Source organism: Umezakia ovalisporum Ak1311 (assembly GCF_029891685.1).
Lineage (GTDB): Bacteria > Cyanobacteriota > Cyanobacteriia > Cyanobacteriales > Nostocaceae > Umezakia > Umezakia ovalisporum.
Map to the genome: position 1 here is coordinate 57,672 of NZ_JANQDJ010000068.1, position 87,155 is coordinate 144,826.

At 41.4% G+C, this 87,155-nt stretch carries 75 protein-coding genes, 1 tRNA gene, 2 pseudogenes and 1 CRISPR repeat array (1 of these 79 only partly in view); of the genes and pseudogenes, 38 read left to right on the forward strand and 40 right to left on the reverse strand.

What is annotated here, in order from left to right; all coding sequences use genetic code 11:
* Nucleotides 1–357: the final stretch of a hypothetical protein gene (locus NWP25_RS13010; protein WP_280699556.1), read on the forward strand. 459 nt of this gene lie to the left of the window's left edge; the window shows 357 of its 816 coding nt (coding positions 460–816); its start codon lies off the left edge, out of view; it ends in the stop codon at nt 355–357.
* 24 nt (nt 358–381) lie between these two features.
* On the opposite strand, the gene NWP25_RS13015 is transcribed toward NWP25_RS13010, so the two are convergent.
* Together NWP25_RS13015 and NWP25_RS13020 are read right to left on the reverse strand one after the other, a co-directional pair.
* A complete protein-coding gene (locus tag NWP25_RS13015) occupies nt 382–1,491 on the reverse strand; it encodes an ABC transporter ATP-binding protein (protein WP_280651045.1) in 1,110 nt (369 codons plus the stop codon).
* 100 nt (nt 1,492–1,591) lie between these two features.
* Nucleotides 1,592–2,320 (reverse strand): GUN4 domain-containing protein, encoded by a 729-nt coding sequence (locus tag NWP25_RS13020; RefSeq protein ID WP_280651046.1) that lies wholly within the window; start codon nt 2,318–2,320, stop codon nt 1,592–1,594.
* A 304-nt stretch (nt 2,321–2,624) separates the two neighbouring features.
* On the opposite strand from NWP25_RS13020, the gene NWP25_RS13025 reads away from it, so the two are divergent.
* The gene (locus NWP25_RS13025) at nt 2,625–4,046 is read left to right on the forward strand and encodes an NADP-dependent isocitrate dehydrogenase (protein ID WP_280651047.1); all 1,422 of its coding nucleotides are present in this window, start codon (nt 2,625–2,627) and stop codon (nt 4,044–4,046) included.
* Nucleotides 4,047–4,072: 26 nt separating this feature from the next.
* Here NWP25_RS13025 and NWP25_RS13030 read toward each other — a convergent pair.
* From NWP25_RS13030 to NWP25_RS13040, 3 genes and pseudogenes are all read right to left on the reverse strand, one after another.
* A pseudogene (locus tag NWP25_RS13030) lies at nt 4,073–4,587 on the reverse strand (hypothetical protein).
* Nucleotides 4,588–4,704: 117 nt separating this feature from the next.
* On the reverse strand, nt 4,705–5,442 hold the full coding sequence (gene rsmG / locus NWP25_RS13035) for a 16S rRNA (guanine(527)-N(7))-methyltransferase RsmG (protein ID WP_280651048.1): 738 nt from the start codon (nt 5,440–5,442) through the stop codon (nt 4,705–4,707).
* A gap of 47 nt (nt 5,443–5,489) precedes the next feature.
* Nucleotides 5,490–6,164 carry an ABC transporter ATP-binding protein gene (locus NWP25_RS13040; RefSeq protein WP_280651049.1) on the reverse strand — a complete coding sequence of 225 codons (675 nt, stop codon included), beginning with the start codon at nt 6,162–6,164 and terminating at the stop codon, nt 5,490–5,492.
* 303 nt (nt 6,165–6,467) lie between these two features.
* On the opposite strand from NWP25_RS13040, the gene NWP25_RS13045 reads away from it, so the two are divergent.
* From NWP25_RS13045 to NWP25_RS13055, 3 genes are all read left to right on the forward strand, one after another.
* Nucleotides 6,468–7,406 (forward strand): Sll0314/Alr1548 family TPR repeat-containing protein, encoded by a 939-nt coding sequence (locus NWP25_RS13045; RefSeq protein ID WP_280651050.1) that lies wholly within the window; start codon nt 6,468–6,470, stop codon nt 7,404–7,406.
* A gap of 96 nt (nt 7,407–7,502) precedes the next feature.
* Nucleotides 7,503–7,955: a DUF3531 family protein gene (locus NWP25_RS13050; protein WP_280651052.1), complete on the forward strand. Its 453-nt coding sequence runs from the start codon at nt 7,503–7,505 to the stop codon at nt 7,953–7,955.
* Nucleotides 7,956–8,050: 95 nt separating this feature from the next.
* Entirely contained in the window at nt 8,051–8,482 is a 432-nt protein-coding gene (locus tag NWP25_RS13055) for an NUDIX hydrolase (protein WP_280651053.1), read from the forward strand.
* A gap of 320 nt (nt 8,483–8,802) precedes the next feature.
* On the opposite strand, the gene NWP25_RS13060 is transcribed toward NWP25_RS13055, so the two are convergent.
* From NWP25_RS13060 to bioU, 6 genes are all read right to left on the reverse strand, one after another.
* The gene (locus tag NWP25_RS13060; protein ID WP_280651054.1) at nt 8,803–10,392 is read right to left on the reverse strand and encodes a glycoside hydrolase family 57 protein; all 1,590 of its coding nucleotides are present in this window, start codon (nt 10,390–10,392) and stop codon (nt 8,803–8,805) included.
* A gap of 248 nt (nt 10,393–10,640) precedes the next feature.
* The gene (rsgA, locus tag NWP25_RS13065; RefSeq protein WP_280656409.1) at nt 10,641–11,768 is read right to left on the reverse strand and encodes a small ribosomal subunit biogenesis GTPase RsgA; all 1,128 of its coding nucleotides are present in this window, start codon (nt 11,766–11,768) and stop codon (nt 10,641–10,643) included.
* Nucleotides 11,768–12,022 carry a sulfurtransferase TusA family protein gene (locus NWP25_RS13070; protein WP_280651056.1) on the reverse strand — a complete coding sequence of 85 codons (255 nt, stop codon included), beginning with the start codon at nt 12,020–12,022 and terminating at the stop codon, nt 11,768–11,770. The genes rsgA and NWP25_RS13070 overlap by 1 nt, the downstream gene beginning before the upstream one ends.
* On the reverse strand, nt 12,022–13,155 hold the full coding sequence (gene dnaJ / locus NWP25_RS13075) for a molecular chaperone DnaJ (protein WP_280651057.1): 1,134 nt from the start codon (nt 13,153–13,155) through the stop codon (nt 12,022–12,024). Before dnaJ ends, NWP25_RS13070 begins: the two co-directional genes overlap by 1 nt.
* Before the next feature lie 642 nt (nt 13,156–13,797).
* Entirely contained in the window at nt 13,798–14,532 is a 735-nt protein-coding gene (gene grpE, locus NWP25_RS13080; protein ID WP_280651058.1) for a nucleotide exchange factor GrpE, read from the reverse strand.
* 479 nt (nt 14,533–15,011) lie between these two features.
* Nucleotides 15,012–16,016: a (S)-8-amino-7-oxononanoate synthase BioU gene (gene bioU, locus NWP25_RS13085; protein WP_280651059.1), complete on the reverse strand. Its 1,005-nt coding sequence runs from the start codon at nt 16,014–16,016 to the stop codon at nt 15,012–15,014.
* A gap of 439 nt (nt 16,017–16,455) precedes the next feature.
* On the opposite strand from bioU, the gene NWP25_RS13090 reads away from it, so the two are divergent.
* The 4 genes from NWP25_RS13090 to NWP25_RS13105 all read left to right on the forward strand — a co-directional run bounded on the left by NWP25_RS13090 (nt 16,456) and on the right by NWP25_RS13105 (nt 18,282).
* Nucleotides 16,456–16,605, forward strand: coding sequence for a PsaJ protein (locus NWP25_RS13090; RefSeq protein WP_280651060.1), 150 nt, complete (start codon nt 16,456–16,458; stop codon nt 16,603–16,605).
* 582 nt (nt 16,606–17,187) lie between these two features.
* A complete protein-coding gene (locus NWP25_RS13095; protein ID WP_280651061.1) occupies nt 17,188–17,397 on the forward strand; it encodes a DUF2997 domain-containing protein in 210 nt (69 codons plus the stop codon).
* A 40-nt stretch (nt 17,398–17,437) separates the two neighbouring features.
* Nucleotides 17,438–17,824, forward strand: coding sequence for a DUF1257 domain-containing protein (locus NWP25_RS13100; protein WP_280656406.1), 387 nt, complete (start codon nt 17,438–17,440; stop codon nt 17,822–17,824).
* Nucleotides 17,824–18,282, forward strand: a complete 459-nt coding sequence (locus NWP25_RS13105; protein ID WP_280651063.1) for a ferredoxin — start codon at nt 17,824–17,826, stop codon at nt 18,280–18,282. Before NWP25_RS13100 ends, NWP25_RS13105 begins: the two co-directional genes overlap by 1 nt.
* 105 nt (nt 18,283–18,387) lie before the next feature.
* On the opposite strand, the gene NWP25_RS13110 is transcribed toward NWP25_RS13105, so the two are convergent.
* The 3 genes from NWP25_RS13110 to NWP25_RS13120 all read right to left on the reverse strand — a co-directional run bounded on the left by NWP25_RS13110 (nt 18,388) and on the right by NWP25_RS13120 (nt 23,184).
* Nucleotides 18,388–19,980 carry a DUF4335 domain-containing protein gene (locus NWP25_RS13110; RefSeq protein ID WP_280656405.1) on the reverse strand — a complete coding sequence of 531 codons (1,593 nt, stop codon included), beginning with the start codon at nt 19,978–19,980 and terminating at the stop codon, nt 18,388–18,390.
* A gap of 27 nt (nt 19,981–20,007) precedes the next feature.
* Complete coding sequence (locus NWP25_RS13115; RefSeq protein ID WP_280651065.1) at nt 20,008–20,613, reverse strand: DUF3038 domain-containing protein; 606 nt, start codon at nt 20,611–20,613, stop codon at nt 20,008–20,010.
* Nucleotides 20,614–20,787: 174 nt separating this feature from the next.
* Nucleotides 20,788–23,184, reverse strand: a complete 2,397-nt coding sequence (locus NWP25_RS13120; RefSeq protein ID WP_280651066.1) for an endonuclease MutS2 — start codon at nt 23,182–23,184, stop codon at nt 20,788–20,790.
* A 456-nt stretch (nt 23,185–23,640) separates the two neighbouring features.
* On the opposite strand from NWP25_RS13120, the gene NWP25_RS13125 reads away from it, so the two are divergent.
* The 4 genes and pseudogenes from NWP25_RS13125 (at nt 23,641) to NWP25_RS13140 (ending at nt 28,731) form a co-directional block, all read left to right on the forward strand.
* Nucleotides 23,641–24,804, forward strand: a complete 1,164-nt coding sequence (locus NWP25_RS13125; protein WP_280651067.1) for a GuaB3 family IMP dehydrogenase-related protein — start codon at nt 23,641–23,643, stop codon at nt 24,802–24,804.
* Between the two features lie 326 nt (nt 24,805–25,130).
* Nucleotides 25,131–25,487, forward strand: a pseudogene (gene trxA, locus NWP25_RS13130) (thioredoxin); the annotation flags it as partial.
* 449 nt (nt 25,488–25,936) lie between these two features.
* On the forward strand, nt 25,937–27,007 hold the full coding sequence (locus NWP25_RS13135; RefSeq protein ID WP_280699574.1) for an LOG family protein: 1,071 nt from the start codon (nt 25,937–25,939) through the stop codon (nt 27,005–27,007).
* A 386-nt stretch (nt 27,008–27,393) separates the two neighbouring features.
* Nucleotides 27,394–28,731 carry a D-alanyl-D-alanine carboxypeptidase gene (locus NWP25_RS13140; protein ID WP_280651068.1) on the forward strand — a complete coding sequence of 446 codons (1,338 nt, stop codon included), beginning with the start codon at nt 27,394–27,396 and terminating at the stop codon, nt 28,729–28,731.
* Nucleotides 28,732–28,826: 95 nt separating this feature from the next.
* Here NWP25_RS13140 and lptC read toward each other — a convergent pair whose 3' ends face one another.
* The 3 genes from lptC to metG all read right to left on the reverse strand — a co-directional run bounded on the left by lptC (nt 28,827) and on the right by metG (nt 32,474).
* Nucleotides 28,827–30,071 (reverse strand): LPS export ABC transporter periplasmic protein LptC, encoded by a 1,245-nt coding sequence (gene lptC / locus NWP25_RS13145; protein ID WP_280651069.1) that lies wholly within the window; start codon nt 30,069–30,071, stop codon nt 28,827–28,829.
* Complete coding sequence (locus tag NWP25_RS13150; RefSeq protein ID WP_280651070.1) at nt 30,071–30,700, reverse strand: LabA-like NYN domain-containing protein; 630 nt, start codon at nt 30,698–30,700, stop codon at nt 30,071–30,073. The genes lptC and NWP25_RS13150 overlap by 1 nt, the downstream gene beginning before the upstream one ends.
* A 172-nt stretch (nt 30,701–30,872) precedes the next feature.
* Nucleotides 30,873–32,474 carry a methionine--tRNA ligase gene (gene metG / locus NWP25_RS13155; RefSeq protein ID WP_280651071.1) on the reverse strand — a complete coding sequence of 534 codons (1,602 nt, stop codon included), beginning with the start codon at nt 32,472–32,474 and terminating at the stop codon, nt 30,873–30,875.
* Nucleotides 32,475–32,844: 370 nt separating this feature from the next.
* Here metG and NWP25_RS13160 point away from each other — a divergent pair, with 370 nt between their 5' ends.
* From NWP25_RS13160 to NWP25_RS13205, 10 genes are all read left to right on the forward strand, one after another.
* The gene (locus tag NWP25_RS13160) at nt 32,845–33,570 is read left to right on the forward strand and encodes a lysophospholipid acyltransferase family protein (RefSeq protein ID WP_280651072.1); all 726 of its coding nucleotides are present in this window, start codon (nt 32,845–32,847) and stop codon (nt 33,568–33,570) included.
* 290 nt (nt 33,571–33,860) lie between these two features.
* A complete protein-coding gene (locus tag NWP25_RS13165) occupies nt 33,861–34,712 on the forward strand; it encodes an alpha/beta fold hydrolase (RefSeq protein ID WP_280651073.1) in 852 nt (283 codons plus the stop codon).
* A gap of 91 nt (nt 34,713–34,803) precedes the next feature.
* On the forward strand, nt 34,804–35,955 hold the full coding sequence (locus NWP25_RS13170; RefSeq protein WP_280699559.1) for a hypothetical protein: 1,152 nt from the start codon (nt 34,804–34,806) through the stop codon (nt 35,953–35,955).
* Between the two features lie 184 nt (nt 35,956–36,139).
* Entirely contained in the window at nt 36,140–37,615 is a 1,476-nt protein-coding gene (locus NWP25_RS13175) for a leucyl aminopeptidase (RefSeq protein ID WP_280651075.1), read from the forward strand.
* Nucleotides 37,616–37,946: 331 nt separating this feature from the next.
* Nucleotides 37,947–38,972: a phosphate acyltransferase PlsX gene (gene plsX / locus NWP25_RS13180; RefSeq protein WP_280651076.1), complete on the forward strand. Its 1,026-nt coding sequence runs from the start codon at nt 37,947–37,949 to the stop codon at nt 38,970–38,972.
* Between the two features lie 126 nt (nt 38,973–39,098).
* Nucleotides 39,099–40,091 (forward strand): beta-ketoacyl-ACP synthase III, encoded by a 993-nt coding sequence (locus tag NWP25_RS13185; protein WP_280651077.1) that lies wholly within the window; start codon nt 39,099–39,101, stop codon nt 40,089–40,091.
* A gap of 71 nt (nt 40,092–40,162) precedes the next feature.
* The gene (gene fabD / locus NWP25_RS13190; RefSeq protein WP_280656402.1) at nt 40,163–41,050 is read left to right on the forward strand and encodes an ACP S-malonyltransferase; all 888 of its coding nucleotides are present in this window, start codon (nt 40,163–40,165) and stop codon (nt 41,048–41,050) included.
* 223 nt (nt 41,051–41,273) lie between these two features.
* Nucleotides 41,274–41,912, forward strand: coding sequence for a lysophospholipid acyltransferase family protein (locus NWP25_RS13195; protein ID WP_280651079.1), 639 nt, complete (start codon nt 41,274–41,276; stop codon nt 41,910–41,912).
* A gap of 185 nt (nt 41,913–42,097) precedes the next feature.
* Nucleotides 42,098–43,135 carry an AI-2E family transporter gene (locus tag NWP25_RS13200; RefSeq protein ID WP_280651080.1) on the forward strand — a complete coding sequence of 346 codons (1,038 nt, stop codon included), beginning with the start codon at nt 42,098–42,100 and terminating at the stop codon, nt 43,133–43,135.
* Nucleotides 43,136–43,261: 126 nt separating this feature from the next.
* The gene (locus NWP25_RS13205) at nt 43,262–43,555 is read left to right on the forward strand and encodes a DUF2288 domain-containing protein (protein ID WP_280651081.1); all 294 of its coding nucleotides are present in this window, start codon (nt 43,262–43,264) and stop codon (nt 43,553–43,555) included.
* A 68-nt stretch (nt 43,556–43,623) separates the two neighbouring features.
* On the opposite strand, the gene NWP25_RS13210 is transcribed toward NWP25_RS13205, so the two are convergent.
* From NWP25_RS13210 to NWP25_RS13220, 3 genes are all read right to left on the reverse strand, one after another.
* The gene (locus tag NWP25_RS13210; RefSeq protein ID WP_280651116.1) at nt 43,624–44,151 is read right to left on the reverse strand and encodes a YdcF family protein; all 528 of its coding nucleotides are present in this window, start codon (nt 44,149–44,151) and stop codon (nt 43,624–43,626) included.
* Nucleotides 44,152–44,387: 236 nt separating this feature from the next.
* Nucleotides 44,388–44,461: transfer RNA gene (locus tag NWP25_RS13215), tRNA-Arg, on the reverse strand.
* A gap of 43 nt (nt 44,462–44,504) precedes the next feature.
* Complete coding sequence (locus NWP25_RS13220) at nt 44,505–45,602, reverse strand: tocopherol cyclase family protein (protein WP_280688629.1); 1,098 nt, start codon at nt 45,600–45,602, stop codon at nt 44,505–44,507.
* Nucleotides 45,603–45,705: 103 nt separating this feature from the next.
* Between NWP25_RS13220 and NWP25_RS13225 the strand changes: the two genes are divergently transcribed.
* Nucleotides 45,706–45,915 carry a WD40 repeat domain-containing protein gene (locus NWP25_RS13225; RefSeq protein ID WP_280656400.1) on the forward strand — a complete coding sequence of 70 codons (210 nt, stop codon included), beginning with the start codon at nt 45,706–45,708 and terminating at the stop codon, nt 45,913–45,915.
* 458 nt (nt 45,916–46,373) lie between these two features.
* On the opposite strand, the gene NWP25_RS13230 is transcribed toward NWP25_RS13225, so the two are convergent.
* The 3 genes from NWP25_RS13230 to pgeF all read right to left on the reverse strand — a co-directional run bounded on the left by NWP25_RS13230 (nt 46,374) and on the right by pgeF (nt 48,967).
* A complete protein-coding gene (locus NWP25_RS13230) occupies nt 46,374–47,207 on the reverse strand; it encodes a metallophosphoesterase (RefSeq protein WP_280651083.1) in 834 nt (277 codons plus the stop codon).
* 87 nt (nt 47,208–47,294) lie between these two features.
* Nucleotides 47,295–48,125, reverse strand: coding sequence for a metallophosphoesterase (locus NWP25_RS13235; RefSeq protein WP_280699561.1), 831 nt, complete (start codon nt 48,123–48,125; stop codon nt 47,295–47,297).
* A gap of 56 nt (nt 48,126–48,181) precedes the next feature.
* Nucleotides 48,182–48,967: a peptidoglycan editing factor PgeF gene (gene pgeF, locus NWP25_RS13240; protein WP_280699563.1), complete on the reverse strand. Its 786-nt coding sequence runs from the start codon at nt 48,965–48,967 to the stop codon at nt 48,182–48,184.
* A gap of 76 nt (nt 48,968–49,043) precedes the next feature.
* Here pgeF and NWP25_RS13245 point away from each other — a divergent pair, with 76 nt between their 5' ends.
* Both NWP25_RS13245 and NWP25_RS13250 read left to right on the forward strand, forming a co-directional pair.
* Nucleotides 49,044–49,862: a biotin--[acetyl-CoA-carboxylase] ligase gene (locus NWP25_RS13245; protein ID WP_280651086.1), complete on the forward strand. Its 819-nt coding sequence runs from the start codon at nt 49,044–49,046 to the stop codon at nt 49,860–49,862.
* 83 nt (nt 49,863–49,945) lie between these two features.
* Nucleotides 49,946–51,502 (forward strand): M23 family metallopeptidase, encoded by a 1,557-nt coding sequence (locus NWP25_RS13250; protein WP_280699565.1) that lies wholly within the window; start codon nt 49,946–49,948, stop codon nt 51,500–51,502.
* A gap of 57 nt (nt 51,503–51,559) precedes the next feature.
* Here the strand turns inward: NWP25_RS13250 and NWP25_RS13255 are convergent, their stop codons facing one another.
* On the reverse strand, nt 51,560–52,222 hold the full coding sequence (locus tag NWP25_RS13255) for a riboflavin synthase (protein WP_280651088.1): 663 nt from the start codon (nt 52,220–52,222) through the stop codon (nt 51,560–51,562).
* A gap of 339 nt (nt 52,223–52,561) precedes the next feature.
* Between NWP25_RS13255 and NWP25_RS13260 the strand changes: the two genes are divergently transcribed.
* The 3 genes from NWP25_RS13260 (at nt 52,562) to NWP25_RS13270 (ending at nt 54,662) form a co-directional block, all read left to right on the forward strand.
* Nucleotides 52,562–53,059 carry a bifunctional nuclease family protein gene (locus NWP25_RS13260; protein WP_280651089.1) on the forward strand — a complete coding sequence of 166 codons (498 nt, stop codon included), beginning with the start codon at nt 52,562–52,564 and terminating at the stop codon, nt 53,057–53,059.
* A gap of 154 nt (nt 53,060–53,213) precedes the next feature.
* Nucleotides 53,214–54,344, forward strand: a complete 1,131-nt coding sequence (locus NWP25_RS13265; RefSeq protein ID WP_280699567.1) for an aldo/keto reductase — start codon at nt 53,214–53,216, stop codon at nt 54,342–54,344.
* A 123-nt stretch (nt 54,345–54,467) separates the two neighbouring features.
* Nucleotides 54,468–54,662 carry a hypothetical protein gene (locus tag NWP25_RS13270; protein ID WP_280651091.1) on the forward strand — a complete coding sequence of 65 codons (195 nt, stop codon included), beginning with the start codon at nt 54,468–54,470 and terminating at the stop codon, nt 54,660–54,662.
* A gap of 10 nt (nt 54,663–54,672) precedes the next feature.
* On the opposite strand, the gene NWP25_RS13275 is transcribed toward NWP25_RS13270, so the two are convergent.
* On the reverse strand, nt 54,673–54,879 hold the full coding sequence (locus tag NWP25_RS13275) for a hypothetical protein (protein WP_280651092.1): 207 nt from the start codon (nt 54,877–54,879) through the stop codon (nt 54,673–54,675).
* A gap of 454 nt (nt 54,880–55,333) precedes the next feature.
* The gene (locus tag NWP25_RS13280; RefSeq protein WP_280651093.1) at nt 55,334–56,494 is read right to left on the reverse strand and encodes an extracellular solute-binding protein; all 1,161 of its coding nucleotides are present in this window, start codon (nt 56,492–56,494) and stop codon (nt 55,334–55,336) included.
* A gap of 338 nt (nt 56,495–56,832) precedes the next feature.
* Between NWP25_RS13280 and NWP25_RS13285 the strand changes: the two genes are divergently transcribed.
* Complete coding sequence (locus NWP25_RS13285; protein WP_280651094.1) at nt 56,833–57,207, forward strand: hypothetical protein; 375 nt, start codon at nt 56,833–56,835, stop codon at nt 57,205–57,207.
* A 145-nt stretch (nt 57,208–57,352) separates the two neighbouring features.
* On the opposite strand, the gene cobT is transcribed toward NWP25_RS13285, so the two are convergent.
* The 3 genes from cobT to NWP25_RS13300 are packed head-to-tail and all read right to left on the reverse strand — an operon-like array spanning nt 57,353 to nt 59,971.
* Complete coding sequence (cobT, locus tag NWP25_RS13290; RefSeq protein ID WP_280692359.1) at nt 57,353–58,483, reverse strand: nicotinate mononucleotide-dependent phosphoribosyltransferase CobT; 1,131 nt, start codon at nt 58,481–58,483, stop codon at nt 57,353–57,355.
* A 4-nt stretch (nt 58,484–58,487) separates the two neighbouring features.
* Nucleotides 58,488–59,213: a DUF2232 domain-containing protein gene (locus NWP25_RS13295; RefSeq protein ID WP_280651096.1), complete on the reverse strand. Its 726-nt coding sequence runs from the start codon at nt 59,211–59,213 to the stop codon at nt 58,488–58,490.
* Between the two features lie 53 nt (nt 59,214–59,266).
* On the reverse strand, nt 59,267–59,971 hold the full coding sequence (locus NWP25_RS13300) for a Crp/Fnr family transcriptional regulator (protein ID WP_280651097.1): 705 nt from the start codon (nt 59,969–59,971) through the stop codon (nt 59,267–59,269).
* A gap of 963 nt (nt 59,972–60,934) precedes the next feature.
* Here NWP25_RS13300 and NWP25_RS13305 point away from each other — a divergent pair.
* The gene (locus NWP25_RS13305; RefSeq protein ID WP_280651098.1) at nt 60,935–64,750 is read left to right on the forward strand and encodes a hypothetical protein; all 3,816 of its coding nucleotides are present in this window, start codon (nt 60,935–60,937) and stop codon (nt 64,748–64,750) included.
* Between the two features lie 13 nt (nt 64,751–64,763).
* Complete coding sequence (locus tag NWP25_RS13310) at nt 64,764–64,982, forward strand: DUF4926 domain-containing protein (protein ID WP_280651099.1); 219 nt, start codon at nt 64,764–64,766, stop codon at nt 64,980–64,982.
* 367 nt (nt 64,983–65,349) lie between these two features.
* On the opposite strand, the gene NWP25_RS13315 is transcribed toward NWP25_RS13310, so the two are convergent.
* The 7 genes from NWP25_RS13315 to NWP25_RS13345 all read right to left on the reverse strand — a co-directional run bounded on the left by NWP25_RS13315 (nt 65,350) and on the right by NWP25_RS13345 (nt 74,695).
* Nucleotides 65,350–65,529: a hypothetical protein gene (locus NWP25_RS13315; RefSeq protein WP_313958980.1), complete on the reverse strand. Its 180-nt coding sequence runs from the start codon at nt 65,527–65,529 to the stop codon at nt 65,350–65,352.
* An 87-nt stretch (nt 65,530–65,616) separates the two neighbouring features.
* A CRISPR array of direct repeats spans nt 65,617–68,067; the repeat unit is 36 nt; unit sequence GTTTCCATTCAATTAGTGTCCCCAGCGAGTGGGGAC.
* A 387-nt stretch (nt 68,068–68,454) separates the two neighbouring features.
* Nucleotides 68,455–69,297 (reverse strand): carbohydrate ABC transporter permease, encoded by an 843-nt coding sequence (locus tag NWP25_RS13320; RefSeq protein ID WP_280699569.1) that lies wholly within the window; start codon nt 69,295–69,297, stop codon nt 68,455–68,457.
* 85 nt (nt 69,298–69,382) lie between these two features.
* The gene (locus NWP25_RS13325) at nt 69,383–69,931 is read right to left on the reverse strand and encodes a 5-formyltetrahydrofolate cyclo-ligase (RefSeq protein ID WP_280651101.1); all 549 of its coding nucleotides are present in this window, start codon (nt 69,929–69,931) and stop codon (nt 69,383–69,385) included.
* A gap of 91 nt (nt 69,932–70,022) precedes the next feature.
* Nucleotides 70,023–70,967 (reverse strand): GDP-L-fucose synthase family protein, encoded by a 945-nt coding sequence (locus NWP25_RS13330; protein WP_280651102.1) that lies wholly within the window; start codon nt 70,965–70,967, stop codon nt 70,023–70,025.
* 30 nt (nt 70,968–70,997) lie between these two features.
* Nucleotides 70,998–72,074 carry a GDP-mannose 4,6-dehydratase gene (gene gmd / locus NWP25_RS13335; protein WP_280651103.1) on the reverse strand — a complete coding sequence of 359 codons (1,077 nt, stop codon included), beginning with the start codon at nt 72,072–72,074 and terminating at the stop codon, nt 70,998–71,000.
* A gap of 583 nt (nt 72,075–72,657) precedes the next feature.
* On the reverse strand, nt 72,658–73,440 hold the full coding sequence (locus NWP25_RS13340; protein WP_280651104.1) for a sugar transferase: 783 nt from the start codon (nt 73,438–73,440) through the stop codon (nt 72,658–72,660).
* Between the two features lie 109 nt (nt 73,441–73,549).
* Nucleotides 73,550–74,695, reverse strand: coding sequence for a glycosyltransferase (locus NWP25_RS13345; protein ID WP_280651105.1), 1,146 nt, complete (start codon nt 74,693–74,695; stop codon nt 73,550–73,552).
* 260 nt (nt 74,696–74,955) lie between these two features.
* Between NWP25_RS13345 and NWP25_RS13350 the strand changes: the two genes are divergently transcribed.
* On the forward strand, nt 74,956–75,894 hold the full coding sequence (locus tag NWP25_RS13350) for an NAD-dependent epimerase/dehydratase family protein (protein WP_280651106.1): 939 nt from the start codon (nt 74,956–74,958) through the stop codon (nt 75,892–75,894).
* Between the two features lie 86 nt (nt 75,895–75,980).
* Here NWP25_RS13350 and pgsA read toward each other — a convergent pair whose 3' ends face one another.
* Complete coding sequence (pgsA, locus tag NWP25_RS13355; RefSeq protein WP_280699576.1) at nt 75,981–76,499, reverse strand: CDP-diacylglycerol--glycerol-3-phosphate 3-phosphatidyltransferase; 519 nt, start codon at nt 76,497–76,499, stop codon at nt 75,981–75,983.
* Between the two features lie 349 nt (nt 76,500–76,848).
* On the opposite strand from pgsA, the gene NWP25_RS13360 reads away from it, so the two are divergent.
* Nucleotides 76,849–78,258 (forward strand): aspartate ammonia-lyase, encoded by a 1,410-nt coding sequence (locus NWP25_RS13360; RefSeq protein WP_280656436.1) that lies wholly within the window; start codon nt 76,849–76,851, stop codon nt 78,256–78,258.
* A gap of 237 nt (nt 78,259–78,495) precedes the next feature.
* On the opposite strand, the gene NWP25_RS13365 is transcribed toward NWP25_RS13360, so the two are convergent.
* A complete protein-coding gene (locus tag NWP25_RS13365; protein WP_280651108.1) occupies nt 78,496–80,112 on the reverse strand; it encodes a peptidoglycan-binding domain-containing protein in 1,617 nt (538 codons plus the stop codon).
* A gap of 644 nt (nt 80,113–80,756) precedes the next feature.
* Between NWP25_RS13365 and NWP25_RS13370 the strand changes: the two genes are divergently transcribed.
* The 4 genes from NWP25_RS13370 to panD all read left to right on the forward strand — a co-directional run bounded on the left by NWP25_RS13370 (nt 80,757) and on the right by panD (nt 84,487).
* On the forward strand, nt 80,757–81,731 hold the full coding sequence (locus NWP25_RS13370; protein ID WP_280699570.1) for a DUF362 domain-containing protein: 975 nt from the start codon (nt 80,757–80,759) through the stop codon (nt 81,729–81,731).
* 1,141 nt (nt 81,732–82,872) lie between these two features.
* Nucleotides 82,873–83,055 carry a hypothetical protein gene (locus NWP25_RS13375; RefSeq protein WP_280651110.1) on the forward strand — a complete coding sequence of 61 codons (183 nt, stop codon included), beginning with the start codon at nt 82,873–82,875 and terminating at the stop codon, nt 83,053–83,055.
* A gap of 364 nt (nt 83,056–83,419) precedes the next feature.
* Nucleotides 83,420–83,932 carry an inorganic diphosphatase gene (locus NWP25_RS13380; RefSeq protein ID WP_280651111.1) on the forward strand — a complete coding sequence of 171 codons (513 nt, stop codon included), beginning with the start codon at nt 83,420–83,422 and terminating at the stop codon, nt 83,930–83,932.
* A gap of 168 nt (nt 83,933–84,100) precedes the next feature.
* The gene (gene panD / locus NWP25_RS13385; RefSeq protein WP_280651112.1) at nt 84,101–84,487 is read left to right on the forward strand and encodes an aspartate 1-decarboxylase; all 387 of its coding nucleotides are present in this window, start codon (nt 84,101–84,103) and stop codon (nt 84,485–84,487) included.
* 39 nt (nt 84,488–84,526) lie between these two features.
* Here panD and NWP25_RS13390 read toward each other — a convergent pair whose 3' ends face one another.
* Both NWP25_RS13390 and NWP25_RS13395 read right to left on the reverse strand, forming a co-directional pair.
* Entirely contained in the window at nt 84,527–85,591 is a 1,065-nt protein-coding gene (locus NWP25_RS13390) for an anthranilate phosphoribosyltransferase family protein (RefSeq protein ID WP_280651113.1), read from the reverse strand.
* A gap of 45 nt (nt 85,592–85,636) precedes the next feature.
* Nucleotides 85,637–86,560: a LysR family transcriptional regulator gene (locus tag NWP25_RS13395; protein ID WP_280651114.1), complete on the reverse strand. Its 924-nt coding sequence runs from the start codon at nt 86,558–86,560 to the stop codon at nt 85,637–85,639.
* Nucleotides 86,561–87,155: the final 595 nt, after the last annotated feature.

The following is an 87,155-nucleotide window of genomic DNA, read 5'->3' on the forward strand; positions in this document are numbered from 1 at the left end:
CAAATGGAAATTATAGCGGACAAATCACTAACTAAACCTCAAGCCAGTGATTCACAAACATTTAATAATGGTAGGTGGACAATCACCATCGGTAATAGAAACTCTTGGTCAGGAGTGAACAACACCGGAAATCTCACCTATAAAGGATGTGATGCTCAAGGCAATTGTATTAACTTAACAGGTGGTAAAGTTAGCTGTCGTGATGGTAAATGTGTGACTGGTTGGGTAAATGGAGATTATAGATACATTTTGTCACAACCTATTACCGAAGATGGAAATGCTTCTCCCACCCTTATTGTCAATGAGGGGGACAAGGAAATTCTCAATGCTACAGGTTTTAAGATTGTCTCTAGATAAATTTTTCCAGCCAGGTGAGGGGGACTAAGTTGGCGATATTCTATTACCAGCAGTATCAAAGACAAACAATTGACTTAAATCTAATTGTAAAGACAAGGGATAGCCTGGACGGGGACGAATATCACTAGCTGTCTGAATATTTAGGAACGCCATGGAACCAGGTAAACTCGCACGAATCAAATTTTCCCGACCCAAAGGTTCTACTACCTTCACCTCAACTACTAACAATGCTGAGTTAACAACTTCTGCTGCTTGGCCATTTCCTGGTTCGTTAATATAAATATGTTCAGGACGAATCCCTAAATCAAAACTCTGACCTTGGCGTAGCTGCACCTTTTCCCTCACAACTGCTGGAACTGGTAATGACTGTCCACTCACATCAAAAACATCATTTTTGTAGACCCCAGGCAAAATATTCATGGGGGGATTACCCAGAAAAGTTGCTACCATTTGGTTAGCGGGAAGGGCATAAATACTTTGAGGATCACCAATTTGCTGAATCCTACCCCGATCTAGAACAACAATCTGATCAGCTAAAGTCATGGCCTCAACTTGATCGTGGGTGACGTAGATCGTTGTAATCCCCAATTGTTGATGTAACTGTTTCAACTCTGCTCTGGTATCATCCCTTAACTGAGCATCTAAATTAGATAAAGGTTCATCAAGTAAAAATACTTGTGGTTCCCGGGCGATGGCTCTTCCCAATGCTACCCTTTGTTGCTGTCCCCCGGAAAGTTGTTTGGGTTTGCGATCTAGTAGATTTTCTAGGGAAAGCGATCGCGCTACATTCACCACTCGTTCTTGAATAATCTTCGGGTCAACTTTCCGCATTTTTAAGCCAAAGGCGATGTTTTGCGCCACCGTCATGTGGGGATAAAGGGCATAGTTCTGGAATACCATCGCTATGTCACGCTGTCTGGCGGGTATATTATTGACCAAGCGATCGCCGATGAATAGATTACCCGATGTAGCAGACTCCAACCCCGCAATGGTTCGTAAAATTGTAGACTTACCACAACCTGACGGGCCCACTAAAACCCAAAATTCTCCATCAGGGATTTCAAAGGTAATGTCTTCGATAGCAGTGACATTGTTAAATTTACGCTTAATCTCTTCTAAGTAAACTCTTGCCATGGGTCAATTTTAATAAAGAACGGGGAACAAGGAGTAGGGAGTAGGGCACAGTGAACAGTGAACTAGATAATGAGTTAAAATTCCGTTGGGGTAATATTTATCATTTTTTGTTGCTATTACACCAAGCTGGATGGGACAATAAGGCAGCCATAACCCGCACGCCTCGCAATTGATTCGACAGCGGTAAGTGACCTCTAGGGGCGCTTAAATCCCAAGTAAACTGATGGGGATATCGCGTCCAGTTATTACCACTTTTCCAGCCAATTTTCGGCCATAAGTTCTCCCAGTTTTTGCCTACACTTAACCAAATTTCTCGTTGCACCGAAAAACTAAATTTACCTTCCGAGTGGACTAGCCACAGATTGTTAATAGTTTGCAGGTCAAGAATGGGGGCATTTTCTACCTCAGTAAAATACAACCATTTCCTTTGTACCGCCGCTGGTCCTGCTAGTTCACACAGCTTTTGCACGGTCACGCGATCCGCTGCTTGGAAGTCTTGAATGGCAAGTAGCTCTTGCAAGGAATTGTATTTTATCCCCGATTCTGATTTTAGAGGTACAATTCCTTCAGGATAACGGGAAAGTAGAAATTCTTTGACTTGAGGTGCATCAGAGTTGTACAGGAATTGGTAAACTTTGCCATGGATCCAAGTGGCTGGGCAATCCTGTTGTTGCTGTAAAAATTCCATTAATACATCTAAACCTTCGTTACCCAAGTTAGCTAACTGTGGGATAATCTCTTGTTGGATTTGAATAGACCCAGCGATTAACGATTGTCGAAGAAAGTCGATGTCATTAGCAGTGCCTGATAAAATCATTGGGTCTGTCATGCCATTACTCGTGTTAGCGTTCAGTGAAAAGGCGATTGGCTATTGATTGTTCTTCTAAGTGAAGGACTAATAGCGAAAAGTAGTTTACTATTTTTGACTGCGCGGAGCGCAGTACCGAAGGCAATCGTACAAAATTGCAATACTTTCGCTCTCATCCCACAGCTTAGTCCCAAATACAGTACAAGGGAAATAAGGGGAAAATCTGCGCCTCGTGATTTGGTGAACAAAAGACATAGCAAATTCTGCAAGTTTGTGAAAGCAAAATTTTTGTCCTTGCAGCATATCGTTTAGGAGTGTTTGAAGTATGTACGACAAGATTATCCCCCCCACAACCGGAACAAAAATCACCTTTAAAAGTGGTGAACCTATTGTCCCTGACAATCCAATTATCCCCTTTATTCGGGGCGATGGTACGGGTATAGATATCTGGCCTGCTACCCAAAAGGTGCTAGATGCTGCGGTGGCTAAGGCATACCAAGGTCGGCGTGAAATTAGTTGGTTTAAGGTTTACGCTGGTGATGAAGCTTGTGATTTATACGGTACATATCAGTATTTACCTCAAGACACTTTAACGGCAATTAAAGAATATGGTGTAGCAATTAAGGGACCTTTGACTACTCCCGTAGGTGGTGGGATTCGTTCTCTCAATGTAGCACTACGGCAAATTTTTGATTTATATGCCTGTGTGCGTCCTTGCTGTTATTATCCAGGGACACCCTCACCCCACAAAAATCCCGAAAAACTGGATGTAATTGTCTATCGGGAAAATACTGAAGATATTTATTTGGGTATTGAGTGGAGACAAGGTAGTGAGGTGGGCGATCGCTTGATTAAAATCCTTAATGAAGAACTGATTCCATCTACTCCAGAACACGGCAAGAAGCAAATTCCCCTGGATGCGGGTATTGGTATCAAGCCTATTAGCAAGACTGGTTCTCAGCGTCTAGTACGCAGGGCTATTAAACACGCTTTGTTGCTACCTAAACACAAGCAACAAGTAACCTTGGTGCATAAGGGCAACATTATGAAATACACTGAAGGCGCTTTCCGTGATTGGGGTTATGAACTAGCTATTACTGAATTTCGCCAACAATGCGTTACGGAAAGGGAGTCTTGGATTTTAAGTAATAAGGAAAAAAATCCTGATATTTCTCCAGAAGAAAACGCCCGTCAAGTTGACCCAGGTTATGATTCCCTGACATCAGAGAAAAAAGCGCAAATTGTCCAGGAAGTCCAAACTGTTCTCAACTCAATTTGGGAAACCCACGGTAAAGGCCAATGGAAAGACAAAACTATAGTTAATGACCGAATTGCTGACAGTATTTTTCAACAAATCCAAACCAGACCCGATGAGTATTCTATTCTGGCAACGATGAACTTGAACGGTGATTACTTGTCTGATGCTGCTGCGGCCATTGTCGGCGGTCTGGGAATGGGTCCAGGGGCAAATATTGGCGATTCCTGTGCCATTTTTGAAGCTACCCACGGTACTGCACCTAAGCACGCAGGGTTGGATCGGGTTAATCCCGGTTCGGTGATTTTATCTGGTGTGATGATGCTCGAATTTATGGGTTGGCAAGAGGCGGCAGATCTAATTAAACAAGGTTTGGGACAGGCGATCGCTAACCGTCAAGTGACATACGATTTAGCCCGGTTGTTAGAACCACCAGTGGAGGCTTTAAAATGTTCTGAATTTGCTGACGCAATTATTCAACATTTTAGTTAATTATGATTAGGGTGGGGTTTCCCCCCCTAATGCCAATTTTCTCCCCCGGGTAACTGAGTTAAGGTTTTCACCACAATTGCAGGTAATTCTTTGGCTGAATAAGCATAAGTCAGGGCTAAAGACTGCAAAGCATCTTATCTTATATTAATTTATTTCTATCTATCATTTCACCCAGTTGAAATTGATTGTACTTACCATTCATAACTTCCAAACTAGCATCAGCGATGGCATCTTCAATCACTTCTTCCTTTATCAAATTTACCCATTCATCTTGATTAATGTAATAGGATTTTTTATTATCTTTAATATTCAACTTTTTCACTTCTCGGATTGAATTACGGATAGAACTGACCCACGAAGCTGTTAATCCTTGTTCTACTTGATTTTTAATGAGATAAATCAATAAAATCTTGACATAAGATTGGATATTACGCAGAATGGCTTGTTTACTCATCCCCTCTAACTCGTCAACAATAGTCAGAGCATCTGCGTAACGTCCTTGTATAATCCTATTTCTGAGGTCTGTTGGTTCCCAGGTCATTTTCCTTAACCTCCACCCTCTTTGACTCCCTTAACAACAGTGTACCCACTTTTGTATGGCTACCCCACCGAAGCCATCAAAAAAGAATAGGGAACAGTGAACAATGTAAAAGAGCTTTTACAAAGGCTTTTGAGTAGGAATACCAACAGGACGGGGAAAATTATCCGGAGTTTTTACGATTTTTTGCAAGTATAAGCAATGACGAATACTGTTAGTTAAAGGTGTTATAAATTCGTCAATTGCAGAAATTTTACCACCGAGTTTCTTCACAGCATTTTGCAAAGATTTAGTTTCTTCCTCTGTCCAATTACCACGATAAATAACAGCTAAACCACCATGTTTAAGTAATGGTAGAGTATATTCGGCACAGACAATAGCACTACCAACGGCCCGAATTAAAGCCACATCATAGTTTTCCCGGTGCTGGGGATGATGACCTATTTCTTCGGCTCTCCCAATTACAGTTTTGGCATTGGTAACAGTTAATTTAGTCAATATTTCGTTAATAAAATTAATTTTCTTACGGGTTGAATCTACTAGGGTAATTTTACATTTACCCATAGTTATCGCTACAGGTACGCCGGGAAAACCAGCACCTGTGCCAATATCAATTACAGAAGCATTTCCTGAGAAGGATGGAATAATTTGCTTTTGTGGTGTAATTCCTCGCAGCGAATCCCACAAATGTTTTTCCCAAAACTCCTCCGGTTCGGTAATGCGAGTTAAATTTAACTGTCGATTACCCTCTAAAATTAATTCATACAACTGCTGAAATTGTTGTTGTTGTTGTTGGTTGGGTTGCCAATTCAGGGTTTGTTGCCATGTTTCTGCCATTTCCGGCAATAAGTTAGTCATTGGTCATTGGTCACTAGTCATTGATCATTGGTCAACAGCAAAGGCTCTCACACAGATGTTCCAGCTTTTTGAACTTTCTCTTTCAGTATTGCCGAGTCTACTGATTTTAGTTCACCGTGGTTCAGTGTCCAACATCGGTCTGCCATAGCCAGCATATCCCCAGCATCGTGAGTGACAATCAACAGCATCCAATGTTTTTTCAGTTTAGCCAATAAACTCACCAGTTGGCGACGCATTGACCAATCTAACCCCGCCGTCGGTTCATCTAATAACAGTACATTGGGCTGACGAATCAATTGTACCGCCAAGGCTAAACGTCGCTGCTGACCACCACTCAAAGCGTGAGGTGCTGCAAACAGGGATAAATGCTCTAACCCCACTTCGCTTAATGCTTCCCTAACACGATCTGACCCTAGTTCAGGATGCCCTAAACGCAATTCTTCTAAAATCGTACCACCGCAAAAGTGCCTTTCTGGAAACTGAAATACTAACCCAGCCAACTGTTGTAACTGTTCAGATATCAGTTCTTGTTCCCGCCAGAACAGTGAACCAGAAGTTGGTTCCGCTAGTCCAGATAAAATTTCTAGCAAAGTACTTTTGCCAGAACCACTCGGTCCAATAATCATACCCAACTGCTGGGGTGCTAATTCTAGATTAATGGATTTGAGAATCGCTGACGGGCAGGCTGTGGGATGATAAGTTAAATTTCTGAGATGAAGCATTTGTTAGGACTACTAAAAAGTTAGCGCATTACTCTAAGAGTAACTACAAAATTAGATGACTGAAATTACCAGTTTTTTGAGAACAATCTGATAATAACTGCAAAAACCTACCGCTATGCTTTTCTACGTTATACCTGATTTCACTTTTAACTAGAACGACAAAAAGGGGAACTCGCCAACATATCCCAAGTCTACCTGGGTAGAATACCTGGGCTGAAACCGACACAGATTTTAGTTAATTTGCTTGTGCTTTCTAAGTAACAGATACAACAATTTTAACTCCATTATTTTTCAAGGGTGACTATGCATAAACGGTTTTTTACTCGGCAATCCATAGGGTTTACCACACTTTCTCAGCTTGTTCACACCGGGTTTGTTGCTGCAATCGCTCTCAATTTGTGGGTTAATCCCTCTCTAGCCGCCGATCCATTCCGCACTCAAGAACCGCGTAATATTGGCGAAAATACAGAAGCAGCTTTTAAAGCAGTTTTTCAACAGGGTAATTATCCACTTGCCGAAAGTTACTTGCAAAAAGCAATATCCAGTGATCCAAACGAGCCTTTAGTTTATGCCATGAAGGCATCTTTAGCATACGCAAATAAAGACTTGTCCACCCTCGATTCTTACAGCAAAAAAACCTTAGAAGCCGGAGAAAAACTAATTGCTACAGACGAATTACGTGGTAATATGTACACAGCCGTGGGACATTTTTTTGCAGGAGCAACAATTCTTACCCGTGAAGGTGTACTCAAAGGTACGCCAGAAGCATTAAATCGCCTCAGAAAAGTTTATCAACATTTAGATAGAGCAGAAGCGATCGCACCTCAAGATCCAGAATTAAATCTCCTCAAAGGCTACATGGATTTAATGCTAGCTGTGAATCTACCCTTTGCTAGTCCTGATGAAGCCATTGCTAAATTAAAAGCCAATGCTGCACCTCAATACTTAGCCCATAGAGGTATAGCTCTTGCCTATCGTGACTTAAAACAGTATTCTCAGGCTTTGGAATATGTGAACAGTGCTTTAAAAAGCACATCTGAACACCCTGAGTTGTATTATCTCAAAGCTCAAATCCTTAGAAAACAGGGAGAAAAAGCTAAAAGTCCTTCAATCATGGAAGAAGCCCTTGTTAATTTTGATAAAGCCTTGACCAAAAGATCCCAACTTCCAGCAGATTTAGTCAGACAAATTGAACGTGAACGCAACAACACCTTTAACCACTTAAATAATTTAGTTGATTGAAGAACATTGATTGAGGAGACCCGATTCATCCCGTCTCCTCAATTCATACCCTGATATGCTAATTCTTAGAAACGGTAATTCATATATTCCAGGGCAATGCAAATTCAGTTCCGTGAAATTAACCCTTTTGACCTGTGGATTTGGCTCAAATTCAGCACAATTCCTTCTGGACGTGAAAAGCAATATGTAGAAGAAGTTTTCAATTCCTGGTTTTATCTGGGGAAATTAGGTGCATTTAATGCCGAGAATCTCCAAGTTCAAGAAACAGGACTGGAAATCAGCTACATGAATTATGACTCCCAAGGGTATGATAAAAGTTTAATGGCACTTATGCACAATATGGGCGAGTTTGAGTATGAGGGACAATGGGCTCGTTGTTGGTTTGACATGGGAACTGCTGATGCCATCGCCCTTGATATTTTAATCAACGCCCTCAAACAGCTAAATGATGAATATGTTAATATTGAACATCTATACATCGGTGGTGAAAACGAAGATTGGCCTGTAGAAGATAGTGAGAACCCAAATTACTCTATCTACGATAATTAACCCCATTGCCAACAAATTAAAAAAGAATGGGGAACAGTGAACAGTGAACTGGATAGAGCAAAACAAATATTTTCCCTATTCCCGGTAATTTTGAGATGAGCAAACAAGAACAAATTCGGGTATTAGCTTTGGGATTAATCCGGGATGGCCATCGCATTTTTGTTTCTCAAGGGTATGATCCTTTAAAGCAAGAAACTTATTATCGCGCTTTAGGTGGAGGAGTTGACTTTGGCGAAACAAGCCAAGGTGCTTTACAACGAGAATTTCAAGAAGAAATTCAAGCCGAATTAACAAATATTCACTATGTGGGTTGCATAGAAAGTATTTTTACATTTAACGGTAGACAAGGACACGAAATTATTCAAGTTTATCAATGTGATTTTACTGATACCAAATTTTATCAACTAGAAAGCCTGATATTTTCTGAGCCAGAAAATTGCCAACATCAAGCACTATGGGTCGATATTGCTCATTTTAAATCAGGGAAACTAAAATTAGTTCCCGAAGCATTCTTTGCATATTTATAACTAGAAATCTTTAGGTAGATGCTAATAGAGTAATTAACCAAAGAAAGCAGAAATGTTGACTGTTGACTGTTGACTGTCCAAGTTGTGGGTCGGTGATACAAAATTTGAGCAATTAATGACTCTATATCTGGGTAAAACGCAAAAATTGTAAATTTTTATTGCAGGATTCAACACTTCTGCAAAGAAAGCTTAGTCATAGCCCTACTCCCAACTTCCTTCTTAATAAATCCCCAACTTTTCACAGGCTTCTGTGAAAAGTTGGGGATATCAGTATAATATCTACTAATTCTCTATCTTGAGAAACGCAAAAGTTCAGCCGACTACAAAGGACGGTAAACTCGATAGTTGACGTTAGGGAAAATATTGTCCATTAATTCCACCTTCTGCAGCCAACCGCTATCGACCTTGCCAATTTTCACATCTTCGTAGAGCTTATTGAAGCGCATCAAGTGCGATCGCGTTCTTCTCACCGCATAGGGTACCATCGTTCCCGTCCGCATAATAAAAGCCCAGTCAGAAGATTGTGCTAGCAAAAGTTCCCGCGCCGCTTGGTTGAGTGCTTTTTCTTGCAATTTGTCCTCAGCTTCTATACCGGATATTTCAATCATGCGTTCGGTTGCTTTGTGTAAATGTGGGTATATCCAAGCATTTGTTTCATTTAACCAATACTCATGGAAACCCTTATAACCCCAACTCGATTGCGAAGGGCGACAAACTTGCTGGGTAGGATTTGACTGCAAATAATCCCCTAGATGAGCCATTTGATATGTTCCTTGGTCATACCAAGATTTACGGAACAGGTAATCAATGAACCAGGGTCCTTCGTACCACCAGTGACCAAACAACTCTGCATCATAAGGGGAAACAATTATTGGCGCGCGACCCATAATACTGTGTAAATGCTCAACTTGGCGTTCACGGTTATACATAAAGTTCGCAGCGTGTTCTGCTGCTTTTTCCCTAGCCCAATAAGGGTCATACAATTCTTTGTCTGACAACCCTAAACCGCGGCCTGTAATTTTGTGATATTTAATCCCTGTGTTTTTTCGTTGACCATTAGGCATGATGTAGGGTTTGATGTACTCATATTCTGCTTCCCACCCCAAATCTTTATAAAATTCCCTATATTCCGATGCCCCCGGATAGCCTACTTCAGATGACCATACCTGCTGAGAAGATTCATGATCTCTACCAAAGGCTGCAACTCCTGTTTCTGTAAAAATCGGTGCATAAGTACCAAATCGTGGTCTTGGTCGGGCATATAAAATCCCATGTCCATCTGTTAGAAAATAGCGTAAACCAGCATCCGCCAGCATTCGCTCAACACCTTCATAGTAAGCGCATTCCGGCAGCCAAATACCTCTGGGCCCTTGTCCAAAGGTTTCCTCGTAATGTTCGCAAGCTACCTGAATTTGTGCCCACACGGCTTGGGGATACATTTTCATCAGTGGTAGATAGCCGTGGGTAGCTCCACAAGTGATTATCTCTAAGTTATTAGTATCTTGGAATTGCTTAAATGCTGTTACTAAGTCACCATTGCATTTTTCCCATACCTGACGCGCTTCGTTAAACTCAGTGGCGTAGTGTTCCGCTAAATAACGAATATGCCCATTATTGATATTATGCTCGATTTCTAGCTCTGTAAGTTCTTCTAATTTTGCCAAGTGCGCGTCATAGCGTTCTTGCAGTAGAGGATCGCGCAGCATCGACACCAGAGGTGGTGTCATACTCATAGTGATTTTGAAGTCGATACTATCTCGCTTTAAGCCCTCAAATACTTTCAATAAAGGTATGTATGTTTCTGTGATGGCTTCATAAAGCCATTCTTCTTCTAATACATAGTCACTTTCTGGGTGACGAACAAATGGCAGGTGTGCATGAAGTACAAGCGCGATGTAGCCGATAGCCATGGTGTTTTAAGGGTAATACGTGTGAGTTGATGTATGAGGGTTTGGCGAAATTAACAATATTTTAAGACTTTATGGGGTTGCTGTCTGTGGTTTTCTGGTTCAGTTTAGGTTTGAAGTTTTTTACTCAGGTTCTTTTTTCTTTCCGCTGCCCTGGGAATAAAGTTTTTCTAATGGTCTTTTAGGGATATGGATGTATTTTTACTCAATGATTTTTTAAGATGGGTTTGCTCAATCCAGTCCACTGTTCCCTATTCTTCGGCTTCTTGATACAATTGTTCTATCTCTTGCAACTGGGTTTTGCGTGAGGGGCGACGATATTTTTTTCTCTCTAATTTCGGTTCGTATTGCTGCTTACCGTTGCTTTTTGTTTTGATTTTCAGAGTTGATTCCGGGTCAGCTTGGTCAACAAGCTGACCATGGGAAATTTTGAACTGACGGGCGATAGCTTCGTCTAAAAATTGTAAATAATGTTCATACCTTTCCCAGTCGCCTCCCACTACACAATCAGGTTCGTCTCGATGCAGACAGTCTCTAAATCGACAGCTGGCTAATGCTAACCGCTCTCTGGCTTCAGGAAAGTAATATACTAATTCTTCCGGTCTGCATTCCAAGTCGGGTTGATTAAATCCGGGAGTATCTGCTAGTAAACCGCCCCCTGGTAGTTCAAATAATTCTACGTGGCGGGTTGTATGACGACCTTGTGCTAGTTTGCCGGATACTTCTCCTACTCGCAAATCAAGGGTGGGATTTAGCATATTAATTAAACTGGTTTTTCCGACTCCAGAAGGACCAGCAATTACTGTTATCTTATTTTTTAAATGCTTCAGTAGTGCATCTATATTGATGCCTGTGTGCACGCTAACAAAATGGGGCTGATAACCCCAGCCGGCTAGGCGATGGGCTATTTCCTGTTGTTTTTCTGGTGAGACTAATTCACTTTTGTTCAAACATAATTGCACTTCTACCGCTGTAGATTCGGCTTTGACTAGAAACCGACTTATTTGATACGGCTGCCAAGGTGGGTCTGTGAGAGCAAAGGTGAGTAGAATTTGGTCAACATTGGCAATGGCTGGTCGGTCTATTTGGCTTTGGCGAGGTAGGACTTGAGATATTGCTCCTCTACCACTAGACCAATGGGCTGCTGATACTACCACGCGATCGCCCACCATTACCTGCTGCCCAATTTTTTTCAAGCGGGTTCTGCGCGTACAGAGGAAGATGGGGGCCGTGGATGCTGGAGAATAATCCTTGTTGTCTCTTTCTAGTTTTGTACTCTCGTTTTCTATATCCAGTTGTACTCGATAGAAGTTTGCCTGGAGGGCTAATACTGTACCGAGCAACTGTCCATGAGTAGATATTGTTTCAAGGGTTGTCATTAGGCTGTGGGGGGACGGCGTACCAATAAGGAAAAATAGCCTAAGCAATCTGTAATTTTTTCAATGTGATATCCTGCCATGACTAAGCTATCAGGAACTTGCTCTATGGGTTCTCCAGAATCTAGCCATACTTCTAATAAACTTCCCGGCTGCATTTTTTCCAAATATAATTTTGTGCGGACAAAGTTAATGGGGCAAGGTGTGCCCCGCAGGTCAAGTTGAGCTTGGGGGGTTGAGGGATGAGAGGTTTTCATTACTTAAACAGATTTCCCAAAAATCCTTCTATACCACCTTTACCTGTACGGTCTCCCTTAATTTTAGCTAGCTTCTCTAGCAATTCTCTTTCTTCTGGTGTCACTTTAGTAGGAATGTCTATTAATATGGTCAGCAGTTGGTCTCCGCGACTGACAGGATTGCCTAAGCGAGGAACTCCACGATTTTCTAGCTTCATTACTGTGTTAGGCTGAGTTCCAGCCGGGATAATCAGTTCTACTAACCCGTCTACAGTTTCTACTTCCAAGCGGCAACCTAAAATTGCTTGTAGATAGCTAACTTTAATTTCCGAAAGAATGTTAATACCATCCCGTTGGAATTGTTCATCTTCATTGACAAACAAATAGACATACAAGTCCCCAGGAGGTCCACCACGTTGACCAGCATCTCCTTCCTGGGAGATTCGCAAGCGTGTACCATTATCTACCCCTGCGGGAATAGTAATTTTTAGTTTCTTTGGTACTTGATTTGTACCTTTTCCATCACAAGCATCACATTTGTCTTCAATTACCATTCCACTACCGTTACAAGTGGGGCAGGTTGACACTTGAGTGAAACTACCAAAAGGCGTTCTAGTAACGCGACGGACTTGACCCGAACCACCACAGGTGGAACAATTGCGAGGGCGAGTACCTGCTTTGGCTCCGGAACCCCCACAGGTATCACAGATTTCCAAATGGGAAATGCGAATTTCTTTTTCCCCCCCAAATACTGCTTCGCGAAAGTCTAACTTCAGGTCTAGCCTGAGGTCGTCACCACGCACCTGTCCACTGCGCCGTTTTTGGGTTTGACCACCCATCCCGCCACCAGCAAAGCCACTGAATATACTTTCAAAGATATCGGCAAAGCCGCCCATGTCCCCCATGTCTTGGAAGCCTGCACCAGCAGCACCACCTGATACACCTGCTTCACCAAAACGATTATAACGTTCTCTAATATCAGGCTCAGAAAGCACTTCATATGCGCGGTTAATTTCTTTAAATCGATCTTCCGCTCCCGGTTCTTTGTTCACATCTGGGTGATACTTCCGGGCTAAACGGCGATAAGCTTGTTTAATTTCTTCTTTGTCGGCGTCACGAGAGACACCCAGAATTTCATAATAGTCGCGGGCCATATAACAAAGGTAAAAGTTAGGAGGAAGAAAGCAGAAAGCAATAAACGCCACAGACACTTGCTATCTTACGGTAAGTCATATTCCTCAACAGTGGCTACTCGTAACAGTAGGCCACTCAGCACAATAGAACTTACTCCTGTGCTTCGCCCAAGGGCGAACAGTCGCTCAAGTGACTTTGGAAGGGCGGCTTGCCGGAAACCGGGCAGAAAGAAAAAGTAAATTTTTATTAATATATCGATTGTACCTTTTACCTTTCACAAAAATCACCGGCAAGTTTAAAGCAACATTTGCTTTCCTCATGGGAGAGAACAAAAGCCGCCAAAGTAAAGCACATAAACTGCCTCTCTTACAATTGTGCTACCTACCAGGGTCAACCCCTGGTGATGAACCATAGGAACTACCCCCACAATTAGGTGCGGAAAACCCCCCAGGAGGATTGCAGTTAAAACACTGACATTTGTATATGGTGAGCTTATTGTCATCAACTCTTGACCCATAGGCAACCTGTGATCACAAGGTGGGCTGCAAAAGTCCGGCAAACCGTCACCAGCCCTATCCTTGCTGACATATGCAATGCCTATCCTTGGTATAACCTAACCACTCTTGGTCAATCAGACGAGGAACTACAATTTCACCGTCAGATCAACTCGACTGATCTTCCTGTACAGGTGGTGTGTCTTCCTTAGGAGCAGCCACCTTGACCATGGAATGGCGCAGCACGCGATCGCCTAAATAATATCCGCGTACTAATTCTTCCAACACTGTTCCTTCTGAATGTTCATCCGTAGGTTCGCGCATAACTGCTTCATGGAGATTAGGATCAAATTGTTCACCTTCAGGACGCATCGGTGACACCCCTATGCGTTTTAGAGATTCAACTAGTTGTTTATAAACTCCTTGATAACTTTTGTGAATTGTCATCTCGCCTTCGGTTTGTGGCTTGAGGTGCGCTCGTGCTCGCTCAAAATTATCGACTACGGGTAGCAATTCCAAAATTGTATTCCGCTTCACTTGCAATTCCAGCTCTTCCTTTTCTTTGCTCGTGCGTTTGCGGTAATTCTCAAAATCCGCCGCAATCCTCATATACTGAGTATTGCGTTCTTCTAGTTGCCCCTTGAGAGACTCAATTTGTTGAGTTAATTCTCCCAAAACAGCGGTTTCTACTTCAGTCTTTTCCGTCGCAGCTACACCATCTTCTATTGTCATCGTCGTATCATCCGATACATTGCTTGGGGTTTTCACTTGCTCAGTAACCTCGCCGCCAGATTCGTTAGAGTTCATTTGGGCTGGGGAGTCAGTCTTCATTGCTTGCTTTACCTCTGTTGGTTCACCCAATTGCTGGCTTGTGTTGTTCACTTGTTTATTTTCGTCTATCATCGTCTACTCGTCCCAGATTGTTTTTATGGCAGTAAGTCGCCACAGCCTACAACTGAAGCTAATTTTTTTTGCCGACACTTTTCTAAAAATAATCATGCCACCGCCTTCCTATTGTGACAAATGATGAACACGTTAGCGTAGACACCCAGGGGACGGTATTCCAAACAAGTAGATTAGCACCATAGATTAAGTCCTTTGGAAGATTGTTAATTTCACATCATAATTAATAGCTTTGTCTTCTCACTACCAACCAAAATTAACATCTTTACATTGTTCATTACTTTCGCGCAAATTTCTGGAGTGGAAAACTAACATTTACCCAGGTAAATGAAAGTTCCCTAGTACTCACCATGATAGCGACGGCAACACAGCGTAAAACACCAGCACAGAGGGAATCATTCCGCGGCACTCCCCTATGAGTACAGAAGCTCCAACTATAGCCTCAGGTGTAGGTATTTACATTTTCCAGTGGTACTTGATTACTTGACAAATTGGGGCATAATTTCGGCTGCGGTGAAAATGCCATAAATACCCCGCTGGTGTAACTGTTTACCAGCTTTGAGATAACCAAAGGCAGGTCCACAAACATTAGCAGCCATGCTGGTTTCATCTCCTAAAGTAAAAGTATGAGTGGAAATCCTACCTTCAAAGGTGCGTCCTGTCACCTTAACGTTGGTACTAAGGGGTTTTTTTGCATTGCGAGTATCAACCACGCCACCAACTGTAACGCGATCGCGGGAACAAATACCGGCAAACTCCAGCATAATATCATCAGCGTGTTCCATATTCTCCAAGGTCAGCACGCCATTGGTTTTATCTAATAAAGCTTCTACTTCTGCATCAGTCATTGCCCTGGCAGTCTCTACACCATAACCAGGCATATGTCCAATATCTTCCCGAACCGTAGCGCGATAAGCTTCCCAATTGGCAATACCCACACCAAAAGTAATTTCTACTTTGTGAATTTCTGCATAACTTTGGGCGGCTAAGGCTGCGGCTGCTGTTAATAGTCCTGGTGTGGCACCACATCCACACATATAACTAATTCCAGATGCTTCTAATTGTGCCTTCATCGACAACAGTTGTTCCACTGCACTGGTGCGCTTAATGGCATCCACTAGCACACCCCGCCAACCAGACTTGATAAATTCTTGGGCGACTGAAGGAATAAAGTCATTGGGTAAGTTAGGTAATGCCAGGAAATACCCATCTACAGGCTGACTCGTAGCAATTAAATCTTGAATGCTGTGATTGCTTAATGTGCCAAATGGTTCCAAATAACCAACTGAACCTTGACATTGGTAGGTTTTAATGCAGTCTCCAATATTCAAACCTTCTGTAGAGTAAGCGTAGCCTTTTTGGTCGGCGGCTGCAACTAAGAGCATTTCCTGTTTCCCAGCCAATACCCTAGCGGCTGCTTGTCCCAGTCCACCGAAACCCAGGACTCCGACGCGGATAGGTTGGTTTGTTAGGTGTGTATTCATAGTAAATTTATCGACTTGTGTTAACAGCTATAAAGGTTAATTATGCTCCATTATCCTTCCTTCGTTAGCTGACTAATGGTTTTTTTACCAGAATATTTTTGTTGACAATTTCACACTCCCCGACCTCAAGGTACGGGGTTGACACTCCCCTTGCCTTTAGGCAAGGAAATTCTACATTCACCATGGAAACTTGCTCAACCAGACATGCCCCAAAGAAAGTAGAAGCTTCAACTCCCGTAGCGTTATATGCCTAACGGCAGGCCACGCCGACAATGCCCCCCATAATTACTGCTGGTTTTACATCTCTTTGTAACTCACATGGAATATTTAAATAGGAATAAATGTAAATCCATTAACCTTACCTCAGCTAGATTAATGGTGTAGATAAATATTTATTATTAAACTAATAAATTAAATTTAAACCGAAACAATTAACTGTATGGAGAAAATAAATCAAGAAAAACAATATTTTCTGAAATATCTCTCTACCGCACCTGTACTTGCAGTTGCTTCAGTTATACTTGCTTTTACTACTTGGACTATTTTTAATTACATTTTCCCTGACCTTCTGTTTCACCCCTTGCCATAAAAACCATTGGTTATACTGCCATTACCGAAGAATCAATAATTTCGGCATTAAATTACCGGGGGAATTCTAAAATAATTTCTTTTATACCCACATAAATCTCTAAAGCCAGGAGCTTCGGTCTCGTTTTTTTGGCCAAAAAACCACTGGTTTCATACCCTGTTGTACTGCACAGGTAACATACTTTCACTGAGTGCAATTACTATCATGGAACCTAATCTATGCTAAGACTAGCATAGTTTTAATGAAAATGATAAATTTTTGCAACAAATCCTGTATTTTTGTGAAGCCAATAACTGTCCATAGCAGTGCTAGTGCTGATTTTTAGGGCTTTTTTGGCTGAATCTAGCAGAGCAACTGTCAGCTTGACTAATTTTTCAGGTTAAGAGAAACTAACTAATAACTGATGTATGTGCTTATAATAATAATAATTTTTGTAAAAATTCTGAGATATATATTTTGAAAAACGGAACATTAGTTAACAAATGCCAGGTTTGTATCTAAGTAAAAAGTTCCAAAGGCTACATTTTTAGCCTGCTGCTCAGGCAGTACAGTTCAAAGATACTATCATAGTTGGCCAAAAGCATGGAGACATTAGAGTTCATCATCTATCCAGACGGTCGAGTACAAGAAAAAGTCACTGGCATTATGGGCAATTCTTGCGCTGAAGTTACAGCAGCAATAGAGGCACAGCTGGGGCTAGTACTTAGCCATGAGCCAACCTCAGAATTTTTTGCTCCTCAGGTTCAGGAATCTCCTGTGGTAAACACGCAAGCCACATACAGTGATTGGTAAAATTTCTCAAAAATTTAGTGTCATTTATTTAACAACTGCCATGTCACACTTTAGCCAAATCAAGACTCAAATCCGTAACCTTGACTCTTTAAAAGATGCTCTCACCGAATTGGGCATAAACTGGAAACCTGGCCCACGCGAAGTACGCGGCTATCGTGGTCAAACCCATCCTGCAGAAGTAACCATTGAGCAGGAAAATGGCTATGACATCGGCTTTAGATGGAATGGCAAAGAATACGAATTAGTAGCAGACTTACAATATTGGCAACAAAGCTTGTCTGTGGATGGATTCTTACGTCAAATAACTCAACGCTACGCTTATCAATCAGTTATCAAAGAAACCACCCGTGCAGGCTTTCAAGTTGCCGAAGAACAAAAAAATCAAGATGGTTCAATTCGCCTAGTAGTTCAACGCTGGAGTGCCTAATGGCTGATTTTGTAACGTCGCCGTCAGAACAAGAAAACAACCGTTCCGGTCTGGAGCCAGAGTTAGGCGGTTTCTTACGCGACGAGCCAGAACGCTCTGGTCTAGAACCAGAACTGGGCGGTACTGAGCGTCAAAAGGGCATTTACGTTGACGAAATTACTTGCATTGGGTGCTTACACTGCGCTCACGTGGCGCGCAACACCTTCTACATTGAACCAGACTATGGGCGATCGCGAGTGATTCGCCAAGACGGTGATAGTGAGGAGATGATCCAAGAAGCAATTGATACTTGTCCGGTTGATTGCATCCATTGGGTTGATTATACTGAACTAAAAAAGTTAGAAGAAGAGCGCAAATATCAAGTAATACCTATTGCAGGCTATCCAGTAGAACAATCTGTATCTACTAGCGAACGGCGACGTAAAAAGCAAAACTTAAAAAACAAAAAATCCCATTAATTCCATTAGTAATTAATAATCAAAAAGCCTTTGTAGGCTCTCTTGTATCAGGTAGAAATGAACATCCCTACCTGATACATATTTATGAGCATTTACCAATTATTCTTAATTTTCAGGAAAAGTTTGCACCTTACCATCAGGACTGAGAACAACTCGAATTTTGAGAATTTCTCGATTTTTATTGGCAGAAACAAAAGGTTGACCGATTTCTGGTATCCCGCTACTTTCGATAAATTTTGTCGCAGCCTGATTGAGAGGATAAATCCTTTCAATACTACCATCAATATCCACTATCAAACTATATTCTAAGGTTTCTGTAAATCCAGTAGGTGGCTGCCACCGCTTTGTGAATATTTCTCTGGCTTCTGCTACTTGAGGTGTGTCAAACAAAGTCCTTTGAGTTCCAGATTCCTCGATTTTAGTCCTTACTGGTTGACTCATTGACCTAGTAAGTAACGAACTCTGATTATCTACCTCAACATCAACATTTACAGAAGAATTAATTGCTGTTTCAATTTGCTGTTGATTAACTAATGAGTCCGATGAAGAAGGAGTCTGGCTAATTTTTTTGTTCGCATTACCAGACACAGACAAGGGAAGTGATGAAATACCAGGTAATGCATCTCCCTTAGCAGACAAGCTAGGTGTTAAAGACCGCTTTTGAGTTAGCGCACTTTCATTTTGGGGATTTGATAAAGCAGTAATAGTTTGTTGAGGAGTTGTAGAGGTTATAGTTCCTAAATTGCTATTTATATCACGAGCTTTCGACTTAAATATAGATAGGGGAGCTTGTGCAGATGATACAGATGAAGAGGAATTCCTAAACAGATCAGAATTAGATGCTTGAGAAATCTGTTCAGACAAAGTGACAGAAGGAAATTGAGAATTTGAGCCTACAGGTGGTAGCTGTTTTAAATCATGGGAAGGGGTAAATTCTGTTGGCAATCTGGGAACTTGGAAAGAGGATAAGGGTTCTAGGGCTGTTTTCCCCTCTTGTGGCTTAGATATTTTTGCCGTTTGTGGTTGATTTTGTCTCTTACTGTTAGCAAATTGCCAAGTCACCGGTAACAAACCCACACCCAACACCATCACTGCGGCAATAGGAGCCCAAGCAGGTAATCGCAGATTCAAATTTTTTTGAGTTTCATTTGGTAAAGCCATGATATCAGTAGAGTAACCATCTAAAGCAGTTGCTAAGTCGAATAGTTGCAGCAGACTCAGTTTAATAATTGAACCAGTTGTCTGGTTAGCCAGGGAACCCAGAAACAAATTATGAGTTAAATAATTTGCTGGTTCTAAGTAGATTTTCCCCTGTGATGTTTGGGATGTAAAAGATTTGAAGGTTTTAATATTTCCTAGTGGAGATGGGTTAGACCCGGACAATTCCAATTCATGGGACACTTTATTAGAATCTTGGGGTTCGGTCAGACTGAGCCAAAAGTTATCCGGGGGTTGCTGTAGAAACTCTTGTACATAGCTGGTGACAACATCACACAAATTTTCTAGTTGATCCCGATCACCCCGAACCAAAATTTTACCTTCTTCCGGTAGTTGGGGAGCATCAAAATACAATTCAAAAGATAGCTGCTTGATCACTGTTTTTCCCATCAAATGAGATAAGGGTGAACTTTGCGCTAATATTTCCAGAGTACAAGTCGGGGGTGTATAGCGTCTAATGACTGAATTTAATCGTGGCATGGCAGAAACGGCGAGGGAGAAGATTATTTAAAATTTTGCATAACTGTCTATAAGTGCTAGCCAGAAACGGCGGTGTCCACCAGGCGCACTATAAAACAATAAATCTACAAGCAGTTTTAGTGCCAAGTGGGTGAGTAGATCTGTGGTTATTTGTTCGTCTTCTTCCATCCGTTCTTGGTAGGTGTTACAGAAAGCATCGATGTAATCTCCAAGTAAAGCAGCCTGATGAGGTTTCCGCTTGTTTTCCGCCATTTGTTCTAGTAGACCAACAGCACGGCGAATCAATTCTTGGTGCTGTTTGGCGAGGTAGCAAATAATGAGAACGAGCGAGCGAGCTTCCTCTACATCTAGCTTTTTCCGCCCACCTTGACCTTTGCGTAAGGGATTAGACTGACGCAATCGCCACAAAGCTACCCGGTCTGGCACTCTTGATTCTAAATTGAGATTAATGGCCGCAGACAGCATGGCCTCGGAACCAATACCAGTTAAAGTTTCTAGCGCCAACAGCACCAAGTCTAATTGAGTTTTGATATTGTCCCATTGAACTTTACTTGAGGCTGGGAGCTTAATTAAATCCCCCCACTGGGGATTTGGTGTGGCTGAATCAGCGGCCGAGTGCATAACTTTTAGCATAGGTGATCAGGCTTTAGGGGCTGTTGCTGTTACCCATTTTGAAACAAGACTCTTAAATATCAAGGTTGGTTTCCCATTGCTATTAGCCAGAAGCTGCCGCAAGCTTTGCTCATGTTGGTAAACAGCAGTAGTCTTTGTCTTACTCTACTAGAAGAAAATTTATTTTCCACCTTGTCAATTGACATGAGCAATGGTGACACCACTACCACCATCTGCTTGCTCTGCTGGTTCATGGTGGCTAACTCTGGGGTGCTGCTCCAAAAATGCATGAACTCCTTGGCGCAACTTCCCAGTTCCGTGTCCGTGAATAATCCATATTGGGCCTGTAGCCTCAGAAATTACTTTATCTAAAAGAATTTCCGAATCAGCTACCCGTTTACCACGTAAATCCACCGTATTCCAAGAAGTACGAATAGCTGGGGTGTTTTGTTCTGGTTGAGTAACAGGTGCTAGCGCTGGCTTTTGTTTCACCACCGGTTCAGGTTTTTGACCATCCAAAGATTCAATATCTTCCAGCTTCACTGTCATCTTCATCATGCCAAAACGCACACTGAATTCACCATCGGCATTGGGAGAGGTTAAAACTTCTGCTGTTTGCCCAAACTGGGAAATCCTCACACGATCACCAACTTTAGGCGTAAACCCAACCTTTGGTTTCGGCGCTACTACTGGCTGATATTTTTGAGAAATTTTATTTAACTCATCCGTTGCTTGCTGGGCATCTTGGGCTTTGGGTTTACCCTGTTGCAAACGGCGAATTACTTGGGCAATTTCAGCTTTAGCCTGGGTGATCGCTTGCTGTACAGCTAGTTCTTGCTCTGCCCGTAAAGCTTTTTCCCGTTCTTGCAAAGCTTGAGATTTTGCCGAGACTTCTTGATATAACCGTTCGGCTTGTTGCAGCAAACGTTGAGCTTCCGCAGCTTTTGTTTCTTGACGGCGGCGTTGCGCTTCCAACCCAGCAATTACCTGATTAACTTCATCTGTTGCGCCCCCCACCTCAGCTTTTGCCTCTTCTACCACCTCTGGTTTTAAGCCTAAACGCCGGGCAATTGTCAAAGCGTTAGAACGCCCAGGAATACCCCACAATAAACGATAGGTAGGTGAAAGTGTTCTTTCGTCAAATTCCACAGAAGCATTTTCAAACCGCTCATCCTCATATTTCAGCGCTTTTAATTCACCAAAGTGAGTGGTGGCAATGGTCAACTGAGCATGATGAGCGAGATATTTCAATAATGCGATGGCCAATGCACTACCTTCCACTGGATCCGTTCCCGCCCCGACTTCATCAAGTAATACCAGGGATGAAGGATTGTCAACTTCATTTTCTTCACTGCCCAAAGCATCCAAAATCCGACTAATACGGCGGATGTGTCCAGAAAATGTAGATAAACTTTGCTGTAACGATTGTTCATCCCCAATATCAGCTAGCACCTGGTCAAACCAAGGTATTTCCACTGGTTCACGGGCAGGGACAAATAATCCCACTTTAGCCATCAATGCTGCCAAGGCCAAGGTTTTTAAAGTAACTGTTTTACCCCCAGTGTTAGGCCCCGTAATCGTTACTACCCGAATATGGGGACTGATGATCAAGTCCACAGGAACCACGGGTTGACCATGTTCGTGCTGTTGTTGCCACACCAGCAAAGGATGGCGCAATTGCCTCAGTGTAACAATTTCCTTCTCTTCACGGTTGATAAATCTGGGCTGATTGGCTCCTAACCAAAAACTATACCTAGCTCTAGCTGTTGCTAAATCCAACGTTGTCACAATTGCCAATAATCGTTCTAAATCTGGCTTGACTGCTGCTACTTGCCCTGTTAACTTGCGCCGAATTGCTTCTTCTTCTGTTTGTTCTCTTCTTACTGTCTGCCGCAGTTGGTTACCCAATGGCACTATAGAATTAGGTTCTACGTAAAGTGTCGCTCCACTAGTAGAACTATCATGCACAATACCAGGGATAGCATCTTTTTGTGGTGCTTTCACAGGGATGACATAGCGATCGCCCCGTTGGGTAATTAGCTGTTCTTGGACTGCACCAGATTTTACAACTAAAATCTGGTGCAGCTTTTCTGTAATTTCACTACGTATTTTACGTAATCCTGTGCGAATTTCTCCGAGTTTTTGGCTGGCACGGTCGGTTACTTCACCTCGTTCATCAATACATCGGTGTATTTCTTGCTCTAATTCAGGATAAGTCCGCAATTCCGCGACCAACTCAGTTAATGTGGTTAAATCTTCTTGGTTATCAATAACACGACGTAAATTTCTAGCACCTGCCAAAGTCGTAGCGATGGCTAGCAGTTGGTCCCCCGCTAAAATACTGCCAACTTCTGCCCGTTCTAAAGAATCACCAATATCCTGAACTCCCTCAAACGACAATCCGGTTGTCAATCGAGTTTCCAGATGGTAAACTTCTGATGTCTGGGCTAATAACTGCTTACTGACTGTTTGAGATGCAGGTATTTTGAGGCGAAGTGACGCCATCGTCCCTAGTTTAGTTGCCGCGAAGGTAGAAAGATGCTGGCAAAGGCGATGCCATTCGAGTAGTTCTAAGGTTTCAGATTGGATCAAGGCTTCAATATCTAATCTGAAAGAATTGTAACAATTTCAGAGGGTCAAAGGTTAAAACCTCAAGGGGAAATTTTTCTTGCTTCCCATGCAGGCTATAACCCTCTCAAAGTACGAAACTACATCCTTAAAAATTTTTATGTAACCCACTCACAACATCCATGCCATGTTAACTCTTAACACATAATCTTTAAAGATTTTGGAAAATTTTCGCATTTCTTGATCATTCTCATCACCGGGCATTCTTCCTTGGCCAAAAAATTATATCAGCATACACAGAGTATGCAAGTATAAGTGTATATTCATTTATTCGAGGTATACTTAAATTTTAAACCTTAGCTAACAATTTTGCCCAGAGACTTATGCAGTAAAAATTATTGGTTGCTAGCAAAAAAAAACGCCCCAAATCCCCTCACAATTTGATACCCTAGCTTAAACAGAATTGAGAAAAGTTAAAGCGTGGACATTCAACTTGGGCGGGGAAAAAAAGCTCGTCGAGCTTATGGAATTGATGAAATTGCTCTGGTCCCCGGTAACAGAACACTCGATCCGAGTCTAGCAGATACTAGGTGGACTATCGGCAATATTGAGCGACAAATCCCAATAATTGCCAGTGCGATGGATGGCGTAGTCGATGTCAAAATGGCCGTAAAATTGTCACAGCTAGGAGCATTAGGAGTTATCAACTTAGAAGGTATTCAAACTCGCTACGATGACCCAGAGCCGATTTTACATCGGATTGCCTCTGTAGGGAAAAGTGAGTTTGTTTCCTTAATGCAAGAACTGTATGCCGAACCGATAAAACCAGAATTAATTGAAAAACGCATCCAGGAAATTAAACAGCAAGGTGGTATAGCAGCAGTAAGTGCCACCCCAGCAGCTGCAAGCAAATACGGTCAGGTAGTGGCAAAAGCTGGGGCAGATTTATTTTTCGTGCAAGCTACGGTAGTTTCTACGGCACACTTATCACCAGAGTCGATAGTTCCCCTGGATTTGGCCGAATTTTGCCGTTCTATGCCCATTCCTGTGGCGTTGGGGAATTGCGTGACTTATGAAGTCACTTTAAATTTGTTGAAAGCTGGGGGCGCCGCGGTATTAGTGGGAATTGGCCCCGGTGCAGCTTGTACCTCCCGTGGTGTCTTGGGTGTTGGTGTACCCCAAGCAAGTGCGATCGCCGATTGTGCTGCGGCCAGGGATGACTATTATCAGGAAACTGGTAATTATATTCCCATCATTGCCGATGGCGGTTTAATAACTGGTGGCGACATTTGTAAATGTATTGCCTGCGGTGCCGATGCGGTAATGATCGGTTCTCCCTTTGCCAGATCTGCCGAAGCTCCAGGTAGGGGTTATCATTGGGGAATGGCAACTCCCAGCCCAGTACTGCCCCGTGGTACACGCATTAGCGTTGGTACAACTGGCAGTCTAGAGCAAATACTCATGGGTCCTGCAAAACTAGATGATGGCACTCATAATCTTCTAGGAGCCCTAAAAACTAGCATGGGTACATTAGGAGCCAAAAATATCAAAGAAATGCAGCAAGTTGAAGTGGTAATTGCTCCTTCCCTATTAACTGAAGGAAAAGTATACCAAAAAGCCCAACAATTAGGTATGGGTAAGTAAAAAGATGCGGAATAGGCATTAGGGAATTGCTAATAAAAAATAAATTTTTTACCACGCCCTATGCCCCATACTTAAACTCCACTGCTTCAGAAAAATTTTTTCCACACTGTTAAACAATCCCTGGAAAAATCAGATATCTAGCCTACAATAGAGATAGCGGAGACGCATGTTTCCGTTCACTCCTCACACCACACTCCGCCCGGACTACTGTTCGGGCGGTTCCTTATGTTTGTGCATAATCTCTTTAGCTTTGTTGCAAATGTACATTCTTGACTTCTAGCCTGCTGTTTTTGCTATGGTAGAATTTTCACCAAACTCAGAAATATAATTGGCAAAGGTTTTTAGGCATGTCAGCAGCCACAGAAGTTACGGATTCTAATTTTCAGCAAGAAGTAATCAAAAGCAATATACCAGTTTTAGTTGACTTCTGGGCACCTTGGTGCGGTCCTTGCCGCATGGTAGCTCCTGTTGTGGAAGAAATAGCTGGTCAGTATGAAGGTCAAATAAAAGTTGTCAAGGTAAATACTGACGATAATCCTCAAGTCGCCAGTCAGTACGGTATCCGCAGTATCCCTACATTAATGATTTTTAAAGATGGGCAGAAAGTTGATATGGTCGTCGGTGCCGTGCCTAAAAGTACACTAGCTAATACCTTGAACAAACATCTAGGTATATCTTCGTGAAGAAGTTTGCGAGGCGCGAAAACTCGCGTCTCAACAAAACTTTTATGGTGCCAAACACCCTCAAATTAACAATGCTACAGTAAAACGTTGTTCTGGAAAATATGTTATTGCTTCCCAAGCAAAATGGAGTTTTTGTAACGATTTATTGCGCTACATAACTCCTATTTAATTTTTGGTGGTGTAGCCTAGGTTATGGACTACCTCCTTTTGAATGTTCCACTTTACCTGTGAATTTTTTTCTTTCCACAGCAGTAAATTTACAGAATTAAATCCATTGCCATTAATTTCTTGACAACTGCCGCGGTTAATTTTAAATCAGAATATTGTTAATAGTCTGGACTATGTTCATAGTCAGAAACCATGCACCATCACATAACGATTACTCAAAGCAGTTGTCAACTGCATTCCAAAATCAGGTAAAATGTAATGCCATTGTAGCGACAGTTCTCATGACCTCATCTGCGTCGTTTGACACATCAGAGACTCTTCAGGCGGATATCGCTGAACTATTTGATCGCTTACCGACGTTAAAAAATCGCATCCTAATTCAGCAAGCCCTGGCTACTATAGTACGTTTAGCTGATAGCGAGATTGAACGTCTTGACTGGAAAATCTTGTCCGCTGCTTTAGCAGATATGGAAAGAGGTTTCCAGCTATTTTATGACTACCGACACGTCCGCAAAGTAACTATTTTTGGTTCTGCTCGTCTATCGCCAGAAACACCAGAGTATCAGATAGCCCTTCAGTTTGCTCGTGCTGTTTGTCAGTTAGGATTCATGGTAATGACCGGTGGTGGCGGCGGCATTATGCAAGCTGGTCACGAAGGCGCTGGACGAGATAATTCCTTTGGTTTAAATATTCAGTTACCGTTTGAGCAGCAAGCTAACCCATTTATTGAGGGTGATCCTAAGCTGATTCATTTCAAGTATTTCTTCACCCGGAAACTATTTCTCCTTAAAGAAAGTGATGCTGTAGCCTTATTTCCTGGAGGTTTTGGGACTCAAGATGAAGCTTTTGAGTGTATGACCTTAAGCCAAACTGGTAAATTTGGACCTGTTCCTGTAGTTTTAATTGATCATCCAGGTGGAGATTACTGGCTCTCTTGGAGCAAATATGTTGATCAGCAACTAGTCCAAAAAGGTCTTGTCAGCCCTGAAGACCCCAGCCTTTACACAGTGACAGATAATCTAGAAGTAGCTTGTAATGCCATTACTAATTTTTATCGCGTTTATCACTCTAGCCGCTACGTAGGAGAGCAGTTGGTCATTCGTCTTTCAACAGATTTATCAGATGCTGTGGTAGAAAAGTTAAATGCTAACTTTAGCGACATTCTGGTGAAAGGAAAAATTCAAAAAAGTCAGGCTTTGCCCCAAGAAAACCAAGATGAGACCGCAGAACTACCCCGCCTCGTTTTCTACTTTAACCAACGTGACTTGGGTCGTTTATATCAGATGATTGCCGCAATTAACCAGATGGGTACTCCTCCACCGTCAGAAAAGGAACATCCAGAAAGAAAGTAGCTACCAGGGGTGGTTTCCCCACCCTCCTTAACCACAGTTGCAGAATTTTTAGATGGTGATGTGCTACGTAAATTCAGCGAAAAACCTGAAGGATGGCAATCATCAGGAAAACCAGTAAAACCATGATTTTACCGGAGAGCAAAAAATATTTTGTTCAATGCTAATGGCAAAGGTGCCGCTAATATTTTAGTTAAAGTAGTGATAAAACTAGATTTAGACCTTAGTGGAATCAATAGGGTGTCCTTGATAGCACCATTGAAAGTTCCTTTGTGGACTTTTTAAGAATCCCCTGGCTTCTAAGCATGGGAAGTATCAACAATTCTGAAATTCTGATCATCTTCAAAAAACCTGTACATTAACACAGGAAAGATATAAGGAAATCAAATATGCTGGAATTATTGGGTTCAGGTTTAATTTCTCTTTGGTTGGAAATGGCTGGTGTACAAATCAAGCCGGCGCAAGCCTTAGAGGCATTAACTTGGCAAAATAGCCCTGGCTTGGTTCTAGCACCTGATCCAAATCCAACGGGAACCACCACAGTAAAAAAATATTTGCAAGCACTGACTTCCTCGCAATTGGTGACGGAAAACTTAACCAATAGTCAAGGAATTTGGATGCAGTCAGGGCCGATTTTGATGGCTAATCATCAAGGTACAACACCTCTACCCGCCGCCTCTCTCACCAAGATTGCCACTTCACTTGTTGCTTTGAAAACCTGGGGGCCAAACCACCAGTTTGAAACTTTGGTCAGTGCCACAGGACCAATAGTTAACGGAGTGTTACAGGGAGATTTGGTGATTATCGGTGGTGGTGATCCCTTGTTTGTTTGGGAAGAAGCCATCACTCTGGGTAACACTCTAAATAAAATCGGCATCAAACAAGTTAAGGGAAATTTGCTCATCACCAGCAATTTCGCCATGAATTTTGAACAAAATCCCATACTAGCTGGTCAGATGCTCAAGCAAGCACTGAATCGTTCAAGTTGGACTCGTCCGGCAAATTATACACATTCAATCATGGCCAAGGGGACAGCCAAACCCCAAATTGTTATTGCCGGTAGCGTCAAGTTAGCACCCCAACTAAACCCCCAAGCAACCCTGCTGGTACGTCACCGTTCTTTAACCTTGCAGCAACTAATCAAGGAAATGAATGTTTTCAGTAACAACGTTATGGCAGAGATGTTGGCGGAGTCAGCGGGAGGAGCAGGTGTCGTGCAATCCAAAGCTACCACATTGGCTGGAGTACCGGAGGCAGAAATTAAGTTAATTAATGGTTCAGGATTAGGGGTAGACAATCGTATTTCTCCAAGAGCAGCTTGTGCTATGTTAATGGCGATTCAACGGGAAGCAGTCGCCCATAAAATTAATGTGGCTGATTTGTTTCCTACCTTTGGATTTGACCGTCGCGGAACATTGCAAGGGAGAAAAATGCCTGATGCCACTGTCATGAAAACTGGTACCCTACGCGAAGTGAGCGCTTTAGCTGGAGTGATACCCACAGGCCACCGCGGTTTGGTTTGGTTTGCTATTATTAACCGTGGCCCACAAATTTCTGGTTTCCGCGCTAGTCAGGATCAGTTATTACAAGCTCTTGTTAAACAGTTAGATGTAGCTCCCAATATTCCTCCTACCATTACTCCCAAATCTCCTAAATATTTTTCACCTGAATTGGGTTCTGCTACTCGTAACGAAATTTTGTTAGGTGTGAATAATAATAATTCTTAATCCCTAACTCAGCAGATCTGTACAAATAAACCTAGTTGCAAAAGCACAAAAAGCAAACAATCCTCAAACCCTTACTCATCAGCAATGACTAATGACTAATTAGGGTATTGAGGAACAATTTCTGTTACTACCCTGCTTCCAGATTTCCCCCTTGTTACTAAAATGTCCTTTGTTTGCAAATTACCAACGGCTGTTTCACCTGTAAAATTTATTGGTGGCTCAATTTGACGATAAACAACATTTCCCTGAGCTTCTAATAATTTTTTCTCTAAATACCAATTTAGTTGATTAGAACTGAGGGTTTGACTACCCTGCCCTATAACTTTAACATTACCCTTTAAATTAACAACTTTTTCCGGTATTTTCATTTGTCCTTGATTGGCTGTTACTGTCACATTTTCAGCACGTTGGACAACAGTTACAGGGGAATTTGTCATCACTGTTTCTGCTTTTGTGTCCCAGGTCATGGAGTTACTAGCTATTTGCGTTGGTGGATCCAGTAAATCTAGCCGGGCATTTTTTTTGATAGTAGCAACTTTAGTTTTTAAGTTGACTTTGCCAGCACCTCCCTGACCACGGTCAGTAATTTGATTGTTATTGTAACGCTCAATTTCTATAGGGACATCGCTAATTAATGCTTCTTCTTTTATCCGCCAAATTAAATTTTCTGTTCGCATTTGCACTGGAGGGTCAACGGATTTGGCTACTACTCTACCAGAAAATTCTATACGCTGTTCCCGGGTTTTAACTCGTGCTTCTTGGGCCGTTGCCTTCAGTTGTTTATGAGTCCCATTGAGTTGATTACGAACAATTAATAAATCTTCTTTAGGTAACCATTCTAATTCATTACCTTGCAATACAATACCATTGATAGGGTCTGTTGCCAGTATCTTTCCCTTCAGAAATAGCTTTTCACCATCCTGTTCTATATCTGCTTTGTCTGCTCGTATTTTATAAACTGGTTTACCATCCTGGTATAGTTCACCAACAGGACTTTCTGCCTGCCCAATTTGTTTTTCTTTAGTGTATATTGCTTTTTTAGATCTGACTTTCCACAGTGGTTTTCCTACTTCATCTGCCTGTTCTAAAGTGACATCAAAAAATGTCAAATTGCTTTCTTCCAAGGATGAATCAGCATCATTTGACCCAGAACCTGGGGGGGGTTTGCCCCCACAAGCCACTAACCCAATTACCAATAAAAAAGTTAAAGGCAGGTAAAATAATTTTACTTTTAGTTGTAAATAATTGAGTGATGAAAATAATTTGGGTAAATTTACTTTAATTTGACCTTTTTCCACACAATTGACACTATTTTTCTGCCTAACTTTTTGATATTTCATTAATCTTGGATTTCTAACTGTTGGTTAGTTTCTCTGATATCTTCCAGAAAACCCATGGTGGATAAAGGTCGATACGGATAGCTTTGACGCGGATTTTTTTGGATATCTTCTTTGATGGCTTCTAAATCAATGTAGCGATCGCTGACATTAATTAAACTATCACTGGTCATGGAGCGCAAACTAACAACTTCGACGCGCACACCACGATAACTTACAGAATTTACCGCATATGCCAAATCTCCATCGCCACTGACTAATACTGCAGTGTCATAAGAATCTACTAAAGCCATCATATCCACGGCAATTTCTACATCCAGATTGGCTTTTTTTGAACCGTCTGGTAACTGCACTAAATCCTTAGCAATGACTCGGTAGCCATTACGACGCATCCACAACAGAAACCCTTGTTGCTTTTCGTTAGTGCGGTCTACACCAGTATAAAAGAAAGCTCGCAATAGTCTAGAACCGCCAGTTAATCGGCATAGTAGTTTAGTGTAGTCAATTTCGATTCCTAGTTGTAACGCAGCATAAAATAAGTTAGAACCATCAATAAATATAGCTACACGACCTCTATTTTCTAAGACTTGTTCCGGCGTAAATATTGAATCACTTTCTAGATTATTCAACATTGTTGTCATACCTCATTATTATTGTTGTTATATTTGATACTCATTTACCAAGCTGATATCTTAGAACGGCTTATGATAAGGCCTCGGAGCTAATAAGTAAGTTAAGCCCCGATTAGTTTTTTGAGAAAATTAAGAAGTTGAACAGATGAAAAAATGATAGTAAATTAAAGCGCTAATCCTTTTTTGGAGCTTCTATTCGCTTAAACACGGGTTGGGGTTTACCCAACAATTGTTTACTGGTTAGTATTCCCCATTTTGAATGGGTAGCAAAAGAGCCCAGCATTGAAGTTTTTATTTGATCATTAAAGTCAATTCCAAAACCGAGCTGCTCATAAATAGCACTACTAATATTTGGAATCACTGGGGAAAGAAGATAAGCTGCTAGTCTAACAGATTCTAGAACTGCGTACAGTACTGTTTCCACTTCCTGCTGCTTGCCTTGTTTATATAGTGACCAAGGGGCTTGTTCATCAATAAACTTGTTGCTGGTTCTAACCAGGACAAGGGCAACTTCACAGGCTTGGTTAAAAGCTAACGCTTCATAGGCTTGTCGTACCTTTTCCCCTAGATGTAAACCAATCGCTCTCAAAGGGTTGTCGTCGTTAATGGTTTCATTGGTAATTGGTATTCCATCACTACCACAGTATTTTTTCACCATATTCAAGGTGCGATTTAGCAAATTACCTAAGTCATTAGCCAAATCTGCATTCAAAACATTAATGAATCTAACTTCATTAAAATCGCCATCTTTACCAAATTCGATTTCCTTAAGGAAGTAATAACGAACTGCATCACTACCATAGGTTTGAACTAACCTTACAGGATCTAGAGTATTACCCAGAGACTTGCCCATTTTTTGACCATCTTTAGTCAAAAAACCATGCCCAAACACCTGCTCTGGCAAAGGTAAACCAGCTGACATTAACATGGCCGGCCAATAAACTGCATGGAATCGGAGAATATCTTTACCAATTAAGTGCAGGTTGATTGGCCACCAATTTTTTAAAGCATTGGCTAAAGTTGCTTCTGCATCTGGCTCTAATAATGCTGTGACATAAGCTAGCAAGGCGTCAAACCACACATAAAGGGTATGTTTGGGATCAACTGGTACAGGAAAACCCCACTTTACATTTACCCGGGAAATGGAAAAATCTTGTAACCCTTGACTGACAAAGCTTAAAACTTCATTACGACGACTTTCTGGTTGAATAAAATCTGGTCGAGATTGGTAAAATTCCTCTAGTTGTGCTTGATAATTAGATAAGCGGAAAAAGTAGTTTTGCTCATCTCGCCACTCGACTTCCTTGTTAGTATGAATAGGGCAGCGCCTTTCCTCTAATAGTTCCCGTTCTTCTTTATATTCTTCACAAGATACACAGTACCAACCTTTCTGTTGTCCTTGGTAGATATCGCCTTTTTCCCAAACTCTTTGGAAGAACTCTTTGACGATGGCTTCATGACGAGAAGCAGTAGTCCGACTAAAGCGATCAAATTGAATATTTAGTAAATGCCATAAGTTGATAAAACTAGGCACAATTTCATCACAAAACTCTTGTGGATCTTTCCCTAAACTCTCTGCTGAACGCTCAATTTTCTGCCCATGTTCATCTGTACCTGTAATCAGCAATACCTCATGGCCTAACAGCCTGCGAAACCGCGCCTCTGCGTCTGCTGCCATTGTTGTGTAAGCACTGCCAACATGAGGAACATCATTGACATAGTATAGGGGTGTTGTCAATGCAAATGTCTTTTCTGTTTTATTGACTAAATCCATACACAATTAAAAAATAAATTATTAAAATCTTTTGTATCTGACTTTTATTGGTAAAACCACGCAATTATATAATCATACTCCTAGTTTGACAAACCGTAATTTAATATTAGCAAATTTCTCACGACAAAAATTGTTTATTAATATGTATATATCAGGTTAGTATTGACTCACAAGACATAATTCACCTAGTGATAACTCTTTATAATGATTGCTATCATCTGAATTGTGATTGTAACTACATAACCCCTATCTACAAATAACCTAGCTAGGTTTATAGATAAAAATTTTCTAGATTAAGATTGGCTAACTATTAATACAGAAATGTAAAAATTCAATGGGATTTTTTCAGAAAAAACATATTAATTTTCCTATGAGCGGCAATAGACCCCTGGATATTTCTCGCTATTTCCTAGCGGCGTTATCGACGCAAATGTTTCGCTATCACGAAAATCGCATTCCCAAAGATGCTAGTGTTCTGGTAGTCAGCAATCACCGTAGCTTTATGGATGCACTGGTTTTAATGTCGGCGCTATCCAGTCCAATTCGTTTTGCTTGCCATCACTATATGGGGCAAGTACCAATCATGCGGGAGATTGTCACAGGAGAATTGGGATGTTTTCCCTTAGAGAATGAGCCAAACCGTCAGCAAAGCTTTTTTCAGCAGTCACAGAAAATTTTACGGTCAAAACAGATGGTAGGTGTTTTTCCCGAAGGAACTCGGCCAATGGTGACATCTACCCTTCCCCATGAAGTCGGTAAGTTTCAGAGAGGATTTGCTCATTTGGCATTGCGGTCTACTGTACAGGATTTGGCAATTTTACCAATTGCCATCGCATCCCTACAAGAAGTCAATACATATGGCTTACCTCTACGACTGTTAACTTTCTTCGATCCTTCAGAACCTTTATTCGATCAACCAGGGCTGCATCCCTTGGTTATATATCGTCGAGTTGTTGTATTAATTGGTCACCCTTATTGGGTTACGCCACAACATCAGCAAAAATATCACGGCAAACAAGCTAAAAATGTTGTGAGTGAACTGACTGGGCATTGCCATAATCAAATTGCTACTCTACTACAAAAAGGTTGTTACTAGAAAGTCCGGTATTTTTGACATTTCTATAGAAAAACTCGCCTAAACTTCACAAATATTAGTTGTTTAAGCAGTGTTTTTTCATCTGATAAATTTAATCTTTTTTTATGAATTCAGTTGAGCAAAATTATTCAATTGCGATTCAGTGTGGTTTTTATTAACCAGGCTATTATTTTATCATAATTTTAGTATGGCTATTGTGCTTGAATCCTTCTGTAATCCCATCTACAAAATTCAGGGATTTTCACCCAGGCAATGCCAAGAAAACCAAAAAGTTAAATTGAAATTTTATCATGCCAAAAGTTGAGCTAAAACCTTGTTTTCTCACTCCTAACCGAGTCCAACTAGATTATCCGTTGTTTGTGTATTTACCAGGATTAGATGGAACTGGGCAACTGTTGCGATCGCAAACAGCAGGCTTAGAACTTGGCTTTGATGTTCGGTGTTTGGCCATTCCCAGACAAGACCTCACCACCTGGGATGTATTAAGCAGTAACGTCTTGGACTTAATCCACACCGAATTAGAAAAAAGCTCCCAAAGACCAGTTTATCTTTGTGGTGAGTCCTTTGGAGGTTGTTTGGCAATGAAAGTAGCAACCAAAGCACCACAGTTATTTAAACGAATTATCCTGGTCAACCCAGCATCTGCATTTCAACTTCGTCCCTGGTTGAGTTGGACATCTCAAGTGACTTACTTTGTTCCAGAATGCTTTTATGATGTTGGCGCACTAGGTTTATTACCATTTTTGGCATCCTTGGCACGTATTCCCCGGAACGTGCGCTACGAATTGTTGAAAACTATGCGTTCTGTACCCCCAGTCACAGTTAACTGGCGATTGTCTTTATTGAAAGAATTTAATGTCACTGAAAACCAGTTACGCCAAGTGAATCAATCAGTTTTGCTCATCGCAGCTGCAAGCGATCGCCTTTTACCCTCTGTAAAAGAAGCCAAACGTTTGGTTAGCATTTTACCCAACACTAGGATGGTTGTATTACCCAACAGCGGACACGCCTGTTTACTAGAAACAAATATTAATCTCTACAAAATTTTAGGAGAGCATAATTTTTTAGAACACCAGCTGAAACTATCTCAGGAGTTGGAAACTAAGGCAAGAACACAAAAGTCAAAAGCTAATGACCAATGACCCCTAAGTTTGTTCTTTGAGGAAGATGTCATATCCTTCTCTGTTTACTAAAACTTAAAGAAGAGCCTGTTAATAATTATGGTCTCAAAAAATGGCAGATAAATCGAAACTAGAAACAGAGGTAAAAAAGGCAGATAATTCACCAAGGGAAGAAAAGGAATCTATATTCGAGTCTTTAGTTAAAACTGTCCAGGCTATTGGTGAGGTAGGAGAGACAATGACTCATACCCCAGCCCAAGCAAGCAAAATAGTTTTAGATAAATCCATTGGCCCAGGAATAGTTGCGGCAAAACAAACATATAAATTAATTGAGCAAGCCACTGAAATCATTGGTAATGTAGTTCATCGCATCAGTGAAAATTGGTTGATTAGAAAACTAACTGGGGTATTAAATCTTGATTGGTTGATTGGCATTAGTGAAACCGTCGATTTGGAAAAAGCACAAGCACATGTAAATCAGATCAAGCAAAAGTATTCCCATGAATCACCCAGTCAAATCGCCCATAGGATCATGGTTGACAAAGCCACGAAAGCCGGAGGAATTGGTCTAGCAAGTAGCATTTTGCCAGGACTGGTAGCCCCGTTGTTGGCAATTGATTTAGCTGCAACAACAAAATTACAATCAGAAATGCTTTACCAAATTGCCGCAGCTTATGATTTAGACTTAAAAGACCCCGCCCGTAAGGGGGAAATTTTAGCAATTTTTGGTTTGGGTTTAGGTGGTGGTCGTCTTTTGAGATTGGCTGGATTAGGCTTGTTGAGAAATGTACCTTTTGCAGGTGCTGCCATCGCCACTAGCACAAATGCCACAATGATATATTCCCTGGGATATGCAGCTTGTGGTTTTTATGAAGCCACCCTAGATGGGTCAACTTCCCTGACCGCTCCAGAAACATTAGCAACTTTACAGGCAAAAAGTGATCAATATCTGGAAACAGCCTTAGCTCAAAAAGCAGTGATGGATCAAATTTTGGTGCAAATAATCCTCGATAGTTATCCAGGGAAGACTTGGGAAGAAATCTTATCGGAATTGCAAAGGGTGAATTTGAGTGATGACTCATTGGCAGCCATCGCTGAAAACATTAAATCACCCCAGCCCATAGATCAGCTATTACAACAACTGAATCCTGATTTTGCAATTCCTTTATTGGCTAGATGTAAAAAAATTGCCCAACTGAATCCTGATTTTGCAATTCCTTTATTAGCTAGATGTAAAAAAATTGCCCAAATAGCCGCTAGTTAATCCTGAGATGATCCAACAGACAAGGGAGAAATTCCTCGTTACTCCCTGAGAAAAACATATCAACAAGATATATTTCAAGATTTGCATCTCCCATCCAAACATCCCTACAGGCATGTTTCAGCCAATAAAAAGAAAATTTTACGTAATACTGGTACAAGCAGGAAAACTTACATCCAATCAGAAAATGAAAATTCAACCCAGTGACACGCCTTTGCTACAGTGGGCAGGCGATACTTTGGCCATAGGATTATTTGAAGATGCAGTGGAGTTAACCGATGAACTAGCAAAATTAGATGAACAGTTTGGCGGTGTTTTAAAAGAACTGATTGCCGAAGAAGAATTTACAGCCAAAGCCTACAGCACCATTTTCACCCGCGTAAGATCTGCTAGCCCGATCCGCAAAGTAATTTTAGTGGGCTTGGGGAAATTAGAAGCTCTAAAACTAGAAACCCTGCGACGTGCTGCTGCTGCTGTAGCCAGGGTGGCAAAAAAACAAAAAAGCATAAGTCTAGGCTTGAGTTTCCCATTATGGAATAACCAGTCAGATGCAACTGCTCAAGCCCTCACCGAAGGTGTACAACTAGCCCTACACCAAGACCTACGCTTTAAGTCTGAACCAGAAGAGAAAGAAACAAAACTCCAAACCTTAGATTTACTGGGATTAAGTGGACAAGAAGCAGCAATTACCCTCGCCAATCACATCGTTTCTGGGGTAATCTTAACCAGGGAATTGGTAGCAGCACCAGCCAATGAAGTCACACCCATTACCTTGGCAGAAACAGCCCAAGGGATGGCTACTGAACACGGCATAGATGTAAAAATCCTAGAACGGGAAGAGTGCGAAAAGTTGGGTATGGGTGCTTTTTTAGGAGTTGCCCAAGCTTCAGACTTACCGCCAAAATTCATTCACCTGACTTACAAACCCGAAGGTACAGCGAGACGCAAACTAGCAATTATTGGTAAAGGTTTAACTTTCGATTCCGGCGGACTCAATATTAAAGGTGCTGGTAGCGGCATAGAAACCATGAAAATGGACATGGGCGGTGCAGGTGCTATATTGGGTGCGGCAAAAGCCATTGCTCAAATTAAGCCAGATGTAGAAGTTCACTTCATTTCCGCCGCCACAGAAAACATGATTAGCGGTCATGCCATGCACCCAGGGGACATCCTCAAAGCATCTAACGGCAAAACAATCGAAGTGAATAACACCGACGCTGAAGGACGTTTGACCTTAGCTGATGCCTTGGTATATGCAGACAAATTAGGAGTAGATGCCGTTGTTGACTTAGCAACCCTCACGGGTGCTTGCATCATTGCCTTGGGTGATGATATTGCCGGCTTGTATACTCCAGATGATGCTCTAGCTTCTGAATTAGAACAAGCTGCTGAAACAGCCGGGGAAAAATTATGGCGGATGCCAATGGAAGAAAAATATTTTGAAGGTTTGAAATCTGGAATTGCCGATATGAAAAACACCGGGCCCCGGGCTGGTGGTTCAATTACTGCCGCTCTTTTCCTCAAACAGTTCATCAAAGATACTCCTTGGGCCCACTTAGATGTGGCTGGGCCAGTGTGGACAGATAAAGAAAACGGTTACAACAGCCCAGGAGCCACCGGTTACGGCGTGCGAACCCTAGTTAATTGGGTATTAGCTGCCTAAAAAGTAGGGAGGAGGGAAGAGGAAGTAATGACTTGAAGATTTAGGATGAGGCTGTAATCTACGATACTCATTGCCCTGTATAGGCTTTGCTCAAGCCAATCCAAAATTCCCCATTCATTGCCCCACTTCTGACTCCCCAAGCCATAGGAACAGTAGAAATCCCCAGATTTATCTGTAGGGACAATCCAAAGTGTTTGAAAATTCCTGGTATCTTGACCTGACTACAAAAATATATTGCAATAGTCGCGAAAATCATACTTGAGTCAAAAAGTTACGATTTTTGAGCAAAGCCATCTGGTAAAATTTGTAAGGTTTCTAATAGCTCTAAGCAATGGGATCGACAGGCGTACGGATAGCAATTGACGCAATGGGAGGGGATCATGCACCCGGTGAAATCGTAGCTGGCGCACTCCGCGCTAGTGAGGATTTGGGTGTGAAAGTATTATTAGTTGGTGATCCCCAAAAAATTGCAGCTGCCCTGCCCCCAAAAACTAATTTGGAGCGGGTAGAGATCGTTTCTGCTGAAGAAGCGATCACAATGGATGAGGAGCCCTTAAATGCAGTTAGACGCAAACGCAAGGCTTCTATTAATGTGGCAATGGATTTAGTCAAGCAGCAACAGGCAGATGCTGTGTTTTCTGCGGGACACTCTGGAGCAGCTATGGCAGCAGCTTTGCTCCGCCTAGGACGATTGCCAGGAATTGACCGGCCAGCCATTGGTACGGTTTTTCCCACAATCAAACCTGCTAAACCAGTACTAATACTAGATGTTGGTGCAAATGTAGATTGCCGTCCTAAGTTTTTAGAGCAGTTTGCCATCATGGGGTCAACTTATAGCCAGTATGTCTTGGGTATTACCAAACCTCAAGTAGGTTTGTTGAATATTGGTGAAGAAGACACTAAAGGTAATGAAGTAGCTCTACGTGCCCACCAACTACTACGGGAAAATTCCGAAATTAATTTTATTGGTAATGCTGAAGGACGTGATGTACTTTCTGGCAACTTTGATGTGATTGTCTGCGATGGGTTCGTGGGCAATGTGTTATTGAAATTTGCCGAAGCAGTGGGTGAAGTAATTTTGCAAATCTTACGAGAAGAATTACCCCAAGGATTGCACGGTCAAATTGGTACAGCAATTTTAAAACCGAATTTGACACGAGTCAAACAGCGCATGGATCACGCAGAACATGGTGGTGCTCTGCTTTTAGGGGTTGCTGGAGTCTGTTTTATTGGCCACGGTAGTTCTCAAGCTCCTTCAATTTTTAATGCAATTCGCATGGCCAAGGAAGCTGTAGACAATCAAGTGCTCCAAAGACTACAGTCTCAATATAAAATCCTACAGCAGGAAACAAGTTAGGAATTAGCCATAAAACTAGTGATCAATAAACTGGAAAAAGTCATTGGTCAATAAGAAATGACTAATGACTCATGGCTGACGACTGATAACTAATGACTAAAATGCTTATAGCTGTGGAGATTAGGAGTGGAAAACTTAGGCATAGCAATTACAGGAAGCGGATCGGCAGTACCAAAAACTTCCCTCACCAACCAAGCACTGACTGAATTGGTGGAAACTTCAGATGAGTGGATTGCCACGAGAACCGGAATTAGTCAACGGCGTTTGGCACTACCATCTGAGTCTTTGAGTGTCCTTGCTACTGCTGCAAGCAATCAAGCTATTACATCTGCTGGCATCAAAGCAACAGACCTGGATTTGATTTTGCTGGCAACATCCACCCCTGATGACTTATTTGGTACTGCATGTCAAATTCAAGCTGAATTAGGCGCAACCAAGGCAGTAGCCTTTGATTTGACAGCTGCCTGCTCTGGCTTTGTATTCGGGCTAGTGACAGCTGCCCAGTACATCAAAACAGGTGTTTATGAAAATGTACTTTTGATAGGGGCAGATATCCTCTCTCGTTGGGTAGATTGGCAAGATCGACAGACTTGTGTATTGTTCGGTGATGGTGCTGGGGCAGTAGTATTACAAGCTAATCCAAGTGATCGCCTATTAGGATTTTCTCTAAAAAGCGACGGTACGCAAAACCATCTCCTGAATTTAGGTTATAGCCCTTCTACCCAAGAATTGCTTCCAGAGGTAAATATCACTCAAGGCACTTATCAGCCCATCACCATGAACGGCAAAGAAGTCTACCGCTTTGCTGTCCAAAAAGTCCCAGAAATTATTGATAAGGCTTTATTTCAAGCCAATCTCACTGTTGAGCAAATAGATTGGCTAGTATTGCATCAAGCTAATCAACGGATTATTAACGCCGTTGCTCAACGCCTAAATATCCCAGAAAACAAAGTAATTAGCAATCTTGCCCACTACGGCAACACCTCTGCCGCCTCCATTCCCCTAGCCCTAGATGAATCCGTGCGGCAAGGCAAAATTAAACCTAACGAAATCGTTGTTGCATCAGGCTTTGGTGCCGGACTTACTTGGGGCGCAGCAATCTTTCAATGGGGAAGGTAGTCAAAGGTTAAAGGTCAAAAAAGCATACTCTCTTCGATGACAAATGACCAACGACAAATGACCAACGACAAATGACTAAAACTGCATGGGTGTTTCCCGGACAAGGTTCTCAAGCTCTGGGAATGGGAATTGATTTATTAGATATACCTACCGCCAAAGATAAATTTGCCCAATCTGAAGCGATTCTGGGCTGGTCTGTAACGGAATTATGTCAAGAAGACGAACAAAAGTTATCACGGACGCTCTATACACAGCCAAGTCTTTACGTTGTAGAAAGCATCTTGGCTGATCTTCTCCGGGAACGGGGACACACACCAGATGTAGTTGCCGGTCATAGTTTGGGTGAATATATCGCTCTTTATATTGCAGGTGTGTTTGAGTGGTCAGCTGGTTTACATCTAGTCAAACGTCGTGCCGAACTCATGGATAGTGCCGCAGGTGGTATGATGGCAGCTTTGATGAACTTTGACCGCGAACAGTTAGATATGGTTCTTGCTCAGACACAAGATGCTGTTTTGGCCAATGATAATAGTCCGGCTCAGGTGGTTATTTCTGGCACTCCAGAAGCTGTAAGGTCTGTGATGTCGAAAGTTAAAGCCAAACGTGCCATACCCTTAAGAACCTCCGGAGCTTTTCACTCACCCTTTATGGCAGCTGCGGCAGCAGAATTCCAAGACATTCTGGAGTTGGTGGAATTTGAACCTGCTGTTGTACCAATATTGTCTAACGTAGATCCGTGTCCATGTACTGATGCCAAAATTATTAAGCACCGCCTCAGCCAACAAATAACCGGCTCGGTACGTTGGCGAGAAATTACTCTACAATTACATGCTCATGGCATTGAGCAAGTGGTGGAAATTGGCCCCGGTAATGTGCTAACTAATTTAATCAAACGCACCACTCCAGATTTAATCCTAAGAAATATCCGTAATGCTGAGGAACTGCTACATAAGGGTTAGTAGCCAGTTAGTGTTTTGATCACAAACCCTTACCGGAAAACGAACTAAAGTCATGGCCATTGCTTATGCTAAATTTTAATTTGAGTTGAATTAACCTGTTAAGCGGCTAAATCAGCTCATCTCAATTTAATTAAGATAGGTAGTGCGGGTATACTTTGACTGCCCTCAGTAGGAGTCTTCCTCGCTATGATTATACAAATTAAATGGTAACAGCTTATCTTCCGTGACCAGAGAACGCGAACCTTTTATCAGTCTGGTACTGTACCACGCTTTTAAGTGGTCAGTTGTTAGCCCTATGCTTCATGCTTACTTTCAAGGGCGAATTTATGGGGTGGAAAATGTCCCCCAAACAGGGGAAGTAGTAGTGGTGAGTAATCATGCTAGCTACTTTGATCCGCCCATTGTCTCTAATTGTGTATGTCGTCCTGTGGCTTACATGGCCAAGGAAGAATTATTTGAAGTTCCCGTTTTAGCGCAAGCAATTAAATTGTATGGTGCTTACCCAGTGAGTCGAGGTAGCGCCGACCGCCAAACCATCCGTTCCGCCCTAGAGTATCTTAATAATGGCTGGGCTGTGGGTGTTTTCTTGCAAGGTACTCGCACTCCTGATGGTAGGATCACAGATCCTAAAAGAGGGGCTGCACTACTAGCAGCAAAAGCCAAAGCACCATTATTACCCGTGAGTTTATGGGGTTCTGAGAAGATATTACAAACAGGCTGGCCAATACCTCGTGCAGTTCCTTTAACTATTAGAATTGGTAAATTAATTCATGCACCCATTTCCACTGACAAAGAAGAATTACAAGCTGTGACCCATCAGTGTGCTACAGCAATTAATGAATTGCATGATTTAGGGCGGTGACGGAGATCACTAAGCAATATACCTTAGGGAGGTAGCGATTGCGCCAGGAACAGTACCGGAGGCAATCACAACTAATATTCGATATGCTCAAAACATAACTTAAAGATATAGACTTGCCCTTGTGGGTCTAAAACACTTCTCTAACGACTTTTACAACATCTTCCCATTACAAATTACCAAGTAGTATGAGCGGCTTGAAAACCAAAAATATTTGGGATCGATTAAATAATTTGGTCTTAGTCCGCTTTTTACTCTTTGTCGCTTCTGGCTGGGCTATAGTTCAGCTTTTAGCTTATTTTGAAGCAGTGATTGTTATTTTTACATTTGCTGCTATTTTAGCTTTTTTACTCAACTATCCTGTGGAATGGCTACGGCGCTTTTTGCCCAATGGTTTAGCAGTTATTGTAGTTTTTTTGATCAGCATTGTCATCATTGGCAGTTTAATAATTACCGTGGGTTTAGCGGTTATATCTCAAGGACAACAATTAGTTGACAGCATCTCTCTATTTTTAAACTCTTTTATACCTCTATTAGAAAGAATTGAACAATTTCTCCGCAGTCGTAATCTACAAATAGATCTAACTGTTATTGAACAACAATTACGATCACAAGCTGTATCAGCTTTGGTCACTAGCTTGGCCTTTTTACAACAATTTTTAACTGATTTTTTGACTTTTATATTAATTGCGGTTATTGCTTTTTTTATGTTACTTGATGGAAGAAAAATTTGGCATTTCACTATCAAAGTTATCCCCATACATCACCGCGTTAGATTTACCAATATTATCAGACATAACTTTTTAGGTTTTTTCCGAGGTCAACTACTGTTAACCTTATTTCTGACCAGCTCGACTTTTGTAGTTTTCTCAGTCTTAAGAGTACCTTTTGCACTAATATTGTCTTTAATAGTGGGAACACTAGACATAATTCCGGGTATAGGAGCAACATTAGGCGTTAGTGCAGCTACTTTGCTAATACTATCTCAAAATGTGTGGTTAGCATTAAAAGTATTAGCAGCTTGTATTGTGCTACAGCAGTTACAAGATAACTTACTTGCACCTCGAATTATGCAAGGTGCGCTCAATCTTAACCCTGTTGTAGTATTTTTTGCTTTGTTAATAGGCGCTAGAGTAGCAGGTTTATTGGGTGTTTTCATCTCAATTCCCATTACGGGAGTAATTGTGTCTTTGTTTGAAATTGACGAAATGAAATCAGAGGTTTAGTTAATTTTTATTCACTGATAATTAGCTCAAGTTCAAAAAAGGTCATCAGCAAATTCGCCATTTTCCAAGCATTCGGGAATATATAATCATGTAAAATCAGTCTTAGAAAGACTAACAAGGGGAATTATGTCCGATTTAAGAACAGAACTAACAGCAAATCTGGATGAGGCTGAGTGGGATTGGCTAATTCCTCATGTACAAAGGGATGCAGTGATTGTGGTATCACAGGATTTGAACTTAATTGATGTAGGGGTGGCCATCGCCACTGATCAAGTTTCATCGGTACAACAGTGGATTGATCAACAACTAATGGCTAAACCGTCAAATACACAATTGGGAAATTGGAATAGCGATCGCTACAAACGATTTCACACACTCATCATCCAACCCTATGTTCTAGTCCAGGAAATGGCGGTATAAATTATTAGAATAGAAGCTTGGTGAAGATGGGGGTGAAGTTTAAGTCCCACCTCCATCTCACTAACCATTCAGTTTTTGTGATTATGTTCAACACCGGTGTAACCGGTAGCCACCCAAAGTAAAGCTCTAGCTCCATCACGGATAGATTTATCCATGGGTTCATGTACCTTTTTTGAAGGTACTGATACTGGTTTTAATTTAATGCCCCGACTACCCAAAACTATCTCGCCAATTACGCGGGCGCGCCGCATATGAAACTCAGAAGTAATTAAATAAATACGCTTAATACCTCTGGCTTGCAACTTATCTACTACTGTAGTAAAATTAGTAACAGTATCTACCGCTTCATAATCCAAGTGTAATCTTTTGGGATCAACTCCAGCCCTAACAAACACATTCTCAGTGGACTCAGGTGGACTACCCCCAGAAATCCAAATTGGTAAATTTGGATGCTCGCGGACAAAATTCGCTGTAAACTTCTCTCTTTCTAACTTTGGCGTAGAACCACCCAGAACTAATACTGCTTGGGGTGGTAACTCCTCAATTTTCGATTCTTGGTATCCCAGCCACATCAGTATAGGTAGGGCGAAAACCATAAACCGAAATGAATGACCTGTAAATAATAGATTATTCTTCAAGGCTCTATACTTTCGTCTGTTCAATCCAGGTTTTTATATGAAAAAAGATAAACAACTATGTAGGTTAGCAGATTGTAGGAAAATTTACCCAAATATAAACTGACATGTTTATTTATTCTGCATTTATTCTGCACTGTGTCGGAAATTTATCAAACACTTCCGACTCCCTGTTTTATTTAGTTATTGTCTTAGGACGGGACTGGCCAGGCTCGAACCGGCGACCTAGCGCTTAGGAGGCGCTCGCTCTATCCATCTGAGCTACAGCCCCAACTGTAAAGCATATGCAGGCAATTACTATGATAGCAGTAGTCTTAGCTAGACTGCCAAGAATTATCCCAAGAACCGCCGCCTATTTCTAAACCACAAAGAGAACTTTGGGCTTTCAGGATTGTTGTAGACTTTTTGTCAGTGAATTTCCGTAACTTTAAGTCTAATTTTCCTTGCATAGTATCCCGACAACAGAATAGTAAACCATTGGCCGTAGGTGCCCGCAAGGGTGTACCAGGTAAATGGGTGGTTCCAGTTAATTCAACTTCGTAATCTAGGTTTTTTGCCCGCATTTGCCATCTACCCCACGGCTGAATATCCCATTCTACTTTTGCATTCCAGGGAACGAATTCATAAAACTTGCCTTGATGGTGCAAGCCAATCATAGCTACAGATTCCATCCACCACAACACCCCACGTTTACCACCCCCAGCAGTTAAAGCCAAATCGGCTTCGCCGTCAAAGCTATTACAATTTAACCAAAACCATTTTTGCGGAAAAGCACCCCCCCAATTTTTTTCTCCGTAAGCTGGGGCGTTAGTAAATTCATAGATTTTACCATTCCAATCAATCCAACCACTTGCCACACCATGTGCCATTAAAATTTGCCATCCAGGTTCAAAAATCTGCAAAAATGATAGCCAGCCGGCGGTGGATTGCTGAATACTATTTTGATTTCCCCAGTAGTATTTCGGCTCAATTTCGTACAGCCAACGGCAATAATTACCAGTAGCCGGATCGTGAATTTCTCCCTGATTTAAAGTAGCTGTAGCTTGATAACCTTCTTGAATATGACGTTCAAACTCCGTGGGTAGGAGGTATAGAGGTTGGCTTGTGAGGTCGGTTTTACCCCAATGACCTAATGCGAGAACATCTCGACTAGCCCAAAAATTTTTTACATCAGGAAAGGTGCGACATATATACTCATCATTCGGTCCCAAAACTTGGGCTGCACCACCGCTATCAGGTTTACCGCCAATGGGGTCTTCAATGGAGTACATAAAAGCAAAAGTTTGACCACGGTGTGGCAAAGTTACGCGATAATACCAACCTTCAAAGAAGCGGCGACCACCACCATCCCAATGGTACCCACTATGAGGAGTTTGGGTAAATTGAAGAATATTTACAGGAATGGTTAACATAGATTTATCATAGATGCCTGTTTCTTTCAGTATGAGTGATGAACTCAATATTAATTGAGCTTATAAAATTTTGGGATTGATATTCGGTGCGTCACAGACACCAGTGAAACAAGTTTACCGTGGAATGCTAGCTGCGGAAAATACGAAGAAGCCATCGCAGACTTTACCATCAACTAAAAATGAATACCTCACCCTTAAAGGTGGCGGGGAATCCCCTTGGTCTGGAGTAGTTAGTTGTGTAGCTTTTAGCCCTGATGGTCAAACTTTAGCTAGTGGAAGTGGGGATCACAGGGGGATAAAACTAAAATATTAAGAAAAATTACCGCTTTGTTACAAGAAATGAATACTGCTTAAGTTTACTAAACACCTTGCACTACATTGAATAATGTGATGCTAAATTAAGAGAAGGGTACAAACAAGTTAAAATTTAATTAACCTAAAGTTTGCAATTGGAGCCTGTACCTCCTGCTCTAGTTACCTCGCAATTATTACTCATGTGTTGCATCCACTAAAAGTTTGTTCATTTTTCGGTTTTGAACTGTTTATTTTTTTTGGAGGTTTTTGAATTTAGAGAGATAGATGCCTGTTTGTTTTTGTGATCAAGGATGCTCAATTTTGAGATTAACAGTTGCGAAGATTGTCCACCTTATTTGAGTTAGTTCACCCTGTTTTTTAAATCTTCTGAAAAAATTTCGTGTTTAATAAGCCGCCGTGGGTTACTGATACTTTTCCATCGTAACTTGCGGCGGTTTAAGAATAAGTAAAAAATAACTATTGGTTAATTAAAGTAATTACAGTGACTTCAGGTGGACAAAATAAACGTCCAGGACGATAAGTTCCTAAGCCGCGATTGACGTATAACTGATTGTGGGAAACTTGGTGAAAACCTTTGGCCCACTCCCAATGACGTACTACTTTTGAGCAGTCTCCTAGTAATAATGGTTCCCAACGTAGCAGTTTTGGAGGAAGTTGTTTCAGTAGCTTTTGATAATGAAAAACCACGGGGCCAAGTCCTGGTAGCACAATATGACCTCCGTGAGTATGTCCAGATAATTGCAAATCTACTCGCCACTGTTGCAATATCTTAGCAGTATCTGGGTTATGAGATAAAACAATCCTGGGTGTAGCAGAATTCAGTTTGTTCATAACTAACCCGGGGTTGAATTCCCGTGACCAATAATCCGCCAGCCCTACTATTGGTAACTCTTGTCCGAAAGGATAAGCAATTTCATTCCACAGGACATGAATCCCAGTGCTGGTTAGGGCAGATGTTACTTCGGCTTTTGAGTTTTTGTAATATATATCATGATTGCCCAAGACGGCATAAATACCACGGCGGCTTTGTAGATGTTTGAGTCTGAGGGCTAGTTGGTGAATTGGTCTAGGATCATCGGTTACATAGTCGCCAGTTAATACAATTATGTCTGGTTCAGCTTCGTTAGTAGCAGCGAGAGCTTGTTCTAAAAGTTCTTCAGAAAGTCGCACCCCATCATAGTGAAAATCTGTCAACTGTACCAGCTTTGTACCTTGCAAAGATTGTGGTAGATCCGCAATCTTAACCTTTAACTTATCTACACTTAAACGTCCCGTAAACAACCAGTGCATAGTGCAACAGAGACTCCTCATGCCAGCGTTTACAGCTTATCAAAAATTAAAATACATCTTGGGTAAGTGCAAGAATTTAAACTTAAATTACGCCCTTTCCAGGATAATTTCTGTAACTTCAGGTGGACAAAATAAACGTCCAGGAAAATAAGTTCCCAAACCACGATTGACATAGAGCTGATTATTTCCTAACAGATGTAAACCTTGCGCCCATTCCCAATGGCGTATTAGAAGGTAGTTTCTGCCTAGAAAGGGAAAGCAAGACCGTAGTTTCATCGGTATCTTGGGGAAAATTTTTTTGTGGTAAATTAAGATGGGTCCTAATCCTGGGATTACGACTTGACCACCGTGTGTGTGACCAGATAATTGCAAATCTACTCGCCACCTTTGTAATAACTCCGCAGTATCAGGGTTGTGAGATAACACAATTCGAGGTGTATCAGGATCTATTTGGTTCATCACTAACGCCGGATTGAATTCTGGTGAATAAAAATCCGCCAGTCCCACTAATGGTAATTCTTTTCCAAAAGGATACCCGATTTCATTCCACAAAACTTTCACTCCTATGGGATTCAGTGCGGCGATAATTTCCCTTTTTGAACGTCTGTAATATATGTCATGGTTACCCAGTACTGCATAAATACCAAACTGACTTTGTAGGTGTTTGAGTCGTAAAGCCAGAGTATGAATCGGTTCTGGGCTTGTGGTTACATAGTCACCAGTCAATAAAACTAAATCCGGTTTTAATTGGTTGCTAGTTGCGATGGCCTGTTCTAACAATTCTTCTGACAGTCCCATACCATCGTAATGAAAGTCTGACATTTGCACCAATTTCTTACCTTGTAAACATACAGGCAAGCCCCTAATCTTAACCGTTAATCTCTGTATACTCAACGGCCCAGATAAAAACCAGTGCATAACTTATTTAATAAACCCCCACCGTAACATAAAAATATGCCTTCGCGCAACATTCATTAAAGTGGAGTCGTCATACTCACAATTCCTGACCATTGAACTTTTTTCTCTTGTTGCCGGCGATAGGAAAAGAAATATTCTGGAGTTTGGTAAGTACAATAAGGGGCGATCGCTATTTGTTCTGCACTAATACCGAAGGTTTCCATCTGTAAAACATTCACTCGTCGCACATCCAATCTCACCTTTCCGGGGCTGGGATCCTTTAACAAAGGTGAATTTGGTAACTGATACAAAGCATCAATGATCTGCTCTTCCCCTCCATGGGGGGTAATACTAGCGCCAATTTCCGCCGCCACTTGCACAGAAACTTGGTAAACTTCACCTGCTATGGCAGGCCCCATTGCAATGCGTAAATCGTCTAACTTGCTACCTTTTTCTTGCAGTCTGGCCATGGCCTGGGGAACAATCTTCTGAGCAGTTCCCCGCCAACCCGCGTGTAATGCTGCCACTTGTCCAGTTTTCACATCACCAATTAAGACAGGTGTACAATCTGCGCTGGCTACCCAAACGGCTTGTAGCGGTCTTTGGCTCATGACACCATCCCCCAAGACCAACCCAGAGTCTTCTTCCCCTGTCTGGTTCTCAATTTCTTGTGGAGTCAGAACTATATTGCCATGTACCTGCTTCAAGCGATATGCTGATGCATCTGGGTGCAGGACTTTTGTCAATTCTTGGGGCGATCGCGGCCAAAACTGCTGAGTAAAAAAGCCGTGATACCAATCTTTAAGAAGACTACAAGTAAGATAAGGTAGTCCTTGCCAATTATGCCAGTGCCAAGTGTGCATCTTGAACCAAACCTAAACATAAATCAAAATCAATCAATTAATGCTAACTTGAACAACGGGATTTCGGTTAACTGCTGTGGGATTTAATCGGCAACTCTTAGAAACTGCCCTAAAATCAGGAATTTGGTATAATTATTTACCATCTTCCCTACATATTTTTGACAGTGTTTCTTCAACTAATCAGATCCTCTGGGACTTGCTAAAAAACGGAGCCGATAAAAACTCTATCGTCATTGCTACTCAGCAAACTGCTGGTAAAGGACAATGGGGCCGTCAGTGGATTTCTCCCACCGGAGGACTATATCTTTCGGTGGGCATTGTTCCTAAACTAGAAGCTACCGATAGTTATCGGCTGACCCTAGCTAGTGCTTGGGGAATTGCTGCTCAACTGCGCCAATGGTGCATAAGTGTAGGCATTAAATGGCCTAATGATTTAGTATTGCATGGTCGCAAACTCGGCGGCATTTTGACAGAAACAAAAGTCCACAATGGACAAATCATACAAGCAGTGATTGGCGTTGGTATTAACTGGGCTAACCCGGTACCTGATACTGGCATCAATCTCCAATCCTGGCAAGCTTCCCAGCCTCACAAGGCTATCTCTTGTCTGGAGATACTCACTTCCACAGTTTTACTCGGCATAAAATCCGGTATTGACTGTCTGTGCCAAGAAGGAGTAAGTGTACTCTTGTCTCGATATTTAGATTTATTGACAAATATTGGTGAACAGGTATACATCAATAATCTTTTAGGCACTGTGGTGGGCGTAACTTCACAAGGAAAACTTTGTGTATCTTTTAATACTGATGACACAAATGAGATAAAGACACCAGAAATTTATATGGAACCCGGTACAATCAGTTTGGGTTACCGTGAATCTTCGGTTTTACTTTAGGTTTGTTGAAAATTAAGCTCTTTGGGCAAGACAAACCACTGACATCATCTCTTTAGGCTAACTTAAAAAAACAGAGAGAAACAATGACGCAGCGCTATAAATCTGCCCATCATCACTCCCACAACTTATCAAGACGCCATTCTTACGGGAAACTCTTGCACATCTATGTATCTACCCTACCAGCACAAAGCTTTTTTTTGCTGAGTAGTGTCAGCTTCCTAAGTAGCGGGTTAGCAGTTGCCCAAACACAAACAGGTATAGATAATATTGTTCCCACTGTTGAAACTTCCCGGCCAACAGCAGTCATCCCAAGTAACGTAAAAAAAGATATTGTTTCTTCAGCACCCTCTCGACCAGAATCAGACCTCGCACAACGGCAAGCTGACCTGAAACAGAGACTCCGTAGTAGACAACAAATATCACCACCTAAGGTAAATGTCACAATAAAGCAACCTAAAACAGAGGTATCACCACCCAAGGTAAATGTCACATTAAAGCAACCTAAAACAGAGGTATCACCACCTACTGAACACCTTACCTTGCCTGAAAAACTCCCAAAAGTTGCTAGACCATCAAGTAATTCCCACAGAGTTACCAGTGCAGAACCAGGGAAAACCAAGGATTATAATAACGCCTATATCGATCCCATCAACTACAACACTAACACCACAGCTACCTATCAAGCACCTAGCTCTGTACTGCTAACAGAACGCTCTAGTGGTTGTCAAACCGTTTTACCATCCGGGCAAAGTATCTCAGGGAGTAATTGTGCTGGGGTAACCCAGAAACCTGCCCCCAATCAGCCCGTAGCTAATTCTGATGTTAAAACAACACCTAACTGGATCAAAGCCAGCCAAAACACTCAGGTATCTAAAGTTGCGACAGTTCCACCAGTAATTACCACAAACAGTAAGAACACATGGCAGCCTAAACAAACCGCATCTCGTGATATCAGCAGAGCTGCATATCGCCCGAATCGGTTTATCCCTAACCCCAGCAATTTCTCTACTAAAACAGCTATCGCATCTCCCATCCCAGGCAATGGAGGAACTCTACCACCACCAATGGCAGTAGGTAATATTGCACCCCGTCCTAGTAGAGTAGATTACAACTTTCCATTAGCATCCGTATTGCCACAAATTCCCTTCACTGGGACACTGGCCCATAGTAACCACAGGGGAATGATATTTCCGCTTTCCATACCCGCCCGTATTACTTCTGTATTTGGTTGGAGAACTCATCCTATCACAGGCGATCGCCGCTTCCACTCCGGTACAGATTTAGGTGCTCCCATGGGTACACCAGTAGTAGCCAGCGCTCCTGGTGAAGTGGAAACTGCTAACTGGTTGGGTGGTTATGGTCTAACCGTAATTATCAACCACCCTTCCGCCCAGCAAACCCTTTATGGTCATTTGTCAGAACTGTTTGTTCAACCTGGTCAAAGGGTAGAGCAAGGAACCGTGATCGGGCGAGTTGGTAGCACTGGTAATTCCACAGGTCCTCACCTGCACTTTGAAGTCCGCCACCTGCAACCACAAGGTTGGGTTGCCGTGGACTCAGGTGTACAATTACAAATGGCTCTCAATCAGCTTGTACAAGCCTTACAAACTCCTCGACTGGCTCAACAACCGGATAGCTAAGAATGGGGATTGGGGATTGGGGAAGAGTTTTTCTAATACTCAAAACCCACTCCCTAATTACAGATATCCATGTTCTGCTAAAAAAGCAGGTGTCACTACATCGGTTTGCCCCTGTTGTCTCCCATTGGAAAGAAACTTCTCCACATATTTGCCCAAAATATCCCCTTCTAAATTTACCCAACTGCCAGAGACAAGATCACGGAGATTTGTTTCGTCATAGGTCAGGGGAATTACTGCCACTGTAAACTGAGATAATTCCGGCTCATATGCAGCTATTGTTAGGCTCACACCATTTACAGCAATGCTACCTTTGGGGACAATATACCGCGCGATCGCATTGGGTGCAGTAAAGGTCATCTCCCAAGAACTAGCAGTTTGTTTAGCTGCTACCAATTGACCCACACCATCTACATGACCCATGACAAAATGACCGCCTACTTTACCTCCCACCCGCAACGAAGCTTCTAAGTTCACATATCTCTGTTGTGTTTCCTCTTCTCCCAAAGTCGTTCGGCGCAGAGTTTCCGGTGAAGCAGTAGCGATAAACCCGTTATTTAAGATTTTCTCCACTGTTAAGCAAACGCCATCCACCGCAACACTATCGCCATAAGCCAAGTCCTGCATAATAACAACAGAAGACTGACTTGCAAAGCTAATCTGCCAACTATCGCCCCCCAAGGGTTTCATTGTTCCTAGAGATTGGATTAATCCTGTAAACACGGCTTTTTTTTCAAACTAATTCTATTTATTGCCTAATTTTCCCGAAAATCCACTGTAATTATGACATTAATGTAGAACACTTTGAGTATAATTTCTGACTATTTTTAGTATAGATTTATTAACATATTCGCATCCTTCACAAGGCATACTTGGTTAAGAAGGTTATTGTCTACATAGACGACCTTGACCTACTCTGGTGTTCACAACAAGTTCGGAGTTTAATAGAAGCAATTATAGAGAACAATGGTTATGTTTATTTCCGCCCCCAATTTACCCAGTGCTAGGGTACTATTTGTTACACAGCACCCAATCATCCAAAGGATTGTAGAGGCTTAGGCAATGATTGAAATGAGAGTCGCTGGCATAGCATTAGATGCCATAACCCGCAGTCCCATCGTACTTTTGAAAGATGCTTCAGATCGACGTGCTTTGCCAATTTATATTGGACAGGAGCAAGCAAGGGCAATTATGGGTGCGCTAGAAAATCAAAAGCCTCCCAGACCGTTAACACACGACTTAATTGTGAATCTTTTAGAGTCATGTTCCATGATTCTAGAAAAGGTGATTATTCACTCCTTACAAAAGGACACATTTTATGCAGCCTTAATTGTTCAGCAGGGGGAAATCAAAAAAGAAATTGATGCGCGTCCCAGTGATGCCATCGCTGTAGCTCTCCGCACTAACTCCCCTATCTGGGTCATGGAAGAAGTGGTTTCCGATGCTTCAATCCCTGTTGACCGCGACGCTGATGAAGCAGAACAGCAAGCCTTCCGGGAATTTATTTCCAATCTTCGTCCAGAAGATTTAATCAAACGCTTTGGCAATGGCGAGAGCTAATTAAGTCAACATTAGGAAGCAGGAATAAGCACGGGGGGAAAGTGCAGAAAAAAATACATTGTACTTCTAGCCCAATCCTTCTTCCTTTTTTCCTTTTTTCCAGGGTGTACAGACAAACCAAACACAGACTAACCCTCTGCTCACAGTAGATTTTATGCAATACCGACGCTTTGGAAAAACGAACCTACATCTCTCGGTTTTTTCTTTAGGAACAATGCGCTACCTAGCTGACAAGGAAAATGCCCGGCACACCATAGCTAAAGCCTTAGCTCTAGGAGTGAATCATATCGAAACAGCCAGGGGTTATGGCAAAAGTGAGGAGTATCTTGGTTCAGCTATCAAAGGCGGATTGTCAGCATCCCGTTCCCAGATTCATATCACCACTAAAATCAGCCCCACAATTGATGCTGATAGTATGCGTCAGTGCATCAATGATTCCCTAGAACGATTAAATCTAGATTATGTAGATTGCTTAGGAATTCATGGCCTAAATACCTGGGAACATCTCCAGTGGGTACAGGCCAAGGGTGGCTGCATGAAGGCTGTCCACGAAGCCCTTAATGATGGTCGAGTGCGCCACGTTGGTTTTTCCACCCACGGTTCATTAGATGTAATTATTGCGGCAATCAATACAGATTTGTTTGAATTTGTCAATCTACATTATTACTATTTTTTCCAACGTAATGCTCCAGCAATTCAACTAGCTGCTGAAAAGGATATGGGCATTTTTATCATTTCCCCAGCTGATAAAGGAGGTCGCCTTTACACACCACCCCAAATGTTAAGAAACCTCTGTCAGCCTTATTCACCTTTAGCATTAAATTATCGCTTTTTACTCAGTGATCATCGGGTTACTACTTTGAGTGTAGGCGCAGCTAACCCACGTGAATTAATCGAACCTTTACAAGTTGCTGATAATGATAGCCAACTAACACTATCAGAAACTTTAGTTTTACAAAAGTTAGAACAATATCAAAAAGCTGCCTTAAAAACTGAACAATGTAGCCAATGTTATGCTTGTTTACCTTGTCCAGAAAATATCAATATTCCAGAGGTATTGCGGTTAAGAAATCTAGCTGTTGCCTACGATATGAAAGAATATGGAAAATATCGTTATGGTATGTTTGAAAATGCTGGTCACTGGTTTCCAGGAATGAAAGCAAACCGTTGTACAGAATGTGGTGAATGTTTACCTCGCTGTCCAGAAAAATTAAATATTCCCGCATTATTAGATGATGCTCACGAAAAATTAAGCGGGAAGAATAGGAGAAGACTATGGGAATAACGCGTAATTAGTAATTTAAAATATTCATAATTTAAAATGCAAGTTAGTTAAGTTGATTTATCTCTACACGTTAAAATAGTATGTTAAAAATAATAAAAAAAGGTAGACGTCGAAATACCACTAATGAGTACCATCAAAATTCACTTAGTTGTTGGCATTGATAACGTTACCCTAACAGTATTTTACACTGAAGAAGAAAATTGCTGGCAGTTCCGCTTGATTAGTCCTGGGGGTGAAATGTTTGGTGAGGGCAAGATTTTCTATACCCCCGAAGGCGCGGAGAAAGCAGGGCGGAAGTGGATTCAACAAGGGAATTAAAGCAGCAAAATCAATTCCCCCCCTCGGCCAGTGCTTCTAAATGAAAAGCAACATTACTCAGGGCCATTTCAATCTCGGAACTATAAGGAATTCTCCGCCATTTTGGGGTAGTTGCATTGTCCATTGCAGTTGTTTCGAGATATTGAGCAACAACCATTAGTTTTTCGGCATCTGTTGCGGCTGTGGCTAAATTGTCTAAAAATTCTTTAGGTGTCATGACTCTCCGACAAAAACGTAACAGTATGAGAATTTCAATACTGCTAGGAGAATAACTACTCCACCAAAATTAGTCTGTTCATCATACTCATGTTTTCCACTCCCAACCAGCAAATACAACTCATTCATCAGGTAATTGGACACCTGGTTAGAAAAGACTTCCCTTTTCTGCTATCAGAGTTTAGATAAATTAATATTTAGTAATATGCATTACTCGTAAATCATCGGCCTCAACACAAATAACCCGCCAGAGTAGACGTGACCATTAATTAGCAAATTTGGGGCTTGCTAGATTATCTATAGCGTTACGATTTTGTAAACCCCTTAGGTAGCAGTGGGAGAAAAGACGGTCATAACTTGTGACTCTTTAACTATCAAAAAAACTCTTAGCAACTTATACCTGTGATTTTGACATCATTATTAGAGTTATTGCGCTCTTTCTAAAAAACTAATTGCTACCCTTGTTTCATTTTTGTGAACAAAGATTCATATTGCTCAATTGCTGATGGAGGTAAAGGACGCAAAAATTCACTTTTGTTGAAAACTTCACTATTGCTGTGCAACAGGTTTCTAAATGGTTTCTGAAGATCCCATGAGGTAATATCAAAAGAAATTGGCGAATTACTTCTAGTTAGCACAGAAATTTTTTTAGCGATATCTGGTTGCCAACAAAAATCAATCCACTGTGATGCAAAAGTATCTTTTTTAACTCCTTTAGGACGCACCCATAGGTCAGCCCAAATTGCTGTTCCTGATTTCGGGATCACTACGGCAAGCTGGGGATAATTCGTCAGAAGCGACATAATATCAGTTGACCAACCAACAGCTAGCCAAGTATCTCCAATAATTAACGGTTCTAAGTAGTTATTGGAACTGTAGAACTTTACCTGTTGGTTTAATGCCCTTAGTTCATTTTTTAAATCCGGTATTGTGTTTAGATTTTCTGTATTGTAGGATGCCCCCAGCTTTTTCAAAACCAAGCCTACTACTTCTCTAGATTGATCCAGTAAAGAAATCCGCTCCCGCAATTCATCTCGCCACAAATCACTCCAATCCTGGGGAGTCCAATCCAAACTCTGGAACTTTTCACGATGATAAACAATTACCGTACTACCCCAACGGTAAGGAGCAGCCCAAACATCTCCTTCGGTATCCCAGTTGCCTTGATTATCACGCTTTACCAGTTGCTTCCACCTTTGATCTAAAGCAGACCAATGTTTTAACTGTTGGACTTCTGCCTCTTCTAATGGTTGAATAAGTTTTTCCTCAATAGCTGCTTTCAGCCAATAATCTCCCAAGGTTACTAAATCAGATGGAACTTTTGGATGGGATTGCTTAAACGGCATGAACCTAGTCCAAAATGAATCATTACTGGTTTCTGATTTATTTTGCCAAGTTTGCAATTGTTTAAACAAATCGTGTATCTGATCCACAGGCGAAAAGTTAAACTGTACCTGTTGCTCTAAACTCCGGCGAAACTGAGTAACTATCTGACTGGGAATAGAACCTTTTAACAACCGGACATTGAATTTTGTCTGGTTGCTTCCGCCACAACCAACTAACAGCTGCGAAAGCCCCAGTCCACCTGCACCCAAGAAAAAAGAGCGTCGATCCATCGATTTTGGATTTTTAATTTTGGAACTTTGACTATAAAAAATTATAGCCCAACTGCTTATTAGACCGTATTTTGTAAATAATGTCGGCAAACCGAGACATTTACGGACTTTAGAGTAATATTCTAATAGTCGCTGCTAATAAATTGATTTCTCTCCACAATCATCATGAATAATAATAATACTGGTTTAAAATATCAAGACCTATTTATGAGTAAATACTTAGTGTTCAGAAATAGACAAAATCTTGGAAAAATTAAATAATTCAAAAATATAGTTAATATCACCAGTAAATTGAATAACATATAAAAGATGTACCGACGAAAGGAGGAGGGTATTTAATGGAACCACTACAGAAACATATCCTGACTTTGAGTCATAAACTTGATGCCCTCTACCAAGTGATTGAGCAACTTGATAATAGAGTTGCTCAAGCTTTCTCAGAATGCTCTTTGGCAAATGCACGAGCAAAGAATAACTACGTAGAAAATAGTGGGGTAGTTGCCCACCAGTTTAAAGGACATATAAATTTAAGTCCACAAATGGAACACAAGGATGTATTAACAGATGGCATGTCTTTAGAGATGAATCGACAAGGTGGAGATAAAAACTTAACACCAGAAATTCAAATACAAAGACTAACAGCACAATTAACAGCAGCATACAATCGCATTGCTGCCTTAGAAGAACAATTGATGAAAGATAGAATTCATTAAATTACTAAATGATGAGTACCAAAAAAGGCCGTCAGCAGTTCTTAGATTCAGGCAATTTTGTTGTTCCCATGGGAAATGGAAGTTTCACGGCTTAGTTATTAGCATTTAGCAATTCTCAACTGCTGCTTCTACTTAAAAACATAGTTTACAAACAACCTATCAGCCGCTCTAATTGAGTTTCAATGGCAGTTAAAAATTCTTTTTCTTGCCAATTTTCCTTGAGATAAGCAGCAATGCAAGCAGCACCTGCCCCTACGCCTTCTTTCACAAAACCCTTGTCATAAGCTTGGAGTTGGGGATAACGAGACTTTGCAAAACTTAACTGAGTGGCAAATAAGGGAGGAATTGTTTTACCCAAGGCAAGGGCTAAGTCAACGGTGCTACCAGTTGGATCTTCTGCTACCCAGCGGGTAGTACCCACAACCACTGCTCCTGGTTGCCAATACAAGCTATAAGCATCGGCGATGGCACAGATTAAAGCGTAAACCGCCAGCATTTGTGTGCCACCAGCCAGCAAAACTCCACAACTACGACTAGCAGCGATGGCCATACCAGCGACCACCACTTGCATGGGATCCCCCACCCCAGCAACAAGTTCTAAAGGATCTAACGAAAGAGAGGAAAAACAGAATTTTTCTTTTCTCCGTTGCCTCATCTTCTCCAATCCAGCTTTTACCACTGCCCACTTTTGTTTATGATTACAAACAGGATGACTACTGTTAACTTTTCCCACTGCGTCTATACCCAAGGCAGTTAAAATTGCCAGTGCAGTTGTAGTACCCCCCACAACGCACTCCCCTAAAATCACATATCCTTGTTGAAGGTTCAAAGCCAAACGTTCCCCCCACAGTAGTCCTTGGTGTAGCAAATGGTCTACTGTTGTAATGTTCATAGCTGCACCTTGACTTAAACACTTAGCTGGACAGCCACCCAAATCAATCAATGGTACAGCGGCAGGTTGAGGTAATCCAGCATTAAACAAATAAACTGGCATATTCAGTGCTTCAACCACAGCCCGAGAAATTAGCACCGGAGAAGCCCCCGCAATCAGTGGTGGTAGGGGATACACAGGTTTCCTTCCTGCCCCATAATATAAAAACTCAGCGTCAGCACAAGCTGTATACTTTCGTGCTTCTGGAGTACTACCAGCGGCAGAAATGCCCGGAATGAGAGCAGTATCAGTAAAACCTAAAACACAGGCAAATATCGGTAAAGAATCCCCATACCGACGAATCCATTTTTCACCTTGTTCTATTTCAGTATAAATACGAATCAATTATTCAACCTTCATAATCCATAAGAACTTGTACCCATTGTGGCGGACGGGGAAGATAATTTCCCAAACGTTCCAATAACAGCCATGCTGCCAGGTGTACCATAAACAGATAAATAAAGTTATTAATTACAATTAACACCAGTGCTCCCACTTGTATTAAAAGTAAACTGGGAGTAGCTAATAATTGCATCCTCAAAAATGCCCACTCTATCAGTTCCGTTACCTGGTTAATAAAATAAACCCACAGATCTTCACCCGAAAACAAAGACAGCAACCACAATCGAAAAAACACCCCCAATGTACCCAACAGCGTACCTAAACTGATAGATACAATCCAGGGAAACCGACGATGCCATGTTGCTCCTAAAAGCACCCCCATAAAAGCGAAAGGCATAACAAATAATAGACTGCGAATTGGCCCCATCAGCACGGATAACAGTAACCCCGAGGTCACAGCAGCCATCCAAGAAGCTCTTTTGCCCCAGCGCAGGTAAACTAAAGCAATTGGTACTGGGAAAAATACCCGTAATACCGGACCCAAAGGAAAGTACAAATTAATCAACCAAATTAAGCTCCCAGCACTGGCTAAAAACGCTGTTTCCACCATTTGTAACGGTGCATCAACTTTTAGTCTGGGTTCTCTCAACTGGTGTTGACCTAACTCTTTATTTAACGAATTAGGAAATTCATGGGACGGATTTTCATCTGGTAAAGAATTTGGAATGTTCATGGTGAAAAAAGTTTAAACAACTTTGTCCTCAGTCCTCTGCGTCAGTGGTCACTTTACACGATTATCTTTTCTAGAGCTAACAAATCAGGAATACAAATTGTGCCACTATTTCTTATAATCAACCCTTTTTTTTCTAGCCTTGTTAAGGCTCTTGTCACTGTTTCCCTCGCCAATCCACTCAAACTACTCAATTCTCGATGAGGTAAATTAGGAATTTCTGTACCAGTTTGTCCTTGTGTTCCCTGTCCTTCTGACAAAAATAACAAAGTGTCTGCTACTCTTGACTGACTATTAGATTCTCGCAATCGTAGTCGGCGGTTCACTTGTCGTAAGCGTCTAGCCATCAATTGTGACAATCGCAGTCCCGCCAAGGGTTCTGTATGAATCAACTTAACAAAATCCCGAGATGGTAGACTACCAATCATCGCTGGAGTCAGGGTAATCACATCAGTAGAGCGTGGAACTTCATCTAATGCTGCCATTTCACCGAACAATTCTCCTTTACCAATAATATTAAGTGTTACCTCTTTACCTTCCAGGTTGTAAGTACGAATTTTAACCCAGCCATCTAAAACAAAATATACAGAACCACCCCAGTCATTCTCTAGCAAAATCACTTGATTTGCTGGGTGTGTAAGAGTAACAAGATGACTGAGAGCTAGTTCTATAGCAGCTTGGGGTAACCCCTGAAAAAAGGGAGCCGACGACGTAATTATCGAAGGATTGCTGCTTGCTTGCAAGCTATATGGGTCTTCCATTGCGGCATATTTAAGCTTTATATATAAAAAAACAAGGCGATGTATTCAGCTTAAGCTATCAAACCACAACCCACTTGACACAAACACAGTATATTGCAGGAAAAAGCTATAAAGAAATTCGTTTATTTACATGGTCAGGCAAAAGGGTAGGGGAATTTATCCGATATTTGAGTCTACCCAGAGCTAGATTATAAACTTGGTAAAGGGGTTGCCACCGGTAATTGTGATTTCTCATTATATCCACTGTAGTCTACCACATCTATGCAAAAATGGTAACTTTATTAGCGATAAGAGTATCAAATATTGCCCCCTTTTGAGTAGGGAATTCCGTGATTTAGTTAAGAATAGTCAACATAGTCAATTCTCGGTAGTGTAACATGTTTAGCTATTCACCAACAACAAAACTCAAGTGAAAAATACCCCTTGCCATTCAGCCACGCTTTAGCTACATTGTTTGCTCATACAGGTGCAAAGCTGGCTGTGGCATTTCTGGATGTTTTTTATTACTAAATACCTCCTAAAATGTGTAACATCTATTACAGTATGAAAGAGCAAAGGACTTTGTGAAAAAAACTTCGCAAAACCTCTTGTATTTGAAGATTTCAAATAGCCCTCAAGTTAATCCGCTCTAACAGGTGCTGATTCATGAGCAAATCCTATTTCAGTAATTCTTACGGTAGTTATCGCAAAATTAGATACTTACTCTAAAAACCTCTCTTGGAGGGATAAAAATAATTGTCCGCAGATAAACATACAAAGTAATGGCGCGCTTATTTAGATGGGGGTTAATGGTTGATAATATCTGTAATAGCTGGCTTGTACTATCCGTACTGGCTTCTAATTAGCAAAAGTTATAACATAATTCTGGTTGGGAGTCCCTAGAATTCCCATTTTCCCAAGTTTCCTAATTCTCTAGTAATTTTCATACAAGTTAACGTACAGTTGTAGCTAAGGTAATTTAAAGTGACTTCCCGCGTACATGAAATCCAAAAATTGATTGCAGACATTGACAACTTACTGAACACCAGTGGTAAGCGCTTACCTAGACTTCTATCCAATCAAGCACCGGAAGCCAAGGAAGTTTTAGAAAAAATTCGTAACTTCCTTGTCCAGGAAAAAGAAAGTGAGATTTTAAACAGTAACCACCAAAACCAGGTGAACACAGAGGTGCGAAAGTCACCTTTGTTGGACAAATTTGTTAATCAAGGTAATAGCCAATGTTTAGAACGGCAAAATCAGCCTGAGCAAGAACAAGGTAATTTATTAATTCAGCAACTCAAAAGCGAATTATCTTCGTTAATAGGGCCCTTGCAAGCAGAATTGGCAACAATGAGCCAAGAGAGGGAAAACCTCAGACAAGAAATTAGACAACTAGAGCAAAGGAAACTGCATAACTACTCTTTAAGCCAGCAGTGGGCTAACCAAGACCAGATGATTGGGGAATTTTTGCAGTTACTTATCAGCCGCATAGCATCTAATTTAACGCCGGAGATGGTGGGTGGTTCTGCCAGTGACAATAATCCCAGCAGTATAGAATTGGGATCTACTAGGATTCTACATACCTCAGAATCATCAGAACAGTTACAAAAGTTAACATATCTCACGGAGGAATTGGATCAGCGTCTACTATCCCTAGATGGAACTTTAAACTTTGTCTTTGAAGCATTACAGCGCAATATAAACACTTATCACGAGTCTTTATCCCAAGGGTTGGCCAGAATGCACAGTGATGGTGTGCAAGGGGAGCAGTTAATGGCCAACTTTGTCAAGAATTTAAGCCAACATTTGCAGCAACAAGCCCAACTGACTGTGTTCTCTTTTCCGGAGTTAGAAAAAAATCAACCTCTATCTCCATCAACATCATCATCGGTACCGACAAATCCCACGGATGATATGACTGATCAAACAACTCAGTCGTGGGAATTTTCACTGTCAAAGGCTTCCTCCTCATTGACGGTGAATGACGAACAAAAAGATGTAATTGCTACAGATGAGCTGGGTTCAATGCTTTTGGAGCTTGGTGTAGATGATTCTGTATCACCTCGTAATATTGCAACTGAGCTAGAGCAGAATGATTTGGAATCAATTGATGATGAGGTGGCTCAACTTTATGCCAGTTTATTGAGTACTGATAATTTGATTTCTCTCAACGTTGATGTAGAAGATTTATCATCGTCGCACATTACACCAACTACACTGACTTCAGAACCAGAGGTGATACCTGCAAATAATATCCCACAAATTATACCAACAGATGCAATGGAAGGGGTTCCACGGGTTCTGGAACCTTCGGTTCACCATGCAGATGTAGAGCCACAGTCATGGCAAGATTTTCCTGTATTGTCCCCCACAGAAGTGACATCAACTGATAATCTTCCCGTGGAATCAAGAAATGCTGATACAATTACAGCTTTAACTCAATTATTTACTGATGTAGAAGCTGAGGAGCAAATTTTAGAAATTGCTTCACATGGGGAAGTATCATCAGTCATAGCCTATAGTCAACAGTTGCAGCATGAATATTTAGATAACTATATTCCAGCTTACTCACAAGAGAGCCAGTGTGCTAACTTGCAAGATATTACTCTGGATGAAGGGCAAATGCAACAATTAAATCAGGACTTGGCCAAGTTTGATGAAATTATCAATCCTGATTTGAATTTGGATGTTTTTCCAGGTTTTGAAAATAGCATAAACCAACAACCTTTAATGGATTCTGCTACTGCAAATTTTCCTGACTCCAGTGTAGATGTATTTGAGGTTAACCCGATATCTTCTCCGCAAACAGAAGCTGACTTACATTTTAGTCCCTCAACTGAAACAAAAGATAAAGTTACAACTCTAGAGACAAATGCTGACAAACAAGGCTCTTCAATGGTAACTTCCAACTTTGTAAATAATACAGATGTTGCTCTCAATACCCCGGAGTCTGTTTGGTATCTCGGCATTGATGTGGGAACAACAGGAATTTCCGCCGCTTTATTGAATCGTTCTAGTGCTATTGTTTATCCTATCTACTGGTCAGCAGAAAACCAACAGGGAGTTACTTCCTTTCAACAATTGTTTCGTTTACCAGCAGAAGTTTATCTACCGACAACTTCCACTCAAGATACAAAAGCACATGACGGGGAAAGTCAGCAGCATAACTTTTACTCAGTGCAATTGAAGCCATATTTACAGATAGCTATCCCCTATAAGAATGAACAACAAAAATGGGAGCCTGTATTACAATTCAACCACTTTTCTGCAGGCCCTTTAATTTGGGTTGTGCGATCGCTTTCTAAGTTACTTTTAACTTTAAAATCAGATCCCCACAGTACAACCCAAGGTTTAACAGCTAGCGCTGTGGGTTTAAGTCAAGAAATTTTCCACAACATTATCAATAACATTACTGGTGTCATTTGCACCTGTCCATCTGGCTGGTCAGAACAATATCGCTTTAATCTGCGAGAAGCTGTCCTAATAAGCAAATTAGTCCAACATCCACAGCAAATATTTTTTGTAGAAGAAGCCATCGCTAGTTTACTCAGCATACTCCATGGGGCTAATGGCGAAACAGTGCAAATTAAGGATTCTCAAGGTTTGCATCTAACAAAAACCAGGGATGATGCTCTAGTGGGTCACACCTTTGTCATTAATATTGGCGCAAGTACAACAGAAATGACACTGGTTGATTTGCCAAAAAATTTGCAACAATTGGCACACAGGGATTTCATGCTTCATAGTTTCCCTTACGGTAGTAACGCCATTGAGCAAGACATTATCTGTCAGTTGCTACTTACGCGAAAATACGGGCAACCACGCAATGTCAACCAAGAAGATAATCAAACAAATACCAACAATTCTTGGCAATGGCAACCTGCTTTTCCCGGTTTAGATGAAATGCGTTGGGAAAGTTTAGGATTAGAAGAATTAGATTTACCCCAAGTAGGTGAACCAGACATTGCTGCTCGCATCCGTCTCCAGCAGAAGTTAGAAAGTTCTGTGTTAGGACAGGCGGTGCTAAATGCAGCTCTGACTTTAAAGTTAATTTTACAACAGCAAGATTCCTTCACTTTGGAATTGGCAGATAGGCGCTGGGTATTACAGCGCCGAGATTTAGAAAACCACGTTTTGATACCCTTTGTGCGCCGCTTAAACCGAGAATTTAATAAATTGTTAGTGGCTCGTGGTATACCCACAGAAGCAATTAATCAAGCTATCTTAACCGGTGGGTTAGCTTCTTTAGCGGTGGTAAATAGTTGGCTACGGCAAAAACTGTCCAATAGCCAAATTATTCAATATTTGTATCTCGGTGAAAACGGTACTCCTAGTTGTAGTCGGGTAGCTTATGGTTTGGCAACTTTACCTTTACATCCCCAGGTTTTAGAACAATCTAAGCAACGTTACACCGACTATTTCCTGTTTATGAAATTGCTGCAACTTTTACCGGATAGAACTTTATCTTTTGGGGAAATTCTCCAGCTATTTCAAGATGCTGGAATTAATACCAGTATTTGTCAGCAACGCTTATTAGCTTTCTTAGAAGGTGAATTACCTCCGGGTTTAATACCTGGAGCGCCAAATTCTACTTGGCTGAACTTCGGTTCTCAGAATAACCCTGACTACACAGCGATCGCCGGTGCACCACTATTCGAAAAGCAAGGAAATCTCACTTATCGTCCCAAGTTTTCACAATTGCTGGTTTTGCAACGTTATTTAAATGCAATCAAAGTCAGTAGTCAGCAACCCATACAGGAACCTTACACAGCGAATTTTGAATCACTTGTGATTCATTAGCCGTTACCGGAATATGAAGCCTCATGTATGGCTAAATTACAGCGCATTTTATCTAAGTAGGTACAAGGGCGGGATAGTTGAGTTATTAGCCGATGGCGCTGCGTTTGAAGTAGAATTTAGCGATAGTAATGGACAAACTTATGAATCTGTTGGGTTGCCTCCAGAGCAAATTATGGTGTTATATTTTGAGTCAATATCCCCTAATTTAGTACCGGAAATAGTTACTGCCTAAGTGTTATTCATAACCGCAACTGTAGTTGTACTTATATACCGTTAGGGTATTGGAGCAGGAATTTTAGTAGCTATTTTAGTATTAGTTGGCTTAATTCGGTCTAATAAATCCGTCTTAGCAAATATTACTTACTTTATAATTCTAGAAGAAAAACAGTCAGAAAGTTTGTAGGTTTCAAGCAAAGGCAACTCTTAATGAGAGTAAATAAAATTTATGATTTTGTTTCTAAGCATGAAATAGAACCTTATGTGGACTCGTTAAGCAATCTTCAAGATTATTTTCAGAGCTTAAAGCATGAATAGTTTTGCAGGCATAACCCAACACAACCTATGTTTATATTGTTGGGTTTCACTTCGTTCTATCCAACCTACTCGTTTCTAATATGATCATCAAAAATAATATCCTCACCTGCACCCCACATAATGTCATAGATACCTTGACGCACAGCACGATGAAAACTGGAATATTCCCAATCTTTTGCTGATTTTACCAAACCATGTTTCACCGGATTATAATGGGTGTATTCAACATAATTTTGAAAATCCATCTCATCTTTAATTAAATGTTCCCATTAACTGGTCTCCACAAACAGTTAGAGAGTGTAGAGAACAAAGGAAAAAATGCAAAAATTAATGTTTCCATTCAATTAGTGTCCCCAGCGAGTGGGGACCATCATGTTTGTTGACACTCTATTCCCTTATCTATCTAGAGTTTCCATTCAATTAGTGTCCCCAGCGAGTGGGGACTCTATTATTCTATTCCTAAGTTCAACGTCACCAGTTTCCATTCAATTAGTGTCCCCAGCGAGTGGGGACTCAATACATATTTTTATTCATCGATAGGTGCAAGACAGTTTCCATTCAATTAGTGTCCCCAGCGAGTGGGGACCAAAACGGCATTAATATACCTGGTCTCGAAATACCCAGGTTTCCATTCAATTAGTGTCCCCAGCGAGTGGGGACTTCTTCCTTGAGAAAGAAGAAGCGAGAGACATTGAAGTTTCCATTCAATTAGTGTCCCCAGCGAGTGGGGACTTGAGAAAGAAGAAGCGAGGGATATCGAGTCACTGGAGTTTCCATTCAATTAGTGTCCCCAGCGAGTGGGGACACATAAAACAAAGGGAAAAAGTTATGACACTATTACAGTTTCCATTCAATTAGTGTCCCCAACGAGTGGGGACCATCATTAAAGATTAACTTTGATTATCTATCTCCCGAGTTTCCATTCAATTAGTGTCCCCAGCGAGTGGGGACAAAAAAACAAGTGAACTACAAGCAATTACAAGCCGAGTTTCCATTCAATTATTGTCCCCAGCGAGTGGGGACATCTACTCAAAGCTCGGCTTTGAGTGGGAAAAAACCACGTTTCCATTCAATTAGTGTCCCCAGCGAGTGGGGACATCTACTCAAAGCTCGGCTTTGAGTGGGAAAAAACCACGTTTCCATTCAATTAGTGTCCCCAGCGAGTGGGGACGGGAGGAACACCCTCTGTGGGGTGTGTATATGCGCGCCACGTTTCCATTCAATTAGTGTCCCCAGCGAGTGGGGACCTCCCCAGTACTGTCCGCTTCTAGAGCTATACGTGTCGCCGTTTCCATTCAATTAGTGTCCCCAGCGAGTGGGGACCGTTAAAGTGTGGGATATGACTACAGAGAAACTCCGGTTTCCATTCAATTAGTGTCCCCAGCGAGTGGGGACTCATTATGGGTCCTAGTGGTGGGGCAGAGAATGTCAGTTTCCATTCAATTAGTGTCCCCAGCGAGTGGGGACCAAAAAAGCCAAGAGCATGAACAAAAAAGCAAAAGCTGTTTCCATTCAATTAGTGTCCCCAGCGAGTGGGGACCGGTTACTTCCGTCGCCATAAGCCCGGACGGCAAAGTTTCCATTCAATTAGTGTCCCCAGCGAGTGGGGACTGCAAAACAGGGCTTCTATAGGGCCATATCTCTAGTGTTTCCATTCAATTAGTGTCCCCAGCGAGTGGGGACGCAGAAAAAGAAAAAAGGAAGAAATTGACCAGAAAAGTTTCCATTCAATTAGTGTCCCCAGCGAGTGGGGACGACTACGACTCTGTGGAGGAAGCACAGGCGAGTTGTGTTTCCATTCAATTAGTGTCCCCAGCGAGTGGGGACAGGACTTACCCGAGATGAGGGGTGTTAGACCTCACATAAGTTTCCATTCAATTAGTGTCCCCAGCGAGTGGGGACAGAGGAGGAGACTCCTAGAGGTAGCTGAGGGCTACGTTTCCATTCAATTAGTGTCCCCAGCGAGTGGGGACTCACGTTAGGTTTAGAGCCCCTTTACTGGGGTGAGTGGAGTGAGTTTCCATTCAATTAGTGTCCCCAGCGAGTGGGGACTCTCCAGGAGGCTCTTGATATCGCGAAAGAGATTAGTTTCCATTCAATTAGTGTCCCCAGCGAGTGGGGACTAATAAGAAAAACAATCAAACTCTGGGCGGAGATCTTAGGTTTCCATTCAATTAGTGTCCCCAGCGAGTGGGGACGAAATCACCAAAGCTGTCTAAAGCATTAATACAGAGTTTCCATTCAATTAGTGTCCCCAGCGAGTGGGGACCTGGGTTCTTTACAGAGCTCGAATGCGAGTTTTACTGTTTCCATTCAATTAGTGTCCCCAGCGAGTGGGGACCTGCCCCGTTAAAGCGGCCGTCTCAGGAACCGACAGTTTCCATTCAATTAGTGTCCCCAGCGAGTGGGGACAGATCGTCTAGACAACGCATGGCAAAGCTTACAACTTTGTTTCCATTCAATTAGTGTCCCCAGCGAGTGGGGACTCGAAAAAGAGTGGGGGGAGGTCATCCTAGTCCTGCGGGGTTTCCATTCAATTAGTGTCCCCAGCGAGTGGGGACGCAAAAGCATGTAGAACTATCACAGCTGTTGAGTAAATGTTTCCATTCAATTAGTGTCCCCAGCGAGTGGGGACAAACCCTAACATCCTCAAGAACGTAGCCACATCGTTAAGTTTCCATTCAATTAGTGTCCCCAGCGAGTGGGGACATGGAACCCCATGGACTCTCGCCTTCAGCCCCGACGGCGTTTCCATTCAATTAGTGTCCCCAGCGAGTGGGGACTCACCCATTTTAAACCCTTACCTGGTAAGAAATCTAGATGCACTTTCCGAAGTTCAGGAAAGTTAACGGCTGAAATAGACTTTACCATAGTAGTAAAACTCCTGAAACCCTTACCCAGCAAAAGACCGAAGTTCAAAACCAAAAAATAACTATTCCAGGGATTTTGGTTGAACCTCGGGAATGATTCACTAATGCATCGTGGGATCCACTGTACCCGCACCTAGGCCCTAGCCCAAATAATTAGTGAACTTAGCAAAAATCTACTTACCATCCTTCTTGACACTCCTCATATTTACGGACAGGGAGGCAAATGAGCAGTGGGAGCCATGGTACATCAGCATTATGTCAATTAATCAATATTTTTGTTAATCCTCGACATTCTTGCATTTAGCCTTTGACACCACTATGGGTTTCCGTAGGTACGATGTAACGCTGTAAAAATAAAAACAATAGTAATATTGGCGCAATAGAAATTATTGAACCTGCAGCAACTAACCGCCAATCTAAAGAAAATGTACCGGCTAACTTTGCTACTCCCAAGGGCAGAGTATATAGGCCTTCATCTTGGATGACAACTAAAGGCCAAAGAAAGTCGCTCCAAGAACCAATGAAGACAAAAATAGACAAAGTAACTAACCCTGGGCGAATTGCCGGCAACATAATATGCCACCATAAACCCAACTCTGAACTACCATCCATCCGCCCAGCTTCTTCGAGTTCCTTGGGTACGCTCATAAAAGCTTGTCGCAGTAAAAAAATCCCAAAAGCTGAAGCTAAATTAGGAAAAATTATTCCTAAGTAAGTATTCCTTAAACCTAATTGAACCGTTAAAATATACAGAGGTATCATCACGATTTGAAAAGGAATCATGATGGTAGAAACCATGGCAATAAAAATCCAGTTTCGCCCCACAAATGACAATCTTGCTAAAGGGTAAGCAGCTAAAGAACAAAATAATAAATTCAAACCCACAGTCATCACAGCTACCAAGGTGCTATTGTATAGATATTGTGGAAAAGGTAAAGCTTGCCACACAGTAAAGAAATTGTTTAATGTTGGTTCACTGGGGAACAACTGGGGCGGCCACTGTAAAATATTTTCTCCAGGAGACTTCAAAGCTGTGCTGACTAGCCACAATAAAGGAAAAAGCGTTCCTAGTGCGATGGCTCCTAATAAACTGTAGATAAAAATAAGTTGCCGTCCTCGGTTAGAAATATTTAAATTAGTCAACTTTATTCCCCTAAATTAATAATTTGTGATTTGTAATTCATAATTAAGCCTACTAGCATAATAGGGGAAAAATTTAATTTAGCCGCTATAGTTTCCGGCGGTTTTCAGTAATAATATTCTGTAAAGGTTTATCCCAACTTTCAACAGGTATTTGGGATAAATAAGCAAAATCAAAAACAATACCTATGGTCTGCTTATTTGCCCATTCCGGTGAACTGAGTAAGCGATCATAATATCCACCACCATACCCCAAACGATACTTCTGATAGTTGCAAGCCACACAAGGAACAAGAATCAAATCAACTTCCTGGGGATCTACACTGGGAGCATAGGGATGAGGTTCGGCAATGCCATAAGCTCCGATGTGAAGGGGATCTGCCGGTGTCCAGAAATGCCAAACAAGAGACTTGCCAACGCAACGGGGAAAAGCCCAATTGTAACTAGTATCCCTAAACAATGGACTAAGGTCAGGTTCTTGACGAAAGCTAAAATAAGCTAGGATTGTTCTAGCCTGGATAAATACAGCAGACTTTTTTAGTTGGCTACAGATGCCATGGCTTTTTTGTGTCCATTCTTCCACAGATAGTGATTCCCGTTTTTGTAGCAAAGTCCGGCGTAATTCAACTTTCTTCATTAACAAACCTCCGGGTACCTTGTCTTTTTCATTGGCAGGTTCTGGGTTACTGAGTTAAAAAAGGTGGGCAACAATGCCCACTCTACACCAACTATTCAGCGTTTTGCCGATACCAGTCAATGGTATTCTTTAGCCCTTGTCTAAAACTGACCTGAGGGCTAAAACCAAAAACTTCCTTGGCACGTTCAATATCCAAACAACGCCGGGGTTGACCATTGGGTTTATCTGTTTCCCAAACAATGTCACCATCAAACTCCATTAATTCGCAGATTAGAGTAATTAAATCACGGATCGAGATTTCTGAACCCGTGCCCAAATTAACTGGTTCAGAGTCATTGTAAGATGTAGTACCCATGACAATTCCCCGGGCTGCATCTTCTGAATACAGAAATTCACGGGTAGGACTACCATCACCCCAAACAGGAAGTTGTTTTTCTCCCTTGATCTGAGCTTCATGAACTTTACGAATTAACGCCGGAATTACATGGGAACTACGGGGATCAAAGTTATCTTCAGGTCCGTATAAATTCACTGGCAACAAGTAAATGCCATTAAATCCATACTGCTGGCGGTAAGATTGTAGTTGGACTAAAAGCGCTTTCTTAGCGATTCCGTAGGGAGCGTTAGTTTCTTCAGGGTAACCATTCCATAGGTCATCTTCTTTGAATGGTACTGGTGTAAACTTGGGATAAGCACAAATAGTGCCAACACAAACAAACTTTTTCACTCCAGCTTCATGGGCAGCGTGAATCAATTGAGTACCCATGATCAAGTTGTCGTAGAACAACTCCGCAGGTTTTTCCCGGTTAAGACCAATACCGCCGACATGAGCTGCCAAGTGAATGACAATATCTTGTTGGTTAACTGCACGTTGACAATTTTCTAAGGAACGCAAATCACAGTCACGCGATCGCGTGACTGTAATTTTACCACTATCAAATCCAGCCTTACACAGTTGATCAATTACCTGACGGCCGAGAAATCCTGCGCCACCAGTGACAAGAATCCGTTGGTTTTGTAATTCTAACCTGGTCATAATGTCATAATTTTATTGTCTGCCGATAAATCAAAAGTGGAGAGACCCCAGCTCTTGACGAATAGTGGCGATATCATTAGCAACTGTACCATTGCCACTGGGTGAACACTGACCTAATGCGTTTAAATCTGCTTCTACCATTAAAGCTACTAACTCGTCAAAGGTAACTGATGGTTCCCAACCCAACTTTTGTTTTGCCTTAGTAGGATCGCCAATTAACAAATCCACTTCTGCAGGACGGATATAGCGCTCGTCGAACTCAACATAATCTTCCCACTTGAGGTTGACACAACCAAATGCCTTTTCCAAAAATTGGCGCACGGAGTAAGTTTCACCAGTGGCAATCACGTAGTCCTCAGGGTGGTCTTGCTGCAACATCAACCACATTGCCCGTACGTAATCTTTAGCATAGCCCCAGTCTCGTTTGGAATCCAGATTACCCATATAAACTTTTTTCTGTTTACCAGCTACAATTTTTGCAACTGCCATCGTAATTTTACGGGTTACAAAAGTTTCACCGCGACGTGGTGATTCGTGGTTAAATAGAATGCCATTACAAGCAAATAAATTATAAGACTCGCGGTAATTCACTGTTTGCCAATGGGCATAAACTTTAGCGCAAGCATAGGGACTGCGGGGATAAAAAGGGGTTGTTTCGTTTTGAGGTACTGCTTGCACTAAACCAAACATTTCTGAGGAACCTGCTTGGTAGAAACGCACCTGTACTCCCGTACGTTGCTGGTAATCGCGAATTGCTTCCAGTAAACGTAAGGTTCCCATTCCTACGGAGTCAACGGTATATTCCGGTGAGTCAAAGCTAACTCTCACATGAGATTGAGCACCCAAGTTATAAATTTCCGTGGGCTTTACTTCTTCTAAAATACGGCGTAAAGTTGTACCATCTGTCAAGTCACCGTAGTGAAGAAATAACCGCGCTCCTTGTTTGTGAGGATCTTCATACATATGATCAATGCGGTCTGTGTTGAAGGTAGAAGTCCGGCGGATAATACCATGTACCTCGTAACCTTGTTCCAACAAAAACTCACTCAGGTATGAACCATCTTGACCTGTAATACCGGTAATTAACGCGCGCTTCCTTTGGGTCATCTCAATTTTCCTTTGTTTTTTTTGACAATGTATTTACATGGAAATACATGTTTATTTTGACAAACTAGTAGCTAAACACTACACTGTTTGATGGTAAACCTAACAGTGGAAACTGTTAACAGAGGTTGTCCATTACTAAATCTAGTAAACACTAATGTTACAATTTGTTTTAAGCAGTTTAACTCAAAAGCAAGCTCATGTATCTTATTTTTATTTATATTTATTATTATATTTATTATTATGTTGTATAAATTTTATATACGATTTTATCCCAAAACTTATTTACAGGTCTTTCAGAAGAGTTGAATTCTGGAATAAAAATTTACAATTTTTGCCTTTTACCCAGATAAAGTTCATTGTCTATTGAGAATAGAGTCATTAATTGCTCAAATTTTGTATCACCGACGCACAACTTGGACAGTCAACAGTCAAGATTTCTGCAGGTCCTTATATATATTAGCTTTAAATCAATTCCCTAATATCAGGCATGAATTATTAATCATGTCTAATTTTTTCAGATTATAACAGTGGGGGTAAAGGATTTCCCATGGCCTCACCCCCTGCTAGCCGACGCCTTACCTCTTTAGTATGCCCCTTTATTCTTGGGCATAATAACTACATCAATTGTTTTCAAGATTATCCATAAATCAAGCCAAAGATTCCTAAATTTCACATAGTGCAGGTCTATTTGCACTCTTCTTGGGTAAGGAATGTCATTACGTCCAGAAACTTGCCATAATCCAGTAATTCCTGGACGGATTGTTAAAATATGGTCAATGTGACAACCATATTTTGGCAGTTCTGAAGTCACTAAAGGGCGCGGACCCACAACGCTCATGTCTCCCTTGAGAACGTTCCAGAATTGAGGAAATTCGTCCAAGCTGGTAATTCGCAAAAATCGACCTATTTTCGTGATGCGGGGATCTTGCTTCAATTTAAAGCTGCTTTCAAACTCTTGCCGTAACTGGGGAGAGGTTTCCATCATTTGTATTAGGATTTCATCTGCATTGGTCACCATTGTCCGGAACTTAATACAGTTAAAAGTCTTATAGTTTTTGCCCACACGCTTCTGGACATAAAAAATCGGTCCTTCCGAGCTACAAGCAATCAGCAAGGACAGAATTAAATAAACTGGGAAAAACAAAATCAATACCAACAGGGAAAACACTATATCAAACAGTCGTTTAGCGAACTCTCCGTTTAAAGCCTGAAAAGAAAAACCTGTAGGTTTGAGCCTGGGGGCTTTTGTTTTTTGTTTGCCACTCAAAAAAGTGCGCGTAGACGCGCTAGTATTTTGCCGTTGGGCTTTGCCATTCCTCAAGGGTTGGCCTCGCTTTCCGGAGAGGAGTGAGCTCTGGGCAGTCATTATACTCCTTAATAATCCACACCACACATAGTCCCAATCTTAAAGCTAAAATGAACTGCTTCTGGGAATAAATTGCCAAAAGCCCACAAAACAAGTGATTAAATTTGGTTCATGGCCTTGAAGATGTTTTTTCTTTGTTGCATTGATCTATAAATTTGAGATACCGCTCGGCAAAAACCGACGATGAAAACTGGGAAACGTGCGATCGCACATACTCAGGATTGAAAGCATTTTGATAAATTTCAAATTTTTTCACCGCCTCCATTAAAGCTGCTTCTGTTTGTGTACCAAAAAATATACCCGTTGCTGTATCCAGACAAGAACGTAAATCCCGCACTGTTTCTAAAGCACCTCCCCCACCGTAAGCAATTACTGGAGTGCCACAAGCTTGTGCTTCCACTAAGGCAATGCCAAAATCTTCACAAGCTGCATAAACAAATGCTTTAGCTCTAGCCATATATTTTTTTACCACATTATCAGGTTGCCATCCCAGTATTTGGATATTAGAACTTGCCATACTGCGAATCTTTACCATTTCCGTGCCTGTACCAATAATTACCAATGGTAGTTGTAATTGATTAAAAGCTTTGACAATTAAACATACTTGCTTATAACTGACTAAGCGGGAAACAGTGAGATAAAAATCTTCCTTTTGAGAGAAAAATGGCCAGTTATCGATATTGACTGGGGGATAAATAACTGTTGCTTCTCGGCGATAGCAACGCCAAATGCGACGAGCTGTGTGGTGGGAATTAGCAATGAAGTAATCAACGCGATTAGCACTCAATACATCCCACTGGCGCAAGCGATGCAATAAATACCGAGTTACCCATCCAGCCATACCCTGTCCCAAGGGACTTTGGCGCAAATAATCGAAGGTCAGATCCCAAGCATAGCGCATGGGGCTGTGGCAGTAACAGATATGCAACTGATCGGGAGTTGTCAAAATTCCTTTGGCAACAGCGTGAGATGAAGACAGAATTACGTCATACTCACGTAAGTCCAATTGTTCAATGGCCAATGGCAACAAAGGCAAATACTTTTGTACACCATTACGGGCATAGGGCCAGTGTTGCAGGAACGTTGTGCCGATGTGACGTTTATATAAATAACTTTCAGAATTGCTGGATTCAAAATCAATGAGGGCATATAAATTAGCATCAATATGATTCAGAATTTCCTGCACAACTAGCTCTGAACCGCCTGTGGCTTTCGGTGTGAGCCACTCATGAACTAACGCGTATTTCAAGGGCACAGCTAACTTTAATAGGTAGAAAAAACTTAGCAATTGACGGGGTTAACTGAAAAGTTTTTTAGCGAACAATCAATGGGAACTGCCTTAGATTAAACAGAAGACGTAATTATCTCAAAAAAGGTTCCAGATGAACACTGCAACCTGATACCCTCAAATTGGGGAACGGATAATGGAGAATAGCACAATTTTGGCTGACTCCCTAGCTTCTCCTCCCCCTCGCTACTATTTGACAACAGATAAAAATTAAAGACTGGGAATTTATGCGAATTTTAATCATGGGTGGTACGAGGTTTATTGGTGTTTACCTCACTGGATTGTTGGTAGAGCAAGGGCATGAGGTGGTACTGTTCAATCGTGGTAATCGTCCCGTACCTGCTTTAGCAGGAGTAGGACAAATTCTGGGCGATCGCACTGACGCTACCCAACTAAAAGAAAAATTATCATCAGAAAGATTTGATGTCATTTTTGACAATAACGGACGGGAACTAAGTGACACTAAACCACTGGCGGAAATTTTTCAAGACAAAGTGCAACATTTTGTGTATATGAGTTCTGCCGGGGTGTATCTCAAATCTGACCAATTACCTCACATAGAAGGTGATGCAGTGGACCCGAAAAGTCGTCACCTAGGTAAGTATGAAACAGAAGCTTATCTGACTCAACACAATTTACCCTTTACTTCCATTCGCCCCACTTATATTTACGGACCACTTAACTATAACGATTTGGAAAGCTGGTTTTTTGATAGAATCCTTCGCGATCGCCCAATTCCCATTCCTGGTAATGGCTTGCACATCACTCAGTTAGGTCATGTAAAAGATTTAGCCACAGCCATGTCCAAGGTCATCGGCAATGAACAAGCCATTGGACAAATTTATAATGTCTCTGGTGATCGTTTTGTGACTTTTGATGGTTTAGCCCGTGCTTGTGCTGTTGCTTGTGGTAAATCACCCGAAGTGGTGAAAATTGTCCACTACGACCCGAAAAAATTTGATTTTGGCAAGGGTAAAGCTTTTCCCATGCGAGTGCAGCATTTCTTCGCATCAGTAAATAAAGCCATGACAGAATTAGCTTGGCAACCCGAATATGATTTAGTTTCCGGGCTGGCTAATTCTCTAGAAAACGATTATCTCCCCAGTGGCCGGGACCAAGCTGAAGTTGATTTTTCTATGGATGAACAGATTTTACAAGGTGTTTAGAAGTTTTCTAACTCTGTGCCGAAGTTCCGGAGTTTAGCTTCTTGGCTTTCCTGTTTTACCCTTGGGAAAGCCAATTCTTATCATCATCATTGAATAAAGTTTATCTTTTGTGGCACAATATATATTAATCCTGATATCACCGTCAAGGCAACAGATAGCCAGAAAACAGTTAATGTAGGGACTTGCCAGGCTAGTGATAAAGGTGCAATTAACAGGGATATAGCGATGATTTGACTCACAGTTTTGAGTTTACCCCAAATATTCGCCCCTGTAATGGTGGTTTGATTTACCCGCCAACCCGCGATAGCCAATTCCCTGGCTAAAATTACAAATACCCCCCATGCGGGAATCTTTTGCAATTCCACTAACACCAACAACGGCGCAAGTACGAGGAATTTATCCACCAAGGGATCAAGAAATTTACCCAAATCAGTAATTTGGTTGAGTTTACGGGCTAAATAGCCGTCTAACCAATCAGTCAGCGCCGCAACTAAAAATATTGTCAAACATATCCATCTGGCTTGGGGTGTGGGATTATACAATCCATACAATAAAAATGGTATGCCCAAAAGTCGAGAAAAAGTAATGGCGTTGGGTAAATTCATGACTTGAAATAATAGTTTGAGATAATCAAATAATTCCCCTAATGTCAAGGGTAAATCACTCACTAATTGCGGTACTAGTAATATATCTTGTTCAGCTTCTAAGAATATTCTTTCCTGCTGATAGGAATCAACTAAAACATTATATTCTTCTAGGTCAATTAACCAAGGACAGGATATGACTTTGATTATCTAAATCATTAGAGCGTTTCCCAATGTAATGAAGTACACAGCAATTTATTCTCTGTTCCCTGTTCCCCTTGTCTGTGGTGCGAAACAAAATATCACCAAAATAGGTTTTTAGTCTACTTGCATGGCATGATCTGTATTTTGAGATGATTCCAACAATACTATGACTGAAAATACAGATTTTCGTATTGAACGCGATTCCATGGGCGATCGCCAAATCCCTAGTAGTGCATATTACGGTATTCAAACACTAAGGGCAATAGAAAACTTTGATATTAGCGGCATCAAACCCTTACCTACTTACGTAGATGCTTGTTTAATAATTAAAAAAGCTACTGCTATCGTCAACGGAGAATTGGGTTGCATTCCTCTAGATATCAGTCAAGCAATTGTGCAAGCAGCCGATGAAGCACTCACTGGTAAATTACGGGATCAATTTGTGGTAGACGTTTATCAAGCTGGAGCTGGAACTTCTCACCACATGAATGTCAATGAAGTTTTGGCAAATCGCGCCTTAGAAATTCTCGGTGAAGAAAAAGGCAATTATCAACGGGTTAGTCCTAATGACCATGTAAATTACGGACAGTCCACCAATGATGTGATTCCCACAGCAATTCGCATTGGCGGGTTATTAGCACTTACTCATACTTTACAGCCAGCATTAGAAAAAGCCATGGCGGCTTTGGAAAGCAAAGCAGAAGAATTTCAAGATATAGTCAAATCAGGTAGAACCCATTTACAAGACGCTGTACCTGTGCGTTTAGGTGAGAATTTCCGAGCTTGGGCACATATATTATCAGAACACCAAAACCGCATTTACACAGCCTGTGGAGATTTAATGGTGTTGGGTTTAGGTGGTAGTGCTGCTGGTACTGGGATGAACACTCATCCCCAGTATCGCCCCCGTGTTGTAGAAGTGATTTCCCAACTGATAGAAACACCCTTAGAACCTGCACCCCATTTAATGGCTGCAATGCAGAGTATGGCACCTTTTGTCAATGTTTCCGGGGCTTTACGTAACTTATCTCAAGATTTAGCTAAAATCTCCCATGATTTGCGGTTAATGGACTCGGGCCCTAAAACAGGTTTAAAAGAAATTCAACTACCCCCAGTCCAACCTGGTTCCTCAATTATGCCCGGTAAATATAACCCAGTCATGGCAGAGATGACATCAATGGTATGTTTTCAGGTCATGGGTTACGACAACGCCATCGCTTTAGCCGCCCAAGCTGGACAATTAGAATTAAACGTCATGATGCCCCTAATTGCCTATAATCTGATTCACAGCATTGAAATTCTGGGTAATACCATCGCAGCCCTTACCAAACGCTGTATTCAAGGAATTACCGCCAATAAAGAACGTTGTTTAGCTTATGCCGAAGGCAGTTTAGCATTAGTGACAGCACTGAACACCCACATTGGTTATTTAAATGCAGCATCTGTGGCAAAAGAATCTTTAGAAACTGGTAAATCTCTCAGACAAATTGTATTAGAACGAGGGTTAATGACCGAAGCAGAATTAGCAACAGTTTTAAACTTAGAACAAATGAGCGCCATTGTTCCTCTTAAGTAATTGTTAATCAATATTTCTCAAAAATCTGAAAAAAAATGTAGAGACGTTGCATACAACGTCTCCTTAACTTCTACAGCAAGAAGCCTCACATCTCCCCCAATATGAATCCGGGGGGTTTCAACTTACTAGGTAAGTTTCATTTACCCTAATAAGCTCCCACTCCCCACGAGCTATTGAATGACGGGACACCCACTCGTTCCCACTGTCACCCTCAAGGGGTAACATAAGAAATTGTTTCTAATTTTTGTAGATAAAATAGCCTACTTTCCGAGAACCAAATCCTTCTGTCATTAAATTATTAGCAAAGTTTCTCGCACCAGCCTGAGCAATTCGCGGGTTATTAGGTTGACCTGGTTCTGGACGTACTACAGCTATGTGTCCAATACCTCTAGGATTTTTCCAACAAACTAAAGTTGGAATCCCTTGTGCTGCTGAAGATATAGCTATATTTACACTGACACTTTTCCATCCATTGGTAGGGTTATTCAACCAGTCATACATCTCATTTGCTCCTTGTTCTTTTTTACCCACCCAATGAGTTAAGGGCGCACGCAAACAACGCATTACATCTCTGGCAAATATATTGCAGTAAGTTTCACCACCTTGAGGCCAGTATCGTTTATTCTGAGGGTCTGCAACGTTCAAATAATCTATAACTTGACGAATTTGCTCAGGAGAACGGACTTGCGGATTTTCCACAACAGGCATATCCTCATCTTGAAGATACCGCGCTCGTTGTCCAGGTTCTCCTATCCACCGTTTAGGATTAGAGGAAATTGCAGTCTTAGCAAATGGGTTATCACTTGGAAAGAAAAAGCCTTGAATTTCTTTATTGGGAATATTCTTCAAGCTTATCAATCCAGTTCCATTGGGATTATTAGGGTTTGTAGATTTGTCACCAAGAGCTTGCCAAGTTTGAAATCCAACTATCCCATCTACTTCGATACGTGCTTGAGTTTGAAATTTTCTCACAGCAGCTTCAGTTTGGGGACCAAAATCTCCATCTACTTGTCCTGCATTAAAACCTTTCTCATTCAATAATTTTTGTAGCGTCTCTACATCTGAGCCTTTACTACCTCTACGAAGGGTGGAGGTAGGTACAGGTAAATTACTATCTTCAGGTATATATTTTAAGTTCCAAGCCTCACCCCTTTCATCTGTGTTAGGAATACGCCAAATGGATGATCCTGAATATTGATTCAGATAATTTTGAAGTTCGGCGGCGGTGGCGGGATTGTTGGCATCAGCTTCAGAACCCCAAATTGGTAGAATTGGTTTAGTTAAGCCAAGTTGCTTGTGTGCCTTTAAACAAGCCTCCACTTTTTCTTGGGTAGTAGGTCGAAAACTAAACTTTTCAAAATATATTTGAGGCAAAGCAATATCACAATACTTGTCTAATATTCCCCAAGGAATCTGACGATGAAATTCAGGATAACCAAAACTGGTATATCCAAGAGATCCTTTTTTAACTAAAGGTCGCAATGCAAGCAGAAGTTTTTCTACATAGGGGTGAGTGCTTTCATCCTTTACTTCCTCTTCGACATCAAGAACATACCCGTCTAAGCCACAATCAAGAGCCTGCTTGACTTTTTCTACTTGTTGTTCCACATCAGATGTTCCATAATGGTATCCCCATCCATAAACTTCAATTCCACGAGATTTGAAACTTTGAACTATTTGTGGGGAACATTGCCAATCCCAAAATGTAGGGTTTTGTTGTTGATTTCTTTTGCCGTCAAATACTTTAAGATAAATACGTTTTACATGACATTTGTCCAGCTGTTCTAAATAATCTGAACGAATTTTTGACAGATTCCAAATCCAAACTCCACGATGATGTTCAGACATACTCATTTTTAAAACTCTATTAGGTTAGCAATTAGCTGTAGTTGTTCCTCTTTCCTAGCATCCATGCAAAAACTTACGCTAAGGCTAAACAGCAGACATAGCAATTTTTATAGCATGGATTATATCTTTTGACGTAAAGCTTATCATCAGATAATTTCCTGTCAGATTATAACGTGGTTTTGGTATCATCTGACAGCATTTAATTACCCTATGAGTTAGTCTTCACAAATTTATCTATGGATTCCTGAAAATTTTTTATCAAATATGGAAATGGAAAATAATAGGGAACGGGGAAAGCGGGTAAATCCTCAACGTGGAATCTACACCAAACAACACGGTAAGAACCAAAAACCTAATTTGAGCAATTAATGACTCTGACTGTTGATTGTTGACTGTTGACTGTCCAAGTTGTGCGTCGGTGATACAAAATTTGAGCAATTAATGACTCTATTATTAATAGACAATGAACTTTATCTGGGTAAAACGCAAAAATTGTAAATTTTTATCCCAGGATTCAACACTTCTGGTAGAGTCTCGGTGGCTTTAGTCCGGGGAGTGTCAATAAAGGCTTTTCCACTTTGACAAAATGGCTCGTCGGAAAATAGATTTTGTTTATATAATTGGGGGTATATTAATACACTTTATTATCCATGCAGACTCAAAAACCATCTGTCAGTTTCATTCGGGCTACTTCCTACGAAGGCGAGGCTTTGCAAGCATCTTTAGTTACTTTGCTAGAACCTTTTGGGGGGATGTCTGCCTTTGTTAAACCTGGTAACAGAGTTTTACTAAAACCAAATCTTCTCACAGGTGCGCGTCCTACTAAGGAGTGCACAACCCGCCCTGAACTGGTTTATGAAGTTGCCCAGATGGTCATAGAAGCTGGTGGTAAGCCATTTTTAGGCGATAGCCCCGCTTTTGGTAGCGCCCAGGGAGTAGCAGAAGCCAACGGCTATGTTCCACTGTTACGAGAATTAAATATACCCATCATTGAGTTTCATGGTAAGCGTTACCAAACTCTCAATGAAGATTTTAATCACCTGCGGCTGTGTAAAGAAGCCATGGAAGCAGATGTAGTAATTAATTTACCCAAAGTCAAATCACATATGCAGTTGACTTTAACAATGGGAGTAAAAAATCTCTTTGGTTGCGTCCCAGGTAAAATGAAAGCTTGGTGGCACATGGAAGCTGGCAAAGATCCTCACCGCTTTGGTGAGATGTTAGTAGAGACTGCTAGAGCAATTAACCCGAATTTGACCATATTAGATGGTATTATCGGTCATGAAGGTAACGGCCCCAGTGGTGGCGAACCTCGTAATTTAGGGATTTTAGCAGCTGCAGCAGATGTATTTGCCTTGGATAGGGCAATGGTAGAAATCCTCAAGGTCAAACCTGAACAAGTCCCCACAGTTGCAGCCTCTCAACGCCTGGGCTTTTGTCCAGAATTGACTGACATAGAATTTCCTCATTTACATCCTGATTTACTCAAAATCGAGGATTGGCAATTGCCAGATAAGTTAATGCCCATTGATTTTGCCATGCCTCGTGTAATTAAGTCTACTTTTAAACATCTTTACATTCGCTTTCTCAAAGAACCGATGAGTACCTATGGTCGAAGTTCATAACTGAACAATTAGTGGGAGTTGTCTTTTTCATGGGGGTTGGTTTGAGGTGAAAGCTATGCTACCTGTCCATGATAGATTTTTTCGTGTCTTTTTTTGCCTAAGTATGGGCTGAAACTAATACCTAGTAATAATTTGAGTATCCTGAGAGGATGTCTGAAGTGTTTTTGTTGTGGCATTTAATAGGCATTTAATATTTATATATGCCTCTCAACCACGCTTTTTAAGGGGGATTTGAAGTTTTTATTCACCTCTTTGTCAAGGAAAGTAAGGTGGGACAATATGTGAATATTAACACAAGTGTTGAATCCTGCAATAAGAATTTACAATTTTTGCCTTTTACCCAGATAAAGTTCATTGTCTATTAAGAATAGAGTCATTAATTGCTCAAATTTTGTATCACCAACGCACAACTTGGACATTCAACAATCAACATTTCTGATAAAGATGCTATGTACAGATAAGAAAAAAGCGTGACAATCTTATCCCTGGTAGTTAAACTATGATTTGTACTTCAATTGGCGGGCAAGATGCCCACCCCACAAAAGTTTCATGATTATGATTTGTACTTCATAAGAACGAAATCTGCTGTATTTTGAAATATTAATTATTAAAAGTCAGGTTTAAACTGACTTTTTTTATTTAAAATTTATTTTTTTGGGTTGTGCCTATTAACAAATTTGTTTTTCCCTAGGGTAAATGAATCATTGTTGTGGGATTTTCCATACTATAAATTAAATTAGATTTTGTTGCAATGAAAACATTTGAATTAAGTAATTTTTCGTGATTTGTTACTGAATTTAGTCTGACTAAGCTAGTTATAATAAATGTTATACTCATAGAGTATTTTATGTACACTAACAAAAAAAACAATTTTTGCTGCTTTGCTTAACCTATTATTAACTAAGGAACAAGAAATTACAGCTATGAAGTCCCACTCATTGGCTACCAAAGTCAAGACTTTAATGTGTTTGTGTAAGTTTGTATCAAAAACAGCAGTTAATAAACCGCTATTATGGGAATTGGCAAAGTGTTTGAAATTTTTGAATGCTACATAGTTGACAGTGAAAAAATAGTTAGAATATCATCAACACTCTCCTCTAGAGAGTAAAACTACAAAAAAAGTGACGAATTTCAAATTTGTATGAATGCAAATAGCGAGTCTGCCAGCCCTACCGATACATATTCCCATCGTTTGGCAGACATTGTGGGAACTGCGATCGCTCTAGTGACTCTAACAGTACCTGTGTTTGTTATTGCTCACTATTCAACCGATGTTCCAAACCAGCAAACCCGAACCTATACACTACCAAGAAGTGGAAATTAAACAACAGCTAGCAGTAACATTTCACTACAAGTTAGCTCGAGAAAGGAGAAAACAGATTGTGATCTGATATTTTGGATGTGTAGTTACCAGGACATAACTCTGAATTTCTATTGTCTTCTGACTGATTCGGATATAAGGATTTCAAATTTTTTGGTTTCTCACCAAATTATAGATGTGTGAATGGTAGAAAGCGTTGGGGGGGTTCTCACAGCGCTTTTTGCTGTTGGGACTGGACTCATACTTGCGATGTTAAACAGTAATTCAGTTGAATATGTTGGGAAGAAAGTCCATCTTGGCTTTAAAATTCTACAAAAGGAGCCAAAGTCAGTGCTACCTAATTTACTGTTATCAGAGGAGTTTGTTTGTGGATTTATCCCGTATTCCTGCTCAACCTAAACCCGGTATACTCAACGTTTTAATTGAAATACCCGGCGGGAGTAAAAATAAATACGAGTTTGACAAGGACTTGCAAGGCTTTGCCCTAGACAGAGTGCTTTATTCTTCGGTACGATATCCTTATGACTACGGCTTTGTACCTAACACTTTAGCTGATGATGGTGATCCTTTGGATGGAATGGTAATTATGGATGAGCCAACCTTTCCCGGCTGTATCATTCCAGCACGACCCATTGGGATGTTAGAGATGATTGATGGAGGCGATCGAGACGAGAAAATTCTTTGTGTTCCTGACAAAGATCCGCGTTACGCTGGAGTAAAATCACTCAAAGACATAGCACCACACCGCTTAGAGGAAATTGCCGAATTTTTCCGTAGCTATAAAAATTTGGAAAAGAAGGTAACACAAATTCTGGGTTGGCAGGATGTTGATCAGGTTTCAGCTTTAGTGGATAAATTCATCAAGGCTGCCAAAGCATAATGTAAAAGTTTAATAGTTATGAGTTATGGGTTGTGAGTTATGAGTTTTTATTTCTAAGTTCTAACTTCTAACTTCTAACTCCTAACTGTAGAAAACCTTTGTTGAAACATAAACAGCTTTGGCTGGTTGCGATTTGCAAAAAGTGCTCCCCAAAAAAAAATCAAAGAAATGCAACGTACCGTCCTTTTGGCAAAGATTCACAATTGTACCCTCACAGGGGCAAATATCAACTATGTTGGTAGTATCAGCATCGATAAAATTTTATTAGACAAAGCTGGCATTTTACCCTACGAGCAAGTTCAAGTAGTGAACAATGCCAACGGAGAGCGTTTTATTACTTATGCAATACCAGCCCCAGCTCATTCCGGCGTGATTGAGTTAAATGGGGCGGCAGCACGTCTAGGGATTACAGGCGATCGCTTGATTATAATGACTTACGGGCAGTTCACTGTGGAGGAGTTAAACAATTACTCACCTAGGGTAGTCATTGTGGACGAAAAAAATTGCCCATTGGAAGTACGGCACTACAATGATCTGCTCAGTTCCACAATGTGACTGCGGTTACCAAGGTGAAGTTACATGAAGGCTCTGGATTCATGGGTGGGGTGGTTCGGAATTCATCTTCAATGCTTGGCGAAGTTCTTGGAGTGTTGCAGCTACCGCACCACTGGTTAATAATTCTGCTGCTTTGGTTAAACCAGATTGCATATTTGAACATAGGCCAGCCCGCCACAGGTAAAATCCCCCGTTCCATAAAGCTGTGTGCATAAGTTCTCCTGGTTGACCAGCTACAACTTGTTTTATTTGGTCTAGTAATTCCGCCGTGGTGTTCAAGGGGACATTTTTGCTTGTAATACCATAGTCATGGGGTGACAGTAGCAACCTTTGTATTTCTAGAGAACTTTGAGATAACCCTATAATTGCGGTGCGATCGCGTGGTAAATCACAACTACCTTCTAATCCCTTAATAAAAGTATATTTGTCTACTTTTCTCAAATTCAACGCTACCCGAAACATTGTTTCTGTGGGCGGATGAACAAAACCAGCCACAATATGAGCATCCCCAGCATAAGGACACCAAATTAATTCCATTGTCGCTAAAGGTGGACGCTTGCCGAGTTGGTCGCGATATTCCCACATAGCTTGAATTAAAGGAAAATGAACAGGTGTATAAACAAAACCGATTTTGGTTTGTGCAAATACTTGCTGGGTTTTTGCCAGTGGTAAAGCAGTCCAATCAACACCCAGGCCTTGCCAAACTTCTATTAAGGGTAAGCCATATTTTGTGGGTAAGCGATGGCCTCCGTGCATCACCACTGGTTGTCCAACGGTGGCCAGTAGTAATGCTGTTATTACGCTTATTGGTGCAGTGCGGGTTCTGCCATCATAAGGTATTCCCAAAATCATCACCGGGGGTTGGGAAGTGATTGGTTGTAACTGTGGCCCCAACTCCTCATAAGCATCTAACATCCCTGCTAACTCTTCGCCGGTGGGGCGCTTGATGCGGTGAGCAATTAAAAATGCTCCAATTTGTGCTGGTTTGGCTTCACCTAGCAGCATCATTTTAGTAGCAGTGGCCGCTTCAGTACGAGTTAAATTCTCTGCTGTATGGTTTCCGCTACCTACTTTTTTTAGTAGTTCCCTAAATACATTACTCATGCCACCCATTGGTCAAAGGTCAAGTTTTGACTAATCAATCATACTTTAGGAAGCTGATCCCTGGGGCTGAAATCGCGGTGGAATGTGTTCGCATACCAGTCGCCAAAAGTTTTGGATCGGGGGGATTTGCAGACGGTCTTGAGTTGTTACCATGACCACCTGACGAGTAAAATTAGAATTGTCAGGTAAAGGACGAACAGCAAGGGTAGGGTCGTTAATAGCTTCTATGAGTGCTGAGTGAGGTAGCAAAGCCACCAGTTGGCCTTGGCGCACCACTGCTCGAAAAGCATCCAAGGTATTTACTTCTAAAGCTGCTTGCAGTTTCGCTCCTAAGTTTTCAAATTTATCTTGCACTAATCGCCGCATCCCATAACCGTCTTTGAAAACTACTTGGGGATAATGCACTAATTCCGACCAAGGAATAGTTTCATATTGAGCCAGGGGATGTTGGGCTGCTGTCAGTACTTTTATTTGTTCTTCTAGTAGTGGTTCTACTACCATTTCTTTACCAGTGGTTAAGAAGCGATTATTCATGACGATAGCTAAATCTACTAATCCATCTTTAAGGACTTTTAGGGCGCGATCGCTACCCAATGATGTGACTCGCAATTGTACCTGTGGATAATCGTGACAAAATTTTTGTAACACTGGTGGCAAGTAGGAAGCACACAGGGAATGAATTGCCGCAATACAAAGTTCCGGTTGCTTCCCGGCGATTAAATTTGTTAATTCCTGTGTCGCAGTTTGCCACTCCTGGCATATTCTCCGGACACGAGGTAGCAAACATTCACCGCCTAAAGTGAGCTTGGCGTGACTGGTGCGGTGAAATAGTTCTACGCCCATATCAGCTTCCAGAGACTGAATTTGGCGACTAATGGTTGATTGGGTGACCCCACATCTTCGGGCTGCTTGTTGAAAACTGCCTGTTTCTGCGATGGCCAGAAAAGCCTGCAACTGCTCTAGCCGCATTTTCTGTAGCTTGAATTACATTTATGGCCTTCACTACGTTAACGGTTTTTTCCGGAAATTTTAGTAAAGCTTGATACAGATTTTTTTGCTATCGTTAACACCAAAACCGGTTTAATATGCTTACCTGTAGCGCAACAATTAATTGAGGGTGGACACGAAGTTCTTTGGTGTACCAGCAAATTTTTTCAGTCACAAGTAAAAAACACAGGAGCAAGTTTTCTACCCATAATCAATACTCTTCACTGTGGCGATGGTGACTATGACAAATATTTTCCTCAATGTCCTGCTCTCACAGGTCTAGCACAGTTGAAGTTTGATTTTAAACACTTGTTTATTGATGTAATATGAGGATACTTACAGGATTTAGCATCAATATCGATAGCACATAGAGAGTTAAAAATAGGACTTAATTTACCCTAACATAGTCAGACATACCCCGACATTTTGTAGTATGGTAGGACAAGTAACAAACTTAGTCCATGCCAATAAACTATGTACCTCCAAGAGTCGCTGCTACCAGACTGGGAGTCAGTACCAAAACTCTCGAAAGGTGGCTTAAAGACGGGAAAATTGAAGGTATCTTCACACAGGGGGG

What these genes read in the sequence shown, in the direction of transcription:
- fabD (WP_280656402.1), top strand. Translation starts at nt 40,163, where the DNA reads ATGACTAAAACTGCATGGGTGTTTCCCGGACAAGGTTCTCAAGCTCTG.
- panD (WP_280651112.1), top strand. Translation starts at nt 84,101, where the DNA reads ATGCAACGTACCGTCCTTTTGGCAAAGATTCACAATTGTACCCTCACA.
- NWP25_RS13220 (WP_280688629.1), bottom strand. Translation starts at nt 45,602, where the DNA reads ATGTTAACCATTCCTGTAAATATTCTTCAATTTACCCAAACTCCTCAT.
- NWP25_RS13045 (WP_280651050.1), top strand. Translation starts at nt 6,468, where the DNA reads ATGCATAAACGGTTTTTTACTCGGCAATCCATAGGGTTTACCACACTT.
- grpE (WP_280651058.1), bottom strand. Translation starts at nt 14,532, where the DNA reads ATGATAGACGAAAATAAACAAGTGAACAACACAAGCCAGCAATTGGGT.
- NWP25_RS13150 (WP_280651070.1), bottom strand. Translation starts at nt 30,700, where the DNA reads ATGTTGAATAATCTAGAAAGTGATTCAATATTTACGCCGGAACAAGTC.
- NWP25_RS13375 (WP_280651110.1), top strand. Translation starts at nt 82,873, where the DNA reads ATGAATGCAAATAGCGAGTCTGCCAGCCCTACCGATACATATTCCCAT.
- NWP25_RS13040 (WP_280651049.1), bottom strand. Translation starts at nt 6,164, where the DNA reads ATGCTTCATCTCAGAAATTTAACTTATCATCCCACAGCCTGCCCGTCA.
- NWP25_RS13105 (WP_280651063.1), top strand. Translation starts at nt 17,824, where the DNA reads ATGGCTGATTTTGTAACGTCGCCGTCAGAACAAGAAAACAACCGTTCC.
- NWP25_RS13395 (WP_280651114.1), bottom strand. Translation starts at nt 86,560, where the DNA reads ATGCGGCTAGAGCAGTTGCAGGCTTTTCTGGCCATCGCAGAAACAGGC.
- NWP25_RS13325 (WP_280651101.1), bottom strand. Translation starts at nt 69,931, where the DNA reads ATGAAGAAAGTTGAATTACGCCGGACTTTGCTACAAAAACGGGAATCA.
- NWP25_RS13140 (WP_280651068.1), top strand. Translation starts at nt 27,394, where the DNA reads ATGCTGGAATTATTGGGTTCAGGTTTAATTTCTCTTTGGTTGGAAATG.
- NWP25_RS13100 (WP_280656406.1), top strand. Translation starts at nt 17,438, where the DNA reads ATGTCACACTTTAGCCAAATCAAGACTCAAATCCGTAACCTTGACTCT.
- NWP25_RS13270 (WP_280651091.1), top strand. Translation starts at nt 54,468, where the DNA reads ATGAGTACCATCAAAATTCACTTAGTTGTTGGCATTGATAACGTTACC.
- NWP25_RS13135 (WP_280699574.1), top strand. Translation starts at nt 25,937, where the DNA reads ATGACCTCATCTGCGTCGTTTGACACATCAGAGACTCTTCAGGCGGAT.
- NWP25_RS13300 (WP_280651097.1), bottom strand. Translation starts at nt 59,971, where the DNA reads ATGGAAGACCCATATAGCTTGCAAGCAAGCAGCAATCCTTCGATAATT.
- dnaJ (WP_280651057.1), bottom strand. Translation starts at nt 13,155, where the DNA reads ATGGCCCGCGACTATTATGAAATTCTGGGTGTCTCTCGTGACGCCGAC.
- NWP25_RS13340 (WP_280651104.1), bottom strand. Translation starts at nt 73,440, where the DNA reads ATGACTGCCCAGAGCTCACTCCTCTCCGGAAAGCGAGGCCAACCCTTG.
- NWP25_RS13200 (WP_280651080.1), top strand. Translation starts at nt 42,098, where the DNA reads ATGAGCGGCTTGAAAACCAAAAATATTTGGGATCGATTAAATAATTTG.
- NWP25_RS13370 (WP_280699570.1), top strand. Translation starts at nt 80,757, where the DNA reads ATGCAGACTCAAAAACCATCTGTCAGTTTCATTCGGGCTACTTCCTAC.
- NWP25_RS13020 (WP_280651046.1), bottom strand. Translation starts at nt 2,320, where the DNA reads ATGACAGACCCAATGATTTTATCAGGCACTGCTAATGACATCGACTTT.
- NWP25_RS13365 (WP_280651108.1), bottom strand. Translation starts at nt 80,112, where the DNA reads ATGAGTATGTCTGAACATCATCGTGGAGTTTGGATTTGGAATCTGTCA.
- NWP25_RS13165 (WP_280651073.1), top strand. Translation starts at nt 33,861, where the DNA reads ATGCCAAAAGTTGAGCTAAAACCTTGTTTTCTCACTCCTAACCGAGTC.
- NWP25_RS13360 (WP_280656436.1), top strand. Translation starts at nt 76,849, where the DNA reads ATGACTGAAAATACAGATTTTCGTATTGAACGCGATTCCATGGGCGAT.
- NWP25_RS13330 (WP_280651102.1), bottom strand. Translation starts at nt 70,967, where the DNA reads ATGACCAGGTTAGAATTACAAAACCAACGGATTCTTGTCACTGGTGGC.
- gmd (WP_280651103.1), bottom strand. Translation starts at nt 72,074, where the DNA reads ATGACCCAAAGGAAGCGCGCGTTAATTACCGGTATTACAGGTCAAGAT.
- pgeF (WP_280699563.1), bottom strand. Translation starts at nt 48,967, where the DNA reads ATGCACACTTGGCACTGGCATAATTGGCAAGGACTACCTTATCTTACT.
- NWP25_RS13095 (WP_280651061.1), top strand. Translation starts at nt 17,188, where the DNA reads ATGGAGACATTAGAGTTCATCATCTATCCAGACGGTCGAGTACAAGAA.
- NWP25_RS13115 (WP_280651065.1), bottom strand. Translation starts at nt 20,613, where the DNA reads ATGCTAAAAGTTATGCACTCGGCCGCTGATTCAGCCACACCAAATCCC.
- NWP25_RS13175 (WP_280651075.1), top strand. Translation starts at nt 36,140, where the DNA reads ATGAAAATTCAACCCAGTGACACGCCTTTGCTACAGTGGGCAGGCGAT.
- NWP25_RS13210 (WP_280651116.1), bottom strand. Translation starts at nt 44,151, where the DNA reads ATGGTTTTCGCCCTACCTATACTGATGTGGCTGGGATACCAAGAATCG.
- NWP25_RS13160 (WP_280651072.1), top strand. Translation starts at nt 32,845, where the DNA reads ATGAGCGGCAATAGACCCCTGGATATTTCTCGCTATTTCCTAGCGGCG.
- NWP25_RS13390 (WP_280651113.1), bottom strand. Translation starts at nt 85,591, where the DNA reads ATGAGTAATGTATTTAGGGAACTACTAAAAAAAGTAGGTAGCGGAAAC.
- NWP25_RS13310 (WP_280651099.1), top strand. Translation starts at nt 64,764, where the DNA reads ATGAAGCCTCATGTATGGCTAAATTACAGCGCATTTTATCTAAGTAGG.
- pgsA (WP_280699576.1), bottom strand. Translation starts at nt 76,499, where the DNA reads ATGAATTTACCCAACGCCATTACTTTTTCTCGACTTTTGGGCATACCA.
- NWP25_RS13295 (WP_280651096.1), bottom strand. Translation starts at nt 59,213, where the DNA reads ATGAACATTCCAAATTCTTTACCAGATGAAAATCCGTCCCATGAATTT.
- NWP25_RS13275 (WP_280651092.1), bottom strand. Translation starts at nt 54,879, where the DNA reads ATGACACCTAAAGAATTTTTAGACAATTTAGCCACAGCCGCAACAGAT.
- NWP25_RS13070 (WP_280651056.1), bottom strand. Translation starts at nt 12,022, where the DNA reads ATGAAAACCTCTCATCCCTCAACCCCCCAAGCTCAACTTGACCTGCGG.
- NWP25_RS13230 (WP_280651083.1), bottom strand. Translation starts at nt 47,207, where the DNA reads ATGCACTGGTTGTTTACGGGACGTTTAAGTGTAGATAAGTTAAAGGTT.
- NWP25_RS13025 (WP_280651047.1), top strand. Translation starts at nt 2,625, where the DNA reads ATGTACGACAAGATTATCCCCCCCACAACCGGAACAAAAATCACCTTT.
- plsX (WP_280651076.1), top strand. Translation starts at nt 37,947, where the DNA reads ATGGGATCGACAGGCGTACGGATAGCAATTGACGCAATGGGAGGGGAT.
- NWP25_RS13055 (WP_280651053.1), top strand. Translation starts at nt 8,051, where the DNA reads ATGAGCAAACAAGAACAAATTCGGGTATTAGCTTTGGGATTAATCCGG.
- bioU (WP_280651059.1), bottom strand. Translation starts at nt 16,016, where the DNA reads ATGAATACACACCTAACAAACCAACCTATCCGCGTCGGAGTCCTGGGT.
- NWP25_RS13235 (WP_280699561.1), bottom strand. Translation starts at nt 48,125, where the DNA reads ATGCACTGGTTTTTATCTGGGCCGTTGAGTATACAGAGATTAACGGTT.
- NWP25_RS13265 (WP_280699567.1), top strand. Translation starts at nt 53,214, where the DNA reads ATGCAATACCGACGCTTTGGAAAAACGAACCTACATCTCTCGGTTTTT.
- NWP25_RS13050 (WP_280651052.1), top strand. Translation starts at nt 7,503, where the DNA reads ATGCAAATTCAGTTCCGTGAAATTAACCCTTTTGACCTGTGGATTTGG.
- NWP25_RS13060 (WP_280651054.1), bottom strand. Translation starts at nt 10,392, where the DNA reads ATGGCTATCGGCTACATCGCGCTTGTACTTCATGCACACCTGCCATTT.
- NWP25_RS13285 (WP_280651094.1), top strand. Translation starts at nt 56,833, where the DNA reads ATGGAACCACTACAGAAACATATCCTGACTTTGAGTCATAAACTTGAT.
- rsmG (WP_280651048.1), bottom strand. Translation starts at nt 5,442, where the DNA reads ATGACTAACTTATTGCCGGAAATGGCAGAAACATGGCAACAAACCCTG.
- NWP25_RS13280 (WP_280651093.1), bottom strand. Translation starts at nt 56,494, where the DNA reads ATGGATCGACGCTCTTTTTTCTTGGGTGCAGGTGGACTGGGGCTTTCG.
- NWP25_RS13315 (WP_313958980.1), bottom strand. Translation starts at nt 65,529, where the DNA reads ATGGATTTTCAAAATTATGTTGAATACACCCATTATAATCCGGTGAAA.
- lptC (WP_280651069.1), bottom strand. Translation starts at nt 30,071, where the DNA reads ATGAAATATCAAAAAGTTAGGCAGAAAAATAGTGTCAATTGTGTGGAA.
- NWP25_RS13170 (WP_280699559.1), top strand. Translation starts at nt 34,804, where the DNA reads ATGGCAGATAAATCGAAACTAGAAACAGAGGTAAAAAAGGCAGATAAT.
- NWP25_RS13205 (WP_280651081.1), top strand. Translation starts at nt 43,262, where the DNA reads ATGTCCGATTTAAGAACAGAACTAACAGCAAATCTGGATGAGGCTGAG.
- NWP25_RS13250 (WP_280699565.1), top strand. Translation starts at nt 49,946, where the DNA reads ATGACGCAGCGCTATAAATCTGCCCATCATCACTCCCACAACTTATCA.
- rsgA (WP_280656409.1), bottom strand. Translation starts at nt 11,768, where the DNA reads ATGACAACCCTTGAAACAATATCTACTCATGGACAGTTGCTCGGTACA.
- NWP25_RS13090 (WP_280651060.1), top strand. Translation starts at nt 16,456, where the DNA reads ATGGAGAAAATAAATCAAGAAAAACAATATTTTCTGAAATATCTCTCT.
- NWP25_RS13015 (WP_280651045.1), bottom strand. Translation starts at nt 1,491, where the DNA reads ATGGCAAGAGTTTACTTAGAAGAGATTAAGCGTAAATTTAACAATGTC.
- metG (WP_280651071.1), bottom strand. Translation starts at nt 32,474, where the DNA reads ATGGATTTAGTCAATAAAACAGAAAAGACATTTGCATTGACAACACCC.
- NWP25_RS13350 (WP_280651106.1), top strand. Translation starts at nt 74,956, where the DNA reads ATGCGAATTTTAATCATGGGTGGTACGAGGTTTATTGGTGTTTACCTC.
- NWP25_RS13260 (WP_280651089.1), top strand. Translation starts at nt 52,562, where the DNA reads ATGATTGAAATGAGAGTCGCTGGCATAGCATTAGATGCCATAACCCGC.
- NWP25_RS13110 (WP_280656405.1), bottom strand. Translation starts at nt 19,980, where the DNA reads ATGCCACGATTAAATTCAGTCATTAGACGCTATACACCCCCGACTTGT.